100 protein-coding genes, 3 tRNA genes and 1 pseudogene (2 of these 104 only partly in view) are annotated in these 114,862 nt (G+C 64.5%); 73 read left to right on the top strand and 31 right to left on the bottom strand.

Translation table 11 applies throughout. The annotated features are described in order from the left end of the window. Positions 1 to 290, top strand: partial view of a 4-hydroxy-tetrahydrodipicolinate reductase gene (gene dapB, locus A4H34_RS09535; RefSeq protein ID WP_064231938.1) — the 3' end only. 454 nt of this gene lie to the left of the window's left edge; 290 of the gene's 744 nt are visible here — the last part of the coding sequence; its start codon lies beyond the left edge, outside the window; its stop codon occupies positions 288 to 290. Between the two features lie 96 nt (positions 291 to 386). Here dapB and A4H34_RS09530 read toward each other — a convergent pair whose 3' ends face one another. Both A4H34_RS09530 and A4H34_RS09525 read right to left on the bottom strand, forming a co-directional pair. Then, positions 387 to 2,243, bottom strand: coding sequence for an alpha/beta hydrolase (locus tag A4H34_RS09530; protein WP_064231937.1), 1,857 nt, complete (start codon positions 2,241 to 2,243; stop codon positions 387 to 389). A 172-nt stretch (positions 2,244 to 2,415) separates the two neighbouring features. Beyond that, positions 2,416 to 3,576, bottom strand: a complete 1,161-nt coding sequence (locus tag A4H34_RS09525; RefSeq protein WP_064231936.1) for a hypothetical protein — start codon at positions 3,574 to 3,576, stop codon at positions 2,416 to 2,418. Positions 3,577 to 3,809: 233 nt separating this feature from the next. Between A4H34_RS09525 and dapA the strand changes: the two genes are divergently transcribed. The 3 genes from dapA (at position 3,810) to A4H34_RS09510 (ending at position 9,253) form a co-directional block, all read left to right on the top strand. Continuing rightward, on the top strand, positions 3,810 to 4,715 hold the full coding sequence (gene dapA, locus A4H34_RS09520) for a 4-hydroxy-tetrahydrodipicolinate synthase (RefSeq protein WP_064231935.1): 906 nt from the start codon (positions 3,810 to 3,812) through the stop codon (positions 4,713 to 4,715). A gap of 102 nt (positions 4,716 to 4,817) precedes the next feature. Next, entirely contained in the window at positions 4,818 to 6,491 is a 1,674-nt protein-coding gene (locus A4H34_RS09515) for a ribonuclease J (RefSeq protein ID WP_009199833.1), read from the top strand. Positions 6,492 to 6,661: 170 nt separating this feature from the next. Beyond that, positions 6,662 to 9,253, top strand: coding sequence for an FtsK/SpoIIIE family DNA translocase (locus A4H34_RS09510; RefSeq protein ID WP_064231934.1), 2,592 nt, complete (start codon positions 6,662 to 6,664; stop codon positions 9,251 to 9,253). A 104-nt stretch (positions 9,254 to 9,357) separates the two neighbouring features. On the opposite strand, the gene A4H34_RS09505 is transcribed toward A4H34_RS09510, so the two are convergent. Continuing rightward, positions 9,358 to 10,683, bottom strand: a complete 1,326-nt coding sequence (locus A4H34_RS09505; protein ID WP_231871025.1) for a CapA family protein — start codon at positions 10,681 to 10,683, stop codon at positions 9,358 to 9,360. A gap of 196 nt (positions 10,684 to 10,879) precedes the next feature. On the opposite strand from A4H34_RS09505, the gene pgsA reads away from it, so the two are divergent. The 11 genes from pgsA (at position 10,880) to A4H34_RS09450 (ending at position 20,741) form a co-directional block, all read left to right on the top strand. Beyond that, positions 10,880 to 11,473, top strand: coding sequence for a CDP-diacylglycerol--glycerol-3-phosphate 3-phosphatidyltransferase (gene pgsA / locus A4H34_RS09500; RefSeq protein WP_064231932.1), 594 nt, complete (start codon positions 10,880 to 10,882; stop codon positions 11,471 to 11,473). 43 nt (positions 11,474 to 11,516) lie between these two features. Further along, positions 11,517 to 12,044 carry a CinA family protein gene (locus A4H34_RS09495; protein WP_064231931.1) on the top strand — a complete coding sequence of 176 codons (528 nt, stop codon included), beginning with the start codon at positions 11,517 to 11,519 and terminating at the stop codon, positions 12,042 to 12,044. 102 nt (positions 12,045 to 12,146) lie between these two features. Beyond that, positions 12,147 to 12,545, top strand: a complete 399-nt coding sequence (locus A4H34_RS09490) for a helix-turn-helix domain-containing protein (protein WP_009199827.1) — start codon at positions 12,147 to 12,149, stop codon at positions 12,543 to 12,545. Beyond that, positions 12,532 to 12,768, top strand: a complete 237-nt coding sequence (locus tag A4H34_RS09485; RefSeq protein ID WP_064231930.1) for a DUF3046 domain-containing protein — start codon at positions 12,532 to 12,534, stop codon at positions 12,766 to 12,768. The genes A4H34_RS09490 and A4H34_RS09485 overlap by 14 nt, the downstream gene beginning before the upstream one ends. 293 nt (positions 12,769 to 13,061) lie before the next feature. Beyond that, positions 13,062 to 14,108, top strand: a complete 1,047-nt coding sequence (gene recA / locus A4H34_RS09480) for a recombinase RecA (RefSeq protein WP_009199825.1) — start codon at positions 13,062 to 13,064, stop codon at positions 14,106 to 14,108. Further along, on the top strand, positions 14,089 to 14,622 hold the full coding sequence (locus tag A4H34_RS09475; RefSeq protein WP_082903190.1) for a regulatory protein RecX: 534 nt from the start codon (positions 14,089 to 14,091) through the stop codon (positions 14,620 to 14,622). The genes recA and A4H34_RS09475 overlap by 20 nt, the downstream gene beginning before the upstream one ends. 22 nt (positions 14,623 to 14,644) lie before the next feature. Beyond that, on the top strand, positions 14,645 to 16,189 hold the full coding sequence (gene miaB / locus A4H34_RS09470) for a tRNA (N6-isopentenyl adenosine(37)-C2)-methylthiotransferase MiaB (RefSeq protein ID WP_064231929.1): 1,545 nt from the start codon (positions 14,645 to 14,647) through the stop codon (positions 16,187 to 16,189). Between the two features lie 23 nt (positions 16,190 to 16,212). Further along, positions 16,213 to 17,136: a tRNA (adenosine(37)-N6)-dimethylallyltransferase MiaA gene (miaA, locus tag A4H34_RS09465; RefSeq protein ID WP_064231928.1), complete on the top strand. Its 924-nt coding sequence runs from the start codon at positions 16,213 to 16,215 to the stop codon at positions 17,134 to 17,136. Positions 17,137 to 17,413: 277 nt separating this feature from the next. Beyond that, positions 17,414 to 18,409, top strand: coding sequence for a diaminopimelate epimerase (dapF, locus tag A4H34_RS09460; protein ID WP_082903189.1), 996 nt, complete (start codon positions 17,414 to 17,416; stop codon positions 18,407 to 18,409). A gap of 449 nt (positions 18,410 to 18,858) precedes the next feature. After that, positions 18,859 to 20,262 (top strand): hypothetical protein, encoded by a 1,404-nt coding sequence (locus A4H34_RS09455; protein WP_064231927.1) that lies wholly within the window; start codon positions 18,859 to 18,861, stop codon positions 20,260 to 20,262. Positions 20,263 to 20,267: 5 nt separating this feature from the next. Next, the gene (locus tag A4H34_RS09450) at positions 20,268 to 20,741 is read left to right on the top strand and encodes a hypothetical protein (protein ID WP_156510316.1); all 474 of its coding nucleotides are present in this window, start codon (positions 20,268 to 20,270) and stop codon (positions 20,739 to 20,741) included. A gap of 129 nt (positions 20,742 to 20,870) precedes the next feature. On the opposite strand, the gene A4H34_RS09445 is transcribed toward A4H34_RS09450, so the two are convergent. Further along, entirely contained in the window at positions 20,871 to 21,521 is a 651-nt protein-coding gene (locus A4H34_RS09445; protein ID WP_009199817.1) for a class I SAM-dependent methyltransferase, read from the bottom strand. A gap of 326 nt (positions 21,522 to 21,847) precedes the next feature. Between A4H34_RS09445 and hflX the strand changes: the two genes are divergently transcribed. The 3 genes from hflX to A4H34_RS09430 all read left to right on the top strand — a co-directional run bounded on the left by hflX (position 21,848) and on the right by A4H34_RS09430 (position 26,461). Further along, a complete protein-coding gene (gene hflX, locus A4H34_RS09440) occupies positions 21,848 to 23,347 on the top strand; it encodes a GTPase HflX (protein ID WP_064231925.1) in 1,500 nt (499 codons plus the stop codon). A gap of 1 nt (position 23,348) precedes the next feature. Beyond that, positions 23,349 to 25,340: an ATP-dependent DNA helicase gene (locus A4H34_RS09435; protein WP_064231924.1), complete on the top strand. Its 1,992-nt coding sequence runs from the start codon at positions 23,349 to 23,351 to the stop codon at positions 25,338 to 25,340. Positions 25,341 to 25,483: 143 nt separating this feature from the next. After that, positions 25,484 to 26,461, top strand: coding sequence for an L-lactate dehydrogenase (locus A4H34_RS09430; RefSeq protein ID WP_064232055.1), 978 nt, complete (start codon positions 25,484 to 25,486; stop codon positions 26,459 to 26,461). 380 nt (positions 26,462 to 26,841) lie between these two features. On the opposite strand, the gene lexA is transcribed toward A4H34_RS09430, so the two are convergent. Continuing rightward, a complete protein-coding gene (gene lexA / locus A4H34_RS09425; protein WP_009199812.1) occupies positions 26,842 to 27,555 on the bottom strand; it encodes a transcriptional repressor LexA in 714 nt (237 codons plus the stop codon). Positions 27,556 to 27,747: 192 nt separating this feature from the next. Here lexA and A4H34_RS09420 point away from each other — a divergent pair, with 192 nt between their 5' ends. The 6 genes from A4H34_RS09420 (at position 27,748) to A4H34_RS11475 (ending at position 30,712) form a co-directional block, all read left to right on the top strand. Next, positions 27,748 to 28,380, top strand: coding sequence for a LysM peptidoglycan-binding domain-containing protein (locus tag A4H34_RS09420; protein ID WP_064231923.1), 633 nt, complete (start codon positions 27,748 to 27,750; stop codon positions 28,378 to 28,380). Between the two features lie 117 nt (positions 28,381 to 28,497). After that, the gene (gene nrdR / locus A4H34_RS09415) at positions 28,498 to 28,959 is read left to right on the top strand and encodes a transcriptional regulator NrdR (protein ID WP_064231922.1); all 462 of its coding nucleotides are present in this window, start codon (positions 28,498 to 28,500) and stop codon (positions 28,957 to 28,959) included. Then, entirely contained in the window at positions 28,956 to 29,978 is a 1,023-nt protein-coding gene (locus A4H34_RS09410) for a S66 family peptidase (protein WP_064231921.1), read from the top strand. Before nrdR ends, A4H34_RS09410 begins: the two co-directional genes overlap by 4 nt. A 205-nt stretch (positions 29,979 to 30,183) precedes the next feature. Continuing rightward, positions 30,184 to 30,423 (top strand): hypothetical protein, encoded by a 240-nt coding sequence (locus A4H34_RS11450; protein WP_231871024.1) that lies wholly within the window; start codon positions 30,184 to 30,186, stop codon positions 30,421 to 30,423. Next, on the top strand, positions 30,420 to 30,572 hold the full coding sequence (locus A4H34_RS11445; RefSeq protein WP_231871023.1) for a hypothetical protein: 153 nt from the start codon (positions 30,420 to 30,422) through the stop codon (positions 30,570 to 30,572). The genes A4H34_RS11450 and A4H34_RS11445 overlap by 4 nt, the downstream gene beginning before the upstream one ends. Before the next feature lie 11 nt (positions 30,573 to 30,583). Continuing rightward, positions 30,584 to 30,712, top strand: coding sequence for a hypothetical protein (locus A4H34_RS11475; protein WP_009199806.1), 129 nt, complete (start codon positions 30,584 to 30,586; stop codon positions 30,710 to 30,712). Positions 30,713 to 30,864: 152 nt separating this feature from the next. Here the strand turns inward: A4H34_RS11475 and A4H34_RS09400 are convergent, their stop codons facing one another. From A4H34_RS09400 to A4H34_RS09390, 3 genes are all read right to left on the bottom strand, one after another. Beyond that, positions 30,865 to 32,868 (bottom strand): AMP-binding protein, encoded by a 2,004-nt coding sequence (locus tag A4H34_RS09400; protein ID WP_064231920.1) that lies wholly within the window; start codon positions 32,866 to 32,868, stop codon positions 30,865 to 30,867. Between the two features lie 299 nt (positions 32,869 to 33,167). Further along, positions 33,168 to 34,376: a phosphoglycerate dehydrogenase gene (serA, locus tag A4H34_RS09395; protein WP_064231919.1), complete on the bottom strand. Its 1,209-nt coding sequence runs from the start codon at positions 34,374 to 34,376 to the stop codon at positions 33,168 to 33,170. A 177-nt stretch (positions 34,377 to 34,553) separates the two neighbouring features. Beyond that, positions 34,554 to 36,797: a HelD family protein gene (locus tag A4H34_RS09390; RefSeq protein WP_064231918.1), complete on the bottom strand. Its 2,244-nt coding sequence runs from the start codon at positions 36,795 to 36,797 to the stop codon at positions 34,554 to 34,556. A 227-nt stretch (positions 36,798 to 37,024) separates the two neighbouring features. Between A4H34_RS09390 and A4H34_RS09385 the strand changes: the two genes are divergently transcribed. Further along, complete coding sequence (locus A4H34_RS09385; protein WP_064231917.1) at positions 37,025 to 40,507, top strand: PAC2 family protein; 3,483 nt, start codon at positions 37,025 to 37,027, stop codon at positions 40,505 to 40,507. A 124-nt stretch (positions 40,508 to 40,631) separates the two neighbouring features. On the opposite strand, the gene A4H34_RS09380 is transcribed toward A4H34_RS09385, so the two are convergent. After that, complete coding sequence (locus A4H34_RS09380) at positions 40,632 to 41,570, bottom strand: spermidine synthase (RefSeq protein ID WP_064231916.1); 939 nt, start codon at positions 41,568 to 41,570, stop codon at positions 40,632 to 40,634. Positions 41,571 to 41,683: 113 nt separating this feature from the next. Here A4H34_RS09380 and dinB point away from each other — a divergent pair, with 113 nt between their 5' ends. The 22 genes from dinB (at position 41,684) to dnaE (ending at position 68,576) form a co-directional block, all read left to right on the top strand. Next, positions 41,684 to 43,021, top strand: coding sequence for a DNA polymerase IV (dinB, locus tag A4H34_RS09375; protein WP_009199799.1), 1,338 nt, complete (start codon positions 41,684 to 41,686; stop codon positions 43,019 to 43,021). A 176-nt stretch (positions 43,022 to 43,197) separates the two neighbouring features. Beyond that, positions 43,198 to 43,602, top strand: coding sequence for a DUF3040 domain-containing protein (locus tag A4H34_RS09370; RefSeq protein ID WP_009199798.1), 405 nt, complete (start codon positions 43,198 to 43,200; stop codon positions 43,600 to 43,602). 791 nt (positions 43,603 to 44,393) lie between these two features. Beyond that, complete coding sequence (mraZ, locus tag A4H34_RS09365; protein WP_040323576.1) at positions 44,394 to 44,825, top strand: division/cell wall cluster transcriptional repressor MraZ; 432 nt, start codon at positions 44,394 to 44,396, stop codon at positions 44,823 to 44,825. Between the two features lie 142 nt (positions 44,826 to 44,967). After that, positions 44,968 to 45,975 carry a 16S rRNA (cytosine(1402)-N(4))-methyltransferase RsmH gene (gene rsmH / locus A4H34_RS09360; protein ID WP_064231915.1) on the top strand — a complete coding sequence of 336 codons (1,008 nt, stop codon included), beginning with the start codon at positions 44,968 to 44,970 and terminating at the stop codon, positions 45,973 to 45,975. Positions 45,976 to 46,002: 27 nt separating this feature from the next. After that, positions 46,003 to 46,401: a hypothetical protein gene (locus A4H34_RS09355; protein WP_009199793.1), complete on the top strand. Its 399-nt coding sequence runs from the start codon at positions 46,003 to 46,005 to the stop codon at positions 46,399 to 46,401. Beyond that, complete coding sequence (locus A4H34_RS09350) at positions 46,402 to 48,306, top strand: peptidoglycan D,D-transpeptidase FtsI family protein (RefSeq protein ID WP_064231914.1); 1,905 nt, start codon at positions 46,402 to 46,404, stop codon at positions 48,304 to 48,306. Then, positions 48,299 to 49,876 carry a UDP-N-acetylmuramoyl-L-alanyl-D-glutamate--2,6-diaminopimelate ligase gene (locus A4H34_RS09345; RefSeq protein ID WP_064231913.1) on the top strand — a complete coding sequence of 526 codons (1,578 nt, stop codon included), beginning with the start codon at positions 48,299 to 48,301 and terminating at the stop codon, positions 49,874 to 49,876. The genes A4H34_RS09350 and A4H34_RS09345 overlap by 8 nt, the downstream gene beginning before the upstream one ends. Then, positions 49,873 to 51,291, top strand: a complete 1,419-nt coding sequence (locus A4H34_RS09340) for a UDP-N-acetylmuramoyl-tripeptide--D-alanyl-D-alanine ligase (protein ID WP_064231912.1) — start codon at positions 49,873 to 49,875, stop codon at positions 51,289 to 51,291. The genes A4H34_RS09345 and A4H34_RS09340 overlap by 4 nt, the downstream gene beginning before the upstream one ends. Continuing rightward, positions 51,291 to 52,376, top strand: coding sequence for a phospho-N-acetylmuramoyl-pentapeptide-transferase (gene mraY, locus A4H34_RS09335; RefSeq protein ID WP_064231911.1), 1,086 nt, complete (start codon positions 51,291 to 51,293; stop codon positions 52,374 to 52,376). Before A4H34_RS09340 ends, mraY begins: the two co-directional genes overlap by 1 nt. Further along, a complete protein-coding gene (gene murD / locus A4H34_RS09330; RefSeq protein WP_231871022.1) occupies positions 52,373 to 53,842 on the top strand; it encodes a UDP-N-acetylmuramoyl-L-alanine--D-glutamate ligase in 1,470 nt (489 codons plus the stop codon). The genes mraY and murD overlap by 4 nt, the downstream gene beginning before the upstream one ends. Then, positions 53,829 to 55,214: an FtsW/RodA/SpoVE family cell cycle protein gene (locus A4H34_RS09325; RefSeq protein ID WP_064231909.1), complete on the top strand. Its 1,386-nt coding sequence runs from the start codon at positions 53,829 to 53,831 to the stop codon at positions 55,212 to 55,214. Before murD ends, A4H34_RS09325 begins: the two co-directional genes overlap by 14 nt. Beyond that, complete coding sequence (murG, locus tag A4H34_RS09320; RefSeq protein ID WP_009199785.1) at positions 55,211 to 56,332, top strand: undecaprenyldiphospho-muramoylpentapeptide beta-N-acetylglucosaminyltransferase; 1,122 nt, start codon at positions 55,211 to 55,213, stop codon at positions 56,330 to 56,332. Before A4H34_RS09325 ends, murG begins: the two co-directional genes overlap by 4 nt. After that, a complete protein-coding gene (gene murC / locus A4H34_RS09315) occupies positions 56,329 to 57,852 on the top strand; it encodes a UDP-N-acetylmuramate--L-alanine ligase (protein WP_064231908.1) in 1,524 nt (507 codons plus the stop codon). The genes murG and murC overlap by 4 nt, the downstream gene beginning before the upstream one ends. A gap of 26 nt (positions 57,853 to 57,878) precedes the next feature. After that, the gene (locus A4H34_RS09310; RefSeq protein ID WP_009199783.1) at positions 57,879 to 58,901 is read left to right on the top strand and encodes a cell division protein FtsQ/DivIB; all 1,023 of its coding nucleotides are present in this window, start codon (positions 57,879 to 57,881) and stop codon (positions 58,899 to 58,901) included. A gap of 191 nt (positions 58,902 to 59,092) precedes the next feature. Then, positions 59,093 to 60,316, top strand: a complete 1,224-nt coding sequence (gene ftsZ, locus A4H34_RS09305) for a cell division protein FtsZ (protein WP_064231907.1) — start codon at positions 59,093 to 59,095, stop codon at positions 60,314 to 60,316. Positions 60,317 to 60,322: 6 nt separating this feature from the next. Then, positions 60,323 to 61,099 carry a polyphenol oxidase family protein gene (locus A4H34_RS09300; RefSeq protein WP_082903186.1) on the top strand — a complete coding sequence of 259 codons (777 nt, stop codon included), beginning with the start codon at positions 60,323 to 60,325 and terminating at the stop codon, positions 61,097 to 61,099. 70 nt (positions 61,100 to 61,169) lie between these two features. Beyond that, positions 61,170 to 61,577: a cell division protein SepF gene (locus A4H34_RS09295; protein WP_009199779.1), complete on the top strand. Its 408-nt coding sequence runs from the start codon at positions 61,170 to 61,172 to the stop codon at positions 61,575 to 61,577. Further along, a complete protein-coding gene (locus A4H34_RS09290) occupies positions 61,577 to 61,864 on the top strand; it encodes a YggT family protein (protein ID WP_009199778.1) in 288 nt (95 codons plus the stop codon). The genes A4H34_RS09295 and A4H34_RS09290 overlap by 1 nt, the downstream gene beginning before the upstream one ends. Positions 61,865 to 62,530: 666 nt before the next feature. Continuing rightward, positions 62,531 to 63,133 carry a DivIVA domain-containing protein gene (locus A4H34_RS09285; protein ID WP_009199776.1) on the top strand — a complete coding sequence of 201 codons (603 nt, stop codon included), beginning with the start codon at positions 62,531 to 62,533 and terminating at the stop codon, positions 63,131 to 63,133. Between the two features lie 60 nt (positions 63,134 to 63,193). Continuing rightward, positions 63,194 to 63,964, top strand: a complete 771-nt coding sequence (gene lspA, locus A4H34_RS09280; RefSeq protein WP_231871021.1) for a signal peptidase II — start codon at positions 63,194 to 63,196, stop codon at positions 63,962 to 63,964. After that, positions 63,957 to 64,886, top strand: a complete 930-nt coding sequence (locus A4H34_RS09275; protein ID WP_009199774.1) for an RluA family pseudouridine synthase — start codon at positions 63,957 to 63,959, stop codon at positions 64,884 to 64,886. The genes lspA and A4H34_RS09275 overlap by 8 nt, the downstream gene beginning before the upstream one ends. Before the next feature lie 162 nt (positions 64,887 to 65,048). Next, on the top strand, positions 65,049 to 68,576 hold the full coding sequence (gene dnaE / locus A4H34_RS09270; RefSeq protein WP_064231905.1) for a DNA polymerase III subunit alpha: 3,528 nt from the start codon (positions 65,049 to 65,051) through the stop codon (positions 68,574 to 68,576). Between the two features lie 249 nt (positions 68,577 to 68,825). Here dnaE and A4H34_RS09265 read toward each other — a convergent pair whose 3' ends face one another. From A4H34_RS09265 to A4H34_RS09210, 12 genes are all read right to left on the bottom strand, one after another. Next, positions 68,826 to 69,284, bottom strand: a complete 459-nt coding sequence (locus A4H34_RS09265) for a hypothetical protein (protein ID WP_064231904.1) — start codon at positions 69,282 to 69,284, stop codon at positions 68,826 to 68,828. 282 nt (positions 69,285 to 69,566) lie between these two features. Further along, the gene (locus tag A4H34_RS09260) at positions 69,567 to 70,004 is read right to left on the bottom strand and encodes a hypothetical protein (RefSeq protein ID WP_064231903.1); all 438 of its coding nucleotides are present in this window, start codon (positions 70,002 to 70,004) and stop codon (positions 69,567 to 69,569) included. Positions 70,005 to 70,312: 308 nt separating this feature from the next. Beyond that, entirely contained in the window at positions 70,313 to 70,723 is a 411-nt protein-coding gene (locus A4H34_RS09255; RefSeq protein ID WP_064231902.1) for a hypothetical protein, read from the bottom strand. Between the two features lie 1,264 nt (positions 70,724 to 71,987). After that, the gene (locus A4H34_RS09250; protein WP_064231901.1) at positions 71,988 to 72,413 is read right to left on the bottom strand and encodes a hypothetical protein; all 426 of its coding nucleotides are present in this window, start codon (positions 72,411 to 72,413) and stop codon (positions 71,988 to 71,990) included. Positions 72,414 to 72,449: 36 nt separating this feature from the next. Then, positions 72,450 to 73,139: a hypothetical protein gene (locus A4H34_RS11090; RefSeq protein WP_197480471.1), complete on the bottom strand. Its 690-nt coding sequence runs from the start codon at positions 73,137 to 73,139 to the stop codon at positions 72,450 to 72,452. Further along, on the bottom strand, positions 73,115 to 73,915 hold the full coding sequence (locus A4H34_RS09240; RefSeq protein WP_064231899.1) for a hypothetical protein: 801 nt from the start codon (positions 73,913 to 73,915) through the stop codon (positions 73,115 to 73,117). Before A4H34_RS09240 ends, A4H34_RS11090 begins: the two co-directional genes overlap by 25 nt. 504 nt (positions 73,916 to 74,419) lie before the next feature. Next, positions 74,420 to 74,650 carry an RNA-binding S4 domain-containing protein gene (locus tag A4H34_RS09235; protein ID WP_009199768.1) on the bottom strand — a complete coding sequence of 77 codons (231 nt, stop codon included), beginning with the start codon at positions 74,648 to 74,650 and terminating at the stop codon, positions 74,420 to 74,422. 266 nt (positions 74,651 to 74,916) lie between these two features. Beyond that, the gene (locus A4H34_RS09230) at positions 74,917 to 75,471 is read right to left on the bottom strand and encodes a VTT domain-containing protein (protein WP_064231898.1); all 555 of its coding nucleotides are present in this window, start codon (positions 75,469 to 75,471) and stop codon (positions 74,917 to 74,919) included. A gap of 88 nt (positions 75,472 to 75,559) precedes the next feature. Further along, entirely contained in the window at positions 75,560 to 75,961 is a 402-nt protein-coding gene (locus A4H34_RS09225) for a Fur family transcriptional regulator (RefSeq protein ID WP_064231897.1), read from the bottom strand. Then, positions 75,922 to 76,815, bottom strand: a complete 894-nt coding sequence (locus A4H34_RS09220; protein WP_197480479.1) for a metal ABC transporter permease — start codon at positions 76,813 to 76,815, stop codon at positions 75,922 to 75,924. The genes A4H34_RS09225 and A4H34_RS09220 overlap by 40 nt, the downstream gene beginning before the upstream one ends. Positions 76,816 to 76,835: 20 nt before the next feature. Then, the gene (locus A4H34_RS09215) at positions 76,836 to 77,627 is read right to left on the bottom strand and encodes a metal ABC transporter ATP-binding protein (protein ID WP_009199764.1); all 792 of its coding nucleotides are present in this window, start codon (positions 77,625 to 77,627) and stop codon (positions 76,836 to 76,838) included. 179 nt (positions 77,628 to 77,806) lie between these two features. Further along, entirely contained in the window at positions 77,807 to 78,832 is a 1,026-nt protein-coding gene (locus A4H34_RS09210; RefSeq protein ID WP_231871020.1) for a metal ABC transporter substrate-binding protein, read from the bottom strand. 306 nt (positions 78,833 to 79,138) lie between these two features. On the opposite strand from A4H34_RS09210, the gene A4H34_RS09205 reads away from it, so the two are divergent. The 5 genes from A4H34_RS09205 (at position 79,139) to A4H34_RS09185 (ending at position 85,308) form a co-directional block, all read left to right on the top strand. After that, positions 79,139 to 80,536, top strand: coding sequence for a glycine--tRNA ligase (locus A4H34_RS09205; RefSeq protein WP_064231894.1), 1,398 nt, complete (start codon positions 79,139 to 79,141; stop codon positions 80,534 to 80,536). Continuing rightward, positions 80,530 to 81,933, top strand: coding sequence for a YibE/F family protein (locus tag A4H34_RS09200; RefSeq protein WP_064231893.1), 1,404 nt, complete (start codon positions 80,530 to 80,532; stop codon positions 81,931 to 81,933). The genes A4H34_RS09205 and A4H34_RS09200 overlap by 7 nt, the downstream gene beginning before the upstream one ends. Next, positions 81,921 to 83,216, top strand: a complete 1,296-nt coding sequence (gene dusB / locus A4H34_RS09195) for a tRNA dihydrouridine synthase DusB (protein WP_064231892.1) — start codon at positions 81,921 to 81,923, stop codon at positions 83,214 to 83,216. Before A4H34_RS09200 ends, dusB begins: the two co-directional genes overlap by 13 nt. Next, the gene (locus A4H34_RS09190) at positions 83,217 to 84,452 is read left to right on the top strand and encodes a deoxyguanosinetriphosphate triphosphohydrolase (protein ID WP_064231891.1); all 1,236 of its coding nucleotides are present in this window, start codon (positions 83,217 to 83,219) and stop codon (positions 84,450 to 84,452) included. Positions 84,453 to 84,618: 166 nt separating this feature from the next. Continuing rightward, positions 84,619 to 85,308 (top strand): hypothetical protein, encoded by a 690-nt coding sequence (locus A4H34_RS09185; protein WP_064231890.1) that lies wholly within the window; start codon positions 84,619 to 84,621, stop codon positions 85,306 to 85,308. Between the two features lie 154 nt (positions 85,309 to 85,462). On the opposite strand, the gene A4H34_RS09180 is transcribed toward A4H34_RS09185, so the two are convergent. Beyond that, on the bottom strand, positions 85,463 to 87,139 hold the full coding sequence (locus A4H34_RS09180) for a hypothetical protein (RefSeq protein WP_064231889.1): 1,677 nt from the start codon (positions 87,137 to 87,139) through the stop codon (positions 85,463 to 85,465). Continuing rightward, complete coding sequence (locus A4H34_RS09175; protein ID WP_064231888.1) at positions 87,139 to 87,594, bottom strand: hypothetical protein; 456 nt, start codon at positions 87,592 to 87,594, stop codon at positions 87,139 to 87,141. The genes A4H34_RS09180 and A4H34_RS09175 overlap by 1 nt, the downstream gene beginning before the upstream one ends. Positions 87,595 to 88,461: 867 nt before the next feature. Here A4H34_RS09175 and dnaG point away from each other — a divergent pair. Both dnaG and A4H34_RS09165 read left to right on the top strand, forming a co-directional pair. Next, positions 88,462 to 90,450, top strand: a complete 1,989-nt coding sequence (gene dnaG, locus A4H34_RS09170; RefSeq protein ID WP_064231887.1) for a DNA primase — start codon at positions 88,462 to 88,464, stop codon at positions 90,448 to 90,450. A gap of 72 nt (positions 90,451 to 90,522) precedes the next feature. Next, positions 90,523 to 90,596: transfer RNA gene (locus tag A4H34_RS09165), tRNA-Ile, on the top strand. A gap of 59 nt (positions 90,597 to 90,655) precedes the next feature. Here the strand turns inward: A4H34_RS09165 and A4H34_RS09160 are convergent. Beyond that, complete coding sequence (locus A4H34_RS09160) at positions 90,656 to 90,949, bottom strand: YciI family protein (RefSeq protein ID WP_064231886.1); 294 nt, start codon at positions 90,947 to 90,949, stop codon at positions 90,656 to 90,658. Positions 90,950 to 91,057: 108 nt separating this feature from the next. Between A4H34_RS09160 and A4H34_RS09155 the strand changes: the two genes are divergently transcribed. After that, complete coding sequence (locus A4H34_RS09155) at positions 91,058 to 91,414, top strand: VOC family protein (RefSeq protein ID WP_009199749.1); 357 nt, start codon at positions 91,058 to 91,060, stop codon at positions 91,412 to 91,414. A gap of 189 nt (positions 91,415 to 91,603) precedes the next feature. Here A4H34_RS09155 and A4H34_RS09150 read toward each other — a convergent pair whose 3' ends face one another. Continuing rightward, on the bottom strand, positions 91,604 to 93,682 hold the full coding sequence (locus A4H34_RS09150; protein ID WP_064231885.1) for a BCCT family transporter: 2,079 nt from the start codon (positions 93,680 to 93,682) through the stop codon (positions 91,604 to 91,606). 324 nt (positions 93,683 to 94,006) lie between these two features. Between A4H34_RS09150 and murJ the strand changes: the two genes are divergently transcribed. Next, positions 94,007 to 96,007 (top strand): murein biosynthesis integral membrane protein MurJ, encoded by a 2,001-nt coding sequence (murJ, locus tag A4H34_RS09145; protein WP_231871018.1) that lies wholly within the window; start codon positions 94,007 to 94,009, stop codon positions 96,005 to 96,007. 198 nt (positions 96,008 to 96,205) lie between these two features. Beyond that, the gene (locus A4H34_RS09135; RefSeq protein WP_231871017.1) at positions 96,206 to 97,675 is read left to right on the top strand and encodes a carboxylate--amine ligase; all 1,470 of its coding nucleotides are present in this window, start codon (positions 96,206 to 96,208) and stop codon (positions 97,673 to 97,675) included. Positions 97,676 to 97,747: 72 nt separating this feature from the next. Here the strand turns inward: A4H34_RS09135 and A4H34_RS09130 are convergent, their stop codons facing one another. Then, positions 97,748 to 98,998: a lipid II:glycine glycyltransferase FemX gene (locus A4H34_RS09130; RefSeq protein WP_231871016.1), complete on the bottom strand. Its 1,251-nt coding sequence runs from the start codon at positions 98,996 to 98,998 to the stop codon at positions 97,748 to 97,750. A 278-nt stretch (positions 98,999 to 99,276) separates the two neighbouring features. On the opposite strand from A4H34_RS09130, the gene A4H34_RS09125 reads away from it, so the two are divergent. The 6 genes from A4H34_RS09125 to A4H34_RS09100 all read left to right on the top strand — a co-directional run bounded on the left by A4H34_RS09125 (position 99,277) and on the right by A4H34_RS09100 (position 102,918). Then, a complete protein-coding gene (locus tag A4H34_RS09125) occupies positions 99,277 to 99,528 on the top strand; it encodes a hypothetical protein (protein ID WP_009199742.1) in 252 nt (83 codons plus the stop codon). Between the two features lie 2 nt (positions 99,529 to 99,530). Beyond that, complete coding sequence (locus A4H34_RS09120) at positions 99,531 to 100,718, top strand: hypothetical protein (protein ID WP_064231882.1); 1,188 nt, start codon at positions 99,531 to 99,533, stop codon at positions 100,716 to 100,718. Between the two features lie 257 nt (positions 100,719 to 100,975). Then, positions 100,976 to 101,047 (top strand) — tRNA-Asn (locus tag A4H34_RS09115). Positions 101,048 to 101,241: 194 nt separating this feature from the next. Next, complete coding sequence (locus tag A4H34_RS09110; protein ID WP_009199740.1) at positions 101,242 to 101,781, top strand: GNAT family N-acetyltransferase; 540 nt, start codon at positions 101,242 to 101,244, stop codon at positions 101,779 to 101,781. A 9-nt stretch (positions 101,782 to 101,790) separates the two neighbouring features. Further along, positions 101,791 to 102,276 (top strand): peptide deformylase, encoded by a 486-nt coding sequence (gene def / locus A4H34_RS09105; RefSeq protein ID WP_064231881.1) that lies wholly within the window; start codon positions 101,791 to 101,793, stop codon positions 102,274 to 102,276. Between the two features lie 135 nt (positions 102,277 to 102,411). Further along, a complete protein-coding gene (locus A4H34_RS09100; protein WP_040323457.1) occupies positions 102,412 to 102,918 on the top strand; it encodes a DUF3145 domain-containing protein in 507 nt (168 codons plus the stop codon). 100 nt (positions 102,919 to 103,018) lie between these two features. Here A4H34_RS09100 and A4H34_RS09095 read toward each other — a convergent pair whose 3' ends face one another. Continuing rightward, entirely contained in the window at positions 103,019 to 103,243 is a 225-nt protein-coding gene (locus A4H34_RS09095; protein WP_064231880.1) for a hypothetical protein, read from the bottom strand. A 68-nt stretch (positions 103,244 to 103,311) separates the two neighbouring features. Between A4H34_RS09095 and A4H34_RS09090 the strand changes: the two genes are divergently transcribed. Both A4H34_RS09090 and A4H34_RS09085 read left to right on the top strand, forming a co-directional pair. Next, positions 103,312 to 103,929 carry an L-threonylcarbamoyladenylate synthase gene (locus A4H34_RS09090; protein ID WP_009199736.1) on the top strand — a complete coding sequence of 206 codons (618 nt, stop codon included), beginning with the start codon at positions 103,312 to 103,314 and terminating at the stop codon, positions 103,927 to 103,929. Continuing rightward, complete coding sequence (locus A4H34_RS09085) at positions 103,926 to 104,582, top strand: HAD family hydrolase (protein WP_082903185.1); 657 nt, start codon at positions 103,926 to 103,928, stop codon at positions 104,580 to 104,582. The genes A4H34_RS09090 and A4H34_RS09085 overlap by 4 nt, the downstream gene beginning before the upstream one ends. Before the next feature lie 91 nt (positions 104,583 to 104,673). Here the strand turns inward: A4H34_RS09085 and A4H34_RS09080 are convergent, their stop codons facing one another. After that, entirely contained in the window at positions 104,674 to 105,006 is a 333-nt protein-coding gene (locus tag A4H34_RS09080) for a YbjQ family protein (RefSeq protein ID WP_009199734.1), read from the bottom strand. Between the two features lie 11 nt (positions 105,007 to 105,017). Next, positions 105,018 to 107,765, bottom strand: a complete 2,748-nt coding sequence (gene aceE, locus A4H34_RS09075) for a pyruvate dehydrogenase (acetyl-transferring), homodimeric type (protein WP_064231879.1) — start codon at positions 107,763 to 107,765, stop codon at positions 105,018 to 105,020. Positions 107,766 to 107,962: 197 nt separating this feature from the next. Here aceE and A4H34_RS09070 point away from each other — a divergent pair, with 197 nt between their 5' ends. The 6 genes and pseudogenes from A4H34_RS09070 (at position 107,963) to A4H34_RS11085 (ending at position 110,015) form a co-directional block, all read left to right on the top strand. Next, positions 107,963 to 108,361, top strand: a complete 399-nt coding sequence (locus tag A4H34_RS09070) for a DUF3052 domain-containing protein (protein WP_040323453.1) — start codon at positions 107,963 to 107,965, stop codon at positions 108,359 to 108,361. A gap of 41 nt (positions 108,362 to 108,402) precedes the next feature. Next, positions 108,403 to 108,475, top strand: a tRNA-Val gene (locus A4H34_RS09065). Positions 108,476 to 108,489: 14 nt separating this feature from the next. Beyond that, a complete protein-coding gene (locus A4H34_RS09060) occupies positions 108,490 to 108,933 on the top strand; it encodes a hypothetical protein (protein WP_138587058.1) in 444 nt (147 codons plus the stop codon). Positions 108,934 to 109,001: 68 nt separating this feature from the next. After that, positions 109,002 to 109,271, top strand: a pseudogene (locus A4H34_RS11595) (siderophore-interacting protein); the annotation flags it as partial. 107 nt (positions 109,272 to 109,378) lie between these two features. Then, positions 109,379 to 109,678, top strand: a complete 300-nt coding sequence (locus A4H34_RS11440) for an SIP domain-containing protein (RefSeq protein ID WP_231871015.1) — start codon at positions 109,379 to 109,381, stop codon at positions 109,676 to 109,678. Positions 109,679 to 109,829: 151 nt separating this feature from the next. After that, positions 109,830 to 110,015 (top strand): hypothetical protein, encoded by a 186-nt coding sequence (locus A4H34_RS11085; protein WP_009199730.1) that lies wholly within the window; start codon positions 109,830 to 109,832, stop codon positions 110,013 to 110,015. Positions 110,016 to 110,141: 126 nt separating this feature from the next. On the opposite strand, the gene A4H34_RS11435 is transcribed toward A4H34_RS11085, so the two are convergent. Further along, the gene (locus A4H34_RS11435) at positions 110,142 to 112,427 is read right to left on the bottom strand and encodes an LPXTG cell wall anchor domain-containing protein (RefSeq protein ID WP_064231877.1); all 2,286 of its coding nucleotides are present in this window, start codon (positions 112,425 to 112,427) and stop codon (positions 110,142 to 110,144) included. A gap of 370 nt (positions 112,428 to 112,797) precedes the next feature. On the opposite strand from A4H34_RS11435, the gene A4H34_RS09045 reads away from it, so the two are divergent. Both A4H34_RS09045 and A4H34_RS09040 read left to right on the top strand, forming a co-directional pair. Further along, complete coding sequence (locus A4H34_RS09045) at positions 112,798 to 113,595, top strand: Nif3-like dinuclear metal center hexameric protein (protein WP_064231876.1); 798 nt, start codon at positions 112,798 to 112,800, stop codon at positions 113,593 to 113,595. 1 nt (position 113,596) lies between these two features. Beyond that, positions 113,597 to 114,328 carry a zinc ribbon domain-containing protein gene (locus A4H34_RS09040; protein WP_064231875.1) on the top strand — a complete coding sequence of 244 codons (732 nt, stop codon included), beginning with the start codon at positions 113,597 to 113,599 and terminating at the stop codon, positions 114,326 to 114,328. Positions 114,329 to 114,451: 123 nt separating this feature from the next. On the opposite strand, the gene A4H34_RS09035 is transcribed toward A4H34_RS09040, so the two are convergent. Beyond that, a protein-coding gene (locus A4H34_RS09035) for a YaaA family protein (protein ID WP_064231874.1) crosses the window boundary here: on the bottom strand, positions 114,452 to 114,862 show its 3' portion. 285 nt of this gene lie beyond the right edge of the window; only the last 411 of its 696 coding nucleotides appear in the window; the start codon falls outside the window, past its right edge; its stop codon occupies positions 114,452 to 114,454.

Genomic DNA, 114,862 nt, shown 5'->3' with positions numbered 1-114,862 from the left:
TCGCCAAGGCGCGCGCCGAGGCCGGAGTCCCCGCAGGCCCGGACGCCACGCAGACCGACCCCGACGGCGCCAGGGGGGCGCGGATCGACGGCGTCAATGTCCACGCTGTGCGGCTGCGCGGGCTCAACGCCCACGAGCAGGTGATGCTCGGCAATCCGGGCGAGCAGCTCGTCATCCGACAGGATTCGTTCGACCGGTCGAGTTTCATGCCGGGCGTGCTCCTGGCGGTCCGCTCCGTGCGAGGCCGAGGCGGCCTGACCTGGGGCCTCGACTCGATCATGGGGCTGTGAGGCTCCGCCTTTGGCGAGGTTGTGGGCTCCGGGGTTTCCAAGGGCTTTGAAGTCCCGGTTCCCACAGGCCCCCATGGACCTGCGAGTCGCAGGTCCTCAGCCGCTGTACGTCCCGTTGACGACTGCCGCCACATCCTGCTGGCTGTTGGGAACGTCGGCCATCTGAGACCTCAACTCCTCCATGACCTGCTCCCTTGTCCAATCGGGGTGGGCGCCGTGGATTTCGTCATACTTGCCGTTGTAATCGTTGTTGTCGAAGTAATTTGTGTGGGATGCGACCGGGTCCTTCCACCCTGGAGCGTACTGGTTTGTCCGCAGATGCTGTATTCCGTCCATATCCATCGGATCGGTGGTTTCCGTCATATTGAACCCGGGGAGGTAACCGGGTCGGTTGGCAACGAGACCGCCGTTGGGAACCCCGTTGATGGCGTCCCCCTCGTTCCTTATTGCGTAGACGCTGTCGGAGGGCACGTTGAGTTCGGAGACGTCCGTTGCAGGGATGCCTGGCGAACCGTAGAAGACCGCTGCGTCGACCACCCCGTCGCGGACCTGGGTCAGCGCGTAGCCGGTGGTCGTCGAGCCATACGAGTGGCCGATGGCCGTTAGCCTCGGATCCCCGGCCTCTCCCTCGCCCTGGCGAGAATCGTGCAGGCCTTCGAGGAAATTGGCAAGATTCTGCCCGCCGGCGGCGGCGCGGTCGGTGTTCGTGACGGAAAGGTCCCTCTGATCCGGGTCGCCGGAGTTGATGTGCGGCGTGTCGTATCCGAAGTACGTCACCATCGCCGTGTTGCCGCCGGCGGAGTTGGCGATGTTCTCCATGTTGTGCGTGTACTCCTTTACGCTGCTTCCAACGGACGTGTCGAGGCCGCCCGTTTGAACGGCGACATTCTCAGCCGTGTCGACGTCGCCCACGGAAACCGCGGCGTGCAGCTGGTCTTGATCCTCTCCGGGCTCGACGGGGTCGTAGAGAAGCAGCTGCTTCTTGGGCTGGTAGTCGCTTGTCGCCGCCGCGTCCCTCAGCGCCTTGAGCTCGTCGTATTTCTTCTGCTCTTCGTCGGTGAGACCAGCGCTGCTCTTCTCCGCTAGAGAGTCGATGTCGTGGTCCAAGCTCTTCCTATTGGCGGCGTCCCGAGCCCATCCGTCGACGCCGTCCATGTTTCCTATCCTCTCCGAGGGCGGCTTCTCGCAGTCGTTGTCAATGAGCTCTTGTTGCTGTTCCGGCGTGAGCGAGTCCCACCAGGCCGCGACCGCCTGGGAGTCCTGCCGATTCGTCGGCATGGGAAGCGGGCCGTCCAGAATTTCACTGAGGCTCTTGTCGCCCGGTTCGACCTGGCCGAGGGCAATTTTGTTGAGCGCGTCGGCATACGCCTGGTCGGCGGCCACAGCCTTCTCTACGGCGTCGTTGACCTTGTCCGCGCACTGCTTCAGCGACGTCTCGCGGGTCGCGACTATGTCGGCCAGGACGGCGGAACTCACCGTGGGGCCCCCCAAGATGCCCCCGACAGCCATTCCCACGGGGCCGAACATCGAGCCCGCCAACCCGCCCATCCCTCCGCCGACGATGTATGAGACGACGCCGTCGACCGTGACCTCCGTCCAGGAAATGGGATTGTCGTCGGTCACGGTGCCGTCGTCGGCGATGCTGAACCCGTTGTTCTTCGCCTGAGTCGTGGCGTCCGTGACGATCCCGTTGACCTCTCTCATCGAGTCCTGCATGGACGACGTCGCATCCTTCATTGCACGCACGCCGACGACGTAGGTCGCGATGCCCTTCTCGATCTGTTGGAGGCGTTTCTCGGCGGCGTTGCGGGCATCGCCCTCCCAGGTCACGTTGTCGTTGAGCGAGATGACCTCGTGCCCCCAATCGTCGGCTTTGCGCTCCTTGCTGGAAAGCGCGTCGTACTCGTCGGAAAGAGTCGAAGCCTCCCAGTCCTTGATATCGCTCCACTGCATGGTTTCCTGCCTTTGAAAGTGTTGAACGTGTTTGATGCGCGAGGTTTGAGTTGCGGCGGCCGGAGGCTGTTTGCAAGAGGGCCATTGGCCGCACGAGTCCTCGAATCGGCGGCCGCCAGATGTGTCGCGCGTTTCGGGCGGACGCCGTCAAGGGCCGCGGGGCGGCGCTGGCCTATCGGCCGAAGAGGTCTCCGATGGTTTCGCCTACCTTGCGTGCCCCTTCGCCCACCGCGTCGGCCGTGTCCTTGATTCCGTTGCCGGCTGCGCTCACGGCGTTTCCGACCGTGTTGGACGCGGCTTCGACGCCCTTCCCCGCTGCGTCGAAGGCCTGCCCGGTTGCGTCGGCTGCGCCGTGGGCCATGTGGCCGACGCCTTCCCAAGCGTTTGAAGCGGTGTCCGTCATGAATTGCATGGCGTTGCCGCCTGTGTCCATCGCTTGGTCGATTCCCTGGCCCGCTGCGTCCATGACCGCGTTTCCAGCGTTTCCCAAGGCGTCATAGCCGGATGCGGCGAGGTTTCCCGCGCCTTCGACGGCGTCTCCCGCGAACCCTCCGAAGGGAAGGCCTCGCAGACCGTCCCCAGCTTGATGCGAAACTTGCCTCATAGCGTTGCCGGTTTGTTCGCTTGCAGACTGGAAGCCGTCTCCGCTGTGGTCCATGAACGAAGCGATGGCGTTTCCCGTTTGGTCGAGGCCGTGATTGGCCGCCGCGCCCGCATTGCGGGCTTCCTGCCCGGCGGCGCCCATGGCGTGGTCAAACGCGGACCCGGTGGCGGAAACTCCCTGCCCTGCGCCGGTCATAAGGGATCCTATGCCGGACCCGACGGTTTTGACGCCGCCGCCTGCGGCGTCGACGGCGGAGCCGAGGCCGGTGGTGAGCCCGCGTGCGGCGGTGGCGAATGTGTTTCCTGTCCCTTCGGAGTGCGGCGTGCGGTAGTATGTCCCGGCCCGGCCGGTCTCCTGCGTGCGTTCGGTTGGCGCGGAATCCAGCGAAGGCGTGATGACGGTGCCGGTCGGGTCGTTCCCCATTTCCGCGGCGACGGCGGACTCGAGCTGCGAGAAGTCTTGGCAGCCGCTCTGGTCCTGCTCTTGGACGAGGATGGCGGAATCCCTCAAGCTGCCGGCGTATTCGTGAAGGTCTTCCTCCGAAACGCAAAGCGCTTTGTCTAAGTATTCGGCTGCGGACAGCGCCGCTGCCCCCGAGGTCCCGCCGGTAATCTCCCGCTTGATTTCGTCGGCGATTGTCTGCACTCGCAGACTGGGAGCCTCGTCGGCGAGCGTCTCTGATTTGGAAGCCTCATTGTAAAGCTGGTCCGGCTCGACTTGCAAGGTCATTGAGACTCCTTCTATTGTGTGGGTTTGCAGGGAATAAGATAGCTCACGAAGCATGAATGCGCCTATGTTCGGGTGGGGGAGACCTTCCCCGCCTCCGATTTCACACTTAGAGTGCGGTGTGATAGTTCACGTACGTGACGCATTCGAAGAGGCCTGTCCGCCGCGCCACATTTTCCGCGTCGAATGACGGAAGTCCAGAATGGGCGCCGCAAGAAGCTGATACCTTCGTTGGCATGAGCGAGACGAGTCTACCCAAGCGCACATTCGGTTCGGTCGGCGTCGCAATGGTGACGCCCTTCTTCGAAGACGGTTCCCTCGACGTCGATTCCGCCGTCGCCTTGGCCAACAAGCTGGTCGACGACGGCTGCGACCTCATCCTGCTGTCGGGGACGACGGGGGAGTCGCCCACCACGCATCAGCCCGAAAAGGACGACCTCACCCGAGAAGTCGTCGCCTCCCTCAAGGGGCGCGGGGCCAAGGTCATGGCCGGCGCCGGCTCCAACGACACGGCCCACGCCGTGAGAATCGCCAGGGGGGCGCAGGCAAACGGGGCCGAGGCCCTGCTCGTTCTTCCGCCGTATTACAACCGGCCCTCGCAGGAGGGCGTGTACCAACACATTCTGGCAGTCACTGAGGCAAGCGACCTTCCCGTCATGCTCTACGACATACCCGGCCGCACGGGGGTCAAGCTTGACACCGCGACGCTTCTGCGGCTCGCCGAGCATCCCCGGATCATCGGCGTCAAGGACGCCACCGGCGACGTCGCCTCCGGCTTCATCAAGATGGAGCGCACAGGCTTGGAATACTACTCGGGCGACGACTCGCTCAACTTCGCCTGGCTCGCCCACGGAGCCTCGGGCGTCATATCCGTCGCCGGGCACGTGATCGGCTCCGGCCTGCGCGCGCTCGTGACCGAGATAGACGCCGGCGACCTTCCCGCGGCCCGCGCCGAGGCTGCGAAGCAGCGCCCGATCGTCGAGGCGATCATGGGCGGCGGTCAAGGCGCCGTCATGGCCAAGGAGGCGCTCAAACTCCTGGGAGCCCTTCCCAGCGCGACGCTTCGGCTTCCCCTGGTGGGGGCTTCGACGTCGCAGATCGCCGAACTCGCGGCCGTGCTCCGAGCCGAAGGCCTCATGTAGGCCTTCGGGCGGGCCGTTCGGCCGCTGCGTCGGGCCGCTTTGCAAGGCCCTCCGCCGAGGATCGTCGATTGGCTCCCCTGTCATACGTGCGACAATGTTGATGTGAGCAACCTTAGAACCCCACCGGATCTGTCGGCCGACACCGTTCGCATCGTCCCCTTGGGAGGGCTTGGCGAGGTCGGTCGCAATTGCAACGTCCTCGAATACGGGGGCAAAATCGTCGTCGTCGATTGCGGCGTCCTCTTTCCCGAAGAGCGGCAGCCCGGCGTCGACCTCATCCTGCCCGACATCGACTATCTGCGCGACAGGGTCGAAGACATCGAGGCCATCGTCCTCACACACGGGCATGAGGACCACATCGGGGCGGTGCCGTACCTGCTCAAGCTTCGACCCGACATCCTGCTGGTCGGAAGCCGCCTGACGATCTCCTTCGTCGAGGCGAAGCTCGCAGAACATCGAATCAAGGCGAATTCGCGCGTCGTCGCCGAGGGAGACGTTGAGAAGATCGGCCCCTTCGAGATGGAGTTCATCTCCGTCAACCATTCGATCCCCGACGCCCTCGCGGTGTTCGTCCGCACCGATCAGGGGAACATCCTCATAACCGGCGACTTCAAGATGGACCAGCTGCCCTTGGACGGCAGGCTCACCGACCTTCGCGCCTTCGCCCGCGCCGGGGAAGAGGGAGTCGATCTCTTCATGTGCGACTCGACCAACGCCGAGGTGCCGGGCTTCGTGCCGTCGGAGTCCGAAATCGGCCCCGTCATCGACGACGTCTTCGCCAGGGCGACCGGCCAGATAATCGTCGCCTCCTTCTCCTCGCACGTCCATAGAGTCCAGCAGGTCCTCAACGCGGCCCACGCGCACGGGCGCCGCGTGGCCTTCGTCGGGCGCTCGATGATCCGCAACATGGGGATCGCCGCCGAGCTCGGGTACCTCGACATCCCCGAGGGCGTGCTAGTCGACCTCGCGGACATGCCGTCGCTTCCCGAAAACGAGCGGGTCTTCATGTCCACCGGATCGCAGGGAGAGCCGATGGCCGTGCTTTCGCGCATCGCCTCGAAGTCGCACCCGAAGGTGGGCGCCGGGCCCGGCGACACCGTCCTGTTCGCCTCCTCGCTCATCCCCGGAAACGAAAACTCCGTCTACCGCCTCATCAACAACCTCATGAAGCTCGGGGCGAAGGTGGTCCATCAGGGCAACGCCCGCGTCCACGTCTCCGGCCACGCCGCCGCCGGCGAGCTCCTCTACTGCTACAACATCCTCGAACCCGCCTACGCCATGCCGATCCACGGCGAGGTGCGCCATCAGGTCGCCAACGGAGGGATCGCCGTCAAGACCGGGGTCCCCCCGCAGAACGTCATCCTCGCCGAGAACGGCTCGGTCATCGACATGCACGACGCCGAAGTGAGCGTCGTCGGCCAAGTGCCCTGCCACAACATCTACGTTGACGGCTCGTCCATCGGCGACATCACCGAAGAGGAGCTCAAGGACCGCAGGATCTTGGCCGAGGAGGGCTTCGTCGCGATATTCGCCGCGGTGGAGACGAAGGAGAAGGAGATCGTCACGGGCCCCCACATCCAAGCCCGCGCCGTTGCCGAGGACGATTCGGTCTTCGACGAGATACTTCCCGACGTCGCGGACGCGCTGCGCGAATCTTTGGAAAACGGGGCCGACACCTACCAGATGCAGCAGGCGATGCGCCGCGTGATCGGCCGGTGGATCTCGAGGAAGCTCCGGCGGGCCCCGATCATCATCCCGACGGTCGTGGAGGTGTGAGCCGATGGTCGCGCACGGGTCGAAGCCCGGGCGGCCGGCGGGCGCGAGCGGGCGACCTGCGCGGGAAAGGCGGCCGGATGGCCGCTCCCAGGCCGGGCGCGATCGGCTGTGGCACAGCGCTCGCGCGTTAGAATTCAGGTTCAATCGGGTGAAGGATTAGTGTTGCCACTGTGAGTCCCAGAGTTCCAAACAACCCCGCGAAGAAGAAGCCTCAGAAGGCCCCCGCGTCCAAGCAGCCGCAGAAGCAGCAGAAGGCCGAGGCTGACAATGCCGAGCCCCGGCTGACGGGAGTGCGCCGCGACGGCGTCGCATTCCTCCTCCTCGGCATCGCCGTGATCGTCGCCCTGCGCGAGTGGTTCGGCCTCTCCGGCGCGCTCGGCGGGCTCATCCACCATCTCACCGCGGGCGTCGTCGGGGTGCTGTCCGTCGTCGTCCCGCTCCTTCTCATCGCCGCGGCCGTCAAGTTTTTCCGCGCCTCGACGCGGGATACCAACCGGCGATTCGCCATCGGCATGGGAATGCTCGTCTTCGGCGTGGCCGGACTCGCCCACATCGCCGTCGATCCGATCAATCCTTTCGAGGATTTCTCCGGCGTCGAGGGCGCGGGAGGCCTCATCGGCCTGGCTACCGGGGGCGCCCTCGGCAAACTCCTCTCGCCTTATGGGGCTGTCCCGCTTCTTCTTCTGCTCATCGTCTTCGCCGTTTTGTACATGACGAACACGACCGTTCGCGAGCTTTACGGAATGATAAGGGAGCGTCTGAGGGACGAGCCCGACGACGAAGAGGACGCCCCGGCCAATCGCGGCGTCTCGGCGTCGGTTCCCTACGAGCAGGCGGCGGCCGTCGAAGAGTCGCCCAGGCCCTCGAGGCTTTTCTCGCGGAAAAAGAAGGCCGACGACGGCCAGGTTCCGCCCACGGAGGTTCTGCCTGGCGGCGACGCGACGGAGGTCCTTCCCGGCGCGGGCCGCGGCAAGGCCAAGGCGAAGGGCGGAGCAGGCGCCACAGAGGTCATCAAGCCCGTCGTCTCGAGCCCGCAAAAGCCGATCGACGGCACGGAGCCGCCCTCGCTTCCCGCCCCCGACATCTCGCTCGAACCGACTCCCGGTCAGCAGCTCACGCTCGACCCCTCCATCGTCTACCAGCTCCCGTCGCTCGGCGACCTGAAAGCCGGCCCTCCAGGAAAGGAGCGCACGGAGGCCAACGAGCGGGTCGTGGCCCAGCTGACGCAGGTTTTCACCGACTTCGGCATCGACGCGCAGGTCGTCGGCTTCTCCCGCGGCCCCACGGTCACCCAGTACGAAGTCGAGCTCGGCCCGGGGGTGAAGGTCGAGCGCATCACCGCGCTGTCGAACAACATCGCCTACGCCGTCGCCTCCGCGGACGTCCGGATCCTTTCGCCGATCCCCGGCAAGTCCGCCATCGGCATCGAGATTCCGAACGTCGACCGCGAAACGGTTCTGCTCGGCGACGTTCTGCGCTCCCCGGTGGCCCAGAAGGCAGACCATCCGCTGACCGTGGGCGTCGGCAAGAACGTCCGCGGCCAGTTCGTCGTCGCAAACCTCGCCAAGATGCCGCACCTGCTCGTCGCCGGCGCCACGGGCGCCGGCAAGTCCTCCTTCATCAACTCGATGATCACGTCGGTCATGATGCGCGCCACGCCGGACCAGGTGCGTATGATCCTCGTCGACCCTAAGCGCGTCGAGCTCACGATCTACGCCGGCATTCCTCATCTGATCACGCCGATCATCACGAATCCGAAGAAAGCGGCCGAAGCCCTCGAATGGGTGGTCAAGGAGATGGACGCCCGCTACGACGACATGGCGGCCTACCATTTCAAGAACATCGTCGACTTCAACGAGGCCGTCAAAGCCGGAACCGTCCAGTCCCACGACCCCAACCGGAAGCTCGCGCCCTACCCGTATCTTCTGGTCGTGGTCGACGAGCTTGCCGACCTCATGATGGTCGCTCCGCGCGACGTCGAAGCCTCGATCCAGCGCATCACGCAGCTGGCGCGCGCCGCCGGAATCCACCTCGTGCTCGCCACGCAGCGCCCCTCGGTGGACGTCGTCACCGGCCTCATCAAGGCGAACATTCCCTCGCGCCTGGCATTCATGACCTCGGCGCTCGCGGACTCCCGGACGATACTCGACCAGTCGGGGGCGGAAAAGCTCATCGGCCAGGGCGACGCGCTCTTTATGCCGGCGGGCGCCTCGAAGCCCATTCGCCTCCAGGGCGCGTGGGTGGACGAGGAGGAGATCGAGCGGGTCGTCGACCACGTCAAGGCCCAGCTCTCGCCGCGCTACCGCGACGACTTCGAAGAGGTTCAGGAAGCCAAGAAGCAGCGGGAGGAGATCGGCGAAGACCTGGAGATCCTTCTCCAGGCGGCCGACCTCGTGGTCGCGAGCCAGTTCGGTTCGACGTCCATGCTCCAACGCAAGCTGCGCATCGGGTTCGCTAAGGCCGGGCGCATGATGGACCTCCTCGAGCAGTACGAAATCGTCGGCCCGTCCGAAGGGTCGAAAGCCCGCGACGTCCTCGTTTCGCCCGAGTACCTCGACAACGCGCTCGCGATGCTGCGCGGCGAGCGCCAGAGCATCTTCGACGACGACGCCCCCGCCGAGCGGGCGGACGCCGCCGAAGGCGGACAGTCCGACGCGGTTCCCGAGGGGCACGGCGTCCCCGAGGCCGAGAACTGGCACGACGACGAAGACGACCCCTACGGGGAAGACGGCGAGGACGCCTGGCAGCTGACGGGAAGGTGAGAAGACGGCGGGAAGGCAGCACAGCCGGAAGGCGTTGGGCGCCGCCTCGCCGTCAGCGGGAGGGCGAAAAGGCTCGGGTGCGCCGCCGACACGGCGGCGCCTGCTCACTTTCTCTTGTTGCCGACCAGCTGCCCCTGAGGCTTCGGCGCCTCAGTGCGTTCGCTCTGGCTGCCCGTCGCCATGACGGGGTAGATGGTTTTCTCCCGCGCCTCAATCTCCGCCCGGCTGAGGGTCATGCCCTGCGGCCGCGCGCCCTTCTTGAGCTCGGCCAAGGGGAAGACCCTGAACGTCCGCTGATCCTGGGCCAGAGTCGTCCATTCGAGGCCGGTGACGCGGGGCTTTCCTTTCGCGGGGACCTCGACCGTCGCCGTCGTCATCAGCCCCGTCACCACGCCGTAGCCGTGGTTCTCGACGAGCTGGCCTGAAATGGTGTTGCCCATCGACCACACGACCGGCATTCCGCGGCCGTCGGGTCCGCCCTTGAGGGTGGTCACCGGTTCGGCCACGTGCGAATGGTTGCCGAAGACGAGGTCGATCTCCCCGGAATCGGCCAGCTCCCGGCCGATCTTCTTCTGTTCGGCGATCGGCTGTGTGACGTACTCGGCGCCCCAATGCATGGAGACGACGACGATCGACGCCCCGGCCTTTCGCGCGCGTTTCGCGTCCGCCACGAGATCCTTGACGGCCCTGCGCCCCTGATCGCCGACGACGTTCCAGGACCATTCCTTCCCCTTGGGAAAAGGAACTCCGTTCGTCAAGGTGGTCGCCGAAAGATGGGCGACGACGACGCCGCGCCCGCCGGAGCGCACCGTGTAGTACTGGATCTTGGAGGACTCGTCCCGCGTCCGCGCGGTGCCGGCGTGGCCGAGGCCGACCCTCTCGAAATTGTCGATTGTCGACGAGACTCCTTTGAATCCGCGGTCCATCGAGTGGTTGGTCGCGAGCGCGCAGCCGTCCCACCCCATGGCTTTGAGGGAGTCGGCGATTTGCGGCGGCGATCCGAAGGCGGGGTAGTTGGACGGCTTTTCGCCCGGCGGGACGATCGGAACCTCCAATGCGCACAGGGACAGGTCCGATCCCTCGATCCACGGCTGGATTGCCTTGAGCAGCTTCGTGTAGTCGTAGCCCTCCGCCGTTTTCGCGTGATGGTTGACCGACAGGTGCAGGAGGATGTCCCCGCCGGAGGCGATCGTGAAGCGCGTGGAGGATTGAGGCTTCTGCGTCCCCGTGGGCCTCGTCGACGTCGAGCCGCTGGCCGAGCCTGAAGGCGCCGCGGGACGTCTCAGGGAAGAGGCGGACGGTTTGGCGTTCGGGCCCCCGGAGGCCCCGTATCCCGGCACGAAGACCAGGGCGCCGGCGGTCACGGCGGCCGTCGCCAAACTGAGGCCGACGAACTTTCGGCCTAAGAAAGTTTGCATGCGTGAAGTCATAAAGTTTCCTTTTACAGGAATCCTATCGTGGCCGCTTCGCCGCATCGGAAAGGGAATTCGGTTAAGGGAACCTATACCCATGGAGAACCATGGTTTGCCGGAGTGAAAGCAGACGCAGCGTGGCATCGGCCCGCCCCGGCGCCCAAACCGTCAATCGGATACCCGCGGCGGCGAGAGCCCGGGTATCCTTGCTTGCGTGAGTAATAGCCACGGCGAGGACGCGGCAAAAGCGCCGCTGCTGAACATCGCCAACGTTCTGACCGTCATCAGGCTGGCGCTCGTGCCGGCGTTCGTCGTCGTCTATTTGGACGACGCCCCCGTGAGGTCGGCGTGCGCCTGGGCAGTGTTTGCCGCGGCCGCCTTCACGGACAAGGCCGACGGGCACCTGGCGCGCAGCCGAAACTTGGTGACCGACTTCGGGAAGATAGCCGACTCCATCGCCGACAAGGCCTTGATTTCCAGTGCGCTCATACTTCTGTCGTGGCACGGGCGTCTCTACTGGTGGATCACTGTGATCATGATCGGGCGAGAGCTGTTCATCACCGCCATGCGCATGACGGTCGTCAAGAAGAAGGTCATGGCGGCCGGGCGCGGAGGGAAGATCAAGATGTTCTTCCAGTCCATGGGAATCGCGGGCCTGCTCATTCCCTGGGCCTCTTTCCTCCCTGGGGCTCTCGCGAAGGGGCTGCTGTGGACCAGCTACGCGATGATCGGCGTGGCGCTTTACTATTCGGTCGCCTCTGCCGTCGAGTACGTCGCCGAGGCGAGAAAGATCGCGCGCGGTGAGTGAGGCCGAGCGTCGGTGTGAAATGCACGATGGGTCTGGCTGCGAAATGCCCGCCGAGGATCATGGCCCGGCCCCCGCCGGAGCTCGCGGCGCAGCGGCCGAGAAGGTTTGCAGCGCAATCGCCGAGATGGCCGAGCGGTCGATGACTCTCGCCTGCGCCGAATCGCTCACCGGGGGAGCGTTGTGCTCGGCTTTCGTCGAGATTCCGGGGGCGTCCGCGGTGCTTCGCGGCTCCGTCACAGCGTACGCGGTGGATCTCAAAGCCTCGATTCTGGGAGTCGACGGCGAATTGCTGCGAACGAAGGGGCCCGTGGAAGAACGAGTCGCCCTCGACATGGCGCGCGGCGTCTGCCGAATTATGGGGGCCGACGTCGCCCTCGCCACCACCGGCGTCGCCGGGCCGGGGCCGGCAGACGGGCATGCGGCTGGAACCGTGTGGGTCGCGTGCACGGGAAAATTGGGCGAGCGCGCACGCCTCTGCCGATTCCACGGCGGCCGATCGGACGTCCGAGCCCAGGCCGTCGAAGCGGCCGTGGACCTTCTGACAGAACTTCTTTGCATGACTCTCAGGTAACGATCAGAATCGGTTGGTAAAAATGTATTCAGGAACGGTGAAGCTCGCTTTTCCGAAAACCAGGCGGGAACAAACTCGTGACCGACCGCGTTGAAGAAGGTGATGACCATGGAGCTACGTACCGGCGTCAACCGGAAGTTTGAGAGCGCGCCCCGAGTCGCCAATCGCCCTGTGCCTACGGAGCAGGCGCTTTTGCGTCGCGAACTCGGCGAGGTGCTGCGTGAATACAGGCAGCGCCAGGGTCGGACGTTGCGTGAAGTCTCGTCTGATGCGAGGGTCTCGCTCGGGTACCTGTCGGAGGTTGAGCGCGGGCAGAAAGAGGCCTCTTCTGAGCTGCTTTCGTCCATTTGCAAGGCCCTCAACGTGCCTCTGAGCCACGTCCTGCGCCTTGTCGCGGACCGCGTCGATTTCGCCGAAGGCCGCGTCCCCCCGCGGATGCGCGTTCCCGACTCGGTCCCCGAATCGCTCGTCCGATCAGAGCTGGAGAGTGCGCGAATCTGAGTTCTGGGCGAATCTGGACTGGGCCTTTCCCCGCGGGAGAGGCCGCAGTCTTGCCCAGGACCTATTTCTGAGCGAGCTTGGCGGCGCGAGTCCCGCCGAGGCATTAAGGGAGGGCCAACCTCCGCAGGCCGTTTGGAACGCGGTGTGCCAGGCGATGGACTTGCCCGAGAGCTACAGGTTTCTCCATCGGATCTCATCCGACGACCGCGGGCGTTTGCCTTAACGTTCTTTACCCCGTTCGCAATGTCGGTTGTGCGACGTCGTCCGAAGTCGCACAGGGGCGGAGTTTCTTCTTCAGGCGGCGTTTTCGACACGCTGCAATGAATATGACTCGAACGCGTGTGCGGTGTACTGTGGTGCACGGGCTGCGCGGGCGGCCTACTTATCAACAGGTTTGGAAAGTAGGCCGCTTTTGTGTCGGAGGTCGGGCATAACGTAGTCCCAGACGGCCGCTCGGCGAGGGATGGCCGCGATGAAGACCTGCTCTGTCCACCCACTCGACACAAAGGAAAGAAGATGGCAGCCAAAAGCGAGGACCGCGCCAAGGCCCTGGATGTGGCCCTGTCGCAGATCGACCGGCAGTTCGGCAAAGGATCGGTCATGCGCCTGGGCGATCACGTTCAGACGAAGATTCAAGTGATTCCCACGGGGGCCACGTCGCTTGACGTCGCATTGGGCGTGGGAGGCCTTCCGCGGGGAAGGGTCATCGAAGTCTACGGTCCGGAGTCTTCGGGCAAAACGACGGTCGCCCTTCACGCCGTGGCGAATGCCCAGAAGAACGGAGGCATCGCCGCATTCATCGATGCGGAGCACGCCTTGGACCCCGAGTATGCAAAGAAACTCGGCGTCGACACCGACGCTCTCATCGTTTCCCAGCCCGACACCGGCGAGCAGGCCCTCGAGATCGCCGACATGCTCATCCGCTCCGGCGCGCTCGACATCATCGTCGTCGATTCCGTGGCCGCGCTCGTGCCCAAGGCGGAAATCGAAGGCGAAATGGGCGATTCGCATGTCGGCCTCCAAGCTCGCCTCATGAGCCAGGCGCTTCGCAAGATCACGGGCGCCCTGTCGGCTTCCGGCACCACCGCCATTTTCATCAACCAGCTGCGCGAGAAGATCGGCGTTTTCTTTGGAAATCCCGAGACGACGACGGGCGGCAAAGCCCTCAAATTCTACGCCTCTGTGCGTTTGGACGTGCGCAGGATCGAAACCCTCAAGGAAGGCTCCGAGCCGGTGGGCAACCGCACTCGGGTCAAGGTCGTCAAGAACAAAATGGCGCCTCCCTTCAAACAGGCGGAATTCGACATCATGTACGGTCAGGGAATCTCCCGCGAGGGATGCATCATCGACATGGGCGTCGACGGCGGCATAGTCCGCAAATCGGGGGCCTGGTACACCTACGACGGCGATCAGCTCGGCCAGGGCAAAGAAAAAGCGCGGCACTTCCTTCGGGACAACCCCGAGATCGCCGACGAGATCGAAGGCAAGATCCTCGCGAAGATGGGGATAGCGCCCGAGCCCGACGAAGGAAAGGACTCGCAGAATGCGGCAGACGAGGTCTGAAGTCATGGAGCTGAGCCGGTCGGAATGGCTCGAAAAGGGACGCGCGATCGTCATTCGACAGCTGTCGATGATGGATCGCTCCCGCCACCAGCTCGACGAGGCGATGGCCAAGCGGGGCGTTCCCGAAGACGTGCGCTGCGAGATCCTCGATCGCTACACCGAGCTAGGGCTGATCGACGACGCCCATTTCGCCGACGCGCTCGTGCAGACTCGGCTGGCGGGCGCAGGGACGTCGCGCCGCGTCATTGCCGAGGAGCTTCGGCGAAAAGGCATCGACGCGGACATCGTCGAGGCCGCGGTCGGAGCGATCGACGACGCCGAAGAGCTGGGCGCGGCGACCCGTCTGGCGCTCAAGCGCCTCGAACGGGGAGGCGGGGACCGCGCAAGCCTCCAGCAGCGAGTTTACGCCGCCTTGGCCCGGCGCGGTTTCTCTCACGACGTCTGCTCGATCGCTTTGCGACAGGCCAACGAGCTGCTGGGGTCCGAAGATTCCGAGGCGAGCTGGACGGATTGAAAGTGGACTAGACTTACTCGCGATGTCAGCTGTTGAACTCCCTCGTACGTACGCAATTCGCACGCTCGGATGCCAAATGAATGTGCACGACTCCGAGCGCCTGGCCGGCCTCCTTGAGAACGCCGGCTATGTCCCCGTCGCCGTCGTGCCCGAAAAGGCTGCACGGGCGACGGATGCGGGGGACGAAGGCGCTGACGTCGTCGTCGTCAACACATGCAGCGTGAGGGAAAACGCGGCGACCCGCCTTTTCGGCAATCTCGGCCAACTGGCAGCGGTCAAACGCGAGAGGCCGGGCATGCAAATCGCCGTCGGCGGCTGCTTGGCGCAGCAGATGCGCGGCGGGATCATCGAGAAAGCGCCGTGGGTCGACGCTGTGCTCGGCACCCACAATCTCGACGTCCTTCCAGCACTCCTCGAGCGTGCGCGGCACAACGCCGAGGCCGCGGTCGAGATAGAGGAATCGCTCAAGGTGTTCCCGTCGACTCTTCCCACCCGCCGCGAGAGCGCATTTGCAGCGTGGGTGTCGATCTCCGTCGGGTGCAACAACACCTGCACGTTCTGCATCGTTCCGCATCTTCGGGGCAAGGAACGCGACCGGAGGCCAGGGGAGGTCCTCGCCGAAGTCGAAGCCGTCGTCTCCGAGGGCGCCATCGAGGTGACCCTTCTGGGCCAGAACGTCAATTCGTACGGCGTGGGCTTCGGCGATAGACAGGCGTTTGCCAAGCTTTTGCGAGCCTGCGGCGAGATCGAGGGCTTGGAGCGCGTGCGCTTTACCTCGCCGCACCCTGCCGCCTTCTCCGACGAAGTCATCGCGGCGATGGCGGAGACGCCTTCGGTCATGCCCTCTTTGCACATGCCGCTCCAATCGGGTTCGGACCGGGTGCTTCGCGCCATGCGCCGCTCCTACCGCTCCTCGCGTTTCCTCGGCATCCTCGACCGCGTTCGCGCGAGGATGCCCGAGGCGGCCATCACAACCGACATCATCGTCGGTTTCCCGGGTGAGACGGACGAAGACTTCGAGGCGACCCTTGACGTCGTCGAACGTTCGCGCTTCGCCTCCGCGTACACTTTCATCTATTCGCCGCGCCCGGGAACTCCGGCGGCGGATATGGACAACCAGGTCGACCCCGAGGTCGTCTCCGACAGATATCGCCGACTTGTCGCCCTTCAAGAGAGAATCTCGACGGAGGAGAACAAAGCGAAAGAAGGCTCGGCCGTCGAAGTGCTCATCTCCGAGGGGGAGGGGCGCAAGGACGCCGAAACCGAGCGCGTCAGCGGCAGGGCGGCCGACAACCGTCTGGTCCACGTCGCCCTTCCCGCGGGAATCGACGCCGGGGACCGACCTCGTCCGGGGGACATGGTCCGCGCCGTCGTCACTCACGGCGCCCCGCACCACCTCGTTGCGGATTCGGCGCTCGCCGGGGGGCTTTTCGAGGTTCGCAGGACTCGGGCGGGCGAGGCGTGGGCCGCGCACCGGCGGCGCACGGAGCAGCTGACCGCCGAGGCCGAGGGCCGCGCCCCCGTTTCCCTCGGAATGCCGACGATTCGCCGGCGCCCCGCGCCCTGAGAAGAGTCTGAAAGGAATCCACCGTGGCGGTGATCGGCATTGTCGGGCCGACGGCGTCGGGAAAAACGGCCCTCTCGCTCGAGCTTGCCGAAGCCCTCGGCGGAGCAGACTCGGTTGAGATCGTCTCCGCCGACGCCATGCAGCTGTATCGGGGCATGGACGTGGGAACGGCGAAAATTTCCCCGGCTGAGCGGCGCGGAATCGTCCATCGTCAAATCGACGTGCTTGACGTCGTCGACGAAGCGAGCGTCGCCGCATACCAGCGCAGCGCCCGGGCCGACGTCGACGCGATACTCGCCGCGGGAAAGACTCCCGTGGTGGTGGGAGGATCGGGTCTGTACGTTTCCGGGCTGCTTGACAGGCTCGACTTTCCGGGGCGAGATCGCCGCGTTCGCGCCGAGCTGGAGTCGCTGCTGGAGAGGGAGGGCCCGGGGCCGCTGCTGGAGGAGCTTGCCCGCAAGGACCCGCAGGCGTACGAGGCAATGGATTTGGCGAACACCCGTCGTCTGGTGCGGGCGCTCGAGGCGATTCGGGTGACGGGCAGACCTTACACGCCGCGCTTTCCCCGACACACCGCCCACTATCCGAACGTTCGCCTTTTTGGGGCGTTCCGGGGCTCCGACGTGCTCAATGCGGCGATCGACCGCAGGGCCAAGGAGATGATGGCCTCGGGGCTCATCGAAGAGACGCGCGAGCTCATGGATCGCGGCTTGGCCAATTCGCCCACGGCCGGAAAGGCGACCGGATACGCCGAGGCGATGGCCGTCATCGAGGGTCGGATGCGAATCGAGGAGGCCGTCGAATCGATGTGTCTGGCTACGCGGCGGCTCGCAAAGAAGCAAACAAAATGGTTCAGGGCTGACCCGCGAATCGAATGGCTCGACCTGACCGACGGCGACGTCCCCCGCGCGGCCGGCGACATCCTGCGCGCCCTGGAGGCGACGTGACAGGTCTGCGCAAGAGGCGCGGCGGAACGACGCAGACGTTCTAGGCCAGAAGGAGGCGACGTGACAGGTCTGCGCAAAGGGCGCGGCTTTGCCCGCGAGGGCAGGATCGACGAAGCGGCGGGCGTCGCGCGTCGTCGGCAGGGAAGTATTCCCGCGAGGGCGGGACGCCTTGGGCGCTGCCTCAAGCGGCGCGCGCCAAAGGCCGAAACGGCGGCGGCAGCTTCCAAGGCGACGTCCCTCCCAACAAGACGGAAGCCAGAGTCGGTAGAGTGTATCCGTGATCATCCCGCAGCTCGAGGGCAGGACCCTCACGAAGGCACACGGCACCGGCAACGATTTCATTCTCGTGCCAGACTTCGCAGGCACGCTCGATCTGCCGGCCGAGGCGGTCGCTTCAGTATGCGACCGCCATTTCGGCATCGGCGCGGACGGGCTCATACGCGTCGCGCGCACCGCCTCGGTTCCCGAGATGGCCGACGTCGCCCGGGACTTTCCCGAAGCGGAATGGTTCATGGACTACCGCAACGCGGACGGCTCGATCGCGCAAATGTGCGGCAACGGCCTGAGAGTGTTCGTGCACTACCTGCGGGTCCAAGGCGTGATCGACCTCAAGCCGGGCCGGTCCGTGACCGTCGCAACCCGCGGCGGCGTCAAGGCGGTTTCCTTCGACGGAGCCGTCTACACAATCGACATGGGCGAATACGGTCTGCCGCGCGGCGACGCCGGAGACGACACGCGAGTGGCGGTTCCCGGGGTGGGAGAGCGGCCGGCGTTGAGCGTGACGATGCCCAATCCGCACACCGTCGTGCTCCTCGACAGCGCGGAAGAGCTCGCGGCGGCGCGATTGACCGAGGCTCCGCAATACGACCCTGTTCCGCCCGAGGGAACGAATCTTGAGCTCGTGGTCGCCGAACCCGGCGATCGAGTCAGTCTCGGAGGCCAAGTCGATCTCGCCGATCAAACCTTTTCGGGAGGCCAGGCCAATCGCGCCGATCAAGGCCTTGCCGATCGATCGGTTAGTCCCTCAAATCCGGCGCTCATGCGCGTGCTCGAGCGCGGAGTGGGGGAGACCCTCGCCTGTGGAACAGGAACCTGCGCCGCGGCCCTGGCCGTGCTTCTTTCACGGGGAAAACGCGAGGGCGAAGTGCAGCTGCGCTCCCCGGGCGGACCGCTGACCGTGCGCATTGAGGGGGGTCGCGCATTTTTGACGGGGCCCGCGGTGCTCGTCGCCGAGTTTTCGCTCATCGGCGTTGCAGGATACAGCGGAGAATAGGCCTTCCTCGACGGGTTGTCCGCGCAGCGGCGGCCTTGACGGCGTTCTCCTCCTGTTGCGTATGGGTATGTGTACGAGAAATCGAGCAACGAGAGTGCACATAATTGCATTCTACAAAGTTGCTTGCGTCCACATGGGTGCGGTGATAGTCTGTCAAACGACAACCAAATAGTTGTCGTTTGACAATCGGTACAAACTAAATCGTCACGCGCAAGCCGCATCGTCACGCGATCGCAGCCGATGCTAAGCGATGGCGGTGCATAAGGCCCAACGCACTTCTGAAAAAGGGCGGATTGCGGTTTTCGGACGTTCCGGCGCTCCGGATGTGCGCTTCTAGCGGTCTTTTGCTGCGGGCTTTGTCGCCGTGATCGTTTATGGACGACTATACGACGCATTGTCTGTCGTGTCTCAAATTAATCTACGTATAATTTTGAACGAAACGAGGAGCAATGACTGCATACTCTAACGTCCCTATGCTTGTGGGCAGACTCAAGAAGGCTGCGATCGACGCTTATATGCGATCGTCGTGTGACTCTGCCTTTACGGATTACGAGGTCCACGACGACTACTACATGGTCAGCACTCTCGTCCCTCAGGGGCAGGCTGCCGCACCCTCCGATTCGCAGAGGATCACTCGTCCGGGCGATGACGGCGAAGGAGGCGGACGAACTAACGGTGACAGCACCATGAAGTACGTTCACAAGTTCAATGAAATCAGGAGCGCCATTGACGAAGTCGTGGGGCCTTGGCTTGATCTCCCTGATCCACAACGCATAAACACCGAGAAAGCGAAGGCCTTTGGCGTTGTTGGGATTCTGGCGGCCGACATCAACATGCAGGCCGGAGCGCCCGTTGGGACGGGGGAACTGCATAAGGCATTAGACAGAGTGAATCAAAAGATCAATGATATGAGCGGGGCTACGGTCATGTCTTTCGGTTTGGACTTTATCGACCCTCTACAGGGCGCTGTTCAAGGCATGGAGGAAGGAGTCGCGTACTGGGGAGCGAGCTTGGCGGCTGAACAGAAGATGTTCGAGAAAACGCGGTATATCGTGGTGACTGCTATTGAAAAATCCATTGCGATGTTTAGAGGAGTAGCGAATAGAAGCTATCGAAAGCTGGAATTTGCGCTTAATGTTGCTAGCGAAACAGTGGAAGCTTTTGACTCCTTTGTTGAACCGACGGGTCTACTAAAACATGGGTCGACTGCCGTCAAGCTCGGCCTCAAGGGAATGAAGAAGGTCACTGAAGAGAATGTCAAGAAGGATGCTCCGCAAAACTATGAATCGGCTATGAAGGCGTTGAGGAGCGCCTTCAAAACCATAGCGAATCGTGTGGAGCTCGCGGAAGGGAAAATTCAACAAACTCTTGTTGACAACTATGAGGTGATGGAGGTCAACCACGAGAGGGTGGACATGTCAATGAAAACGCTTTCGTCGTCGGAGATCGGCAAGGCGGATAAGTTGAAGATCGATATGAACCACATTGACGACATAGTGAACAGAGCGATGCCTAAAGTCTCGGACTCCCTCGAGGACGCCGCGAAGAGGATATCAGGCGTTTTCTTGTCTGACTGCGTCCGAAGGGACCCCAGAGTCGGCGTGGGGGAATCCGGGCCTTCTAAGCAATTCGATCAGCTTAAGGTCCTGCTGTATAAGCTTCTCGCTGACCTTGCGTGGGAATCAAGGACCGGGACCAAGGACTTCGAGCTCGCTGTGCACTACATACAAACGCAGGACGGGCAATCGAAGGCAGCACTCGATTCCTTCAACGAACAAGTCAGCAAGGGAAGCGGGATCAGACCCTGGGACAAGAGACCCCACAATGTGAAAGGAGGGTACTCAATATCGTGACTTTCATGACCCTAAAACGGTACGTTGTCATCAGAACCTTGGTCGTCGCCTTTGCTCTGCTGTGGATGGGCTGGCTGTACTTCAGCCGTCCTGAAGTGATTCTGCCTGCGGGCGCAGAAACATCGTCGTGCCATCCTGTCGCCTGGAGATACCAGGGTGAGAACTACTCGTTGTTGACGGGCTTCGATGCGCCAGACTCGGAGCAGATTTGGGACTTTCTCGGAGAGTCCGTCAAAGACTCTAAAGATGCAGAGGAGTACTACCGCAGAGTCGAAGAGAGGATTGACCGTTCCTGCGAGATAGCTCGGTCGGACCGTCGCATGTTCATCAACGTCGCCGCGGTTGTCTCGGTCGGTTTGTTCCTTGCCGTTCCCAAGCCGAAAAGAGCGGAGCGGTCGGAGCGAGACGACCCCCAATCGGGGCCGAATGACTCCGGAAACGCTGAAGACTCCGGAAACGCTGAAACAGTGGGCGCGTAGGCTTTCAGCGTTCGCAGCCGCAAAGCCGACGTCGAGTAGTCCGAACGCATCGTGGTCGGCCGGGCACCCGGGGGGCAATCTCCCGGGGCAGGCGATCCCTCGCCGTTCGCCGTGCTCCGCCGAGGCAGGTCAGCCCCGTTCGTCCGCTGCGGTCTCTTCGCCTTCGCGAGGCGTTCTCGTGACGGCGAAGACCCGGAAGCCTTTCGCGGAGCCGATCTTTTCGCAGCCCCACCCTTGGCCGAGCATCCACGAGCGAAGCGAGTCCGCGCCGAGGTTCCTTTGAATTACGAGGTAGGCCGCGCCGTCGTCGGCGAGCCTTTCGATCCACGTCGTCAACAGCTCGTGAAGCCGCGCTTTGCCGATGCGCACCGGGGGGTTCGACCAGATGAGCTGGATTTTCCGTTCGCCCAAGGCCGCAAGCGCCTCGTCGGCGGCGAGGGCCTTCGGCGAGAAACCTGCGCGCGCGGCGTTCTTTCGGGTCAGTTCGAGTGCGCGTTCGTTGACGTCCACCGCCCACACGTCTGCGCCCGGGGCTTCCTCGCACAGGGCGAGCGTCAACGGGCCCCATCCGCATCCCAGGTCGATCGCGAGATCTCCCGGCCCGAGGTCCGGTTCGGGCGCCTTGTGCAGCAGCACGGCAGTTCCCTTGTCTACATGGTCGGCGGAGAAGACGCCGCCCGACGTCGCGACCGCGTACTCGCGCCCCCGAAGGCTGACGAGCCGCTCGACGGTCGCTTCGTCGGAAGAGGGAGACTGGGAAAAATAATGCTCGTTTGCCACGCAACAAGTTTAGCTTCCGAAGCGGCGAGCCAAGCGAGCGGCGCAGACGCCTAAGCGAAGAGCCGAAGGCGCGGTTCGACGGCGCCTGGGCAAGACCGCTTGCCGCCCCCGGGGCAGTCACAGTGTTCGCGCGGTTCGACGGCGTCTGGGCAAGACGGCGGCCCTAAGGCGCCCGGAGCAAAGGCGTTCGACACGTCGGGCATGCCGGTCGGAGTCCGGCGGCCCCTGGGGTCCGGGAACAAAGGCGACGCGATGGGGGAGAGGGAGCAGGGATGCCTCCGTGAGGGGCCTTCCCACGCGTCGCTTTCATGGGATAATGAGCGTATATGAACGAATCAACGAGCGGAGCGGGCTCTTCTGAATCTCGCATCGACCTGCACACCGCCGAAGGCACCGCTTTGCAGGCGGTGTCCCACGAGGACGCGGGCTGGTCCGGCGACGCACTCGAAAGGGAAGAGCGATCTTCCCTTCAGCGTATCCAGGGCCTGGAAACGGGAATTTCACGCGAAGAGGGCGTCGACGTCGAATACCGGCGGGTTCGGCTCGAGCGGGTCGTCCTCGTCGGCCTGTGGAGCGAGGGCAGCGCGAGCCAGGCCGAGGATTCCCTGCGGGAGCTCGCCGCGCTGGCGGAGACCGCGGGTTCGAAGGTCCTTGACGGCCTGATCCAGCGGCGCGCGCTCCCGGATCCGGCGACGTACCTGGGATCTGGGAAGGCGCACGAGCTTGCCGATCTCGTCGCCTCGCTCGAGGCGGACACCGTGATCGCCGACTCCGAGCTCGCCCCTTCGCAGCGGCGCGCGCTCGAGGACATCGTCAAGGTCAAGGTCATCGACCGCACCGCGCTCATCCTCGACATTTTCGCCCGCCACGCCAAGTCGCGCGAAGGCAAGGCGCAAGTCGAGCTCGCACAGCTGGAGTATTTGCTGCCGCGCCTGCGCGGATGGGGCGATTCGATGTCGCGCCAGGCCGGAGGCCGCGTGGCCGCTGGAGCGGGCATCGGCTCGCGAGGCCCTGGAGAGACCCAGCTCGAGCTCGACCGGCGGAGGATTCGCACGCGAATGGCCAAGCTCCGACGCGACATCAAGCGCATGGGGCCCGCCAGGCAGCAGCAGCGAGCGGAGCGGCGGCGCGCGGCCACGCCGTCGGCCGTCGTCGTCGGATACACAAACGCCGGGAAATCCTCCCTGCTCAATCGCCTGACCGGGGCGGGAGTCCTCGTCGAAAACGCCCTTTTCGCCACGCTCGACCCGACCGTGCGACGCACGCAGACGGCTTCCGGGCGGGAATACACCCTCGCCGACACCGTGGGATTCGTGCGCCAGCTGCCGACCCAGCTCGTCGAGGCCTTTCGCTCGACGCTCGAAGAAGCGGGGGAGGCCGACGTGCTCGTCCACGTCGTCGACGCCTCCCACCACGACCCCGTCGGCCAAGTCAAAGCCGTGCGAAAGGTGCTCGCCGAGGTGCCGGGAACGCGGGAAGCGCGCGAGATCGTCGTTCTGTCGAAATCCGACCTCGCCGACCCCGTGGACTTGGCCGCGCTGCGTTCGCGCTTCCCCGGCTCGATCGCGGTCTCGTGCTTCACCGGCGAGGGCATCGAGGAGCTGCGCGCGGCGATCGAGGAGGCCCTTCCGCAGCCGGAAATCGAGATCGCCGCAGTCGTCCCGTACTCCGCCGGAGCGCTCCTTTCCCGCATCCACGACGACGGCGAACTGCTTGCCCCTGTCGAGTACCGGGGCGAAGGAGTCTTCGTGCACGCCAGAGTGTCGGCGGACATCGAAGCCGCCATGCGCCGCGGCGGGATGCTCAGCCCGGCTGAAACGAAGTGACGTGGCCGGGCGGGAGGTTCTCGACGCCGTCGTCCGGGCCATGGGCGGAACTCGGCGCGAAGGGCAGGAGAAAATGGCGGACGCGGTCGCCGAAGCCCTGGACGGCGGCGGGCATCTGCTCGTGCAGGCGGGAACGGGAACCGGAAAGTCGATCGGATACCTTGCCCCCGCGATGGAATGGGCCGTCAAAACCGACAGCCGCGTGATCGTCTCCACCGCCACGCTCGCGCTGCAACGGCAGATCATCGCCTTCGATGCGCCGAAAGCAGCCGAGGCCGTTCGCGAAATACACGGGAGGGCGCCCGAGGTGGCGCTTGTCAAAGGCTGGAGCAACTACGTGTGCCTGCGCAAAGCTGCGGGCGGATATCCGGAGGAGGACGCGCTGCTCTCCCGCGCCTCGGGCGAGTACGGCGCGAGCGCCACCGGCGAAGAAGTGGTGCGCCTGCGCGAATGGGCGATGGCGACCGACACGGGAGACCGCGACGACCTCGTTCCCGGGGTCTCCGAACGGGCGTGGCGGCAAGTCTCCGTCGCCAAACCGGAGTGCATCGGAGCGAAATGCCCGATGCGCGGCTCGTGCTTCCCCGTTCTCGCGCGCGAAGCGGCCGAAGAGGCGGACATCGTGGTGACGAATCACTCAATGCTCGGGGTTCAGTCGACGGGAACTCCCGTGCTCCCGGAAAGCGCGGCCTTCGTCGTCGACGAGGCGCACGAGCTCGCCGACCGCGTCACGGGCCAGCTGACCGCCTCAATTTCCAAAGGCGACGTTTCCTCGCTTGTCAGGCTGCTCAGGCGCGAGTCGATCCTCGCGACGGAGTTGGAAAACGCCGGGGACGAAGTGACCGAGGCGCTCGACGAACTTGACGAAGGCCGGCTCGAGGCTCTTCCCCTCTCGCTTGCGGACGGACTGTCGAGAATGCTCGGCGAATTGCAGCAGGCCCGCGAGGACGTCAACGATTTGGGGGACAAAGACGAGGCCGCGGCGGCGGCAAAGGCCCTTGCCCGCGGGAGGGTCAAGGCGCTCGCGGACGTGGTGGAGCAGCTGCTGTCCGACGGCGTGGGCGAAGGCGCCCTCGTGCCGTGGGTCGCTCGCGACGGCGAAGGGAGAAGCTCGCTTCACGTCGCGCCCCTTGACGTTTCCTCAGCCTTGGCCGACACGCTGTTCGAGGGCAAGGCCGCGATTCTGACGTCCGCGACGCTGGAAACGGGAGGCAGCTTCGGCCACGTCGCCGGCGCCGTCGGCTTCACGTACCCCAGCCAAGGCCCGTGGAAGGGCATCGACGTCGGCTCGCCCTTCGACCATTCCAGACAGGGGATCCTCTACGCCGCGGCCTCGCTTCCCCCGCCGGGCCGCGAAGGCATAGGCGAGGCCCAGCTTCGAGAGATCGCCGAGCTGGTCGAGGCCGCCGGGGGAGGCGCGCTGGGCCTGTTCACCTCGCGTAGGGCCGCGGAGACGGCGGCGGAATATGCCAGGGAACGCCTGGACACGCCCGTTCTTTGCCAGGGCGACGATCAGCTTTCGACGCTCGTGCGGCGCTTCGCCGAGGACGACGCCGCCAGCCTGTTCGGCACGCTGTCGCTGTGGCAGGGCGTCGACGTCCCGGGCCGTACGTGCAGGCTCGTCCTCATCGACCGCATTCCCTTCCCGCGCCCCAACGATCCGCTGACCCAGGCGCGCACCAAGGCTGTGGCCGACGCCGGCGGAAACGGCTTCATGAGCGTGGCGGCGACCCACGCCGCCCTGCTTCTCGCGCAGGGCGCCGGCCGCCTTCTGCGCCGCACAGACGACCGCGGGGTCGTCGCCATCCTCGATCCGCGGATCGTCACGGCGCGCTACGGCTCCTTTCTCGCCGCCTCGCTGCCGCCGATGTGGAGGACGAAAGACCCGCACGTGGCCCGCTCGGCGCTCCGGCGTTTGGCGGCGGCGCCCGATCCGGCGCGCGATTGTGCGGACGGCAGCGACTCAGCCGTTCAAACTGGCGCGGAGACATAGGACGCATTGGCTCCCGCGCGAGCCGTTTTAGCCGTAGGATTTTCATTGGACGGTAGCGAAGTTGCCGCAAACAAGGAGGAGACGTGACTGACAAGTCCAAGAAGAGCGAAGCCCCGGAAAAGGAAGAGGCTCCCGCTCCCACCATCGCCCCTGCGATCGACCCGAGGACGGGCGGGCGCGGCACCAAGGTGGCGATCATAGGCGCCGGGGCCGTAGGCTCCGCCGTCACGTACGCATCGATGATTCAGGGTGTCGCCCGCCATTACGCGATGTTCGACATCAACGAATCCAGAGTCAAGGCCGAGGCGCTCGACATCGCGCAAGGCAGCCAGTTCGCGCCCGTGTCGACCGTCGAGGGCTCGTCCGACATCGCAGTCATCAAGGATTCCGACGTCGTCGTCATCACCGCGGGCGCCAAGCAGAAGCCGGGCCAGTCTCGCCTTGAGCTCGCGGGGGCGACGATCGACATCATGAAGTCGATCGTTCCCAAGGCCGTCGAGCAGGCGCCCGACGCGATCTATCTCATGGTCGCCAACCCCGTGGACGTCGTCACCTACGCCGGGTGGAAGCTGTCCGGGCTCAGCGACGGACGTTTCTTCGGTTCGGGCACGGTGCTCGATTCTTCCCGGCTCCGCTACCTCATTGCCCTCGCGTGCGGGGTAGCGCCGCAGAACGTCCACGCCTACATCGCCGGCGAGCACGGCGACTCCGAAATTCCGCTGTGGAGCTCGGCGATGGTCGGCGCAGTGCCGCTTTTGCAGTGGGGGCAAACGGTCGACGGCAAGCTTCTCGACGACGGCGTTCGCGAGGCGATTCATCACGACGTCGTTCGCTCGGCCTACAACATCATCGAGGGCAAGGGCGTGACGAACTACGCGATCGGAATCTCGGTCGCTTCGATTCTCGGCTCGATCGTCCGTGACGAGCACCGCGTGCTTCCCGTCTCCTCCTACTTGGAGGACTGGCTCGGCATTTCCGATGTGTGCATGTCGGTTCCCTCGATCGTGGGCCGCGCGGGCGTCGGACCCCGACTCGTCCCGGTGGTCACGCCGAGGGAGTACGACGGTTTGCGGCGCTCCGCAGACTCGATCCGGGATGTGGCTCGCCAGTTTGGCTTCTGACGAGGCAGGCCTTCGCGCGGCGGCGTGGACGTTCGGGGATGCGTGAGCGTTCCGAGGCGTCCGCGCCAAACGCCTGCGAACGCCTTCGACGCCCACCCGGTGCGAGCGTTCTGTGACGCATATGAGCATTCGAAATTGCGTCTGATCTCAGATCTGAAGCGCGGGTCCGTATAGGGCCCGCGCTTTTCGCATGCCGGGATCGGGCGCGGGCCGCATCCCAAGTTGAACGTGCCGGACGTTGCGTCGAACGCGCCCCGCTCGATTCTCGGTCCGGTGAAGGACGGGTGCTCAATGACCGGCAAGGGGCCGGAAGCCGCGGCTCCGAGTCGCTGCGTCGAAGCCGTCGCGTCAAGTTCACGGGAAGCGAGACTGGCGGAGAGTCAGAGCGAGCGCAGCACCGTGACGACACGCCCGAGAACCTCGGCGTCGTCGGCGGGAATCGGCCTGTACTCGCTGTTGCGCGGAAGCAAAAGAGTGTGGCCGTCTTTGCGCTGGAGGACTTTGACCGTCGCCTCCCCCTCGATCATGGCCGCGACTATCTCCCCGTTCTCGGCGACGGGCTGCCGGCGGATGACGACCCAGTCGCCGTCGCAGATGGCGGCCTCAACCATGGAGTCGCCCACGACTTTGAGCATGAACAGTTCGCCGTCGCCGGTGAGCGACCGGGGCAGGGGAAGGACCTCCTCGACCACTTGGTCGGCCAGTATCGGCGATCCCGCCGCGATGCGCCCGACAACCGGGACGTTGACCGAGGGGTCCACGTGGAAGTCCTCCGCGGACGTCTTCGGCTCCTCTGCCGCCGCCCCCCTCGGAATGCCGGCGCTCGTGTAGTCGGCGTAAAGCCTGCGGTGGGTGTTCTCCAATCCCAGCTCGGTCAAAAGAATTGTGCGCGGGCGCCTGGGGTCGCGCACAATGTACCCCTTGTCTTCGAGAGCGTCGAGCTGGTATTTGACCGACGACGTCGATGAAAAGCCGCAGCGGTCGGCGATTTCGCGAATGGTCGGAGCGTATCGGTTCTTGAGCAGCTCCGAGCGAAGGGCGTTGAGCACTTCCTTCTGACGTTCAGTCAGGGCTGTTCGGCGTCTGACCATCATCACCTCCGGTGAAAGCCCCAAAAAAGTGTCGGAGGGGCGCGATTGACTTATGTCATCAGCCTACCGGCAACGATACGAAAAGGCAAACATTTGTTCAGAGAAAGCGGCAGGGCGACAAGACTGGACAAGTGTTCGACGATTCGCTATCGTCTATAAACAGATGTTCGATGAACGAAAGTTCGAGGTAAAGTTATGAGCGTTCTGCGGATTCCGGCAGACGGCAAACGGAAGCCGGCGACTCAGCGCGGGAAAGGCATTCGGCGGTTGCAAGCCGTCGGTCCGGACGCTCGGCGACGCTGCGAGAATACGCGCGACAATCGCGCCGATCGCACTTTGTACGACGGCGAACGGTCGAAGCAGGAGTTCCCGGCTCCGCGCCTTCGGGCAGTTCCCACCGCGGCCACGCCCGACGATGGCAAATCCGACGATGGGAAAGCGCAGTCGGCAGGCCGCCTCGTCCCGCTTCGCGACAGACGCAGTTCCCACATATCGCCGCGCCCAAGGTGCGTGTACCCGAAGACGACGCCGGCAGCCGACGAGTCCGTGGCTTCCGGGGCGTTTGGAGTTCGAGCGCTTCGAGCCGCCTTCGCCGCTCTCGCCTGCGCGACCATGATCGTCATGGGCCTCGTCGTGGGAAGTCTCTTGCTTCCCGCTGAGCGACAAACGGTTGTCGTTCAATCGGGAGACACGCTGTGGGCGATCGCCGCCCGAATCGACGGAGCCCCCAGCACGCCGAAGGCAGTCACGGATATCGCACAGTTGAATTCTCTGGGTTCGCGCGATGTGAAACCCGGACAGAAGCTTGTGCTGCCGCGGTACCGATGAGCTGGCCCCCGGACCGGGAGAGGGGAAGCCCCGGTCCGGGGGCTGTAGATGGACCGAATTGGCGGCGATTCGGCAAAATGTTTGCCGCACCGACGCGCGCGCGATTAATGTTAAAGAATGCGCTGCCCTTTCTGCCGACATCCAGAGTCTCGCGTGATCGACTCGCGCGCCAGCGATGACGGCCAGGCCATCAGGCGGCGCCGTCAGTGCCCTCGGTGCAATCGGCGATTCACGACGATCGAAACGGCGAGCCTTCAGGTGATCAAGCGGTCGGGCGCATATGAGCCTTTCTCCAGAGAGAAGATCATTAGCGGGGTGGGAAAGGCCTGCCAGGGCCGCCCCGTAAGCGAAGACGACCTGGCGAGGCTCGCCCAGCTGGTCGAGGAGCGGATCCGCGCCAACGGGGCTTCGCAGATAGAGGCGCACGAGATCGGCCTGGCTATCCTCGAGCCGCTGCGTGAGCTCGACACAATCGCGTACTTGCGTTTTGCGTCGGTCTATTCGAACTACGATTCGTTGGACGACTTCGAAAATGCAATCCGCGAACTGCGCGAGAATCCGCCAGAGTCCCTCAAATGAAGCTGCGTTTCCCCAGGCCCCTCGGCCCCGGCGACACGGTGGCCGTCACGTCCCCGTCGGGCGGTGTGCCTCCCGCCCTGAAGCCCAGGCTGGAGTTTGCCGTAGAAACCGTGCGCTCCCGAGGATTTGAGGTTCTCATCGGCGAGTGCATGGACGGAAACGGAGCCACGTCCGCGCCCGCCCGGGAGCGCGCGCGGGAATTGCAGGATTTCCTTCTCGATCCGGAGATTCGCGCCGTCATTCCGCCGTGGGGCGGCGAATTGGCCATCGATCTCATACCCTGCCTCGACTGGAAGAGGCTGGCCGAGGCCGAGCCGACGTGGGTCGTAGGTTATTCAGACATTTCGACCCTTCTTCTGCCGCTCACCCTGAATGCCGGCGTCGCCACCGTGCACGGAAACAACCTCCTTGACACGCCGTTCGCGGTGCCTGAAGGCCTCGTCGGCTGGATGGACGTCGTCTCGCTTCCCCAAGGAGCCTCGTTCACTCAGGACGCTCCCGACAAGTACCGCGAAGGCTATGTTCTGTACGAGACGTTTCCCGAGGCCGCTGAGTTCGAGCTTACGGAGGAAGCCTACTGGGTGCGGCTCGACGGCGCGGGCGACGTGCACGTGCGGGGCAGGCTCATCGGCGGATGCATCGAGACTCTGGGAAACTTGGCCGGAACGCCATTCGGCAGGGCGTCCGAACTCGCCCGCTCCACCGGGGATCCGCTCATCGTGTACGTCGAAGCGGCCAACGCGGACGCCTATGAGGTGTGCAGAACGCTCCATGGGATGCGCCTGGCGGGTTTTTTCGAGTGTGCGGCCGCCGTTCTTGTCGGACGCACGAATGCTCCGGATTGCGCGGACATGAACCAGTACGACGCCGTCATCGACGCTTTGGGAGGCCTGGACGTGCCGATCATTGCCGACGTCGAATGCGGCCACGTCGCCCCGTTCATGCCTCTCGTCAACGGCGCGACGGCCGAGGTCGTCGCGACCGGGACGCAGTCGCGTATTCGACAAACCCTGGCATGAGACTCCGAGCCGACGGAGCAGGGCAATGCGCTCCTCCGCCGTTTCGATGCATGCGGATACGGTGAACCGGACTGGACGGATGAGTGAGGAACCGGACTGGACGGATGCGGTGAACCGGACTGGAAGGCAGAGTGAGGAACCGCCGCATGCGCCGTTGGAGGAAGCTCAGCCTTCCGGGCACTCGTGCATGAAGGAGGGGAAAGCCATGGGCAGACGGCCGGAAGAGTTCGTCCTTGACGGAATTCCTGCCTTGAGGTGGGGAAAGCCCGGTGGGCGGGCCGTCGTCGGCGTGCACGGCCAGCTCTCGAACAAGCGTGATCCCGTCCTGGCGCAGTGCGCCGACGTAGTTGCATCGCGGGGCGACCAGCCGATCGCCTTCGACCTGCCCGGCCACGGCGATCGCCAAGACGGCAAAGCGTTCAATCCCATGGCGGCCCCGAGGTGAGGGCGTCCGCACAGCTGGCCCGCAGCCAGTCGACCGAGGTCGGTCTGCTCGCGAGCGGCATCGGCGCCTACTTCTCCCTGTGCGACACGCCCGCTGGGACGTTCGAGCGCGCTTGGCTGGCGGCTCCGCTCCTCGACTTCGAACACTGATCCGGGACGTGATGGACGAGTACTCGGTGACGGACGAGCAGCTGGAGGCGGAGGCCGTGATCGACACGCCCCGAGCAGTGCTCGAATGGCCGTGCCTGCGCAAGGCAGTCACATGGTTCGAGAAACGCTATCCGACCTGAAGGCGACCGTTCGACGAACGCCTGCCCAGAAGAACCTGCAACCTGACTCAGAAGAACCTGCCCCGGAAGAACTTGTGGGCATGATTGGCGACGCCGGTCGCCGGCTGATCTCGGACACGCCGGCTGGCCCCTGTTGCGTCGGCTGGCCTCGGCTACGCTGGCTGGCCGCTCGCGTCGGGTCCGATGCGATTGGCCTTGTCCGGAGGGTTGGAGTTCTGCTGGGATCTAGACGAGAGCCACGCCTTCAGGCCTTCGATGCTGAAATTCTCGGCGAACCAGGCGCGGATGGACTCCGGCGAAGGGGCGCGCTCGGCGAATCGGGAGCGCAGCCCTTCCAGGCTCTCGCCCTTGGACGCGAGCCAGTCGCTCAGCTGCTCGCGAGTCACCGAGTACTGCTCTTGGAACCGGGAGACGAAAGCTTCGAACGCCTCGCCGGTCGCCTCTGTGAGCTCCGAGGCCTTTGCTCGCCACTGGCCGGCCTTCAGCTCGAAGCCTTGCAATTGTTCACGGACGCTTCGCCGCAGGACCTTGCCGAGCTGCGAGCGGGGCAGGTCCGCCACAACGGCTATCGACCGCGGCATCGCGTAATGGGAAAGCTTGTCCTGGGTCCACCGCCTGACGGCGTCAAGGTCGACGGCCGCCCCAGGCTCGAGCACGAGGGCGGCAACAACGGATTCCCCGCGCGAATCCCGCGATTCTTCGGGCATTCCTACGACGGCGACGTCGCGCACTCCCGGCATTCCCTTGATCGCCTCTTCGACCTGCGACGGATAGACGTTGAACCCGCCGTTGATGATGAGCTCCTTTGCCCGGTCCGCCATCACGAGGAAGCCGTCGTCCCAATAGCCCAAGTCGCCCGTGCGGAGCCAGCCGTCTTCGGTGAAAGCTTGGGCAGTCTCCTCGGGATCGTTGTGATAGCCGATGAAGATTTGAGGGCCGCGAACCAGGATTTCGCCGGCGTGGGGATTGGCCGGGGAAGGCGCGTCGTTCGGGGCGGCTATGCGCACCTCGGTGGAAGGGAAAGGCAGCCCGAGCGTCGAGGGGCGGCGAGCCGAGGAAACGGGTGAGCCGGCGATGATCGGGCTGGCCTCCGTCATCCCATACCCCTCGATGATGAAGCCTCCCGTGGCGTTTTCCCACCGGGCGGCCAATTCGCCGTCGAGCGCCATGGCGCCGGAGAAAGCGAAGCCGATGCCGCTCAGGTCCTCGCCGCGTTCGGCTGCGGCGTCGAGAATGCGGGCGAACATGGGGGCGACGCCGGGAAGCAGCGTGATGCCTCGGCGGCGATTGGCCGCAAGAAGCACGTGCGGATCGAATTTCGGCAGCAGGACGGCGGTGGCGCCCAGCTTGACGCCCAGTATCGCTGCCATCATTCCAAAAGCATGGAAGAAGGGGAGCACGCAGCAGAGCACCTCGTCGCCCGCGGTGAGAATGGGGATCCAGGCTTTTGTCTGCTCGACGTTCGAAGCGATGTTCCGGTGGGTGAGCATGACGGCTTTAGGCGTGCCCGTCGTGCCGCCGGTGTGAATGAGGACTGCGACGTCGTCGATTGCCGCTGCGCTCGGAGCGCGGCGCGCCCGCGCCTTTCTGACGAGTTCGTCGAAGGAGGCGACGCCCGCGGGGACGGCTCCTCGGAGCTTCGAACGCTGCTCCCGCGCCGAAGCGAGCGGCAGCTTGAGAAGGAGGCGCGAAAGGTGGGGAAGTTCGCGCGAGAGGTCGACCGACAGGAAAACGGGGCCGCTGAGAGGCCCGTCGGCGGCCAGTGCCTCGAGGGTTTGCTCCCACACGATTGCAGCGCGCGAGCCTCGCCGCGTCATCTGTTCACGCAACTCTTTTGGAGGCGCAAGCGGATTGTGCTCGGCCACCGTCGCGCCGAGCGAGAGGACGGCGAAAAATGCGACGATGTGCTGCGGGCAGTTGGGCATGGCGAGCGAGACGACGTCGCCACGGCCCACCCCTAGGCGGCTCAAGGCCTGAGCGGCCTTCCGTGTCTGATGGGCAAGTTCCGCGTAAGAGATTGTGCGTCCAAGAAAATCGACGGCCACGGAATTAGGGAAGACGGTGGCCGACCGTTCCAGAATCGCGTCAAGCGTATACGAGGGCGGCTCTATCTCCGCCGGGACGCCGGGCGCGTAATGGAGGCGCTCAGATTCCATGGTGCACGGGGGTCCTTTCCAACGGCACAGCATGCGTGAAGTTTCAACGTCAAGTGTAGTGTGGCCGCCTCCGAGTTCGCGAGCCGACCCGCGGCTTGCCGTGCCAGCGCGCCAAAAAGGTTCCTGGCGTCGTCCCGGGGCGGCTCGCCGGCTCCGAGGCGACGGGCTGCGCAGTCGGTTTTGCCGCGTTTAGCCCGCCTCCGTCGCATTGCAGGGTCTCAGTGCCGAACCGGAAGCATTGACGGATCTCCGTTGAAAATGCGCCGGTTGCACGGACGCGTCAGTCTCTGTGCAGCACGTCAGTCTCTGTGCAGCACCCGCAGCCGAATGCTCTGATCCAGCTCGGAAAGCTCGGTCAGGGCCGATTCCGGCAGCTCGGACGCAAGGTCGGTGACCATGTACCCGATTTCGCCTGATGTGACGAGCGTTTGTGCATCGATGTTGGCGTGCGCCGCGGCGAAAATGCTGTTGACGTGGGCGAGCGCGCCCGGAGTGTTCGAGTGGATCCACGTCACGCGATGCCGCGCCGAGGGGGCGGGGGAGGCGTCGACCTCGGGCATGTTCACGGAGAGGCCGGTCAAGCCCTTCCGCCAGTACGAGACGAGCTTTTCGGCCACGAAGGAGCCGATGGACTCTTGCGCCTCGATCGTCGAGCCCCCGATGTGCGGCGTGAGAATGACGTTGTCGAGGCCCGCGAGCGAGCAGGAAAAAGGGTCGCCGTTTGCATTGGGCTCGCGAGGGAACACGTCGATCCCGGCGCCGCTGAGGCTTCCGTCCGTCAGCCGCTCTCGCACGGCCTCCAGGTCGACGACGGAGCCGCGCGAAAGATTGATGAGAATCGCGCCCTCCTTCATAGCCATGACTCGGTCCCGCCCGAAAAATCCGGCATTCGACGCACGCCCGTCGATGTGGATCGAGACGATGTCCGCTCGTTCGAGGAGCTGGCTCAGGCTGCGCATGCGCACGGCGTTGCCGATCGCCAGCCTTTCGGCGACGTCGTAGAAGAGCACGGACATGCCGAGCGCCTCCGCGATGATGCCAAGTTGGGTGCCGATGGAGCCGTAGCCGACGATTCCGAGGGTTTTCCCCCTCACCTCGTGCGCGCCGGAGGCGTTTTTCTCCCACACCCCGGCCTGAAGGGCGTTGTTCTTGTCCGTCAGATGACGAGTGAGGGCGATCGCCTCGGCTATAGCGAGCTCGACGACGGAGCGCGTGTTGGCGTACGGCGCGTTGAACACGGCGATGCCGGCTTCGTTGGCGGCGGAGACGTCGATCTGATTCGTTCCGATGCAGAAAGCGCCGATCGCAGTCAGATGGGGGTTCGCGTCGAGCACCTCGCGGGTGAGGTTGGTCTTTGAGCGGATTCCCACCATGTCGACGTCGCTGAGCGCCTCAATCAGCTCGTTGCCTTGGAGCGCGCCGGAAACGCGGCGAACCTCTATGCCGTACTTGGCGAAAACCGAGTCCGCAGACGCATGCGGGGACTCTAGGAGGAGGACTCGTGGCATCTTGCCTTCCTTGCGGTGAAATGTGTGCCGAAGACAAACCGTACAGCAGATCGGATCGAAAATGAGGATTGTCCGCAATTCGGGCCGACTGCAGCTTGAGCCGATCGCCTCAGAAAGAGGCGGGCTCTCCGGGCGGGAGGCGCGGCGTCGGTTTGACCGGCGTCGGCCTGTGCGACGTCAAGCCATGCCGGCGGGAAGCTCGCCCGAATAGAGAACGTCAAGGCGGCGGGTGGGGCGGGTCATCGCAACGTAAAGATTGCCGGGGCCTTCGGCCAGCACGCGCGAGGGTTCGACCAGCACGACGGCGTCGTACTCCAAACCCTTGGCCTCTATTGCGGACAAGACGCCTATGCGCGCCAGGCCGGCGGAGTCGGCCTTCACGTACTCCGCGAGCCCGGGGTCCCCGGCCAGCGCCTCCGCAATGCCTTCGCGCAAATCGGAGGGGACGATGACCGCCAGCGTTCCCTCACCCGGGCCGTACTCTCCGTCCAACCAGGCGCGGCGCTCCTTGACCGATCGGACGACGGCGCCCTCTCGCCCGTCCGCCTCGATCGCAGTGAAGGCGAGGCAGTCGGGAAGGTCGCGGGCGGCCTCGACGGGCAGCACGGAAACGCCCGCCGCGGCGAGGGTTCGCCCGGCGGAGCGGAGGATCGTCGCCGGAGTCCTGTAGGAGACCGTGAGGTTCTCGATCCGAGCGCTCGATCCAAGCCGTCCGAGGATGCTCGCCCAGCCGCCCGAGGGCGAGCCGTCCGGACGCTGGTCGAGGTCGCCGACGACCGTCATCGACCTCGTCGGACAGCGGCGGGCGAGCATCTCCCACTGCATCGGAGAAAGCTCCTGCGCCTCGTCGACCACAATGTGTCCGTAGGTCCATGTTCGATCCGCGGAGGCGCGGTCCGCAAGGCTCGACTGAGGCCCCGAACCGGCCGCGCGCTCGGTCAGCTGTTCGAGGTTGACGATGCCGCCGCCGAGGTTCATCGAACTCATCGTTTCCTTGACGTACTCGGAAAGCTCGGCGTCGCGCGCCTGCGCCGCGGCTCGTTGGCGCTTCTCGAAGTCGGTGCGGAAAGGGCCGAGGCATTCGGCGAGCTCGTCGAGGATGGGGATGTCGGCGGCCGTGATCGGGCTGCCTTTCGGCCGGCGAACCTCCTCGATCTCCTCGGGCGAAAGCTCGGGGGCGCACATGGCGAGCAGGCGCGGGCGCGCGTAAAGCCGCTCGAGCAGCTGGACGGGAGAGGAAGGCAGCCATCGGAGGTTGATTTCGCGCCGAGCCTCACGCGAAGACACAACCTCGTCGACTATCCAGCCGGCGTCTTCCAGCGCCATTTCTTTGTGCGCGGCCACCTGGTTTGCGAGCTCTTCGACGAGGATTCTCGCGTACGTTTCACGGGCCTCGTTGTGGGGCCGCCCTCCGCGCCGAGCGCGCTGCTGCGCGGCCTCGACGTGTGAGGGCGTGAGGGTCACGGGGCTCGAGTCGATCGTGAAGGAGACGGGGCGATCGAGCGGGCGTTCGAGGACGTTGCGCACGGCGTTCGCCGCGATGGTCCTCCAGACGGACGAGCCTTTGATCCGCGCGGCTTGCGGGGTGTCGGCCCCCGTCGCCTCGACCCCCGGAAGCAGCCCGGTCACCGTCGTCGAAACGATGTCGGACTCGCCCAGGCTCGGAAGGACTTGGTCGATGTACCGTAAGAACACGGGGGAGGGGCCCACGATGAGAACGCCCGAACGAGAAAGCCGCTCGCGTTGGGTGTAAAGAAGGTAGGCTGCGCGGTGGAGCGCGACGGCCGTCTTGCCGGTCCCAGGCCCTCCTTGAACGACGAGTATTCCGTTCGAATCGGCCCGAATGATTCGATCCTGCTCGGCTTGGATCGTGGCGACGATGTCGCTCATCTTTCCGTCGCGGGCCGTCGCCATCGCCGCCATCAAGGCGCCTTCCCCGGTGAGGTTGAGGTCGCTCAGCCCGTCGGAGGCTTCGGCGTCCAGCAATTCGTCCTCCACGCCGACGACGTCGCGCATCCGGGTTTGAATGTGCCTGCGGCGAACGACGTCGCCGGGCTCGGCCGCGGTGGCCCTGTAAAAGGGCTCGGCCTGCGGGGTTCGCCAGTCGAGGAGAATGATCTCCTGGTCTTCGTCCTTGAGGCCGATGCGCCCGATGTGCTCGGTTTCGCCGTCTGTGAAGTCGAGGCGTCCCATGACCAGGCGATTCTCGACGTTGCGCAAACGTATGAGATTGTCCTCGTAATGGGTCGCAAAGGAGTCGCGCTCGGAGAGGGCGCCCGCGCTTTCGTGGCCCTGTTGCGCTCGAACCTCGCGCAGACGTTCGGAATAGGCCTCGCGTTGGCGGTCGAGTGCGGCATACGCCGTCTCGACAAAGCCTTGCTCGTCGGCGATTGCGCGCGAACGCGCGGATAACTCACCCATGGACAATCCTGAAACGGGGAAAATCGACCACACAATTATCGGCCACACGGGCCGTCGAAGCTAATCAGCACGCCCTTATGCGGTCGAAAAACGATGGGTAGTATTACCACGTCGAAACCGTTGAACGCCGGCGTGTCGCGAATAACACGGCCTGTAGAAAGGCCCATTCGGCAAGTCGAAGCGGCGGGGAAGCTTATGGCAAAGTAGAGGGCGAGGAGAGGAGACACATGGGGCACTTCGTATCGTTTCCAGAGGCTGAGGGGCCCGAGCGCGTCGAGCGTTTGGTTCTCAATCTAGTGGATCCGGCCGTGGACGCCGGCGCGGTCGGCCAGCTGATATCTCTGTCGCTCAGTCCGCTTGACGGCGGGGCCGCCGCATTGTTCAACTCCGATCCGCTCATCGACTATCGATCCCAGCGGCCGCTTATGAATTACAAGGACGGTCGGCTCGTCGACATGCGCCGCAGCGGAATCGTACTTTCGCATGCGAGCGACGTCGAGGGCCAGCCCTTCCTGCATTTGCACGGCGCCGAGCCCGATTTTCAGTGGGACGCGCTGCTGGCGGACATGATCGACATCATTGAGAGGTTCGGTGTGAAGTCGACCTTCTCCTTTACGGCCGTCCCCTCGGCCACTCCTCACACGAGGCCGGCCGATATGGTGGTCCGCACCGCCGACAAGCGCGAAGACCAGGTATTTGAGGCGGACTTCTGGTTCACCGCCAGTTTCGCCGACTATGTCGAGTTCCATACGGCGAAGCTGGGCATCTCGCATACCAATGTCGCCGTTCGCGTGCCCGTCTATCTGGCCGGCGATCGTTATTTCACCGGGGCTGCCGGAGCCCTCGGGCTGACGTCGTCGCTCAGCGGGCTCTACTTCCCCTTGGGCGATCTGGAACAGGCCGCTGCCGAAGAGGTCGAAGCCTACTCTTCGGCCATCGAGGGCAACGAGGAGCTGGCCCAGTTCATCGACAAGCTCGAAAAAGACTACGACGCCAACGGCTCCGTGCGCGGATACGTCACCGCGCCCAAGCCGGAACTGCGGGTCCCCACGGTGGACGAAATCGGCCGCGCCGCCGAGCAGTTCCTCGCGGGGGTCTCCTCGCCGCGCGCCTCGGCTTCGGAAAAGACCTTCGATCCGCAGGGGCTGTTGCGCAAGATGGAGCGCTACCAGGGCTTTCTTCCCGGTGAGCCCGGCGTGGGCGAAAGCCCCGCATTCGACGTTTCAGCCATGAGAAGCCATCAGGCCGGGGCCGCCGCCGAGGCGCCTGAACGCCCCGCAGACGACGAGGGAGACAGCAGGGGCTCCGCCGAAGAGGCCGCCGACGTCGCAACCGATGCGCAAGCGGCCGAAAGCCCCGAGGGCGCCGCGGAAAGCGTCGCCGATCCCGCTGAAGGCTCGGCTGTCGGCGAGAACGAAGCCGACGGCGCGGACGCCGACGCCGAAGCCGCAGAGAGCGGAGCGGGCGCGGGCGTCGCCGATGCTTTCGAGCCCGAAGAGGCGGACATCGCCGGACCCGAAGCGCCGGCCGCTGACGCCGCCGAGGTCGAAGGCGAGGCCGCTGCCGAGGCGGAGGCCGCCGTCGGTTTTGAAAGCGACGAGGATTTTTCGACCGTCTCCGAGGAAGCCGGGAGCGGCTCGAAGGATGTTGCACTCACGAACAGTGCGGCTGAATCGGACGTTCCTGTTGAATCGGACAGTGCGGCTGAATCGGACGTTCCGGCTGAGGCAGTTGACGCACGCGATCGCTCTGGCGTCGCAGCGGGGTTTGGCGACGTCGGCGTCGTCGGCGGGGAATCGGACCCAGAAGCCCGCGGGGAATCGGACCCGACGAGGGGCGATGCGTCGAATCTGGGCGACGACCGTAGCGGCGCTTCCAAACGTGAGAATCAAGAAGAGGCTCTGCAGGCCGACGTCGAAGCCGACAATGCGGGAGAATTCGGAAGCGCCGCTGGAGCCGAGGAGAGCGGAACTGGCGAGGACGGCGGACGCGAGGCTTACGCCGTCGGCGAGGCCGATCTAGACGGCGAAAAAGACGGCCTCCGCGAGCAGGCCGAGCCCTACGGGCACGCAGGTGCCGAGGAGCTTGCCGGAACCGAGGAAGCGGTCGGCGTTGAGGGCGGGGCCGTTGAGGAAATCGCGGACACTGAGGATGCTCGAGCGTTTGCCGGCGTTGAGGGCGCGCAAGAATCGGTCGGCGTCGAGGGTTCCCAAGAATTCGCCGACGTTGAGGACCGGCGTGAGCTTAGCGGCATTCAAGAGGCCCGGGATCTCAACGGCATTGAAAGCACGGGAAAGTCCGCTGACAACGAACCCGGCGAAGTCCTCGAGCCGGACGAGACTCTTGAGCCGCTCTCAGCTTTGGGGCGGATCAAGGCGTTCTTGAAGAATTTGCCTGACGCTCCAGATCCGTCGGAGCAGAACGGGGAGCCCGGCGAAGTTTTAGACCCGGCGGAGACTCTTGAGCCGCTTTCTGCTTCGGGGTACATCGACGTCGCCGCGATCGAAAGCTCCGGCTGGAGCGCCCCCGAGGGTCACGTGCAAGATTTCGGCGAAAACGGCATTCCCGGCGAGGATGCCGAAGGTGCGGAAGGCGACGGCGCGATCTTGGACGCCGCCGACGCGGGCTCCGAAGATCAAGCCGTCGGCTTCGAGGCAGCCGCTGCCGAGACTGAGGCAAATGCCGGCCTTCTCATCACGGAGTCGGAAGTCATCGAGTCGATGATGGGGGACTCCGCCGAGCAGCCTTCCAACGCGGACGGCGCACCGGCCGAAAGCTCTGCAGAGCGCGTGTCCGTGGTCGACGGCGCCTTGGCGGACAGCGCGATGGCCGGGCCGCCGAGCGGGGCGGGCTCAGCTGAGAATCCTGAGGCTTGGGAGCGGCCCAACGAGCTTGAACCGCCTGTTTCATTCGATTCGGCCGGCTCGTTCGAGCCCGCTGCGTTCGACTCATCCGACCCACTCGAATCGTCGCGCGCATTCGGAGGGCCGGGCACCCTGCCCGCTGGCGGGGAGGGCTCGCCCCGCGAATTCGAAGGAGTTTCTTTCACAACGGGCGACGGGGGCCAGGCAGTTGGGTACGAGGCCGACGGGTCCGAGGAGGGCTTCATCCCATCCGGCGCCCAAGGCGGCGACGTCGACGCATGGCCAGTTCGAGGCTGGGACGAAGCTCTCGGATTCGGACGCGAGAGCGAGACCGTCGTATCTCAGGAGGACGCGAATGCGTCCCACAACATCGTCTTCGCTCCTCACGTTTTTGGCGCCGCGCTGTCCGCGGGGGACACTCCCAGACACTCGGCGCTAGAACGGATGCAGACCCTCGTGTTGAAAGATTCCCCCGAAGCGGACGCCCTGGCTGAGGCCGCCAGCGAAAAGGCCGAACAGGAAGCTCCGGCGGAGACCGACGGCGACGCTCCCGCCTCGGGCGAAATGGCGCCCGACGGCGCAGGGCTCACGGGTGAGAACCCTGAATCTCCCGGTGAAGACGAGCCCTCTGACGGTGCGTCAAACGATGCGGCCGCTAACGAAATCGGCCCGGCGGGGGATGGCGGAGCAGCCCCGGCGATTTCCGTGCCGAACGAGGCAGATCCGCTCGGCGGCGCCGGCGCGGATTCCGTCCCGCCTGCCAGCTTGCCCGCATCGAACGTGGGGCAGCTGCCCGAGCCCGGCCAAGGCCAAGTCAAACGCCGGCGAGGAAAGCACTCCGCCTGACCCGCGCCGCTCGCTGGCCGCCCCGTCTTCCGTGTCGCAAAGCCCCGCAGCACGGTCGGATTCGTCGCCGAGGTGCGCACTCCGTCCCGCTGCGGCAGTTTGCCTAAACTCAGACTCGGAGTGCTTACTCGTTTGCCGACGTCCTCGGCCCAGGATGCGGACGACCTTGCCTCGGGCTCGTCGCTCTCGGCCATCCTGCAAGGGAATCCGTCAACGGTCTGACGGAGGCGGCGCGGGAGCGCAAGGCACCGTCGTCGAAAAACTTCGTCGGCAGCGGGAATTTGCGCACTTCCCGCTCGATCGCCTCAACCGGAAAACGCACGTCGGAGCCCGCTACGACGAAATTGCCGAAACGCTTTCCGCTGAAAACAGCAGGATCCGCTATAGCGACGATATTGTCAAACACGGCCGCCATGGCCGCGATGTCCTCGTCAAGCCGCCGAATCCCCGCCGAAGCGACCGCATTGAGAACGTAAATCCCCCCGGGCTCCAAAACATCGGCCGCTCGTTTCGCGGATTCCGCCGTTCGCAGATGCGGCGGCACCTCCCTGCCCGTGAAAGCGTCGCGGACGATCGCGTTCCAGCTCGCTTTCGTCGAGTCGAGGACGTGCCTGGCATCCCCGACCCTGATCTTCAGAAAGGGCGAGCGCGGCAGCGGAAACCAGTCGCGCACCAGCCTGGCCAGTTCCGGGTCGATTTCGACGGCGACCTGGTGCAACTCCCTGCGGGCGCCCAACGCCCTGGCGAGCGCGCAGCCTGCGCCTCCCAGATGAAGCACCCTCATGCGGCGCGGGCCGCCTTCGGCCGACCCGCCCTCGACGCCCGCCTCGACTGCGCGGCGCCCGCCTTGATCCCAGCGCGACTCGAGTATGAGGCGAATGTGCTGCATATACTCGAAATCCAGGTACTCCGGATCGGCCAGGTCCAGACTCGAAGACTCGACGCCGTTCAGCAGAAGGAGGACCTGCGAGGGATTGGTCCGTGCCCTGACGAGTTCCGCGGTGGCGTACGTTGTTGCGACGGGCCCCTCGGGCAGCTGGGTTCTGGACGATGCGCGCTTCATGCCACGAGCCTACCGAGACTTGGGGGCGCCGTGGCAGGCGGACCGGGCGTTTCGCGCGGTCAGAAAAGCGACGGAGCCTGAACGTAGGCTTGTCGCGTGAGAAAGGAGGACGGATGTCCCGAGCGCCGCGGTCGAAAGAAGCCCGTCGATTCTGGGGCGACGACGATTCCGACGTCGGCATACTCCACGTCGATATGGACGCCTTCTTCGTGTCAGTCGAGCTGCTCGATCGCCCGGAGCTCGCGGGCAAGCCGGTCGCCGTCGGGGGAGCCGAGCGCGGCGTCGTCTCTGCCGCCTCTTACGAGGCCCGTGAATTCGGCGTCAACTCGGCAATGCCCGTGGCTCGCGCCCTTCGGGCCTGCCCGCATCTGACGATGATTCCTCCGCGCCCCGGCAGGTATTCGGAGGTGTCGCGGCAAATCATGGACATACTGCACGACGTCACCCCGCTTGTAGAGAAGCTTTCGGTGGACGAGGCCTTTCTCGACGTCGGCGGCGCGCGGCGCCTCATGGGAGGGCCCGTCCGCATCGCCACGGATCTGCGGGCGCGCATCCGGCGCGAGGTCGGCGTTCCGGCGTCGGTTGGCATCGCCGCGACGAAGCACGTCGCCAAGATCGCCTCGGCCCACGCGAAGCCCGACGGATTGCTCCTCATACCCCGCTCGGCCACGATCGCCTTCCTCCATGGGCTGCCGGTGGGGGCGTTGTGGGGCGTGGGAGAGAAAACGAGGGCGCGCCTGGCCAACCAGGGCATCGAAACGGTGGGAGAGCTCGCCGACGCGGGACCGGAACGCCTGGCCAGGATCCTCGGCCGCGCCCACGGAACGCATCTGTACAGATTGGCGATGGGGCAGGACCCGCGTCCCGTGCAAACCTCTCGCGAGGAGAAGTCGATCGGCAAAGAGGAGACCTTCTTCGAACATGTGGCCGACCGCGGCAAGCTTGAGAGGATCCTTCTGGCTCAGGCCCATGCCACCGCGCGTAGACTGCGACGTGCGCATCTGACCGCCCGGACGGTCGCGATCAAGGTTCGCTTCGCCGATTTCACGACCATCACCCGCAGCACGACATTCGCCCGGCCGACCGATCTGGCGGCTGACCTCTACGCGGGCGCTAAACATCTCTTCGATTCGGTCGCCGTCTCCGGCGAGGGGCTGCGCCTCCTGGGCCTGCGCGCCGAGCAGATAGTCGATCAGCGCGAGGGAGTGCAGCTGGCTTTGGGCGCGGATTCCGACGACGAGGCCTGGGCATTCGGAGACCAAGCGGGTGAGGGCATGCGTCAGGCTTTTGGCGTGAATCCCCGTCTTGAACGGGCGGAGGCTGCGCTTGACCGCATTCGCGACAGATTCGGCCCGTCATTCGCCGGTCCGGGAAGCCTCATCGGCGCGGACAAGGAGAGGCGGCCCGAAGCGGACAGGCAGAGGCGACCCGAAAACGGGGGAGGCGGATGAGGCGCAGGGAATCGTTAGAATCGGGGAAGCCGCGAAAACCGGGGAGGTCGCGTTCACCCGGAGGTGAATGGACTCCGTCGCCCCAGAAACTATGACATCGTGGTTGCTCACGTGACTTTTGCCGCTCGTACCTTCGGGATATTCTTAACAGGTACGCCGACGACAGAGGAGAACCCATGGCCCTTTCCGAATACGAACGGAAGATGTTGGAAGAGCTGGAAGCCCAGCTGTCCGACGAGGATCCCGGGTTCGCCGACACCCTCAAGCCGAAGCCGTCGCCGAAGGCTGCGGCACGCCAGGTGTCGATTCGCCATCTCGTCCTGGGCCTTCTCGTCGTTTTTGGAGGCATTGCCGTCCTCACCCTCGGCGTCTCGGCCGAGATGGAGATCGTCGGGCTCCTCGGGATCGTCGTCATGTTCCTCGGGACGTGGTACATGACGACCGGCATCAAGTCCTTCCCCATCGAAAAGGCGGAGAACGACGATCCCGGGCCGAAGAGGCCAAAGACTCCTCGCTCCAGCCGTTTCCAAGACTTCATGGCCAAGCAGGCCGAAGAGTGGGAGAAGCGCCGCCGCCGGTAGCGTGTGCGCAAGCGTGGAATGACTGGCAACCGTCAAAGGGCCTGGCAACGAAAGGCCCCGCGACGTCGAGCGGGCCTCTCGCGTTGACCGGCGCAATTCGCCTCCGGCATGGCAGCGGCCGAACGGTCGAACCCTTCAGCGGCGGCTGAAGGCATTCCGACGGGATGCCTTGGAGACTTCCCGTCGGACTAGGCACGCTGTTGCCGCCTCGTTGAACGCGCAAAGCGGCCGCCCTTGTGACATCGGCATGCTGGACCGCATCGACGCGATCCGCTGCGACGCTCCCATGCGCCTTCCACTTCGCTCCACCGCGCCGCCTCGCCTTATTCCATGGCGTCGCCTCGCCTTGTTCCCCGCCTGTTCGGCGCCGTCGGTCCGTTTCGTTTTGCAGGGTAAGCTCGCTTCTCTTCGCGGCCGCGCCGCCGTCGTCCCTCCACTTCGCTCCCCCGGGGGCCGTCTCCACTTCGCCCCATAGGCCTGTCTCCACTTCGCTCCCGGGGGCTGCCTCCACTTTGCCCCATAGGCCTGTCTCGATTCCGCTCCACGGGGGCCTGTCTCCACTTCGCTCCACGGACGCGACGACGCCCGGAAAACAGCCGATCTGCGGCGTCGTTCTCCGTCTCCAGGCGGAGAGTTTCAACAAAAATGTGACGTGATGGGTACAGTTGCCCTCCACCGTGGTTTTCCCTTGATGCGTATGATCTTCTTCGACAAAACACCCCCAAGGGACCCTTGCTTGTGGGGGGAAGTGGAGTAAAGTGGTGGCCAGCGTCGAGAGGGAGGTGGACGCGGTGTTTCTGGGCACATACGAGCCAAAGCTCGATGACAAGGGTCGTCTGATCCTGCCCGCGAAGTTCCGCGACCAGCTCCAGCGCGGGTTGGTCATCACCAGGGGACAGGAGCATTGCCTGTTCGTCTTCACCATCGAGGAGTTCGAGGAGTTTCAAACGAAGCTTCATCAAGCTCCCCTCACCTCTAAGGAGGCTCGCGATTATCAACGTGTGCTCTTTTCCGGTGCAAATGACCAAGTGCCGGACAAGCAGGGGCGGATCTCCATTCCCTCGAATCTGCGCAAGTACGCCGGATTGGAGCGCGACCTGGCCGTGATCGGCTCGGGAAGCAGGATCGAGATCTGGGACCTGACGGCGTGGAATGAGTACCTGAACACGCAGGAAGCCGCCTTCGCCGACCGCGAAGACGAGGTCATTCCCGGCCTGTTCTGACCGGCCGAGGGCTTTCTCGCTCGTCTGAGGCAGTTCCCCAGCTTCAGAAAGGCGAAGAAAGCCGCCGGCCGGTCTGATTCGACCGCACAAAGGCAGCCGCGGCAGCGGCCGTATACGCCGCAAGGCACAGAGAGGAGTTCGCATGGCGTCGAAAGCGACGAGCAAAGCCGGACCCCCTCGCGCCGACGGCAATGCGCTGCATGTGCCTGTGCTGCTCGAGGAGTGCGTGAACCTCCTCGGGCCCGCGCTGACGGCCGAGGCCCCCGTGATGATCGACGCGACGCTCGGAATGGGAGGGCATTCATTCGCCTTCCTCGAGCGTTTTGCCAACCTGACGGTCGTAGGCATCGACCGGGACCCGGAGGCCATTGAGTTGGCCGGCGAACGCTTGGCGCGTTTCGGCAAGCGTTTCGTCGCCGTCCGTGCGACGTACGACGACGTGTCCGACGTCGCCGCCGAGTATGGACGCGCCGGGCGGGCAGACGCCGTGCTGATGGACCTCGGCGTCTCCTCGCTCCAGCTGGACGACGAGGGCCGCGGGTTCTCCTACTCCGGCGACGGCCCCCTGGACATGCGAATGGACAAGACGGGCGGCCCGACGGCCGCGGACGTTTTGGCCTCCGCGGACAAGGCGGAGCTGACGCGGATCCTGCGCGAATACGGCGAAGAAAGGTTTGCTTCGCGCATCGCCGCCAGGATCCTCGCGGCCCGCGCCGCGGAGCCGATCGAGCGCACCGGCCAACTCGCCGACATCGTCCGCGATGCAATCCCTGCGCCAGCCAGGCGCACGGGAGGCAACCCATGCAAACGAACCTTTCAGGCGCTTCGAATCGCCGTCAACGACGAGCTTGCCCTCCTCCGGCGCGCCATCCCGCGCGCCATCGAGGCGATTGCGGTTGGAGGCCGCATCGCCGTCGAGTCGTACCAATCGCTGGAGGACAAGATCGTCAAGCGTGAGATGGCGAAAGGGGCGACGTCCTCGACGCCGGCGGGCCTGCCCGTCGAACTCGACGACCGCGCCCCGTATCTCCGCCTGCTCACCCGCGGCGCCCTCAAGGCCGACGCCGCGGAGCTGCAGGCCAATCCGCGCAGCGCATCGGTGCGCCTCAGAGCCGCCGAGAGGCTGCGCGAAACCCCGCACACCGCATAAACCAGCAACTACACGAGGAAAGAACCGATGAGTGCAATCCCCGCCACCACTGTGCCCCGGCGCGCCGCCCGCCCCGTCGTTTCGGGGGTTCCCGGCCTGAAACTAGTTCCGGCCCCGGCGTCGGCGCGAGGCTTCTTCGGCGTCGTCATCGTCTGCGCACTGCTCCTCGTCGGCGCTTTGGGCACCGCTTTCGCCCTCAACACGCAGATGGTCGACACGGCTTACGAGATCCAGTCGGTGCAGAAGGAACTCAACGTTGCCACGGCAAAAGAGGCCACGCTCGCCGATCGCGTCGTCTCCGCCTCCACCCCGCAGAAGCTGACCGCCAAGGCCGAGCAACTAGGATTGGTTCCAGCAACGAGCGTCCTCCACTTGGACCTCACGACTGGGGCCGTCAAGAAGCCCTCGGAGCCGCAAAGGAAGTAGATGTCGTCTTCTGCCACCGACAATGAGTCGGAGGGGCGTGGCGCGGATCGTCCGCGCCGCGCTGCCTTTTCTCGGTACATTCGTCGACTGAAGGAGTACCACTCGTCGTTGCCTTTGGCGGCCAGACGCCTGCATTCGCTCGCCGTCGCCTTCGTTGTGTGCGCATTGGTTTTGGGCATTCGGCTCGCCGACCTCCAAGGCGTCAGATCCGCCTCCCTCGCGCAGGCCGCGTCGGGCTTCAGAACGAGGACGTACACGCTGCACGCCAAGCGGGGGGACATCGTCGACTCGAAGGGCTCGGTGCTGGCGACGTCGATCGAGCGATACAACATCGGCGTCAACCAGAAGGCCATCGCCCAGTACAAGCGTTACGACAAGGACGGCAACCTCATCGGATCCGGCGCCGCGGCGGCGGCCGAACAGCTCGCGCCGCTGCTCAAGATGGATCGGGCCGAGCTGGGCGGCCTTCTCCTGGGCGGCGAGAAGAAGAAGTCTTTCGCATACGTCAAGAAGGACGTTTCGCCGGATCTCTGGCGCAAGGTCAACGCGCTGCGCATCACTGGGATTGAGCCCGAGCAGTACATGAAACGCGAGTACCCCAACGGCGCGGTTGCCGGAAACGTGCTTGGCTACACCGGACAGGTCGAGAACGAGCCCGCCCAGATCAAGGGCCAGGCCGGAATTGAGAAGTCACAGGAGGCCGCGCTCGCGGGAAAGAACGGCTCCCTCACGGTCGAGGTCGCCGGGGGAGGCGCGGTTTTGCCCAACGGCAAGCGCAAGGAAGCGGCCGCGAAGGACGGCTCCACCGTCAAACTGACGATCGACCGCGACCTGCAGAACCAACTCATGAAGGCCGTCGACGATTCGGTCAAGGCCAACAACGCCGAGTGGGGAGCGGCCGTCGTCGTCGAGATCGGAACAGGAAGGATTCTCGCCCTCGTGGATTCGGGCTCCCCGAATCCGGCTGATCTCGGTTCGACGGCGTCCTCGAACTGGGGGTCGCGGGCGGTGCAGGCGCCCGTCGAGCCCGGATCGACAGGCAAGCTCATCACGTTCTCCGGCTCAATCGACCAGAAGAAAGTCACGCCCGAGAGCGTTTTCACTGTGCCCTACTCGATCACGATGCCCAACGGCGAGAAGGTCCACGACAACGATTCGCACGGCACCGAGAGGATGACGGTGGCCGGGATCCTCGCGAAGTCCTACAACACGGGCCTCATTCAGATCGGCGACAAAGTGACCGACGCCAAGCGCTATGACTACATGAAGAAGTTCGGCATCGGCTCGAAGACGGGCATCGAGCTCCCCGCGGAGTCCCGCGGGAGGCTCACGCAGCCGAGCTCCTGGGGTCCCAGGGGGCGCTACACGACGATGTTCGGCCAGGGATGGTCGGCCACCACCGTTCAGCTCGGCCAGATGGTGGCGACGATCGGCAATCGGGGAGTGAGGGTTCCGCTGCACATCGTCGAGTCCGTCGTCGACGCCGACGGAAACGAGAAGCCCGTGGCGCCGGAGAAGAAAGAGCGCGTGATCTCGGCAGACTCGGCGGCGACGATGCTGAAGATGATGCAGGCCGTCACCGACAAGGATTCGACCGGCTATCTCGCCAGGGTCGAGGGATACAACGTCGCGGGAAAGACGGGGACCGCGCAGGTGCCCGACGCCAACGGCAAGCTCACCAAGCGAGTCGGCACATTCGTGGGGGTCCTGCCAGCGGACAAGCCTCAGATCGCCGTGGCGGTCACCGTCTTCAACGGCAAGGGCGCCGGGTACGGCGGCGAGGTGGCCGCTCCGGTATTCTCGAATGTCGCACACTTTGCGGTACGGCAGCTGGGGATCGCGCCTTCGACCGAGCCCCTGTTCAAGTACCCGTGGTACGAGTATCAGATAGGCAAGAATGACTGACTATACGAGACAGACCGGGCTTTTCACGCAGCTCGACGCGCTCGCCGCGGCCGTCGGAGCGACGGTCGACGTCGGCGACGGAGGGCCCGAGGCTCGCAACGCAGCGGTTGAATCCGTCACGTCCGACAGCAGGCAGGCGCGGCCGGGCGACCTGTTCGCGGCCACTCCGGGAGAGAAAGTCCACGGCGCGGCCTTCGCCGTCTCCGCGATCGAAGCCGGCGCGAACGCCGTGCTCACCGACGCGCAGGGGCGCGACATCCTTCGCAGAGACCTCGGCGGGCGCTCCGTCCCCGTCCTCGTCGTCGACGATCCCCGCGCCGCCGTTGGAAAGGCGGCCGCCTTGATCCTCGGCGAACCTGCCGCCGACCTCGATTCATACGCGGTGACGGGAACCAACGGCAAGACGACGACGGCCTACATGGTCGAATCGATACTCGGCGCCCTCGGACGCAAGCCCGGCCTCATCGGCACAGTCGAGATCCGCCTGGCGGGGATGAGCGTTCCGGCGCACCTGACGACGCCCATGCCCGACGAGCTCCAAAGCTACCTCGCCTTCCACCGCCGCGGGGGAGGGACCGACGTCGTCATGGAGACTTCCAGCCACGCGCTCGTCCAGGGCCGCAGCGACCCCGTGAGATTCACGGTGGCCGGGTTTACGAACCTCACCCAGGACCACCTCGATTTCCACGGCACGATGGAGAGGTACTACCAAGCCAAGGCGAGCCTCTTCACCCCGGAGAGGGCCCGCAACGCCGTCGTCTCAGTCGACGGCGAATACGGCCGTCGGCTCCTTGCGGAATGCGCGCCGAGGCTCGAAGGGGAGGTCGCCGCCCTCGCCGTTGACTCCGGCCTGCCGGATCTGCCCGACGGCGTCGTGGGATGGAAGGCGCTCGCCCTGGAAGGGTCGAGTTTCGTCCTCGAATCGACCGACGGGCGCAGGCTGGCGACGAGCACCTCCCTTCCGGGGGATTTCAACGTCGCGAACGCAGCGCTCGCGGCCGTCATGGTCATGACTGCCGGGTACTCTCCAGACGAGCTTGCGCGCGCCCTGCCCGCGGGGATCAATCCCTCGGTGCCGGGCCGCATGGAGGTGCTCAACGCCCGCCCGCGAGTCATCGTCGACTTCGCCCACAACACGGAGGCGCTCGTCAACGCCATGAAGGCGCTGCGCCCCTCGACCGAAGGAAGGCTCGTCGTGCTCACGGGGTCGGCCGGAGACCGCGACAAGGGCAAGCGCCCGGCCATGGGCGCCGCCGTCGCCCGGTACGGCGACTTCGTTTACATCACGGACGACGATCCCCACGACGAGGACCCCGCCGTCATCAGAGCGGCCGTCATCGAGGGAACGCGCGGCTTCGACACCCCCGTCGTCGAGATCGCGGACCGGTCCCAAGCCATAGACGCCGCAATCGCAGAAGCCTCCGAGCGGGATACCATTCTCCTTGCGGGGCGCGGCCACGAAACCATCCAGGAGGTGGCGGGCGTTCCGATCGAACTCGACGACCGAGTCGAGGCGCGGCGCGCCCTACGCAAGCGCGCCCGCGTCCACGACGGTGAGGAGAAAGCATGATACCGGTGACGCTCGCGCAAGTCGTTGCCGATTGCAATGCGACGACGGCGGGCGATACTCCCCCCGACGTCGCGCGAGAACAGATTTCATCGCTGACGGCCGACACGCGGACCGTCAGCGGCGGCGAGGTCTTCGCGGCCATCAAGGGCGCACGGGTCGACGGCGCCGAGCTCGCCGGAGCCGCACTTTCGGCGGGCGCACGGGCCGTCGTCACATCCGATCCTTCCACCGCGGTCGCCTCGGGCGCCGACCCGGCCCGGGTCATCGTCGTCGACGACGTCGAAAAGGCGATCGGCGCTTTGGCGCGCGCGAATCTCCAAAGGGCGAGGGCCGAAGGGAACCCCGCCCTCAAGGTCGTGGCCGTGACGGGGTCGGTCGGCAAGACAACCGTCAAGGATCTGCTGGCCTCCTTGGTGGAAAGCAGGGGGCCGGTCATCGCCCCTCCCGGGTCCTTCAACAACGAACTGGGCCTTCCGATCACGGTTCTGCGCACGGACGCCGGCACAGCCACACTGGTGCTCGAAATGGGCGCGGACCACGTCGGCAACATCGACTACCTCACGTCGATCGCGCCCCCGGACGCCTCGGCCGTCCTCATCGTCGCCCGCGCGCACCTGGGCGAATTCGGAGGCATCGACAACGTCGGGCGCGCCAAGTCCGAGCTTGTGACCGGCACCCGCGAAGGCGGCGTCGTCGTCCTCAACGCCGACGACCCGCGGGTTGCGGCCATGGCCGGGCTCGCGCACGGGCCGGTTTTGACCTTCTCGGCGCGCGGGGCGGGCGACGTCGCAGCGCGAAACATCGACGTCGGCGCGGACGGACGCGCGTCCTTCACGCTCGTCACGCCGGAGGGCGAGGCGGACGTCAAGCTCAGACTCGTCGGCGAACACCACGTGGCGAACGCCCTCGCCGCGGCGGCGCTCGCCCATTCGCTGGGGATTGCAACGGCGCAGATCGCCTCGACCCTCAGCGCCGTCGGCGCCGCGAGCCCCCATCGCATGGACGTCTTCGAGGCGGGCGGCGCGACCGTCATCGACGACTCGTACAACGCCAACCCCGATTCCATGCGTGCCGGATTGGCGGCCCTGGAACGGCTCGGGCGCGGGCGGCGCAAGGTTGCCGTGCTCGGCGAAATGCTCGAGCTCGGCGAGGCCTCTCTGCTCGAGCACGAGGCGATCGGCAAGGCGGCGGCCCAGGCCGGCGTCGCCTGCCTCGTCGCCGTCGGCGAGGAGGCTCGGCCCCTCGCTTCGGCCGCCGAGGCCGAAGGCGTGGACGCAACGTGGGCCGCCGGGCCCGAAGGCGCGCTGAGAGAGCTAGACGCCGCCCTGGCCGCCGGTGACGTAGTGTTGGTGAAAGGATCGAACGGTTCGGGGGTCTGGAAGGTAGCCGACTCCCTGAGGGAGGAGAAGAAGTAGTGCTGTCGATACTCATCGCGGGCGGCATCTCGCTCTTCGTCACCCTCGTGGGCACGCCGTTCTTCATCAAGATACTCGTGGCCCGGCAATACGGTCAGTTCATCCGCCAAGACGGGCCGACAAGCCACCAAATCAAACGCGGAACGCCCACCATGGGCGGCGTCATGATCATCGTCGGCGCCCTCCTCGGATACTTCGTCGCGAATCTCGCGACTGGCCGCTCGCCCAACGCCTCCGGCCTGCTCCTCCTGTACCTCACGGTCGGCCTCGGCTTCATCGGCTTCCTTGACGACTTCGCCAAGATTAGGAAGAAGCAGTCCCTGGGGCTGACCCCGTGGGCGAAAATACTCGGCCAGGCCTTCGTGGGGATCAGCTTCGCCGTCATGGCCCTGCGCTTCCGCAACTCGGAGAACAGAACCCCGGCGACCCTGCGAATTTCCATCCTGCGCGACACGAACATCGACCTCGCCTTCCTCGGCGTCGGAGTCGGAATTGTATTCTTCGTTGTCTGGGCCAATTTCCTCATCACGGCCTGGTCCAACGCGGTCAACCTCACCGACGGCCTCGACGGGCTCGCCGCGGGGGCATCGATGATCGCATTCGGCGCATACGCGACGATCACCATGTGGCAGTCGAACCAGGTCTGCCACGGGGTCCTCGGCCAGGCGCCCGGCTGCTACGACGTCCGCGACCCCAGAGACCTCGCCATCGTCTGCGCCGCCATCGTGGGCTCCTGTTTCGGCTTCCTGTGGTGGAACACCTCGCCCGCCAAGATCTTCATGGGAGACACCGGGTCCCTCGCCCTCGGAGGCGCCTTCGCCGGCATCTCCATCCTCACCCGCACCGAGATCCTCGCCGTTCTCATCGGCGGCCTCTACCTCATCGAAGTGGGTTCGGCGGCACTCCAGATGGGCTTCTACAAGATCACGAGGAAACGGATATTCCGCATGGCCCCGCTCCACCATCACTTCGAGCTCAAAGGCTGGAAGGAAGTGACCGTGGTCGTCCGCTTCTGGATCATCGAGGCGCTCCTCATGCTCGTGGCGGTCGGCACGTTCTACGCCGAATGGCTGGCACACCAGTGAGCGTCGAAATCCCAGGGGCGGCCGAGCTCGCGGGCGCGAGGGTGGCGGTGGTCGGCCTCGGCAAATCCGGCACTGCCTGCGTCCAAGCGCTCGCGGATGCGACCGAGGCCGTCGTCTCAGCGTGGGATGCAGACGAGCGCGCCCTGGAAGGAGTCGGCGACGTCGACGAGCGCGGCGCCGCAGCCGACCCCGCCGCCCTCGCGGAGAAGGCCCTCGCATGGAAGCCCGACGTCGTCATTCCGGCGCCCGCCGTCCCCGAGGTCGGCCCTCTCTTCGAGCGAGCGGCGCGCGCCGGGGTCCCGGTATGGAGCGAGATCGAGTTGGCTTGGCGCCTGAGGGCCTTCGACGACGGCCGCGCGGCCCCGTGGCTGTGCGTGACGGGGACCAACGGCAAGACCACCGCCGTGTCCATGACCGAGGCCATCCTCGACGCCGGGGGACTGAAGGGCAAGGCCGTCGGAAACGTCGGCAATCCGGCCGTTGCGGAGGTCTCCCGCACCGACGGCGGCGCGGCGGGCGCCTTCGCCGTCGAACTGTCCTCCTTCCAGCTGCGCACCACCCGCACCATGTCGCCGTTGGCCTCGATATGCCTGAACATCGCCGACGACCACCTTGAATGGCACGGCTCGCGCGAAGCGTACTGGCGGGCCAAGGCCCGCGTGTACGAGCGCGTCCAAGCGGCGTGCATCTACCCAGTGGGCGACCCCTCCGTCCAGCGCATGGTCGACGAGGCCGACGTCGTCGAGGGGGCCAGGGCGATCGGGCTCGCCCTCGGGGTTCCCTCGGCCGGCCAGGTCGGCTTGGTCGAGGACGCCGTCGTCGACCGGGCTTTCGGGCCCGACCGTTTCCGGGAGGCGATCGAGCTCTTCTCCCTCGGCGACCTGGCGCAGCTCGCACCGACGGGCGCGGACCTGCCCGTGCACATCGTCTGCGACGCCATGGCGGCGGCTGCCCTGGGACGGGCGGCCGGGGTGGCGCCGGAGGACGTGCGCGCCGCGCTGCGGGCGTTCCGCCCGGGGGCCCACCGGATCGAGCTCGCAGCGACGGTCGACGGCGTCCGCTACGTCGACGACTCCAAGGCGACCAACGCCCATGCCGCCAGGGCGAGCCTCGGGGCGCAGGCGGACGGGACGACGGTGTGGATCGTCGGAGGCTTGGCCAAGGGCGGGCGTTTCGAGGACCTCGTTGCGGACGTCTCGGGAAAGCTCCGCGCCGTCGTCGTCATCGGCGTCGACCAGGAACCGTGGAAGAGCGCTTTGGCGGGCATCGACGTTCCGGTGACGTACATCGATCCGGCGTCGCCCGCGCCGATGGACGACGCCGTGGCGGCCGCGCGCTCCCACGCCCGCCGGGGCGACGTCGTTTTGCTTGCGCCGGCGTGCGCGTCGATGGACCAGTTCGCCTCCTACGCCGAGCGAGGGGAGCGATTCGCCGAGGCCGCAAGGAGGAACGATGGCCCGCACTGACAGCGCCCGCACCGACAGCGAACGCCGACGCCCGAAGGCGGGCGGCGCCCTCGTCAGGCTCAAGGGCGCCCACGGAGTCGGAATCGCCAAGGCGAAGGCGGAGGCCCGCAGGCCGGAGCCCGCCTACCCCGCCGAGACGGTCCGCGACCAGATGCACCGGGCGATCTCGCTCATCCTCGTCTCCGCGTGTGCGCTGCTGGTGATCGGCATCGTCATGGTCTATTCGGCCACGGCTCCGGCGGCCATCAGAAACGCGCGGATCAACGGGGAGGCTTTGGCCTTCACAACGGCCAACGGCCAGCTTATGTACGCGGCGATCGGCCTGGCAGTCGGAGCCGTCGCCGTCTTCCTTCCGGCGGGCGTGTTCCTGCGCGCTGCCAACTGGATCTTCGCCGCCGGCGTCGCCCTGCAGTGCGCCGTCGTCACCCCTCTCGGGAAGGACGTGGCGGGCAACCTCAACTGGCTGAAGATCGGCCCCTTCACCATCCAGCCGTCCGAATTCTTGAAGTTCGCCACGATCGTCTGGATAGCCGCGCAATTGGGCAGGAGTCGGACGAACGATTGGGGCATTCACTCCTTCTTCATGCCCTCCTGGGGCATTTTGCCGGAGCGTTGGAGGGGAGTCCACAGGCTTCCTGTCGCCGCGGGCGCCGCGCTCGCCCTGGCGGCCGTCCTCCTCGGCTTCGACATGGGCACGGCCATGGTCTTCGCCCTCATTTGCGCGGGCATATTCTGGCTGGCCGGGATGCCGAGCCACTACTACATCGCGGGCGGGGCGCTCGCCGGGTTCGGCGCCGCCGTGCTGGTGGCCATGAGCCCTTCGCGCCTGACGCGAATCAAGGAGTATCTGGCCAATCTCGCTAGTCTGCCCGATTCGGCGGACCCGACCCAGTCGGATTTCGCCCTGTGGGCCTTTGGGTCCGGCGGTCTGTCCGGGCGCGGCCTGGGAACCGGTATTGAGAAATGGCCGGGAAACCTCGCCGAGGCGCAGAATGACTTCATTTTCGCCGTCATCGGCGAAGAGTTGGGGCTCTTCGGCTGCCTCGTCGTCGTCGCCATGTTTTTCGTGCTCGGTTTCGGACTTATGAAAATCGCCACTTACCACCCGTCGCGATTCGCGAGGCTCGCATGCGGCGGCATAGCCGTGTGGATGTGCGGGCAGGCGATGGCGAATATGCTCGTAGTAACGGGCGTCTTCCCTGTTTTCGGAGTGCCGCTTCCCCTCATTTCACAGGGGGGCTCCGCCGTCATCGCGTGCCTTCTGGCCGTCAGCTTCGCCGTCTCGTGCGCGCTTTCGGCCCCCGGAGTCAGGGAATCCTTCCGCGTGCGCGGACGCCTGGCCCATCGCGTACGCGCCGTAGTGAAAGGATGAGTATGAAAGTCGTTTTGGCGGGCGGCGGAACCGCCGGCCACGTCAATCCTCTGCTGGCGACGGCGAAGGCCCTGACTGAACGGGGCATCGACGTCTGCGCGATCGGCACCGAGGAAGGCTTGGAGGCCGAGCTCGTTCCCGCCGCCGGCATCGAATTCGTCGAGATTCCGCGCGTTCCCCTCCCGCGCAGAATCGGCAAGGGTCTTTTCGAATTCCCGGGGAAGTACAAGAGCGCCGTCGCCAAAGCCGGCCAGGTCCTCGACGAGGCCGGCGCGGCCGTGGCGGTCGGCTTCGGCGGCTTCGCATCGACCCCGCTTTACGCCGCGGCGCGCAAGCGCTCCGTGCCCTTCGTCGTGCACGAGCAGAACGTCAAGCCCGGCCTGGCCAACAGGTACGGCGCGCGAAAGGCCGCCGTCGTCGCCCTGACCTTCCGATCGACCCGCCTGTCGGCCTCGTCCGGCACGACCCGGGTGGTCGGCCTGCCGCTCCGTCAGAAGATCGCGGACTTGGCGGCGCTGCGCGACGACGCCGAGGCTCGCGGATCGGCCCACGTCGCGGCGGCCGAGGAGCTGGGGGTCGACCCCGCCCTGCCGACCCTTCTGATCACCGGCGGCTCTCTCGGCGCCAAGCACTTGAACGACGTCCTCGTCCAGGCCGCTCCGGCCTTCGACGAGGCGGGAATTCAGGTCGTCCACCTGACCGGGCGGGGAAAAGACGGCCCCGTCCGAAAGGCGAGCGCGAAGGCCTCGAACTACCGGGTGATCGACTACCTGACGGACATGGAGTTGGCTTACGCGGTGGCCGACCTCGTTCTGTGCCGCTCCGGCGCCGGGACGGTCGCGGAGCTTGCGGCCCTCGGCATTCCGGGCTACTTCGTTCCTCTGCCGATAGGCAACGGGGAGCAGGAGAAGAATGCGGCCGAAGCCGTCCGAGCCGGGGGCGCGCGCCTCGTGCGCGACCGCGATTTCAGCGTGAAGAACGTGACTGACGAGATCATTCCGCTCGTGCTCGACGGCGACAGGCTCGCAGCCATGTCGACCGCTCTGAGCGAGCTCATGCCCGTCGACGCCGACAAGCGTTTGGCTCGACTCATCGAAGAAACGGGGGAGAGGCGATGACGGAGGCGAGGACGGGGGCGGCCTCGCCCGGCGCGCCGCAGGGAAAGTATCACCTGGTAGGAATCGGAGGCGCGGGCATGAGCGTCGTGGCGGAGCTGCTGGCAGCCTCCGGCGCCGAGGTTTCGGGGTCGGACTCGAAGGAGTCCCAGACGACGCGTCGTTTGGCAGCCGAGGGCATCGCCGTGTCGATAGGGCACGACGCCCGGCATGTGCCCGCCGACGCCGTTCTGGTCGTCTCCTCCGCCATTCGCGAGAGCAACCCGGAGCTTGCCGTGGCGCGCGAGCGTTCGCAAAAGGTCCTCCACCGGTCGCAGGCCCTCGCTTTGGCCGCCCGCGGCCGCGACTTCGTGGCTGTGGCCGGGGCCCACGGAAAGACGACGACGTCGGCGATGATCGCGATGGCGCTGCGCGAGGTCGGCCTCGACCCTTCGTGGGCCATCGGCGGCAGCGTGGTCGGCGCGGGCGGCGGAAGCCACCTCGGAGGAGGCAGGGCATTCGTCGCCGAGGCCGACGAGTCCGACGCTTCCTTCCTCAACTACGAGCCCCTCGTCGAGGTCGTCACGAACGTCGAACCGGACCATCTCGACCACTACGGAAGCACAGAGGCTTTCGAAGAGGCCTTCGCCGAGTTCTCCCGGCTGCTCAAGGCCGACGGCGTCCTAGTCGCCTGCGCGGACTCGCCGGGGGCGCTGCGCATGGCCGTCGGGGCAATCGACCGCGGGCAGCGGGTGGTCACCTACGGGCGCGGCGACGGGCCGCGTGGGGCCGCAGCGCACGTGAGGGTCTCGCCCGTACGCGCTCAATCGGGCGAAGCGCGGCAGGAAAAAGCGGCGTCGGGCGAAGCCGAGCAGGGACGACTCCAGCCGGGCGAAGCCGAGCCAGACGAATCGCCGCGCGAGGCCTCGCGGCCCCTGGGCGCGTCGGGAACTTTCGACGACGGCTCGGGGCCCGTCCGCGTGGATCTGAGCGTCGTCGGCGACCACAATCTGCTCAACGCCGCCGCGGCATGGGCCGCGGGCGTGGAGTTGGGGGTCGGCCGTGAAGAGATGGCTTCCGCTCTCTCCCATTTCTTGGGGACAGGCCGGCGTTTCGAGCTGCGAGGAGAAGCCGGGGGAGTCCGTGTGATCGACGATTACGCGCACCATCCCACGGAGGTTGAGGCCACGCTTCGGGCGGCTCGGGCCGTCGTCGGCGACGGCGCGCTGCGCGTGCTTTTCCAGCCTCATCTGTACTCGCGGACGGCCAACTTCGCCGATCGGTTCGCCGAGGCTTTGTCTCTCGCCGACGACGTCGTCGTCACATCCGTATACGCGGCCCGCGAGGACCCGACGCCGGGAGTGGAAGGCGACCTTGTCACGTCGAAGATGGACCCCGCCCGAGCCCAGTTTGTGCCGGACAGGTTCGAGGCGGCCCGCGCCCTCGCTGCGCGCGCCCGCCCCGGCGACCTCGTCATGACCGTGGGCGCAGGCGACGTGACCGAGCTCGGCCCGACGATCCTCGACCAGATCGGGCAGCGATGAGGCCTCCCAGGCGGCCCAGAAGGCGAGTGGAGGAGGGCGCCCGTCGGCCGGAAGAGGAGTCCCGTCGAGAGAGGCCCGAGGCCGCTTCCTCCCTCAGCCCGTCGAGTCCCTCAGAAGCCCGCACAGGCGAGCAGGCCGCCGTTTCCGGCGTCGCGGGCCTCGGTCCGCGCAGGGCGACCGGCCTCGCGGGCGCGGGGCGCCGCGGAGAGCCAAACCTCGCTTCGGAGAACCGAGACCGTCGCGGACAGGCCGTCGTCGCCGAGATCGTCGAGGGAGGTCCCCCGCGGGGCTGGCGCGCGGCGTCAAGGCGCGAGTCGGACCCCGTAGACATGACGGAGCGTCGCCGCGAACGCTTGGCCGAGCGCCGCCGCGTCCGCAAGCGCAGAATTGTGCGCGCCTCGATCGCCGGGGCCGCCGTCGTCATACTCGCCTGGGTCGTCTTCTTCAGCCCGCTGCTCGCCCTGCGATCGGGCGGGGTCGCGGTTCGCGGTGCGGGGGCCGCCGGGGTCGCCGACGGCGACGTGAAGGCCGCCGTCGCCGAGTACGTTGGAACGCCGCTCGTTCGCCTGAACACGGGCGAGGTCGAATCGAAAGTTCGCAAGAGCCTCCCGATGGTCAAGCGGGCCAAAGTCACGCGAAACTTTCCGGGCGGGGTAACCGTCGCCGTCACGCTGCGAAAACCCGTCGCCTGCATGGTGGAGAAGGCCTCGTGCACGGCCATAGACGAGGACGGCGTGCGCTTGGACGTCCCCAAGAGCCAGACGTCCTCGCTCCCGAAGCTCAAGCTCGCCGACGGCGACGCGCCGCGGGCGACGTCGATCATGGGCGCCGTGCTTGGCGCCCTCGACGAGGGTACGCGCAGGCAGGTGGCCTCTGTGCAGGTCACGCGCGCGGGGCAGGTCGCCTTCACCCTCTCGGACGGGGCTACTGTGAACTGGGGAGGCGCCGAGGAATCCGCGGTGAAGGCCAGGGTGCTCAAGGGGCTGCTCTCTCAGAAGGCGAAGCGCTACGACGTTTCCGCCCCGCATGCCCCGGTCACCGAGAACTAGGCGAATTCTTGCGCCTGGCGAACTGGGCGGGTTGCTCTGCACATCGGTCCGTTTCTCACGTATATTCGACTCTGGAATACGCGACACGCCCCGCGCGGAGGTTGAACGGCCGAACACGGCCCTCTACCTTGTCCGCGAAGGTGAACGGAGAAAACTTCAAGTACGAGTTGAAGTCTGAAAGGAAGAGAGCGATGCCCACTCTCAACAACGGCGCGAACATCAAAGTCATCGGTGTGGGCGGCGGCGGTGTGAACGCCGTTGATCGCATGATTCAGGATGGACTTGCAGGCGTCGAGTTCATTGCAATCAACACCGACGGCCAGTCCCTCGTCAAGTCCGAGGCCGAGACCAAGCTCGACATCGGCAGGGAGGTTTCCCGCGGCCTGGGCGCGGGCGCCGATCCGGCGGTAGGCCGGAGGGCCGCCGAGGAGAACGGCGAGGTCATCAGCGCGGCCCTCGAAGACGCCGACATGGTCTTCGTCACCGCAGGAGAAGGCGGCGGAACGGGAACGGGGGCGGCCCCCGTCGTCGCCGAGATCGCCCGATCCATCGGCGCCTTGACGGTGGGCGTCGTCACGCGGCCGTTCGAGTTCGAGGGGCGCCAGCGGGCGAACAACGCGACGGCCGGCCTGGCCGAGCTGCGCAAGGCCGTCGACACCCTCATCGTCATCCCCAACGACCGTCTTTTGGAGATCGCCGACGACAATCTCACGGTCCTCGAGGCGTACCATCTCGCAGACGAGGTTCTGCGCAACGGCGTGAAGGGAATCTCCGACCTCATCACCATCCCGGGGCTGGTCAACCTCGACTTCGCGGATGTCAAGGCGATCATGAAGGACGCGGGAACCGCGCTCATGGGCATCGGCGAGGCCACGGGCGACGACAGGGCGATGCGCGCCGCGGAGGCGGCGATCTCCTCGCCGCTTCTCGAAGCCAGCATCGACGGCGCGCACGGCGTGCTTTTGTCGTTCCAATCCGGCGAGAACTTCTCTCTCCAGGAGATGAACCAGGCCTCCAAGCTTGTCCAGGAAGCCGCGGACCCCAGCGCGAACATCATCTTCGGCCACATCATCGACGATTCGCTCGGCGACGTCGTGCGCGTAACAGTCATAGCCGCGGGATTCGACGAGCCGGAAGACGAACAGTTCACGTCCGCCTCGCGCCCTGCGCAGGCACCGCCGACGCGCTCGCGCACGTTCGAAGACCCTGTTCCCTCGCACCGCGCCGAAGAGCCGGCCATTCAGCCGGTGAGCACCGGCCAGCACCACATCGCGACGCCGAGCCATCCTGTGGCCGAGCCCGTCGCCAAGACGTCGCCGGCCCCCGCCCGGTCGATCCCTCCGGTCGTCGAGGAGCCCACGACGCGCTCCAGCCGCGACCTGGATATTCCAGCGTTCCTCTTCGAAGATCAGTAAGCTCACGTGTCTCTCGTCGAGTGGGTGCTCGATTCGGCCGTTCCCGGCGGCCGAATCCGGGCCGGTTTCACGTCGCGTCGGGGAGGGACCTCCGAGGGGGCCTATGAGGGCCTCAACCTGGGCTTGCACGTCGGAGACGACCCTTCGGCCGTTGCACGCAACAGGCTGAGCCTGACGAGCGAGGTCGGATTCATCACGTGGATGGACCAGGTCCACGGCGCCAACGTCGAGGTGGTCGACTCGCAGGTTCTGACGTCCGGCACCCCCGGGCGGACCTTTGCGGACACCGACGGCCTCGTCGTCGACGCCTCCCTGCATCCCTGCTCCGCCGCCGTCATGGTGGCAGACTGCGTCCCCCTCCTCCTCGCCGCCTCCAACGCGCCCATAGCCGCGGCGGTCCACGTCGGCCGCTCCGGCCTCTTTGCGGGCATCGCCTCCGTGGCCCTCGAGACGATGCGCGAGAGGGGAGCCCAAGGGATCCGCGCATACGTCGGTCCGTCGATTTGCGGACGGTGCTACGAAGTTCCCGCGGACATGCGGGATGAGGCGGAGAGCCTCGCGCCCGGGAGCTATTCGAGAACCTCTTGGGGCACGCCGGCGATCGACATCCCCGAGGCGCTCGAGCTGCAGCTGCGAAAGGCCGAGGTCGACGACGTCGTCCGGTCGGAAATTTGCACGATGGAAGACGCCCGATATTACTCCCATCGCCGCGAGATGGCGGCGAAAAGGGCAAGCGGAAGGTTCGTCGGCCTCGTTCAGGTAAGGCGCGACACGCCTTTCTAAATCGCCGTCAAACGCCGCGATCTGCAATACGTTGGATGGAGTACGCCCCGCGAGTGAAAGAGATATCGGCATGGGAATGTTCCAACGCTTCGTTGACAGGTCGACGCTGAGCGACGAGTACGACGAATACGAGGACGGGTACGAGGAGTACGACGACGAGGAGCGCCTCGACGCCGACGTCTCGCCCATTCGTTCGGTTCCGTCGGTTCCTCAGCTTGCACGCATCGTGACGGTGCACCCGACCTCTTTTTCCGAGGTCCGAGCTTTCGCTGAACAGTATCGCTCCGGCCTTCCCGTCATCCTCAACCTGACGGAGACCGACACCGAGTCGCGAAAGCGAATCGTCGACTTTGCACTCGGCCTGTGCTTCGGCCTCGAAGGCCAGCTCAACAAGGTTTCTGAAGACGTCCTCCTCATGACTCCTCACACTGTGACGATGGACGAGCACGCCGCCGCGGGCGGCGCCCCTGCTTTCTGATGAAAATCGCCATCGGCATACTTCTTCTTTTCATCCAGTTCTACATGGTCCTCCTTCTTGCGAGGGTCGTCATCGACATCGTGTCGATGATCCTGCGGGACTGGAACCCAACTGGCTTCGCCCTCGTCGCCGTCAATGTCGTCTACAAGGCCACGGATCCCCCTTTGCGCTTTATCGGCAAGTACGTTCCGCCCCTGCGGCTGGGGCCCGTGGCCTTCGACATGGCGTTTCTCATCGTCATTTTGGGCCTTGGGATTCTCGGAAGGCTGCTCCAGCAGTTTGTTTAGCCTCCTAGGGTCCGCCCCGGAACAGCCGCCTGCGCAGTCGCCCGGGCGGCTGTCGTGCAACTGAAAGCCCTTTTGCACGGCCGAGAGGCGTCCCCAAGCGCGGCGCGCGTTGCAGCAATTCACTCGGTGTGCTTTGGCCGAAGCAGAGCGCACCGCGCGTTCAACGGTTCGTGTTGCGTCCGTCGCTTCGAGCCTGACCGAACGCGCCGGGGCGGCCTGTCTCTGCCAGCTTCGCCCGACGCTTCGCGCAGAGTGAACATCGACTCGAGCTCGGGCGGCGTGGGGCGTTGATGCTGGCCTCTCTTCGAGCTCGCTGCCCGGCTGCGTCGTTGAGCGCGCACGCGGAATCGATGGCGCCCCGGGGAGGAACGACGTTCGAACGGCGAACCTCGACTCGGCTTGGGAATGCTGGCTCAGCGCTCGCCGCCATCGTCTTCGCTTTGAGAATTTTGGGAGGGATTCCCTACTCCGCTTCGTCGGCAAATATCGACTTTTGCGTGTAATCTCGCGGATTGGTCCGTTGAGGTTTCGCTCGCGGAAAAGGCTTGCAGGGATGCAGCACCATTCACACGGTGAACATTGGCACCATTTCAGGTAACGTATCCCTGTAGGCGGCGTTTTTGCCCGCTGAGGAATACGTACCAAAACACAGAGGTGAATACACACATGGCGCTGCTGACTGAATCCGATGTCCTGAATGCACGCTTCAAGGCACCGAGCTCAATCGAGGAGGGATACGACCTTGACCAGGTCGACTTCTTCCTCGACGAAGTTGCCGAAACAATCGCCCAGCTCACCGCCCAGAAGGCCGAGCTGGAAAACGAGCTGAAGAAGGCTCAAGCTCGGATCGCCGAGCTGGAGAACTCCGGCGCTGCCACTGGGCGTGGCGAGGCCCCGTTCTCTGCGGCGACCACGGCCTCCTTCGCGCCGGTTGGAGGTGGCGCAGCTGGAGGCGGCGACACCAACGCCGTCGCAGGCATGCTCGCCCTGGCCCAACAGCTGCATGACAAGTACATCAGCGATGGAAAGGCCGAGGCCGATCGCATCCTCGCCGAGGCCAATGCCGAGAGCCAGCGGATCATTGCCGAAGCGGAGGAGCAGCACAACCGCACGCTCACCCAGCTGGAGCAGGAGCGCGGGCTTCTCGAGCGCAAGATTTCGGAGCTTCGAGACTTCGAGCGGGATTACCGCACTCGCCTCAAGAGCTACCTCGAGTCGCTCTTGGCCGACGTCGAATCGGGTTCCACGCCCTCGTCGGATCAACGCTGAGCCTGAGCGGGCGAACGGCGGCAGCCCGCGGCTGCCGCCGTTCGGCGTAGGACATATCGAATGAGCACGGCACACAAAGCGGGCCGGCTGACGATGTGGGCAATCGTCGTCGGCCTTCTCACTGTCGCCATCGACCAGGCGACCAAGCAATGGGCTCTCTCATCGTTGGGCGACGGCGCGCGCCGTCGCCTTTTCGGCGACCTTTTGGGCTTTGAGCTGCACTTCAACCCCGGAGCGGCTTTCTCCTTTCTTACCGGTTCGACGTGGGTCTTCACCGTCGTCGCGGCGGTGGTGGTCCTCGCTCTTCCCCTGTGGATCAGACGCACGTCGTCGCTCCTTTGGACGATCACGCTGGGGGTCGTATGGGGCGGCGCAGCTGGCAATCTCGTCGACAGGCTCTTCAGGCAGCCGGGCGTCGGCCGCGGCCACGTCGTCGATTTCATCGCCTACGGGCGTTGGTTCATCGGAAACGTGGCGGATGTCGCACTCGTTCTCGGGATCGTCGTCATCGTCGTTCTCACCTGGCTCTCCGTTCCTTTCGACGGGGAGTCAGGGCGTGGAAACGAACAGGTCGGCGAGGCCGATGGCGGAGAGGGCCGCGAAGGCCAATCCGACGGCGCTGCGGAGGCGAGGCGCACGGACGGCGGCGCGGCGAGGGATGCCGGCGTGGGTGACCGCGTCGCGGTCGCGGCCGGAGGCTGTGGCGGCGCAGCGGCGCGCCTGAGCCCGGGCGGAGTGGACGAAGGCGCGATTTCCGACGCCGAAAAGCCTGTCGAACCGGGCAAAAACACCGAGCTCTCAGCTCGTCCGGGCGAGCTCGGCCATGCCTGAAAGGCGTTTTTACCCGGTCCCCGACGGGCTGTCCGGAGACAGGATCGACTCCGTCCTTTCTCGGATGACCGGCCTTTCCCGGAGCGTGTGCGCCGCGGCGGTTCAGAAGGGCGAGGCATGGATAGACGGGGCGGTCGCCTCCAAATCCGACCGGGTCCCCTCGGGCGCAGTCTTGGAGATCCTCGTCCCAGACCCGCCGTCGCTCGAACCGCGCCCTTCGGCAGAGGGAATCGTCAGGCTCTACGAGGACGAGGACGTCGTCGTCGTCGACAAGCCGGCGGGCATGGCGGCCCATCCCTCGCTCAACTTCGAGGGACCGGACGTGCTCGGAACCCTCATGGCCGAAGGTGTGAAACTCACCACACATGGCCCCCAGGAGAGGAAGGGCATCGTCCACAGGCTGGACGTTGGAACGACCGGCTGCATGGTGGTCGCAAAATCGGAAGCCGCCTACTCGGCGCTCAAACGCGCCTTTCGAGACCGGGCCGTCGAGAAGGTTTACCACGCGCTGGTGCAGGGCCATCCCGACCCGATGTCGGGAACGATCGAAGCGCCCATCGGCCGCGACAATCGGCGCCAGTGGAAAATGGCCGTGCGCGCCGACGGGCGCCCGAGCGTCACCCACTACGAGGCACTCGAGGCGATGGCCGGCGCAAGCTTGCTGGAGGTCCGTCTGGAGACGGGCCGGACGCATCAGATTCGGGTCCATATGTCGGCGATGTCGCATCCATGCGTCGGCGACGACATGTACGGAGCAGATCCGACGCTCTCGGCGAGACTCGGCCTCACGCGGCAATGGCTCCACGCCGTCCGCCTGGGATTCGAACATCCGACGTCCGGGGAGTGGGTCGCCTTCGCCGCTCCGTACCCGGAGGATTTGCAAAACTCGCTCGAAGCGATGCGCGAGGGCGTCTTCCGCTGAGAAAGCCCGCCGCCGGGCGCCTTGCCGCAGGAACCTTCGGACGGCGGATTCCGCCTAGAGAGCCTCTTTTGTTGCAAGCGCGTTCGGCCGCCGTTTCTTTTCTCTCGGCGAAGGCGGCTGCGTCCTGAGGCGAGTGACTGACGCTCCGCGTAGACTGGGCCCATGGCCAAAGACTTCGCGCATCTGCATGTCCACACCGAATACTCGATGCTCGACGGGGCCGCGAAGATCAAGAAGCTCGTGGCCCAGGCCAAGGCCCAGAACCAGAAGGCCGTGGCGATCACGGACCACGGGTACTGCTTCGGGGCCTACGAGTTTTACAAAGAGTGCAAGGCCCAGGGGGTCAAGCCGATCATCGGCGTCGAAGCGTACATGACGCCGGGAACCTCCCGTTTCGGCTCGGACCGGGTGCTCTGGGGCGAGGAGGGCCAGAGGGCCGACGACGTCTCCGCGCGCGGCGCCTACACGCACTTGACGCTTCTGGCCTACAACAACAAGGGGCTTCACAACCTTTTCCGCATGGATTCGCGCGCCTCGCTCGAAGGCCAGATGGGCAAGTGGCCGCGGATGGACATGGACCTTCTGGAGACGTACCACGAGGGGCTCATCGCCACGGCAGGATGCCCCTCCGGCGAAGTTCAAACGCGGCTGCGCCTCGGACAGTTCGACGAAGCCTACGAGGCCGCCGGGCGCATGCAGGACCTGTTCGGCAAGGAGAACTACTACGTCGAGGTCATGGACCACGACAACTCCATCGAAAAGCGCGTGCGCAACGAGCTTCTCGACCTTGCCCGAAAGATCGACGCCCCGCTGATCGCGACGAACGACTCGCATTACGTCAAGGCGGGTGACGCGCCCATCCAGGACGCGATGCTGTGCATCAACTCCGGTTCGACGCTCCAGGACCCGGACCGCTTCACCTTCGACGGCACGGGCTACCACCTGCGCTCCTCCGAGGAAATGCACGAACTCTTCGGCGACCTTCCCGGGGCATGCGAGAACACCCTGCTCGTCGCCGAGCGCTGCAACGTCTCCTTCACCACGGCCGACGAGGGCGCGAACTACATGCCGGTCTTTCCAGTCCCCGAAGGCGAGGATCTCACCTCGTGGTTCGTCAAGGAGGTCGACCGCGGCCTGCACGTGCGCTTCGGCGAAAAGATTCCGGCCGACGTGCGCGAGCGCGCCGACTACGAAGTGAGCGTCATCTTGCAGATGGGCTTCCCCGGGTACTTCCTCGTCGTCTCCGACTACATCCTGTGGGCCAAGCGCAACGGGATAAGAGTGGGGCCCGGACGCGGCTCCGGCGCCGGGTCGATGGTGGCCTACGCCCTGCAGATCACGGAGCTCGACCCGATTCGCCACGGCCTGCTTTTCGAGAGGTTCCTCAATCCCGAACGGGTTTCGATGCCCGACATCGACGTCGATTTCGACGAGCGCAGGCGAGGGGAGGTCATCGAGTACGTCGAGAAGAAGTACGGGGCTGAGAAGGTCTCCCAGGTGGTGACTTTCGGAACGATCAAAACCAAGCAGGCGCTCAAGGATTCGGCGCGGGTGCTCGGCTATCCGTTCGAAATGGGGGAGCGGATGACGAAGGCCCTCCCCCCGACAGTCCAGGGGAAGGACATCGCGCTCGCCGACATCCACAACGAAAAAGCCGAGAGGTTCGTCGAGGCGGGGGATTTCCGCCAGCTCGTGGCGGGCGACCAGGACGCCTCCAAGGTCTTCGAACTGGCCCAGGGTCTGGCCGGCCTCACGCGCCAGTGGGGCGTGCACGCCTGCGCCGTGCTCATGTGCTCCGAGCCGCTCATGGATGTCATCCCGATCATGAAACGCCCGTCCGACGGCGCCACGATCACCCAGTTCGAATATCCTCTGTGCGAGGAACTGGGCGTGCTGAAGATGGACTTCCTCGGACTGTCGAATCTGACGACGATCGAGGACGCTCTCGACAACATCGTCTACAACGGCAAGGAGCGGGTGGCGATCGAGGAGATCGAGCTGGACGACCAGCCCACCTTTGAGCTTCTCCAGCGGGCGGACACCCTCGGCGTCTTCCAGCTCGACGGCTCGGGCATGCGGGCTCTGCTCAAACAGATGCGGCCCACGGAGTTCGAGGACATCTCCGCGGTCTCCGCGCTGTATCGGCCCGGTCCCATGGGGATGAACTCACACACGAGCTACGCCCTGCGCAAAAACGGACTCCAAGAGATCGCCCCGATCCACCCCGAACTCGAGGAACCGCTGCGCGAGATTCTGGCGCCGACCTACGGCCTGATCGTCTACCAAGAGCAGGTCATGCAAATCGCGCGGGTGTGCGCGGGCTTCACAATGGGCCAGGCCGACACGCTGCGCAAAGCCATGGGCAAAAAGAAGCTCGACGTGCTGCAAAAGCAGTTCGAGGGATTTTCCGCCGGAATGCTCGCCAACGGATACTCGAAAGAATGCGTCGACAGACTGTGGGAGATCCTCGTTCCCTTCGCCCAGTACGCTTTCAACAAATCGCACTCGGCCTGCTACGGCGTCATTTCGTACTGGACGGCCTTCCTCAAGGCCAACTACCCGGTCGAGTTCATGGCCGCGCTTTTGACGTCGAAGAAGGACAACAAGGACAAGCTCGCCCTCTACCTCGGCGAATGCCGACGCATGGGCATCACGGTGCTCGTTCCCGACGTCAATGATTCTGACTCCGACTTCTCCGCTGTCGGCGAGCAGGTCCGCTTCGGCCTGTCCGCGGTGCGCAACGTGGGCGCGAACGTCGTCGAGGGGATCCTCGGCGCCCGGCGCAAGAAGGGCGCTTTCACGTCGTTCCAGGATTTCCTCGACAAGGTTCCCCTCCAGGTGTGCAACAAGCGCGCCATTGAGTGCCTCGTCAAGGCGGGGGCATTCGATTCCATGGGGTATTCGCGCAAGGCTCTTCTGGCAAAGGTCGAAGAGGCGGTCGACTCCGTCGTCTCGCTGAAGAAGAACGAAGCGGCCGGGCAGTTCGATCTCTTCGGAGGGGCCGACGTCGATCTCGGCGCGGGCGTCGACGTCGTTGTGCCCGACATCCCGGAGTGGGACAAGAAGGTGAAGCTTGACCACGAGCGTGACATGCTGGGGCTTTACGTTTCGGACCACCCCCTTTCGGGAATGGAGCACGTTCTCGATCGCGCCGCCGACACGACGATCGTCAGGCTCATGAACGAGGAGAGCATCCAGGAGGGCTTTGTCAGCCTCGCGGGGCTGATCACGTCCGTGCAGCCGAGGGTGTCGAAGAAGAACGGCAAGCTATGGGCGACGATCATCTTGGAGGACCTGACGGGCAGCGCGGAGATCAACTTTTTCCCTGCCACGTATCAGACGGTTTCGACGATGCTTACGCCGGACACCGTGGCCGTCGTCAAGGTGCGGGTGCAGGATCGCGACGGGACGGTCCAGCTTTCGGCCCAGGAGATGACGCTGCCCTCGGGGGATCTTCTTCCTGATTCGCCGGTCGAGCTGCAGATGCCCGAGCGTATGTGCACGGCGGAGCAGATGGCGTCCTTGGCCCGCGTCCTCTCGAGCTATCCGGGAAGCGCGCCGGTTCGCATGCATATCCACAGGCCGCACGCGACGAGCGTGGTCCAAGTGGACAGAAAGTACTACGTCCAGCCCGGTGCGGGCCTTTTCTCCGACCTTCGCGTGCTGCTGGGCCGCAACTGCCTGAGGTGACGGCGCTGCCTTGGCCTGCGGCCTTCTAGCCTTGCGTCGGTTTTGGCCTTGGGTCCTGCTCTGGGCTCGTGTCGGCGGCGCTGCGCTAGTCTCTCGTCCGTTTGAGTGCTTTTCCGTTTTATCAGCCCTATGACCCATGCTGCTTTATCCGTGTATTCGTCGCTTGTCGGCACGCAGTGGCTGAAAGGAAGCGGCTCGAACGGCGGAAGGGTTGCCGGATGAGCTCGGTTGCGAGCCCATCCGGTCTAGTCAGTTCTCCTCGTTTTCTTCGTCAGCGAGCCCTTTGGACGCTGGCTCTATTTCTTTGGGTGTTGTCTCTTCCTCTTTCGAGGCTGTCTGCTTTTGCTTCGGTTTGGGCAGGGTGACGAAGGCCGTGGCGGCGACGACGGTCAGCAGGATCATGTAGAGCTTCTGATTGTCTCGCGCGAGATTGCATCCTTCGTTGACGTTAGTGCGGACTGTCGCTCTGTCGGCTTTGCCGTCAACGCCGTTCTCAGAAGCGACTCTGTCCATTTCATTGGAGTCTTCTAGGTCAAAGAAACCGTATATGTCGTAGGGGGTCCCTAAAACCGTCCACCCTACGGGTTCACAATCCACGTCGCTCAGACTGACGACTATCGACGGCCTGCTGAAGAAAAGCCAGCCGAGAATGAACAGGGTGAAAGCGACGATGAGGACGCGGATTGTGACGAATGTTTTCTTTGTCATGGTTTCTCCAAGTATTCGAGTGGGTAATATAGGTTTGGCTGTGGTGAAGGGTGCGGCTGCGGCCTGTATCGGTAATCCTTGTGTTGAAACCACAGCGATAATCTTGAACTTTCAGTCGCCGTCTCAGCGCACAGGCTGCGAGTCGTTCTTGCGTCTCCGGACAGGTCATTTGTTGTCCTGCGACGCGTTGGCGACTCAATGCGTCTACGCTGCGCTTGAAAGCCGAGGCGGAGGCGCTTTGCCGGGTGGGCTGGCCCCACCCGGCCGGTATTGGGCTCGTGGTCAGTTTTCCTCGTTTTCGTCCTCGCCGTGCTCTTTGGATGCCGGTTCCTTTTCTTTGGATGCTGTCTGTTTTTTCTTCGGTTTGGGCAGGGTGACGAAGGCCGTGGCGGCGACGACAGTCAGCAGGATCATGTAGAGCCTGCGGTCCTCACGTGCAAGATTGCACGCGGCGGTGACATTAAGACGAGCTTCCGCTCTGTCTTTCTCATTGTCAATAGTGTATTTAGCGGCAAATTCGTCCATCATGTCGCCATCCTCGATGTCAAAGAAGCCGTACATTCCGTAAGGCGTTCCGAGATAGTTCCATGCAACTGGCTGACACTTAAAGTCGCTAAGACCAGGGTTAATTGATGGTCTGCTGAAGAAAAGCCAGCCGAGGACGAACAGGGTGAAAGCGACGATGAGGACGCGGAGTGTGACGAAGGCCTTCTTTGTCATGGTTTCTCCAAGTATTCGAGTGGATAATCTAGGTTTGGCTGTGGTGAAGGGTGTGGCTGCGGCCTGTATCGGTAATCCTTGTGTTGAAACCACAGCGATAATCTTGAACTTTCAGTCGCCGTCTCAGCGCACAGGCTGCGAGCCGTTCTTGCGTCTCCGGACAAGTCATTTGTCTTGTCCTGCGACGCGTTGGCGACTCAAACTGACGACTTCAGTCGCCCGGTTACGCGTCTACGCTGCGCTTGCAGTCCGCAACTTGGATTCTTGATCGCGTTACCGACGTTTTCTTGAGGGTAAAGTGACAGAGGCTAGCCCGTCGGTTGATCGCTTTCAGCAGGTATGGTCCTTGACCTTTCCTTTCTCTTTGGTTTGGGCAGGGTGATGAAGGCCGTGGCCGCAACGACGGTCAATACAGTCATGTAGAACCTTCGGTCCTCGCGCGCGAGGTTGCAACCCTCGTGGAGATTCCGACTAACCCTATCGAAATACTTCTCGTCAAAGTGATTCTCATTCATAAAAGTCTCGATTTCGTCTCCATCCCCCTCAACATAACTCAACGACGAGTAAGGTCGTTCTAGAAAGTTCCATCCCACAGGCTCACACGACACTCCGCTGAGAGAAGCATGTATATAAGGCCTGCTGAGGAACAACCACCCGAAAATAAGCATGGTGAAAGCGACGATGAGGACGCGAAGCGTGACGAATGTTTTCTTTGCCATGGGGTACCTAGTTTGCGACGGCCGGTATCTGGGCTGTCGATTGCGTTTGCGGATCGGTTTAGTTGTGGAGTGAATTCAGGTAGATCAGTGTTTTAACGGCGTGATCGTCAAACGAAGCGGGACGATTCAGTTATGGGGGCCGCGGACGCTTGGTCGATCGTTGTGATCGAGTGGTGCGGCGGCACTGAGTGAAGGGACGGCGTGCGAAGTTTGCAGTGCCGGGCCGATTGGCTTCAGCAAGCAAAATTCGCGAGTTTTCAGTTGTGTGAATCGACGTTATGGGTTGCGCCGATACGGGCTTGCGACTCCCGTTCGCGGGATCCGTTCGCCTGACGGTCACTAGCCTATGGTGAAGAAAGAAGCGAGGCAAGCCCTTTCTTTAGTTGTGAGTTGATTCACTTTAGATTGAGGGTCGGTGGCCGTTTGGCGACTGTCTGTTCCCGGGTCCGTGCCTTGGTGCGCATTCGCCTTTAGACAGGCGATGTCTTTCGGCCAAATGTCGCGGCATCGCAGCCAATTCCGCAGGCGCCAAGGTCGAGCCTTGCCCCCTTGCCGAGGCCGAGAGGCCTCTGGCCAGTCAGACGCCGTCGTCGATTGGCTTGCTGTGCCGGACGCACTTTGGCGACGCCAAAAGAGCTTCCTCTTGCTGTCTTCCGCTCGGCCTCAGTCTGCACGCACTTTAGACTGTTTGCGCGGGGGTGAGTTGCTTCCTCCGCGCCGGTCGGGGCGTTCCTGAGCCCCGGACGGCAGGGTGAATCCAGACGGCGGGGTCTCGAACTTAGTGGCAGGCTCGTGGACCGGGGCGACTGGCCTTTAAACCTGGGCGGTTGGCGCCACGGGAGGGTCCTCGGGTTCGCAGCCGCGACGTTTTTTCCTTCTGCGGGAAAGGGTACAGCCTACGGCCGCGGCCAGCGCGAAAGCGCAGACAACGGCGATTCCCGCGGGGAAGCCCGCCGCTGCGGCCACGGCGGCGTTCCACACGGCAAAGCCGACTGTCGAATAGATGAGAGCCCATGCCAGCCATCCGGGAAACGCAGCCAGATTGTACCTCGGCCACGAAAGCCCGACGACCCCCGCCGCGACGTTCTCTCCGGCCTCCGCGTGCTGCTGGGCAGTAGCTGCTAAGGCGACGGGGTCTACTCCAGCTTTGCGTCCATTGCGCGCAGACGACGCACAATGGACGCAAAGCTGGCTTGGAGGCGGAAGCGTTTATCGTTGACCGAGTGGACCCTGGCGGGAGCCCATCCGGCCAACGGGCTCGTGATCAGTTCTCCTCGTCCTCGCCGTGCTCTTTGGACGCCGGTTCCTTTTCTTTTGATGCTGCCTGTTTTTGCTTCGGTTTGGGCAGGGTGATGAAGGCCGTGGCGGCGGCGACGGTCAGCAGGATCATGTAGAGCCTGCGGTCCTCGCGTGCAAGATTGCAGCCTTCGTGAAGATTCTGGCTCACCCTGTCGTAGTGGTCCTCGTTGAAGCCGTTTTCATTAGCAAACCTTTCGATTTCATCGGAATCGGCTTCGAAATAACCAATGGAGGAGTATGGTCGTTCTAGAAAGTTCCATCCCACAGGTTCGCACGATATTCCGCTTAGAGATGCGCGTATGTAAGGTCTGCTGAGGAAAAGCCACCCGAGGACGAACAGGGTGAAAGCGAGGATGAGGATGCGAAGCGTGACGAATGTTTTCTTTGTCATGGGTCTCTCCAAGTGTGCGGTTAAATATTTTGCCTGTTAGTCACGATCTTGCCACGGATCGGGACCACTTTCGCCCTCGATCGAACCTCTCATTGAGTCAATATTCCTTTTTGATAGTTGATCTTGTTCTTTTATGCATTCGATCGCTAGTTCGAAATTTTTGAATGCGTTTTGTGTATCGTTGGACAGCCTCTTTATGAGATCATGAAGAAGCCATTTGAAGTCATGAAACTTCGGAGACGGCCCACGTACGCCGATACCCACATGCTCGCTACGAATAACGCAATCCGCCATATCAATATTTTCAATAGCAGTCCACGCTAAGTCGAGCTGCTCGATAATTGTATGCCTACAGTCACCCAGTATATTGTCAATGCGACTCTGTTCGATATGGGTCTTATCGGAATTTTTGATATCCGATGACTTTGTAGCTTTAACTTTGAGGTCATATGACTCGCGAGCCTTGCTCATCGCATCCATATTGTCGATTATGTTAGCTTTTATTGCGTTTTCTACCTTTGTTATACTTCGATTGATGTCTCTGAAGGCACCTAATAGTGCAGCAATTCCATCTTCGTAGCTAGCTGCTTTTGCAGATGGACTTTTATCATCCTTTATTTTCTCCATGATTCTAAGGCCAGAACTTGCTGTATCTGCGACTTTGCCTAGAGCTTCGACTCCAGAAAAAGTCTTGAATGCCTCTACTGCAAATTTGGCAACCTCCAAGATGAATTCCAACTTGCCATGATCGTCATTGGCGATATCATTAAACATTTTATACTGTTTTTTACCGTCTGCACGACAGATTCGCGCGCTTTTGTAAACGTTCCTTGTTCTGCATTCAACGTTGCACTCCACAAAGTGGTAGCCGCATATAAATTGCTTACTATCCCTCCTACATTCTCAATAATGTTGGATTTAAATGCTTCCATTGTGTAGCCGCCCATTTGCACAAGTTCTTCGTGTATTGAGTTAACCTTTGTCTGTATGGTGCCGCTAGGAACCACTTTCCCCGACTGGATAGTCGCTTTGTCTGCGAGCAGAGAAATTACTCGTTGACACTCTCCGACTTCTTCGCCAATCCGTTTGGGGTCCGGCAAGTCAACCCATGGCTTAATAATACTATTGATCTTATGGCGAACGCCTTCGAACTCTTCCGTCATATCTTCGGAAGTGTCTTTACTGTATCCAAAGGCAGTGAATGTAGTAGTAGTCACCTTTCCGCCGCCTTCGCCGTTTTCGTCGGGGCGGGTAATGCGAGTTGTGACAGAGCCGCCGTTTGCCGTGCCCACGGATATTGTGTACTCGTCTTCAGTGCGAGAGTAATTCGCAGTCAGTGAGTCTTTTTTGTCGCGCACATAGGCGTCGATTGCTGCCCTTTTGAGGCTGCGAACCAACTTTGGGAGGTCGCCGTAAGTCGCGTCGGGAATGTTGAACACATAGGGGTCGTCGAACCATTCCCTGTAGTCCGACTTGCCATCGTTCTTGTCGTCAGAGGCCATTGTTTTCTCCTTAAGGCCATGGCGTGAATATGTGGGTGTGAATGAGTTTCTTTTGGATGTAAATTTTAGATAGGGCTTTGTTTGACCGGCGCATCGTCAAACGAAGCGGGACGATTCAGTTATGGGGACCGCGGGCGCTTGGTCGATCGTTGTGATCGAGTGGTGCGGCGGCACTGAGTGAAGGGGGCGTGCGAAGTTTGCAGTGCCGGGCCGATTGGCTTCAGCAAGCAAAATTCGCGAGTTTTCAGTTGTGTGAATCGACGTTATGGGTTGCGCCGATACGAGCTTGCGACTCCTGTTCGCGGAATCCGTTCGCCTGACGGCCACTAGCCTATGGTGCAGAAAGAAACGAGGCAAGCCCTTTCTTTAGTTGTGAGTTGATTCACTTTAGATTGGGGGGCCTGGCCTGTTTGCGCGGAGGCCAGTTCGCAACTGCGACTCCTGCTTCGACGGAGACGACACCTGGCCTGTTTGCACGGAGGCTAGTCAATCGCCTCGTTCCGCTCAGCCTTCGGCCGCGACGACGCGGACCTCGATCCGCCTTCCGTTCGGGAGGTCCATCGCCACGACGTCGCCGTCGCTCAGCCTGTGGCCCCGCCGGGTTTCGACGACGCCGTTGACGACGATCTCTCCAGCTCTCACCAGCTCGGCGGCCTCGGCGCCGCTTCCTGCCAGAGAGGCGTACTTGACGAACTGCCCGAGTCTGATCGGCAGATTGACTTCGACGTCTTCCATCGTTCCTCCTGTGTGACGGTGTCAGGCACTCGAAGAGCAGGTTCTCCTCGGCGCCGCGCGGGCGGCTTGGCAGGCCAAAAGCCTCCAGGCCCAAAGGTCAGGTTCCCGCGTCGGCCGGGGCATTCCCAAACCCGGACGGCAGGGTCTCGAACCCGGTCGGCAGAATCCCAAGCCCGGTCGGCAGGCTCGTGGGTCTAAAGCGCGGGTTCCCGGACAACGCCCCCAGACCCCGTCGGAGGGTTTTTTCGGACCGGGGCGACTGGCCTTTAAACCTGGGCGGTTGGCGCCACGGGAGGGTCCTCGGGTTCGCAGCCGCGACGTTTTTTCCTTCTGCGGGAAAGGGTACAGCCTACGGCCGCGGCCAGCGCGAAAGCGCAGACAACGGCGATTCCCGCGGGGGAGCCCGCCGCTGCGGCCACGGCGGCGTTCCACACGGCAAAGCCGACTGTCGAATAGATGAGAGCCCATGCCAGCCATCCGGGAAACGCAGCCAGATTGTACTTGGGCCACGAAAGCCCGACGACCCCCGCCGCGACGTTGACGACCGTCTGAATCCCGATCGTCAGGTAGGCCAAGGAAATGACGATCCACCCGCGTTTTTTGATCTTGTCCATCGCCCGCTGCGTTCGGGCGGTGTTGGCCCACTGCCACGCTCGGCGCCGAAAGCCGCCCGACGGCTCTCTGCCGGAGATCGTCACCCGTCTGCCGTAGCGCCCGATTCCGTAGACGAGGTTCGATCGCGACGCAACGAGCAGTGTCAGCGTGAGGAAGACGAGAGGGAACGGCCCCGTCGACGTGAATTCGCCGATGCTCTTGAACATATCCAGATTGTAACCCAAACGTCTTTGCGACACTATCGTGAGGAGGCCGGACTAAACATTGCCGTTGCAGAAGAATCTATGCGACGCCTTAAACGCCCTTCCTTCCGCCCGCGCACGTCGAGCACGTTCCCATGAGCTCGAGGGTGTGCTCGACGTCGATGAAGTCCGCCTCGGCGGCGACCTGCCTTGCCCACGCCTCGATTTGAGGGCCGGCCACTTCGACCGTTCTCCCGCATATTCTGCAAACCAGGTGGTGGTGATGTTCGGTGGAATCGCAGGAGCGGTAGAGAAGCTCTGAGTCGGTGCGCAGAACGTCGACTTCCCCCTCGTCCAAGAGGACCTGGAGGGTGCGGTAGACGGTCGCCAAGCCGATCTTGGAGCCCGACTTCGCGAGGTCGTCGTGCAACTGCTGCGCGGAAACGAAAGAGGAAAGCTCCTCTAGGCGTTTTGCTATCGCCTGGCGCTGGGCTGTGTTTCGTGTTCGTCCCATGTGACTGCTTTCTTCGGCCTGCGGCGGATGCAGAACGCGATAACTGCGCGGCTTGTCGCGACAATTGTATATGTTCCGATAAGCAGGGTCACGATCGTCGCTCCGGGCGCGAGCCTGACGAAATAGGTGGTTGCGAGCCCGACGACGCAGGCGAGCACGCCCAACGCCATGGCTATCCCCATCGTTTTGTTGAACGACGAGGAAAGCAGCTGCGCGATGGCGACGGGAACGATCATGATCGCCGAGACCAGGAGCACGCCGACCACCCGCATGGCCACCGAAACCGTCAAAGCCGCGACCACGGCAACGAGGATATTGAGCGTTCTCACGCGCAGTCCGCAGGCCTTGGCAAAGTCTTCGTCGTGCGAAAGGGAGAAAAGGGGGCCGCGCAGGCCCAGCCCGAAAAGCAGGACGAAGGCCGAGAGAACAGCGGTATAGAAGACCTCGTTTGGGGAGACGGTCGCGATCGAGCCGAAAAGGTAGCTCGTCAGCTTCTCGGTATTCCCGCCGGCCAGCGAGATGATGATGACGCCCAGGGCGATTCCCCCGTAAAAGAGCATCGCGAGGGCGACGTCGCCGCCCGTGCGACCCTGGGCGCGCACAACCTCGATGAGAACGGCGCCGATGACCGACGCTGCGATCGCCCCCGGTATCGCCAAGGAGTCTTTCGGGTCGAGGCCGAAGACGCTCGCCGCCAGCCAGCCGGCGGCCACCCCCGTCAAAGCGACGTGCCCGATCCCGTCGCCCATGAGGGCCATTCCGCGCTGAACGAGGTAGGTGCCGACCACAGGCGCGGAGACCCCCACCAGTATGGCGACGACGAAGGCCCGCTGCATGAACGGCGCCTCGAGCATCTCTCGGATCGTTTCAAATGTCACGATGGATCCATTCTCAGAGTCGGTGCGTGGTGTGCCTGCCAATCGGCGGAGTCGTGCGGGTGGACGTGGTCGTGCTCAGGATGGTCGTGGCCTGGAGGCGGCGGGGGAGGCGCGCCGTCGTGAACGACGCGCCCGCCCTCCAACACGACGGCCCGCTCGACGATCGGTTCCAATTCGCCCATCTCGTGAAGCACGGTGACCAACGTCGTGCCGCGCTCGCGAAGCTCGGAAAGGATCGAGGCGAGTGCCCGCCTCGAATCGCGGTCGATTCCCGCGAGGGGCTCGTCCAGAAAGAGCAGATCGGGCTCGCGCACGAGCGCTCTGGCGATGAGCACCCTTTGCGCCTGGCCCCCGGAGAAAACCTGGACGTGGTCGCGGGCTCTGTCCTCCAGGCCGACGGCGGAGAGGGCCGCCAACGCCTTGCGCTTGGCCCTCGGGCCGACGTCGGCCCACAGGCGGCCCCGCCCGAGCAGGCCCGAGCGGACGACCTCGAGCGCCGTCGCCGGCACGCCCGATGAGGCGGTCACCCGTTGAGGGACGTACCCGATCCGAGACCAGGGGACGGACCTTCTGGCGGCGACGCTCTCCCCGAAAAGCTCGACGCTTCCGGCGGAGGCCGGAACGATGCCGAGAATGGCGCGCACCAGCGTCGACTTGCCCGAGCCGTTGGCGCCGAGGAAGGCGACGGATTCGCCTGAGGAGACGCTCAGAGCCACGTCGTCAAGGATGCGCGAGCCGCCCAAATGGACGGCGAGGCCCTCCACGGCCACGGGAAGAATGGCGTTCATCGTTCTCCTGTCTGCGTTCTCCTGTCTGCGCGCCGATCATGCGTCCGTCGCACGGCGATCCTATGCCCTGCGGGCACGGCAATCATATGTCCATCCGCATGTCCGTCGGCTGCATGTCCGTCGGCGCCCCGGTCACATGCCCGCCTGCGTGCCGACCGTGCGCCGCCGGCCTCACTTGGTCACTTGCAGGCGAGGGCCTTCTTGAGCGCCGTCAGGTTGCCCGTCATGGCCGCCTCGTAGTCGCCTTTCTCGGGCTTGGACTCCAGCGGGCTGAGAACCGCGGTGACGGTTTTCGTCTCTTTCGCCAGAGTCTCGGCGGGCTTGCCGCTGACGAGCTCCTCGGTGAAGATCGTCGTGGTCCCGTTCTCTTGGACGTACTTCTTAACCTTGGCCAGCGTGGCCGGGCTCGGTTCGGACTCCGGGTCGATGCCGGACAGGCCCACTTGGGAGAGCTTGTAACGGTCCGCCAGGTAGCCGAAAGCGGTGTGCGTCGTGACGATCGAGCGGCGTTCGCACGTGGCCAGGCCGGTCTGGAAGGACTTGTCGAGCCCGTCGAGCTTCTTCTGAAGAGCCTCGTTGTTCTTCTTATAAGCGTCGGCGTGGCCGGGGTCCTTCTTCGAAAGCTCGGCCGCGATCGCGTCGGCGGCGCGCTTCATCCGAGCGGGGTCGAGCCAGAAATGAGGGTCGGCGGCGTCGTCGCCGCGGCCCTCGGCGTGGTCGTGTTCTTTCCCGTCTTCGTGGCCCTTTTCTCCGTCGTCCTTCTTGGCTTCGCCGTCTTTCTTGTCGCCATGGTCCTTGTCGCCATGGTCGTGCTCTAGGAGGCCTTCATGGTGGACCAGATTGACGTTCTTCGTCAGGTCGACCGCCGATACGTCGCTCAGGGAGCCGACGGCGTCGTCAAGAGACGGCTGGAATCCCTTGACGTAAAAGAGCGCCTTTGTTTTGTTCAGCTCGGCGATCTGCTTCGTGCCGATTTCGAACTCGTGCGGCTCGGTGCCCGCGGGGGTGACGGAAGAGACGTCGACGTGGTCGCCGCCGATCTGTTGCGTGAGCCACTGGATCGGGTAGAAAGAGGCGGCCACTTTCAGTTTCCCGGAGGATCCGCCCTTCGAATCGTCGGAAGAATCCGAGCAGGAGGCAAGCCCGAGGGCGAGGGTCAGCGCGGACATGGCCGCGACGATGCGTGTACGATGTCTATTAAACATGAGAACCATTATCATCCTTGTCTCGGAATGCTGTCAAAAGATGCCTCTTGTTTGCCGACGGCTCGCGTTTTGCTTGCCGGAGGCTCGCGTAGTCTGAAGTGACTTTCTAATTGCGCGAGCAGTATTCCGACCGATGGAACGGCGGTTTGCCCTTGGGCGTTTTCCGATCGACAGATCCTCCGCATCAACGGGGCTTTTGGGCTGTGTGGAAAACCCCACCCTCGGCCGACGCCGCCAGGGCGATCGCCGGTAGAATCGAGAGGACTCCGCGTCATCCAGGCGCGGCAACGAAAGGAGCGCAGCTCTATGGCCAAGCAGGCCCCCTCGAAGCTCGACAGCGTCATCGCCCTGGCGAAGCGGCGCGGCTTCGTCTTCCCTTGCGGCGAGATATACGGCGGCACGAGATCCGCGTGGGACTACGGCCCGCTGGGCGTCGAGCTGAAGGAGAACATCAAACGGCAGTGGTGGCGGCACATGGTCACGTCGCGCGACGACGTCGTCGGCCTCGACTCGTCGGTCATCCTTCCTCGCGAGGTGTGGGTCGCTTCGGGCCACGTCGGCGTCTTCAACGATCCGCTCACCGAGTGCCTTTCGTGCCACAAGCGCTTTCGCGTCGACCAGATCCAGGAGGAATTCGCGGCTAAGAAAGGGATCGAAGACCCCGATTCGGTCGAGCTCGCCGAGATCGCCTGCGGGAATTGCGGGACGCGCGGCCAATGGACGGAGCCCCGCGACTTCAACATGATGCTCAAGACCTACCTGGGGCCGGTCGAGGACGAATCGGGCCTCCACTACCTTCGACCCGAGACGGCGCAGGGCATTTTCGTCGATTTCCAGAACGTCATGACGTCGGCCCGCAAGCGCCCCCCGTTTGGAATCGGGCAGATTGGAAAGTCCTTCCGCAACGAGATCACACCTGGAAATTTTATTTTCCGCACGCGCGAGTTCGAGCAAATGGAAATGGAATTCTTCGTCAAGCCCGGAACCGACGAAGAATGGCACCAGTATTGGATCGACGAGCGGCGCAACTGGTACGTCGGCCTGGGAATCGACCCGGAGAATCTTCGGCTGTACGAGCATCCGCAGGAGAAACTCTCCCATTACTCCAAGCGGACGGTCGACATTGAGTACCGTTTCGGCTTCCGCGGATCCGATTGGGGCGAGCTCGAAGGGATCGCCAATCGCACGGACTTCGATCTGTCGACGCACACAAAGCATTCCGGCAAAGACCTGTCCTATTTCGACCAAGCCAGCGGCGAACGCTGGATTCCCTACGTCATTGAGCCCGCGGCGGGTCTGACTCGCTCCCTCATGGCCTTCCTCGTCGAGGCCTACGCGGAGGACGAGGCCCCCAACGCCAAGGGCGGGGTCGACAAGCGCGTCGTGCTCCGGCTCGACCCGCGCCTCTCGCCAGTGAAGGCGGCCGTGCTCCCGCTCTCGCGCGACGAGCGGCTCTCGCCGTTGGCACGCGAGCTGGCGGCTGAGCTCCGCAAGAATTGGAACGTCGATTTCGACGACGCCGGCGCCGTCGGCCGCCGCTATCGCCGCCAGGACGAGATCGGCACGCCTTTCTGCATCACCGTTGATTTCGACTCTCTCGAAGACCGCGCCGTGACCATTCGCGACCGCGACACGATGGAGCAAGTCCGCCTTCCGATCGCCGACGTCGAGGGTCGCCTCGCCGCTAAGCTGGTTGGGTGTTGACGAGCCATAGTCATTCGCATTCGGGTCCCCTGGACATCGCCCCGGGGGCTCGAAGGCGCGTCTCGGCGATTCTGGCCGCCGTCGTCCTGCCGTTGGCGATAGCCACAGCCGTTCTGCTCGTGGCCCTGTGGCCGAAGGGGGAGACCCCCGTCGGCTCGCGGCCCCTGTACTCCAACGGCGCACAAGCCGTGACGGGCAAGGTCACGTCGGTCGGCAAGGTCGATTCCTCTGGCCAGACGCCCGTGAAGATGAAGGTCGACGGCGTGGACGTGCCCGTTCACGTTCCGCCGGAGATCATCGCAAACGGGCTTGACGTCGGCGACGAGATTCGGGCGATCTTCAATCCCGCCGCCCTCGAAAGCGGCACGGCCTACGTTTTCACCGATTTCGTCCGCACCCATCAGATGCTGTGGCTGTTGGCCGTGTATGTCGCAGTGGTTTTGGCGGTGGCGCGGTGGAAAGGCGCCATGGCCCTCGCGGGCCTCGGCGTGTCCCTCGCCGTCGTCGGGGCGTTCATGGTGCCCGCGTTGACCGTCAGCGGGCATCCGGTTCTCGTCATACTGGTCGGCGCCGCGGCGATGATGTTCGCCTCGATCTACCTGGCCCACGGGATTTCGATTCGAACGACGACGGCCGTCATCGGCACCTTCGCGGGACTGGTCATCACGACTGGCGTGGCGTGGTGGGCCGTCGGGGCGGCCAATCTCACGGGCGCCCTTTCCGACGACGCGCGCATCCTGGCCGGCGAGCTGCCTGACGTCCAGCTCCAGGCGATTCTGCTCGGCGGGGTCATCCTCGCCGGACTCGGCGCGCTCAACGACGTGACGATCACGCAGGTCTCCACCGTGTGGGAGCTCCACACGGCGAACCCGCGCCTGACGCGCCGAAGGCTCGTGAGCCAAGGGATGGCCGTCGGACGCGATCACATCGCCTCGACCGTCTACACGCTCGCCTTCGCCTATGTCGGCACGGCTCTCACGCTGCTCGTCGCCGCGGCGCTCATGCAGCGGCCCGCCGCCGACCTCGTCCAGCTCGGCGAGATCGCCGAAGAGATCGTGCGGACCTTGGCGGCGTCCATCGGCTTGGTGCTCGCCATTCCGCTGACGACGGCCGTCGCCGCCGTCCTCGCCCCCGTCGCTCCGACCGCCGCACGGTCAGCCGACGACGATCCCGAAGGCGATTCGGGCGACGGCGACGCGGAGGAAACCGCCGACGCGCAGGAGGCCTGGAACGATGCCGACGGAATCTGGGACGAGGACGAGGAAGCCTGGGACGGCGAGCCGGCCGGCGGCCGGAAAGCTGGCAGCCCCTATGCGCGCGACCGTCGCGAAGAATTCGAATACGACGGCGCCGAGATAGACAGGGCTACGCGCGGAGACGGCCCATGTCCGCGATGAGGGCCGTGCAGCCTGCGCCGAAAGCCCCTGCGCCGACCGCGACGAAAGCCGCTGCAACGCGCCCGCCCGGCCTGGCTTTCGGGCCATTGCGCCTTCGAACTCCCGTCATGCTCGCGCCCATGGCAGGCGTGACCAACCCGCCCTTCCGGCAACTTTGCAGAGAACAGGCCGAAGAGGGCCTCGCCCTGGCGGGGGCCGACCGCGCGCCGCGGGGGCTCCCGAGAACCGACGCGCCCGGCGGCCTGTGGGTGTGCGAGATGGTCACCTCGCGGGCTCTCGTCGAACGCAACCCCGAGGCGATGAACATGATCAAACCCGATCCCGGGGATCCGGTACGCTCGATCCAGCTCTACGGCGTCGAGCCGAAAACCTCCGCGGCCGCCGTGGCGATGCTGGTCGGCGAGAACAGGGCCGACCACATCGACCTCAATTTTGGCTGCCCCGCACCGAAGGTGACCCGCAAAGGCGGGGGATCGGCGCTTCCGTGGAAGCTTGACCTCTTCCGTGAGATCGTTTCGGCCGCCGTCGAGGCCGCCCGGCGCGCAAGCGCGGACCGCGACGTCGAAGTGCCCGTGACGGCCAAGATCCGCGTGGGAATCGACGACGGCCACACCACTTTCCTCGACGCCGCGAGAATCGCCGAGGACGCGGGAATCGCGGGCCTCACGCTGCATGCGCGCACGACGGCACAGCATTATTCGGGCAGCGCCGATTGGGCGCGCATCGCCGAGCTGGCGGAGGCCACGAGCCTGCCGGTGCTGGGAAACGGAGACGTTTTCGAGGTCGAGGACGCGGTGCGCCTCATGGCCGAAACAGGCTGCGCCGGCGTGGCCGTCGGGCGAGGATGCCAGGGCAGGCCGTGGCTGTTTCGCGAGCTCGCGGCGCGCCTGCACGGATGCGGAGAGACAGCCCGGCCGGGGCTGAGCGACGTCGTCGCCATGATCGAAAGGCACGGCCAGCTTTCCTACGAGCACTTCAACGGGGACGAGCACCGGGCCATGAGGGAGCTGCGCAAGCACATCGGCTGGTACCTGCGCGGATTCGCGGTGGGAGGCGAGAGTCGCAGGGAGCTTGCGCTTGTCTCGACCCGCGAGGAACTCCATGACCGCCTGGCGCAGCTTGACCTCGACCAGCCTTACCCGGAGGCGGCCGAAGGCCCGCGCGGGCGGGCCGGCGGGCCGAAGCGCCCGCACATTCCCGACGGGTGGCTCGATTCGCGCGAGCTGAGCCCGGCGGACCGGGCAAGAATCGCACGGGCGGAAATCAACGTCTCGGGAGGTTGAATGAACGCGCGCGAACGCTGGATCGACGAATCGGCCAAAAGGTCGAGCCGCACCGAATTCGAACGCGACCGCGGAAGGGTGCTCCATTCCTCCGCGCTCAGGCGGCTCGGCGCAAAAACTCAGGTGCTCGGGCCCGAATCGGACGATTTCATCCGCACGCGTCTGACCCATTCCCTCGAGGTCGCCCAGATCGGGCGCTCCCTCGCCATCAACCTCGGTTCCGACCCGGACATCGTCGAAACCGCCTGCCTCTCCCATGACCTCGGCCATCCGCCTTACGGGCACAACGGCGAGCGGGCCCTCGCAGAGGTCGCCGCATCGATCGGCGGATTCGAGGGAAACGCCCAGACCTTCAGGATTCTCACGCGACTGGAGCCGAAGATGATCGCGCCCAGCGGGCGGCACGTCGGGCTCAATCTCACTCGGGGCACGCTCGACGCCGTCGTCAAATACCCGTGGGGCGCAGGCGAGGGCCCCCTTCGCGAGGACGGATCGCCCACGCCGAAGTTCAATTTTTACTCCGACGACGCCGATGTCTTCGCCTGGGTGCGCGACGGCGCCGGCGAAGGCAGATGCGTCGAAGCCCAGATGATGGACCTCGCCGACGACATTGCCTACTCGACCCACGACGTCGAAGACGGGATCGTGCGAGGGCTCGTCCGCACGGATCGGCTGCGAGACCCGGCCGAGCAAAATCGGATTGTCGAGGCCACGTGCCGCTGGTACGGCTTTGCCGACGGCGACGCGCTGGGCGCCGCGTTCGAGCGCCTGCTGGGCCAGGAGAACTGGCCGGCCGAATTCGTCGGGACCTATGCGCAATTGGCCCAGGTCAAGGACCTGACGAGCGATCTTATCGGGCGCTTCATATCGGGAGTGTGCGAATCCACCGCCTCGGCCCACGGGACCGGATCCCTCCGCCGGCACTCCGGCGCCCTCGTCATTCCCGAGGCGACCCGCGAAGAGATCATGCTGCTCAAGGGGCTGGCCGTCTACTACGTCATGCTGCCGCGCGAGAGCGAGCCCCTCTACTACGAGCAGCGCACGGTCGTCTACGACCTGGTGGACGCGCTCAACGGAAGCCCCGAGCGGCTGGAGCCGCAGTTTCTCGAACAGTGGAACATGGCGGGCGGGGACGCGTCGGGCAGGCTTCGCGCCGTCGTCGACCAGGTTGCGAGCCTGACAGACCAGTCTGCCCGCCAGTGGCACTCGCGCCTGTGCGGCTTCCTGCGGAACTGACGCCGGGCTGCCGTTGTTTTGTTTGTGAGGGCATAACTTTGTTTTTGGACAGGACCTCCGCGAAGGTAGCCCTAGGCGTTAGGCTGGTGTTTGCACGGTTGGCTTGCATAGGTTTGCCTGTCGATTCCGAACGTCTGTTCCTTTCTGGGAGTGGAGGAGATTCAATATGATTGTCCGAACGAGACGCTTCTCCCGTCTTGTTGTCTGTTTGGTGGGCATCATCGCCTTCCTTCTCGCAGGATGCAAGGTCGACGGGACGGTGGAGTTCCATGCCGACGGTCGAGCGAAAATCGATCTGACCTTCGAAGACTCTGACGGCACAATGACTAAAATCCATCAAACATGCCAAGCCTTTCGCGTCATGTTTCTAGGGCGCATAAAACTAAGTAAAGAACCAAAAATCGAGAATCTCACACCTCCAGGCGGACATACTAAATGCAAGGTAACAGCAACCGATACATTTATCGGATCTATCCGCTTCGAAGAGAACAAGAACAGCTACACGTTTACCGTTCCAGATAAGCACGACGACGATGATTACAGTGACTTCAAGACCCGGATTGTGGTGACGATGCCGGGGAAGGTCATCAAGGCCAGCAAGGGCAAGGTCAGCGGCAACAAGGTCATCATCGATACCTTCGACTTCACTAGCCGCGGCATTTCCATTACGGCGCAAAAAGGGCAAGGCAATTCTGCGGATAAGTCTGCCGGTCCTTTGGACAGAAAGCCTGGGGTGTTGTCTTCGGGCTCTGGCGGGTTTCCTGTGTGGGGGTGGTTCGGCGTCGGCGCGGGGGCCGCGGCCGTTGTCGCGGTCGTTGCGTTTGCGGCCGGGCGCAGGAGGCGCACTGACGACTAGGGCTTCTGGGCCGGGCGGCTCTAACGCTGCGTCCCGGCAAGAGTTTGCTCTCAACGTCAAGGGTCACGAGCTGACAGTACGGAACGGGCGGGTGTGGGGAGCCGGTTGGCTTTCCGCACCCGCCCTTGCGTTTATTGTGCCTGGCGATCTTGTTTTATCGGGGTTGAGGGTTGGTTATTCTGCGGTGTCCTGCGGGCAGGAAGGTGACGGTTTTGTCGTCTTCGTAGGGGGCGACCGATTGGGGTGTGTCGTCGTTTCGGCGGCGCGACTTCTTGTCTTTGTCGGGTCTGCCGGTCAGGTTGGACAGGGTCCGTGAGGTCGATCCGCTGCGGACCCCGCCCTGACGGACGCCGGACTGGGAGGACCTGGCACCGGTTGAGGCGCTGCGGGCGGCCGTGCCCCCGCGCGAGTCGGTTCCGCGGGAGGCTCCTGTGGTTTGGGATGTGCCGTCAGTGGTTGGGGTGCGTCCGCCGGTGAGGATGCGCGCCCTCGAACTGGAACCCGTTCCTCGTGTGCGTGCGCCGGGTTGTCCGGCTGAGGCTGCTGTGGTTGTGGGTTTGCGCACGGCGGTGGTTGTGCCTCGCAGGATTCCGGATGCGCGGCCCGAGACTTTCGAGGAGGTGGTTGGCGTGCGGGCCGAGGTGGTGGTTCCGCGCAGGATTCCCGACGAGCGGGTTGCGTTGTTTGCGGGGGTGGGGCGGGCGATTCCGGTGGCCCCTCCCCGCACAGTCCCGCGTCCGCCGAAGGCCGACGTCGTCGGTGTGCGCGTGGCGGTGGTGGTTCCGCGCGCGATGCCGGCCGAACGGGCCGAGGGGGTTGGGGCGGCTCCCGCTGCGCGCACGGCAGACGGACGAGAGGCGGGCGTCTGCACGGGCCGGGCTGTTCGGGCGGCTTGGTAGGCTCTGTAACCGGCGACAGCGGCTCCTCCGCCGATGGCAGTGGCTGAGGCGAGCGGGTTGAACACCGCGGGCGAATGCCCGGCCATGTCGGCAGACGGACCTGCCGAGGGGCGGGGCGCCGTCGGCTGTGAAGGCGGACTGTAGTGCGTGCCCTGCAGCGACACGCCGCTGCCCGCGGGGGTCTCGTGTCCGCCTGCAGAACCGCTGCCGCCTGCGACGAGGCCGTGGCCCCCGGCAAGGGCGTGGTGTCCGGGGCTGCCGAGGGATGTGTCGACGGTTGCGCCCCAGGCGGTCGCCGAGCGCGCCGACCCTGTGTTTGGCGTTGCTGCGGGCCCGTCGCCGGTCCTTTCGCTTCCTGAGTGTTGGTCCCCGGAGCCTGCGTGGGCGGTTGTCTGGCCGGTGTGGCCGTCGGGCGGAAGGGTGTCGATGGCAGCGAGGATGCGGCCGTTGAGCTTGTTCAGCGATTTCTTCGCCAACGCATCGATCTCAGCGTGCGCGGCCTGACGCTGAGCCTCAACCTCGGCCGTCGTCACCCCAGTGCCGGGAATGCCCGGCGCAGACGAACCGCCACTAGCCTGCTGAGAATAGCCCATATTCGCGAAAGACTTGTTGACGCGTTTGAGTTTGGTTTGGATTTCGATGCTTTCGTTTCGAGCGTCGATTCCGGCGTTGAGAGCTTCGGTGGAGGCTTTGACGATTTGTTTGATTCTGTCGGACGCTTGGAGTATGTGTTTGGTATGCCGGTCCAGGCAGGCGCAGGCCGCCCGCGCGGTCGCACCCTCGAGCCCCAGGTCGCCGGCGACTTCCCGGTCGCCGGCGGCGATCTCGACCAGGGCCTGGCTGACGGCGGTCAGGTGCCGGTGGGAGTCTTCCATGGCGCTGGTGCGCCAAGACTCCATCTTGTACAGCCGGTCGGCGTGCGGGGTGGCCATTATTTGCCTCCCCACTGGGAGAGCTTGTCGATGAGGTTGCGGGCCCGGGCGTAGGCCTCGACGTATTCCTTCATTTCCTCAGGGCGCCGGTAGGTGAACTTTCCGTCCACCGCCGCCAAGCGCTCCAAGTACTTGGCCCGCTCGGCCTCGTTGACCCCTTCGATTGAGGAGACGGCTTCCCTTAGTTGGCTGATAAAGTGCTTTTGCCCGCGTGAGACGGTCTTGAGTTCGTTCTCGGAGGCGAACAGCGTTGCGTGCAGCGGAGTGTGGAACTGGTCGAACTCGCCGATGCCGCAGCCGTCTGCGCTTGGGGCAGGGGTTGGGGACAGTGCTCCTGTGGCCGCTTGGGCCCCGAGGGCGAAGTCGCTTTGGGCTTTGTCGAATCGCTGGCCCTCTTGTTCCAGACGGTTGATGGTCTGGTTGAATTTATCCCGGTCGAGACGGAGCTGGGACATGGGTGCCTCCCTTCCTTTCAAGGACGTCGTCTCTGTTCAAAAACACCGTATTCAGGCATATAGGCACACACGGCGGACGGACTGCAAATCCCTGCGGCTGACCGGCGGAACGACAGGGTATGCACGCCCTGTTTGCCACGACGCCAAGGGTTACAGTGCCGTCAAGGACTAACGGTAGCAGCCCCGGCCTCCTGACGCACCCCCTTTTTCCATAGTAAACTTCTGACCATTTGTGTCACAATGATTCGTCATTCGCGTTACTGTGCGGGAAACCCGGCCTTGGTCATCCGGAAATTCCCTTCGACGCAACCAGCCAAACATGGCCATTGCCGCAATGTTAAACACGCTTAAAGCAAAAGCAAAGACGTTTAGTTGAAATAGAAAGGGTGTGTCGTCGCAAGAGACGATTTTTACGCTTTCTAGATTTAGAAAAATGTATTAGATAATCTTAAAGAGTTGATTATCAAATGATTATGCTTCTTCGCATCTAATATCACTCATTGCGTGAATTATGGCAATCCACAATGCGAGCCTGAGCGTTCTGCAAGCAGCGTCTGACCAGATTCGTTCCAACTGGCTTCCGGTCTGCTAGCCCGCAGTTGAGGTCTTGCCTCGCTATACGCGGACCGCACGTCAAGTCCGTTTCATCAGCACTCAGTTCCGTTTCGTTGACACGCGGAAACGACTTTTCTCGGCCTTCGGGCACCGGCCTCCACCTTTCGACTGACTTCCGGCCAAGGCCTCCGCGAGGTCGACCAACAGGCCCTGGCGTCGCCTGCAAGTCTCCGCGGCGTCGCCCGAGACTGTCTGTTTGGATGCGTTGTCTGAATGCTCAGATCGATTGGAGCGCCCGGATAGAATGGTGGCATGGCGGGGTTGATCAGGCGAGAGGACATCGACGAAGTTCGTTCGCGCACGCGGATTGAGGACGTCGTCTCCCAGTACGTCCAGCTGCGCCCCGACGGCGTCGACTCTCAAAAGGGCCTGTGCCCCTTCCACGATGAGAAAACGCCCTCCTTCCACATCCGGCCGCACATCGGCAGGTGGCATTGTTTCGGATGCGGCGAAGGCGGCGACGTCATTTCCTTCGTCGAACGAATCGAGCACGTGCCGTTCGTCGAAGCTGTGGAAATCCTCGCCCGAAAGGCCGGCGTGGAGCTTCGCTACGAGAACGACGGGCGGCGCGAACGCGGCGACTCCGGGGCCACGCGCCAGCGCCTCATCGACGCCCACCGGGTTGCGGTGGACTTCTACATGGCCCAGCTGGCCTCCCCCCAGGGCGAGGCGGGGCGGCGGATGCTCGACCAGCGCGGCTTCGACGCCGCAGCGATCGAGCGCTTCAAGGTCGGATACTCGCCGAACTCGTGGGACGGCCTGCTCAAAGAGCTGCGGCGCCGCGGATTCACCGAGCGTGAAATAGCCGCCTCGGGACTGGCGAGCCAGGGAAACCGCGGCCAGTATGACCGCTTTCGCGGGCGCCTCATGTGGCCGATCATGTCGATCACCGGCGACCCGATCGGCTTCGGCGCGCGCAAGCTCTCCGACGAAGACAACGGCCCGAAGTATCTCAATACGCCGGAGACCGCAATCTACAAGAAATCCCAAGTGCTCTACGGGCTCGACATGGCCAAGCGCGCCATCTCGCAGCAGCGGAGAATCGTCGTCGTCGAGGGGTACACGGACGTCATGGCGGCCCAGCTCGCGGGCGTCGAGACGGCCGTCGCCACGTGCGGCACCGCCTTCGGCTCCGAACACGTCAAGGTCGTCCGCAGGCTCATCGGCGACGGGGCCGATCCGGCTGCGGGGGTGATCCTGGGTTCCGGGGCGGCCTACGGCGGCGAGATCATCTTCACCTTCGACGGCGACGCCGCCGGCCAAAAGGCCGCGCTCAGAGCCTTCCAGGAAGATCAGGCCTTCGCCGCGCAGACCTTCGTCTGCGTCGCACCCGAGGGAATGGATCCGTGCGAGGTGCGCATGAACTACGGCGACGAGGCGGTGCGCGAGATGGTGGCGGCCCGCCGCCCCCTGTTCGAGTTTGCTATTCGCTCGGTGCTGACGGGCCTGCCGTTGAACAGCGCCGAAGGGAGGACCGCCGGGCTCCGCGCCGCCGCGCCAATGGTCGCTTCGATCCGCGACAGGGTGCTTCGCGGCGAGTACACGAGGCAGCTGGCGGGTTGGCTCGGCATGGACGAGGGCACCGTTCGCCGCGCCGTGCTTTCCTCCGGCCGGAGGCCCGCTTCCGGCCGGCGGATGGAGGGCGGACAGAGACGGCCGAACGGCGGCGCTCAGGACGGGCAAGAGCGCCCCGCCCCCGTTCTCGCGCCAAGGGCGACGGTGCGGGACCCCGTAGAGAGGGTCGAGAGGGAGGCTCTTGGGATATACCTTCAACTGCCGGGCCTCGCGGGCCCGGCGCAGATGGACGAATTGCCCTCCCAGACCTTCACCGTGCCCGTTCATCGCCGCGTGCACGAGGCGATCCGGGCCACCGGGGGAGCCGCCTCCTACGACAAGCGCGTCGCCGAGCTCTCGGCGAAAGGCGTCCCTTTGGAAAAGGCGGAGGAGGCCGCCGCCGGGTGGTACGTCGAGAGGGTCATCGAGAACGCCGACGACGTCGTCGGGCGAGCCGTTGCCCAGCTCGCCGTCGAAACGCTTCCCGAGAGCCGGCCAGACCGAGTCGAGCGGTACGTGTGGGGGATAGCCGTGTCCCTTATCAGGCAGGGAATCACCCGCCAGATCGGCGATCTGCGCTCACGACTGCAGCGCACGCCGCCCGACGACCCCCAGTATTCCGCGCTGTTCTCGCGGCTCATCGAGCTGGAGGAACAGCGCCGGGCGTGCGACGCTCAAATCGAGTGATCTACGCTGCTGCGAATCGCGGTGACGTGGTCGAAGAAATCCGGCTAAGATATGAGGGCCGGTTTCCGGCGCGCCCCTGTAGCTCAGTTGGTTAGAGCAGTGGACTCATAATCCATCGGTCGCGGGTTCAAGTCCTGCCGGGGGCACACCAGAGAGGCGAAGCCGCAAAGTCGCCTGGAGTTTTCGGCCCTGAAGCGAAGCGGCGTCAGTCGCCGAAAAGCTTCGCCAGAGAATCGTCGGCCACGCGCGAAGGGTGGAATTCGACGATCGCATGCTTGGCCAAGCCGCGAAGGGCAAATGGGTCTTTCGCCACCGCCGCCTCGATTTCTTCACGAGGACGGTTTGCCGCGAGAATCACTCCGCCCGTGCGCGGCTCGCGACGCCCTGACGCAAGGAAACGGCCTGCGGCATAGTTTTCATTGAGCCAGATTCCATGTGCGTCGAGGGCTGAGTCGATGTCTTCCAATTCGGACGTATAGTCGATGAGGATCACGTACATGCCGAGATCTTAAAGCATTTTCGTCTTTGCACGCGACGGCCCTTTCAAGACCCTGCTTGGGGAGAGCAGACCATCGCGAGAGGAATGCACGGCCTCTAGGATGGCAGCATGAAGATGAACAACATAGTTGCTTGTGTGCCCGTGTCCAATATTGAGGAAGCAGTCGCCTGGTATCAGGCAGCCTTCGAGCTCGGCGCTCCGCATTCGATGCCCATGGAAGGGATCGTCGAGTTCAACCTCGGCCGCTTTTGGCTCCAGCTTTTCGAATCGCCCGAGACGGCCGGCGCCGAGGGCATCACGCTTGTTCTGGGAGTCGACGACGCCCGGGCGGAGCAGCAACGCCTCGCAGACCTCGGATTCTCGGTAACCGAGATCGAGACGATCGACGAAGTCGTCGACGTCTTCAATCTCATCGATCCAGACGGCAACGCCTACTCGATCGTGCTCGAGGCCGCGGCGGACTGAGAGCCGCGGGGCGGGCTGAGAGATCCCAGCCCGCCCCGAACCTTCCGACGGGAGACTGCATTCACGCGGCCTTGCGGCCGGGGCGCCCGCCTGCACGAGTCTGCGGATCGCCGACCCGGTCGCTTTGACGCGTCGCCGATCAGCGGGCCGTCGGCTCAGTCAGCCGAGGCCTCGGATCCGCCGTCGTCTTCACGCCGACCCGTCTTCGTTTGACGCGTCGTTTTCGCCTTCGCCGCTCGCGTCTTGGGCGCTTCCGCTTTCGCCTCGTTCCTCGGATCCGCCGTCGCCGTTCGCCTGTTCCTCGGCCCGGCCGCCGCCGGAACTTTGCTCCGGAGCCTCGTCGGCTCCCGCCGACGGATCCTCGTAGGTGGGGGCGTCGGGGTCGGTGGCGTTGATGGCGTCGTACGACGTCGGCAGGTCCTCCTCGACGGCGATGGGAATCTCCTCGGTCCCCGTCTGCGCGGCCAGCACCTCGCTGACCTTGGACTCGTATTCGCGTTTGCGCGCCTGCCGCGAGAGTCGGGTGAAGAACTTGTGCAGGTCGACCGTCGTCTCGATGGGCCGAGGCTTCGCCTTCCGGCTGTGGGTCGTCAGCTCGTCGAAGATCTCCGCCCGGAGGGTCCCCGAAACGTCGGTGACGATCGCCCGAGCGAACTCTTCGCCCCGAAGTCTGCGGCGTATCGCGTGCTCCGCCGCGAGCTGTTTCCAAAGGGCCCAACACATGAGCACCATGACCACGGAGAACGGCAAGGCGGTGAGGATTGACAGCGTTTGCAGCGCCTTCATCCCCTCCTGGGAATCGCCGAATCCCAGCATGACGGCGGCGATGGCGCCGGACAGCGCCGCGAAGGTCAGGCGCGTGGCCAGAGGCGGGTTGGGGTTGCCGCCGGTCGATAGCATCGACATGACGTAGGATCCGGAATCGGAGGAGCTGACAAAGAAGATGATCACCACGATCATCGCCAGAATCGAGAGCACTCCGCCGATGGGCATTCCTTCGAAGACTCGGAAAAGGGCGATGTCGACGTTGACCGTCCCGTCGGGGCCGATGAGGTTCTTAGCGCCGAACATCTGCTGATAAAGGCCGTTTCCGCCGAGAATCGCAAACCACACGAACGTGACGAGCGTGGGGACGAGCATGACGCCGAGGACGAATTCGCGGACCGTCCGCCCTTTGGAAATGCGGGCGATGAAAACCCCGACGAAGGGGGACCAGCTGATCCACCAACCCCAGTAGTAAACGGTCCACTGGGAGAGCCATTCGGCGCCCTTGGCGCCGGCATAGGGGTGGGTTTCGAAGGACATCGAGATGAAATTCTGGAAGTAGCTGCCCGAGTCCGTGACGAATCCGTTGAAGAGGAAGACCGTGGGGCCGAGGATCGCGACGAGGACGACGAGCAAAGCGGCCAGAACAAGATTGAGGTTCGAAATGAACTTGATGCCCGCGTCCAGCCCGCTGGCGACCGACAGGGCCGCCATGCCCGAGATGACGACCACCAAAAGAATGAGCATTCCGTTGTCGATGTGCCATCCGGCGAGGAAATCGAAGCCGGCCGCGACCTGCTTGACTCCGAAGCCCAGCGACGTGGCGATTCCCACGAGCGTTCCGATGATCGCTATGACGTCGATGACGTCGCCGAGCTTTCCGTTGACGCGGTCGCCGAAGATCGGACGCAGCGTCGAACGGACGGAGACCGGCAGGCCCCGGCGGTGGACGGCGTAGGCGATGGCCAGGCCGACGATCACGTAAATCCCCCATGCGTGCAAACCCCAGTGGAGGAAGGACTTGGTCATGGCTTCCGACGCCCGGTCCGTCGCATTCGCGGCGTTTGAGCTCGGAGCTGGCTTGCCGAGATGGGAGAGCGGCTCGGCCGCGCCCCAGAACACGAGGCCGATGCCCATGCCGGCGGCGAAAAGCATCGAGAACCAGGATGTTCGAGAGTACTCGGGCTCGGCGTCGTCCGGCCCGAGGACGGTGTCGCCCTTCCTGGAAAAGGCAAGGGCGAAGCCGACGACGACGAACAGGGCGACCGCCAAAATGTAGTACCAGCCCACGTTCGTCACGACGACTTTCGAAATGCGGGCAATGACGTCGTTGACGCTCTTCGGCCAGAGGGCGGCGAGCACAACGAAGGCGAGGGTAATGCCGACCGACGGCCAGAAAACCTGGTAGCGGAGAGCCAGAGAAACGCGGCTCCGGGAAGAGGACGCTTCGAGTTCGGCTTCGTCCTCGGGCCGTGGGGACTCTTCGGCGTCAGGGGACTTCATTCCGATAGATGCGTCGACTGCTTCGTCGTCCGTTGCGACGCCGCCGGCACTCTCTTCACTTGCGCGATGTGGGGGTACGTTATGCGTGGACACAAGGAAACCTTCCTTTCGACCCGGATTTCCTTACCTTCCCATACTCGGTGGACAGCCCGCAATTTCAAGTTTTCATTTCGGTGGAAAAGCCAACGCAATGCAACTCCGATCGCCAGTCAAAAATGCCTTCTATTACGTTACGGACAATTTGATTGCCTAAAGGAGCGGGAGAAAGCTCACGGACGGCCCGCGCTGGCTCCCCTTCGGCCGCTCGCAGGATACCATCGAACTATGCCGCATCGACCTCCAGCGCCTACCGGACGTCACTTCAAAGACGGGCCGGAAAAAGCAGGCGTTCCCGTACGTCCGCAGGTCAGTCAGCCTGAGGAGCTCGATCCGGCCGAGGCCCGGCGTCGAGCGGCCGAACGGGCGGCGAGGGCAGCGGCGGCCTATGCCGCCCACACAGCCAACAGGGCCGCTTTTTTGGGAGAGGCGGAGGACACGGCCGTCATCCCGGTCACTCGGGAAGACGGAAAGCCGGGCGGCGAGGACGTCCGCGAGCGCGGGGCCGAACCTGAAGCGCCGGCGCCCTCTGGCGGGCGCAAGGGCCCGGGCGAGGCCAAGAAACAGGCGGGTTCGCCCAAGAGCGTCGCACGCTCGTCCTTCGTCATGTTTCTGGGGAGCTTGGTTTCGCGTTTCCTTGGGCTCGTCCGTTCGCCGATCCTCCTCGGGGCGATCGTCGGCGTCACGACGCCGGCCGCCGACGCATTCGCCGTGGCGAACAAGCTGCCGAACCTCATTTACATGATCATCGTCGGCGGCCTGGTCAACGCGGTTCTGGTGCCCTCGATCGTTCGGGCGACGAAAGAGTCCGAAGACGGCGGGGAGGCCTTCCTCAACAAGCTGCTCACGCTCTCGATCGTCTCCCTCGGCTCGGTGACCTTCCTGCTGACCTTGGGCGCGCCGTTCGTTGCGAAGGTTTTCGCATCCACGATGGAGGGCAAGTGGTTCAACCTCACCGTCGCCTTCGCCTATTGGTGTCTGCCGCAGATTTTCTTTTACGGCATGTACACGGTGCTCGGCCAGATTCTCAACGCTCGGGAGAACTTCGGCCCCTACATGTGGGCGCCCGTGCTCAACAACGTCGTGTCCATTGTGGGATTCCTCGGCGTTCTCAGCGTTTTCGGCGGGGCTGAGCGCGGAGGCGTCGAGGAATGGGATTCGACGCGCGTCATGCTGCTCGGCGGGGTCTCCACCGCGGGCATCGCGGTGCAGGCCCTGGTCCTCGTTTGGCCGATGTACAGGTTGGGCATCCGCTATCGCCCCGACTTCGCCTGGCGGGGCTCGGGCTTGGGGGAGGCCGGGAAGGCGTCGTGGTGGATGCTCCTCATGATGGTCTCCGGCATGGTCCCCACGATGCTTCTGTCGAATGTGGCAGCGGGCGCCCGCAGCCGCGCTGAGAGAATGGGGCTCGGCGGCGACGTCGCGGGCAACGCGGCCTATGACAGCGCGTACGCGCTCTATTCCATGCCGACGTCGCTCATCGTCGTCTCGATCGCGACGGCGATGTTCACAAGGCTCACGAAGGCCGCCGTCGACGGCGACATGGCGAGGATGCGCCGGGACGCCTCGAAGACGCTGCGGATGGTCTCCACGCTCATGCTTCTGGCCTCGGCGGGCATGGTGGCCCTGGCGGTCCCCATCACGAGGATCCTCACGTTCACCGTTCCGCCGGACCAGGCCGTGGAGCTGGCGAAGGTCCTCATCGCCATGTGCATCGGGCTGGTCGGAGTGGGCGCGGTGAGCGTGCTCGATCGCGTCTACTACGCCTTCGAGGACACGCGCGGGGCATTCTGGATCAACCTGCCTTTCCTCCTGTTCGGCCTGGTGGGCTACTATCTGTGCAGCTTCATCGATCCGCGCTGGACGGTGGTCGGCATCGGCCTCGTCATGTCGGCGGCCAACATCCTCTCCGTCTTCGCCATGATCTACAAGCTTTCCCAGCGCATGGGAGGCCTTGACGAGGACAGACTGCTTCGCGTCCACGTCAAGCTCCTGTGGATCGCCTCGGCCACGGCCCTGCTGGGCTGGCTCATACACGCCGTCTTCTTCGGCCCCATTTTCGCGCCCGTCGGGTTCATTGGCGCGATCCTCCGCTGCGCCGTGATCGGGCCTGTGCTCGTCGCCTTCTACCTTGGCCTCATGAAGGCTCTGAAGATGGAGGAGCTGAGCGTGCTCATGGGCCCGCTCACCTCGATCGCGCGAAAGTTCGGGATCGGGAAGCGCAGGTGAGCGAAAGGGAGCGCAACGGTCTCGGGGGCGCGGCGATCTCGAGCCAGCTGCCGCCGGGCGGGACGGCCGCGCGCAAAGCGACGACGAACCACGCGACGGCGAGGTTGGCGATTGCGGCCAAAACAGGCGAGGCCCAAACAGGCAGGCCTGAACAACAGAACAGGCCAAAACTCCGATGAAGGAAAGGCGTGCAAGCGAATGGGGAATGCCGTGCACAACAGCCGGAACGGCCGGGAAAACGACGGCCCGCAAAGAGGCGCCGAGCGCGAGAGGCCGCGGACCGAAGGCGGGTCGCAGGCGCACCGGGGACGCCGGGGTCGCCTCGACGATCCCGCGCGTGAGAAGCCGATTCTCCCGGTCGTCTTCGGATACGACATAGCCGCCTACAGCTTCGCCCGCATCTTCCACGAGGCGGCCGGGGTGCGCTCGCTCGTCGTCGCCGACGCCATGCGCGGTCCGATCGACCATTCTTCGATCTTCGATGTGCGGCTCGTGGGCAAGGGCTCGCTGGACGACGAGGCGGCTTTCCTCGGCATCCTCGACGGCCTGGCGCGCGAGTTTCCCGACCGCCGCCTGATCCTCCTCGTCAACACGGACGAGGCCGTCGGCTTCGTCGCCCGACATCGAGACTCTCTGAGCCGCGACTGGTTTCTTCCGTACGGAGACCGGAAGGCGGTCGCGACTGCGAATTCCAAAGCTGAGATGGCCGCGATCATCGCCGGGCTCGGCTTGAGCGCTCCGGCGCGCACGCGAATCGATCTGCGGGAGCCCGCTTCCTGGGAAGGCGCACTGGGGGGCGTGACGTTCCCCGTCGTCGTCAAGCCCGAGGAGGCGAGCGACCTCAGCCGCTACTGGAACCAGGGGCTGCGCAAAGTTTTGCCGCTCGAGACTCGCGAGGCCGCGCTGGCGACCTTTGCGAGATGGCGCGAGGGAGGGGTGGACACGCGCCTCATCGTCCAGGAGCTCGTCCCAGGCGACGACACGACCCAGTGGGTCGTCAACGGATATGTGGACGCCCGGGGGACGGTCACTGCGTGCGGCTCCGGGAGGGTCATCCTCGGCCTGCACCAACCCGAATACCTTGGCAACGCCGGAATCATATTGACCGAACACAATCCCGAGCTGATCGAACAGGCGAAGTCCATCGTCACGCGGACAGGGTTGCGCGGGTTCTTTTCGATGGACGTGAAGGTCGATCCGCGCGACGGCGCAGCCCGCTGGCTCGACCTCAACCCGCGCATCGGCCGCGGCCACTACTACCTCAAGGTCGCCGGCGTCGACCTCGCCAAAGCGATGCTCGCGGACATGGAGGAAAACGGGGCCCACGGCGCCCCGGGGGCCGGACTGGGTCAAGCCGACGCCGCCGGGCGCTTCTGCCAAAGCGATGCGCCCAGCGCAGATCCCGCCCCCGAAGGGGCGGCGTGCGCGACGAATGCGCGCGAGGCGATCTTCTGCATTATTCCGGCGTCGCTGGCCAATCGAAGGTACATTCGCGACGCGGACCTTTACGCGCGCGTGCGGCGAGCGAAGAAAGCCGGCGTCGTCAACCCGTTGGCGTATTCGGCGGACCGCAGCCTCAAGCGGGCCTTCTATCGCTTGGCCAACGGCTTCAACCAGCGGCGGCGAATGCGCGCGTGGTACCCCGAGCCGACCGACTCGGGGTTCTGAGAATTCGACGCCCTTCGGGATTCGAGGCTTCGAATGGGCCGAAGCGCTTCCCCTTCGGCCGAGGGCTCTTCCTCAGTTGAGGGCGCCGGTCGCCTTGGCGAGAAGGGGATGGATCGGCAGAACATATGTGCCGACGAACTCTTCGACGTTTCCTCCGAGCCAGCGCTTGAACTTCAGCACGGGGGCGTCGGGCGCGGTCTCGTCGAAGATCCCAGACACGCCGAAGGTGTTGTAGACCGACAGGCCGTTGTCGCAAGCCCATTTGAACATTGCGCGCTCCACGGGGTAGTCCCTCCCGTAGGCGGCGAAACGCTTGTCCATGCCGCCCAGCAGGAGGATGAGCTCGTCCCCGAAGCGGAAGCTCAGCGCGGCGTTAAACGGAATGTCGTCGCCGTACTCGTCGAGGGTCTTGCGAGCCTGCTCCTCTTGGGAATCGAGCGTCGTCAAACGCTCGTGCAGCTGCTCCAGCTCCCTGTCCCTTGCCTTCGTGGCTTTGCGGCCCTCCAGCAACTCGATGCGCTTGAGCGACTCCTGCCGCTCGTCGGCGATCTGCTCGAGGTAGCGCGAGGGGGAGAGGTAGGCGACGCATAGGAGTGCCCGCTCCGGTCCGAGTTCGCGCATGAGCTCGGTGTAGAACGCCCTGCTCGAACCGGAGATGCCGTGCATTGTCGTCCGATCGGCCGTCGATTCGTGGAGCTTGTCGAAAACGTCAAACTCCTCGGGCCCCAACAGGCGCGTCTCGACGCCGTAGCGCCCCTCGTTGTGAAAGCGCCGCCGCAAGCCCTTTGCCAAGGTCGCGGTCGCCTCGTCGAACGTCTTGCCCGATATGTCCTTCGTGTAGATGTACCGGATCTGTATGTCCGGCTGCTCGTAGAACTCCTTCTTCAGGCGGGTCGCGCCCAACTTGGCGAAGGTCTCCTGCGCCTTCGCCGCCACGGGATTTTCCTCGACGACCTTGATGTCCTCGTAGAAGGCCCGAGGGAGCAGCGGGTTAAAACGCAGGGCGAGGACCCGGGGGTTCTTCCTCAGATGGCGCTTCAAGCCGGTGAAAAACGCCTCGATCGCGGCGGTGCTCTCCCAATCGAGCAGCGGACCGTAGGTCAGTTGCGCCCTCCAGAAGACTTTCTTCCATGGTTGGTAGGCGAGCACGCCCGCCCCTACGACTTTGCGTTCGGCGTCGTCGACGATGCCGACGTACTCGACCTTGTACCCTTGCCTTTCGCGAACGCGGGCGAACTCGATGCTCTGGGGGATGAAGACTCGGGGGCGAGATTCCTCGAGGAAACGCGCATATGCCTTGGGGGTCAGTAGGACGAAACGCATGGAGTCCATCCTACCGGGAGCGAGGTCCGCGGAAGAAAGCCGCGGCGCTGCGGGCGGTCCGCCGAGGCGCGGCGCCCGGAGCCCGATTTGCGAAGGAAACCTGGTCGGTCGCTGTGCGAGTTTGCAGAGAATGCTGCGTTCGTTACCGTTCGGCGAGCGGGGTAACCTAGGCCGATCGGCCGTGTTGCAGGGGTGAGCGGCGAATTCGACGTCACAAAGTGCGGGCTTTTCGGCAGCGGCATATGGGCCAGGCAAAATCGCTCCTGTAGTCTTTACGCATGGCTATGAAGCAACCGGACATGTCGTCTCTCACGCCCGAGGAGATCGCGCAGTTGCGCAAAGCGCAGAAGAGGCGCTTCATCCTGGCGCTCGTACTCGGAACGATCATGGCGATTCTCGGTTACTTCGCGGGCCAAAAACTGGCGGGAGGCGACACCAACGGAGCGGGCGCGGTGCACACCGACGCCGCGATCACGGCCGTGATGGGTGAGCGCACGCCTACCGCCGCGGACTTTGAGAGAACGGAATAATTGTGAAACGCAAAAAGTCCGGGGAAAAGCGTCGGACGCCCTCGGCGGTGGCGGCCCTGGGGGGCAAGCCGATTGAGATCGCGAGAATAGACGGAGACGCCGAAGCCTGGCTCGCCGTTTTCGCCGACAGGATCGCGGTGGCGACGGACAAAGAAACCGAAGAGCGGCACTGGTTCGAATTCGAACGTGCGACGTGGAGCGGGAACACATTGACGATGCCCTTCGTCGATTGGAACATTCCGGCTTTCGAGCTCAAGCTCGCCGACGGCGAAGAGAACATCGCACTCGTGGTCCGCGAACGCCTCGAGCGTTCGATCGTCGTTCGCCGCAGTGCCAAGTTGCCGTCGGGCGCCGAAGTTCGGGCGATGGTCAGACGCGACGACAAAGACGACCTGTTCACTCAGGTCATCATCGACGGGCGAGCGAAGGAAGAGGACGAAGAGGCGATCGCCGAGCTCGAAGAGACGCTGCGCGACATCGTCGGACTCGAGCCCGACGGCGACGAAGGGCGGGGCGCCTCCGAAGAGTCCTCGACGCAGTCCGCTTTGCCAGCAGACGACGCCGACTCGGCCGGCCCTCAGACGCCCCCAGAGGGATCCAAAGAGGCCCAGGCGGAGATGGAGGCGGTTGAGAAGTCTCAGACCTCAGCTGAAGCGGACGTCGCCTCGCCGGAGTCGCTCGCGGCGGAGCCCGCTAAATCCGTCGAGGGCGCTGAGGCCGCGGAAGCTCCTGAGGCCGCGGAAGACGCGGAATTTGCCAAGGCCGCAGCCCCTGAAACCGTTGAGGCTGCGGAGGCCGTCGACGATGCGGGAGCAGATGGGACTGTCGGTTCTGCGAGCGAGCCGGTGGTCGGCGTCTCAGCCGCTGCACAGGCTGCCGACGGCGCGGTTTCAAGCGAGGCGTCCGAGTCGGATGCGAGCTCCGCAGGCGCATCGGACGCGCCGAGTGCGTCTGCCGTTCCGGAGGGCGCCCCTGCCCTCTCGCAGGAGGCGGCGGCTCCGAAAAGCGAGCCTGAGCCGGAGGTCCTGACGCCGCCGGACGTCGATGCGTCGCCCGGCGCATCCGACGGACTTGCGAACCCGACGGCGGCCGCGAACGAGGAAGGCCCGGCGGACGCTTCCTCGAACTTGCCGAAAGACGGCCTTGAGCAGCCCTCGGCGGCCGATCCAGCGACGAATGCGCGTGGCTGAGACGAGTGCAGACGCCGCAGAGGCGACGTCGCCTGCAAGCGCCACCGAAAGCGACGCGGAGAAACCCGCGCCTGCCGCGGGAACTCGTGGATCAGAGTCGAAGGCTTCCGAAAGGGGCAGCGCCTCCTCGTCATGACGGCGTGCCGTTTCCGGCGCGCAAAGCAGCGCGGCGGAGCGCCGCAAGTCTCTGTGATGCAAGGCACCGCAACGAGATTGGCGGCGATCCGCTGCTGCTGCTAAAGTTTTCGTGTTCGCGGTCCCGCGTAGCTCAATGGCAGAGCATTCGACTGTTAATCGAACGGTTGCTGGTTCGAGTCCAGCCGCGGGAGCTTGAAGGCAGGGGTGAAGCTATCCGGTTTCGCCCCTGTTTCGCATAGTACCCAGATCCGACCGCTCGGCAGGCGCAGCCGCCGTGTGCGGACATAGGAGCCGGGAACTCGCCTAGGGACGAATGCGGTCGGCCCTTCCGCGGAAGAGTCCTCGGGCACGGCCGACCCCTGCACGATCGTTAGGAGCGCTGTCCATGATATCCGTTGTCCCATACCGCGCAGAGTACCGCGAGGCGCTGATCGAGCTCTCGCTGAGGGCGTGGGAAGCCGTCTTTCCTCTTATGCACCAGTCCGTGCCGAACTTCGTCTACGAGTGCTTCTATCCGGCGGGATGGGAGCGGCGCCAGGCCGACGACGTCGCCTTCGTGCTCGACGCGGAGCCCTCCGGCATCGACGTCGCCCTTGACGGCGAACGTCCCGTCGGATGGGTCTGCACGCGCATGCATCCCGAAGACAGCATGGGCGAGGTGTACATTCTCGCCGTCGATCCGCCGTGGCGGAGGCGGGGAATAGCGCGTCGCCTCATTGAACGGGCGGAGTCGCGCGCCCGGGGGCTGGGAATGCGGATGCTCATGGTGGAAACGGGCGGAGATCCCGGCCACGCACCGGCCCGGGCGACGTACGAAGCGGTGGGATTCGAACGGTGGCCGGTGGCCAGATATTTCAAGGACCTGGCGGGGCGCTCCGACGCCGCTCAGGCACGCCGCCCCTCCGCTCGCGCCGATGTGCCCTAGACTTGATCCATGACTTTTCGACCAATTCGCATCGTGGGCGATCCCGTCCTGCGCACGCCGTGCTCACCCATTGACGAAATCACGCCGGGGGTGAAGGCGCTGGTCGAAGACCTCATCGAGAACGTCGACATGGACGGACGCGCAGGCCTCGCAGCAAATCAGATCGGTGTCTCTTTGCGTGCGTTCTCCTGGAACATTGAAGGTGAGATCGGTTACATTCTCAACCCGGTTATCGTCGAGCTTTCCGACGACGAATTTCAAGACGGCGAGGAAGGGTGCCTGTCGGTCCCGGATCTGTGGTTCCCGACGAAGCGCTCGTTGTACGCTCGTGCCGAGGGAACCGACCTTGACGGACGGAAGAAGGTCGTCGAAGGCGAAGGTCTCATGGGACGATGCATTCAACACGAAGTCGATCACCTTGACGGGCATTTGTACATCGACAGGCTTGATCGGGAGACTCGGAAGAAGGCGATGAGGGCGATACGGGATCTCTGAGGGCCGGTGCGGGCGCCGGCCCTGCGCCGGCAAAGGGTTTCTTCCGCCTATGGCGTTTTCCCTCGTGATGTGGCACGATAGGAGGGATTCCTCCGGCAGGGTGACAAGGGGAAAGCCACCTAAAGGAGGAACGCCATGAGTGCAAAACACGCCACCCGAGGCGTCATATTCATACACTCGGTATCGCCCGCCGTTCGGCCGCACGTCGAATGGGCGGTGTCTAGTGTGCTCGGATACGACGTGCGGTTCGAATGGACCGCACAGCCAGCGTTGCCTTCGATGAGCCGCGCTGAGGCCTCTTGGGTGGGCGACGTCGGAACCGGCGCGATGCTTGCCTCCGCCCTCGGCGGGTGGGAGCATCTGCGCTTCGAGGTCACTGAGGACGGAACAGCGGTGAGCGAGGGCGGGAGATGGTCAGCCACACCCGGCCTCGGGATCTTCTACGCCCAGACGGACCTCATGGGCAACGTCGTCGTGCCGGAAAATCGAATCCGCGCTGCGATCGACCAGGCGGGAGGAGATGCTCACGAGATGCGTCGCTTGCTCAATCTCGCCCTCGGGCAGGCTTGGGACGACGAGCTCGAGCCTTTCCGCTACGCCGGTGCGGGCGCGCCGGTTCGGTGGCTCCACCGAGTCGGGTGAAGCCCGGTCCGCGGCGCGTGCGATGACTTGCCGTGACAGTCGCCTCAATCGACGAACAGGACCCCGTCGGGGTCCTGTTCGTCCGTTAGGCATTGTCCGTCTAGGTCCGATCCTTCTCCGCCAAATCGAGGAGCTCGCCCAACGTGCCGGCCCCGGCGATGCCGGCGTCGGGAAGCGTCCGCTTGGCCTCCGTCTCGATGGCCCGGGCGACGACCCACCGGGTGACGACGTCGACCGACGCCATGTCGAACGCCTCGTCGGCGCCGCCGACGCCTTCCCGTTCGAGGGCCGCCCGCGCGGCCTCGCAGGCTGCTTGACGATCCATGCTTCCCCTTCCTTGGTAGTCTTTTGTGTACCGTGCAATGTGAGTATGCCAGAAGGGAAGGTGCACGCATGGTCCGTTACGTCGAGATTCATCCCGTCGATCCTCAGCCCAGGCTCGTTGACAAAGTGGTCGAGCACATACGGTCGGGCGAGGTCATCGCCTTTCCGACCGATTCGGGCTACGCGCTCGGCTGTTCGCTCGGAAACAAAGAAGGCCTGGAGCGGATCCGCTCGATTCGCCAGGTAGGCGACAAGCACCACTTCACGCTCCTGTGCCACGACTTCGCCCAGCTGGGACAGCTGGCGATCGTCGGCAACTCGGAGTTCCGTCTCATCAAATCCCTCACGCCCGGCCCGTACACGTTCATCCTCAAGGGCACGAAGGACGTCCCGCGCATCTCGGTCAATCCGAAGAAGCACACAGTCGGCGCGAGAATCCCGGACCACCGGATCAGCCAGGCGATCCTCGAAGCCTTGGGGGAGGCCATGCTCACATCCTCGCTCATCCTTCCGGGAGAGGAGGACCCGATGGTCAACGGTTGGGAGGTCAAGGACGACCTCGGGCATCTCGTCGACGTCGTCGTCGAAGGCCCGTGCGGAGAGGGAGGCCCGACGACGGTTCTCGACTTCGTCAAGGGCAAGATCGCCCGCGTCGGAGCCGGAAGCGTCGAGGGAATCGAATTGTGAGCGGAGGCCGCACGCTCCGGCCGGCGCTTTTTGACGTGGACGGCACCCTCGTCGACTCCATGGACGCGGTGGCCGAGACGTTCGACCGAATCATGCGGGAAGAGGCGGGAATCGTCCACCCACGCGAATATTACCGGCGGTTCGTCGGGCCGCCGCTGCCCGAGTCCTTCGCCGAGCTGGGCGTCGACCCCGGCTATTTCGTCGGCGCCTATCGGCGACTCTATTCGGCGAGGGAATTGGAGCTGGGCCTCTTCGACGGAATCGAGGCCATGCTCGAGCGCCTGCACGAGGCGGGCGTGCCCATGGCGATCGCCACGTCGAAAAGGACCGAAGCCGCTGTTGCCCTCGTTGAGCGCCTGGGCATCGCGCGACGCTTCGTCGCGGTCTGCGGGGCAGACGAATCCCGCGGCCGCACGGCCAAGCATTGGATCGTCGGGGACGCATTGGAGGCCCTCGAGGCGGCCGGCGTCGACGCGTCGAACGCCGTCATGGTGGGGGACAGGAAGTACGACGTCGACGGCGCGGCCGCGCACGGCCTGCCGACCGTGCTCGTCCGCTGGGGCGCCGCTCCCGAGGAGGAATACGCGTTGGCCTGGCGAACGGCGGAGACCCCCGGCCAACTGGCTGACTTGCTGATCTGCGGAGTCTCCTAGCCCGCCGCCTTGGCTGCGGTTCCCGTCGAGAGGCGCCTGCGGCGGAGCCTCTAGGCTCCGAAGCCTTGAGCCTTCCTTCGGGGGCCGCCTTCTATGCCTGGCCTCCGTAAGAGAGCGTCACGGCCGTGCCCGTCACCGAGACCATGAGCATGTCGCCCTGCCCGAGGACCTCGTAGTCGAGGTCTACGCCCACGACGGCGTCGGCCCCAAGCTTCTCAGCGCGCTCGACGAGCTCCTTCTGGGCGCTCTCGCGGGCCGTCTGAAGCTCGTTCTCGTATCCCTGCGAACGGCCGCCGAAGAGGTTGCGCAGGCCCGCGCCGATGTCCTTGAACAGGTTGACGCCCGCGATGACCTCTCCGGTGACCAGACCGATGTATCTGTCGATCTTGAAGCCCTCGATGCTGTTGGTCGTGGTGACGATCATGGTGTTTCCTTTCAGGCCAGATCGTCGGGAACCGGATCCGCCGCGTTGGGGTTGAACAGGTCGTATTTGTCGATGGCCTGCTTGACGATCGACCGGTCGATCTTGCCTTGGTCGGCGAGGCCCTGAAGGGCGCGCACCGCCATGGAGGCGGCGTCGATTTTGAGGAACCGGCGGGCAGCGGGCCTGGTGTCCGAGAAACCGAAGCCGTCGGCGCCGAGCGTGTAGTAATCGCCCGGCACCCACCTTGCGATCGCGTCCTGAACCTGGTGTTCGAAGTCCGACGTCGCCACGAACGGGCCCTCGGCGCCCTGCAGCTTGGCGGTCACGTAGGGCACGCGGCGCTCGTCCTCCGGGTGAAGGAAATTGTGCTCGTCCGCCTGAAGGGCATCCTTGCGCAGCTCGTACCACGAGGTGACGGACCACACGGCGGCCTGCACGCCCCAGTCCCCGGCGAGCATGCGCTTGGCCTCGCGGGCCCACGGAACTCCCACGCCCGAGGCGAGGAGCTGGACGCGCGGCCCATCCCCCTCGGCCGGCTCAAGGAGGTGGATGCCTTTGACAATGCCCTCGACGTCGACGCCGTCAGGCTGGGCCGGCTGATGAATCGGCTCGTTGTACACAGTCAGGTAGTACATGACGTTCTGGTCGCGCCCGTCCGATCCGTCGCCGTACATGCGCACAAAACCGTCCTTCATGATATGTGCGATCTCATAGGCGTAGGCCGGATCGTACTGGACGATGGCCGGATTGGTCGATGCGAGGACGGGAGAGTGCCCGTCCATGTGCTGCAGGCCCTCGCCGGCCAACGTCGTGCGGCCGGCGGTCGCCCCGACGATGAATCCTCGCGCCATCTGATCGCCCGCTGCCCAGAACTGGTCGCCCGTGCGCTGGAAGCCGAACATCGAGTAGAAGATGTAGAACGGGACCATCGGGACGTTGTGAGTCGCGTAAGAGGTGCCCACAGCCTGGAAGGCGGCCACCGAGCCGGACTCGGAGATGCCCGTGTGCATGAGCTGGCCGCTCTCGGACTCCTTGTAGGAAAGGAGCAGGTCGTGGTCCACGGAGGTGTACTGCTGGCCCAGCGTGTTGAAGATCTTGGCGGTCGGGAACATCGCGTCAAGGCCGAAGGTGCGCGCTTCGTCGGGAATGATCGGCACCAGCCTGAAGCCGAAGGCCTTGTCCTTGGCGATGTCTTTGATGAGGCGTACGAGCGCCATGGTGGTGGCGACCTTCTGCTTGCCGGAGCCGGTGGTGATGGCGTCGTAGTGTTTCTGGGCGGGAAGCTCGACCCCTCCGGAGAACACCCGGCGTTCGGGAAGGTATCCGCCCAGCTGCTTGCGGTGCTCGATCATGTATTCCATCGCCGGCTCGCTCGGATCGGGTTTGAAATACGGCGCGTTGTAGGGATCCTCGAGCTGCGCGTCGGAGATGTCCAGGTGCAGGGTGTCGCGCAGCAGGCGGAGGTCGGCCGAGTTGAGCTTCTTCATCTGGTGCGTCGAGTTGCGCCCGGCGAAGTTCGTCCCGAGGGCGTAGCCCTTGACCGTGTGGGCCAAAATGACGGTCGGCTGGCCCTTGTAGGCCGTCGCGGCGCGGTAGGCGGCATAGACCTTGTGATAGTCGTGTCCGCCGCGTTTGAGCGACCAAATCTGATCGTCGGTCCAGTCCGCGACCATCGCCTTGGTCCGCGGATCGCGGCCGAAGAACGAATCGCGCACGAAAGAGCCGTCGTTGGCCCTGAACCCCTGGTAGTCGCCGTCGCGCACCTCGTTCATGAGATTGACGAGTGCGCCTTCCTTGTCGGCCTGGAACAGCACGTCCCATTCGCGCCCCCAGATGACCTTGATGACGTTCCAGCCTGCGCCCTTGAAGAAGGCCTCGAGCTCCTGGATGATCTTTCCGTTTCCGCGCACGGGCCCGTCGAGGCGCTGGAGGTTGCAGTCGACGACGAAGGTCAGATTGTCAAGCTGCTGGGTCGCCGCGAGCTGGAGGAGGCCGCGCGACTCCGGCTCGTCCATTTCGCCGTCGCCCAAGAAGCACCACACGCGTTGGTCGCTTGTGTCCTTGATCTTCCGGTTGTTCACATACCTGTTGAACCACGCCTGGTAGATCGCCGCGGCTGGGCCGATGCCGAGGGAGACGGTGGGGAACTCCCAAAAGTCGCGCATTTGGCGCGGGTGCGGATAAGACGGAAGGCCGCGGCCGCCCGACTTTCTTGAAACTTGCTGGCGGAAGGAGTCCAGGTCCGCCTCGGTCAGGCGGCCTTCGAGGAAGGCGCGCGCGTAGTTGCCGGGAGAAGAATGCCCCTGGAAGAAGACCTGGTCGCCGCCCCCGGGATGGTCCTTGCCCCGGAAGAAATGGTTGAAGCCGACCTCGTAGAGGGTGGCCAACGCGGCGAAAGAGGAGATGTGGCCGCCCACGGCCAGTCCGGGGCGCTGCTGGCGCGTGACCATGACCGCGGCATTCCATCGGACCCAGCGGCGGAACTGGCGTTCAAGGGTCTCGTCGCCGGGGTAAAGGGGCTCCTCCTCGACGGGAATCGTGTTGACATAGGGGGTCGTGAGGTTCGGAGGGGTCTCGACGCCCTTGCGCCGGGCGTGCTCCTCCATGGACATGAGGATGTAGCGGGCGCGTTTGGGCCCGCCCGTCTGGATGAGGTCGTCGATCGACTCGAGCCATTCGCTGGTTTCCTCGGCGTCGATGTCGGGTACGTAGTTCGGCTGGCCGTTGATCAACGGTGATGCACCGGGCTGCACGCTCACTTGTTCTTCCTTACGTTTTGGTTTGTGGATCGCGTTGGCAGTGGATCGCACCGACGAGTCGAAGGTGCGGACGAAGGTCCCACAATGTTGCTTCCAGTGTAGCGGCGTTGGGTGTGTTTCGCAGATTCGAAAGTAAACGTTTGTCGTGAAAGCCTTCACCATTTGCCAAATCGGCTGGAATGGGGTGGGCTATTCACATGAGTTCTTTGGGATTCAACGAAGGCAGCATTGTTCAAGAATTCGGATACGACGACGACGTCGCCGAAGAGGTGCGCTCCGCGATCGAGCAGTCCACCGGCGAAGAGCTCGTCGATGAGGACTACGGCGACATCGCCGACGGCGCAATTGCTTGGTGGCGCGACGACGACGGCAACGTCGACGACCTGGCGGACCTTTTCCTCGACATGAAGGCAAACCTGGAATCTGACTCGGCTGTGTGCTGGCTCTTGGTGCCGGGCCCGCGCGAACCCGGGTATGTTTCCGCTGCGGTCGTCGAAGAGGCGGCTGAGACGGCCGGTCTCATGGCCACCACGAATGTTGCAGCCAGCAAGGACTGGATCGGAATCCGCCTGACGGCGACCGGTGCCAGGCGCTAAAGTAATCACTTGTGGCGTTGGCCCTTGCCGTCCAACGCCGAGGGCCTGTAGCTCAGTTGGTAGAGCACTGCGTTTACACCGCAGGCGTCGTCGGTTCGAGTCCGGCCGGGCCCACTATGGTCATCAACGTGCAATCATTGCGCTTCGCCGGCAACATTCCGCCGCTTGCACTCTCTCGCGGAACGTTGGCCCTGGGCTCCGTCTGCCGGTCCTGCGGCGAAAGCGTCGTCTCCTTTTCTTTCTCTCCGGACTCGCCTTGCGGAAGCGAGCCGCTCGTGCGTGTCGAGCTTCGCGAGAGCATGCCGGAGTACGTCGAAGGCCTTGGTTCGCTGACCGTCGTCGGCGTAGGCGCCTCCCGAGCGGATTCCTCTCGCACCGGCTCGAAGGCCGACGGGGGAGGGGCCTGCTCGGAGGACGACGTCGCGGTCGACGTCGACATCGTTTTCGACCCCGACGTCGAAGTGCTTGACCTCGGCGACGACGCACTTGACCCGAGCGAGAACGAACTCGACCCGAGCGAGAACGAGCTCGAACCCGGCGGCGACTCGGAGGGGCATTCGCGCGGGAAGTGACCGCCTTTGCCGGGCGGCATCCGCATTCGGCGACGGCCGGGCGCGCTGTGGCGGCGAGCCGTTTCGCAATGCACGGGGCGACGCATACAAGGGCGGCTCGCGCTGCTGGAGATGCCTTCTCTCGCGCATCGCAGATAAGGCGCGCTCCACATCTTGGCGCGAAGGGGCTCAACATCCGTGCCAAGTTGGACGCGATCGACAAGGCTGATCGGCCCGAGTTGCGTTGGTGCACGGTTCGCGGTCACGACGCGGAGCGGGGGATGCTGACTTTTGACGTTGTCACGCACGGTGAGAGCGGGCCGGGATCGGCCTGGGCTTTGCATGCGCAAACGGGCGACGAGGTTGGAATTCGGGCGATGACGTCGACGTGGCGGCGGAAGGCAGGCATCCAGCTGCTTGTGGCCGATTCGACGTCCGCCCCGGCTATGCGAGGGCTTCTCGAAGCGTGCACAGACGCGGAGTTGGCGGCCACCCACGTGCGGATAGCGGCGCCGAGCCCGACCTGCTGGAGCCTGGGCACGATTCGTTCCGATCGGAACTGGCCTCCTACAAAGAGCACTTCGTTCCCGAAGGCGCAGAAGCGGCGGCCGCAGCCGCCGCATTGAGGCGAGGCGGGAAGCTTGCGCTCGCCTGCGCCTGGCTGTGTGGAGAGGCATCGCTCGCCAAAGAGACACGCAAAGTCGTCAAAGAATGGGGAGTTCCTCGAACGGACGTCTTGTTCTCGGGCTACTACCGGAGGCGATAGTCGTCGCGATCGACATCGAAAGCGGTTCAGCTTGGCGGCCTCGTTTTGCCCTGCGCGATAACGCCGTGCAGGATGAGGTTCCGTGGGATCGATTTGCATTCTTCAGGGAGAAAATGCTGCTTAATGATAGAAGAAATGGAAAATGCGGACGATGGGTAAGATAGAACGGTATATAGGTTCTAAACAACAAATGGATAAGTTTCAATCAACAAAAGCAGGGAATACAGGAATGGGAAAAGAATACGAGCTACGAACGGTGGAAGGAAGAGTCATGAACACAAGGAGCGCAAAAGCGGTGAGTCAAAACGCAAATGGAAAGCCGCGAATAGAAGGGTAATGGAGAGCTGCGAATAGGGCAATGGAGGGCCGTTGAGAAAGAGTCTGACAAAGAAGAGGGGCGCTGGCTCAATGCCAGCGCCCCTCGGTTACGGCAGCAGACCGTTATCGGTGCAGACCGTTAGGGTCACGCGTCCTTGCGACGGCGGCGGACGACGACAGCCGCGACGCCGGCCAGCAGGAGTCCGCCCGCAACCGCGCCGAGTCCGAGGACGGCGGCGCCGGTGTTGGCGAGCTCAGGCTTGTTGGGCTTGGGCGTGGCCTTCGGGGTCGGAGTGGGCGCGGGGGCAGGCGTGGTGGGCTTGCCCGGCTTGCCCGGCTTCTCGACGACCGAGGTCAGCGTTTCGCTGGACTCGCCGCACTTGCCGGCCGACAGAACCTTTCCGTTCTTGTCGTAGGTGGTCTCGACGAATCCGTAGGTCACCTGGGCGTTGGCGTCCGTGGTGTAATAGTCGGTCTTGTACTCGCCGGCCTTGTCGGAGTGCTCAATGCGCTTGGAGGTCCAGATGGCGCTCTCGCACTTGGGAGCCTTGTCCTTGCCCCACGAGTAGAGCTTGACTTCGGTGTAGGCGCCCGAGGGGAAGGATCCTTCGAGCTTCACATTGTCGCGAATCTTGTCGCCCGCGACGAGCTGCTTTCCGCCGTTCTCGGTGCTGGCCACCGTCGTCACCTTGCCGAAGGTCGGCTTGACGTGCTCGTTGGTGTCGAGCTCGGAAGTCCTGATCGCCGACGAACGGGAATCGCCCTGGTAGGTGGAGACGATGACGTAGGTACCCACGCCGAGGTTCCAATCGACGGCGAACTTGTTCGCGTCGATGGTGTAGGTGCCGTTCTTGGCGGGCGTTTCGACCGTGCCGAGCGGCTTCATGTTCTTCGTGGCGCCCTCGGTGATCTTGGTCCCCTCGGGGAAGAAGTAGATCGAGTGGCTGATCGTCTTGGAATCGGCCTTCCAATCGCCGACTCCTTGGAAGGAGCCGTGGTCCTCGGGGAAGCCGGAGACGTTCACGAGGTCCTGAACGCCGACCTTGCCCCCGCCCAAGTCGACCTGGGAGGCCTTCGTCTTGATGGACGGGGTCCACGGGGCGACTGTCGTCTCAGAGGTCTCGAAGAACGGCGAGGTGTAGTTCTTGACGTACTCCTTGTACTGGCCCTGGGCCGACTTCTCGACGCGCGCCTGGAAGAAGTAGAAGCCTTCGGAGGGCGCCTTCACCGTGTCCGCGGTGTCGAGGGTTCCGGGGCCGTTGAACGTAACATCGTAAGAGCCGATCTTCTTGCCGGCGAATGCCTTGCCGTCGTTCGTCTGAGCGACGGGGGAGTTGAAGGGGCCGTAGACGTCGACCGTGGCCTTGACCGGAACGTACTTGTCCGATCCGGGGATCTTGGCCCAGTTGTCCGCCTTGGCGGTCACCGTGTCGACCAGGCCGGAGCCCTTCGCGACCTTCTTGGCCTTGACCTGCGTGGAGATGGAGGGAGCGAACTCCGTGTTCTCCTTGTTGGCTTTCGCCGTGCCTTCCACCGGGGCCTTCTTGCCGAGAACGACGAGGTTCTGGCCGCGGACCGTCTTGCCGTGCGACGTGACGTTGCCGGTGGTGACCCAAGGCTTGGCGGTCGGAAGGTCCTTGACCACGAGCTTGACCGAGACTTCGCCGGCCCCGGTGGTCTTGATCTTGACGTTCTGGGCGGACTGAGACGTGGTTCCGCTCAGCGACTTGCCCTGGTTGGACTCGAAGACGGCCGGGCCGGAGAGCTGGAGGGTGTAGGAGTATCCCGACATCCACTTGCCGCTCTGGGCGGTCGCGCCGATGTTCGTGATCGAGCCCTCGCTGCCGCTCTTGGCCAGCTCGAGCTTCGGTGCGACGTTGTAGGGGCCCGCCTCCTCAACGGCCCTGGCGAAGACGTTCTTCGACATCTGCACGGCGTTGCCGAGCTGCGCGTTGCCGTCGGACAGCCTGCCCTGCTCCTGCAGCTGGTAGATGCTGTGCTCGAAGGTCCCGGCGACCCGAATGAGGCCGATCTGGTAGGCGGCGGCCCGCACGCCGTCGGACGTCTCAGCGTTCGAGGCGACCCAGGCGATCCTTCCAAGGGTCGTGGCGTCCGTGATTCCGTAGGCCCGGGTTCCGCCGAGCTGCTGGTAGTAGTGTCCCACGAAGGTTGCGGCCCTCAGCGAGTTCACGGGCTTGGCTTCGCTCATGTCCGTCGACGTGACAGACGGAGCCGCGGCCGAAAGGCCGTCGCCGTCCGCCGCGCACATGTACTTCTGGTTGTTGGGGCCCAAGATGACCCCGTGGTTTCCTGTGTATCCGGCGCCGACGCTCGGTCCGTCTGACCAGCCCGGTGCGGAGGCATATGTCGGTACCGCGGCGCCAGCAACGGCTAGCGCGCCGATTCCGGCGACTGCGGTGAGTCTTTTCAATCGCCTAAACAAGTGTGTATTCCTTTCTCGGCAGCCCACGCGTGATGTGTGGGTGGGCCCTTAAGTGTCCACGGGCATTGGCTTGGGGATCCGTGGTGAACGGGACCTCGGCAAACGGTCAGCCCCGTTCGAGAGATTCCGCTTTCAGCAAAACCCCTCGCCCGCATGTCTTGTCAGAATCTCGGCGGGCTTGTGTGCCGCTTTGCGTTCTGATTCCGATCATGCGGAGACGTGCTGGCGTGAAAGCACTACACGAGTATACCTCCAATCGTCGGTTTTCACACTTTTCATGGGCATGACTTAGCGTTTTTTGAGTATTTGAAGGCAATGGACGTGGTTTTCGGCGCTTCGGTATTGTAAGGTAAAACACATGGCAGTACTGCAAGTGGGCGACGTCGTCGCTGCAATGGACGGGTTGTTTCCCCCGTCCGCCGCGCAGTCGTGGGATCGCGTCGGCCTGTCGGTCGGCGACGTCGACGCGGCCGTCACGCGGGTCGGTTTCGCCGTCGATCCTTGTGAGGCGACCGTGGCCGAGGCGATCGAGCGAGGCGCGCAGCTGCTCGTCACCCACCATCCTTTGTACCTGCGGGGGACCCACGCGGTGACCAGCGCCACCGGCAAGGGCAGGTGGACGATGGCTCTCGTCCGCGAAGGGGTCAGCCTCTTTTCGGCGCACACGAACGCCGACGTCGCCGCCTCGACGTCGGCCCTCGCGGGCCTCCTCGGCGTGAGGGTCGAGCGGCCGCTCGACGGAGAGACAGGAATCGGGGGAGTGGGCGAGCTTGAAGAGGCCGTGACCCTGGCCGCTTTCGCAGCGAAGGTCGGCGAAGTCCTTCCCAAAGTCCCGGCAGGCATTCTGGCCGCAGGTGACCCTGAGCGGGAGGTTCGCAGGGTCGCCCTCTGCTCGGGGGCGGGCGACTCCCTTTTGGAGGAGGCAAATGCAGCCGGGGCCGACGTTTACTTGACGGCGGACCTCAGGCACCACCCTGCCACGGACCACCTGTGGAACTCGGGCTGTGCGCTGGTGTGCGCCACGCACTGGGCGAGCGAGTGGCCGTTGCTCGGGGAGATGGCCCGTCGCCTCGCCGAATTGTTGGGCCCGAGCACACCTGAAATCTATGTGTCGAAAATACCAACAGACCCCTGGAATATCGTCGTAAGGCAGTGATATGGCAAAGGCACCGGCAAAAGAGCAGCTGAAGCTCCTTGACATCGCCGAACTCGATAAAACCATCTCCAAACTCGACAGAAAAAACGAAAAGCATCCTCTCCGGCAAGAACTGGGAACGCTCATCAACGTTTCCGCCGCGCGTGCGCGTGACAAGGAAGCCGCGCAGGAGCGCGCGCAGGCCGCCCGCGAGAAGCTGGAGGCGGCCGAGCGCGCGAGCGCCGCCTTGCGCGGTCAGATTGACGACAAAGAGGCCAAGCTCAACTCCGGCGCCGGACTGACGAGTCGGGACCTGCTCGTGCTGCAGGACGAAATCGCCGGTTTGCGGGGCATGCTCGAGGAAGCCTCCGAAGCGGAATTCGCGGCATTGGACGGCGTCGAGAAGGCCGAGGCGGCCGTTGACGCGCTGTCCGCGGAGATCGAGCGCATCAAGGACGAAGTGCTCCGCGGCCGTTCTGAGCTCGAAGACGACGTCGCTTCGATCCTCGCCGAGCGGGAGAGGGTCCAAGCCGAACGCGACGAGCTGTTCGCTCCGCTTTCCCCGAGCCTCAAAGACGCCTACGAGAGGTCGCGCAGGACGGGAGGCTACGCAGTCATCGGAATGCAGCCCGACGGAGGGACCGACGCGGGGATTTCCCTCTCGCCCGTGGAGGTGGCGCAGATCAAGGCCCTTCCCGAGGACGAGGTCTATCTGTCCGAGGACTACGACTGCATCATCGTGCGTCTGCGGTAAGCGCGGGCCCTCTCCAATAGCGCCCACTCATGGGTGGGGAACCGGTTCAAACGGCGGGGGCACGCGGGGCTCTGACATAGGCGGCGCCCGCGGATCGACGGCGGGCCTGCGAGGCCGGCTATGTCACTCCACTGTGAGGGTGAGGATTTTGAAGCGCGTTCCCCCGTCCTCGACGCTCACGCGTCCGATTCCTTCGGCGACTGCGACGACGTCGGAAGAGTCCGCATCCAGGAGGGCGCGGGTCAGCAGGCCCCTGTAATGTTTGGCCCGATGGGAGATCGCTCGTCCCGTGGCGTCGGCCACGCGAATTTTCCACCAGTTGTTCGAAGGGCTCCACACCTGGTAGCTGGCCGATCGCATGTCGACGTATACGTCGTCCTCGCCCTCCAGGCTGGCCAGCTCTCGTTTCCAAAAGGCTGAGAGCCGTCCCAGCCGCGGAAGGGTGACCGACATGTTCAGACGATAGGCGGGGATGAGGTCCTCGGCTCGGGTGAGGCCGAACAGAGCGGAAAATATCCATACGTCGTCTTCCGG

Origin of the sequence: Peptidiphaga gingivicola, from assembly GCF_001652275.1 — a bacterium.
GTDB lineage: Bacteria > Actinomycetota > Actinomycetes > Actinomycetales > Actinomycetaceae > Peptidiphaga > Peptidiphaga gingivicola.
The sequence above is the reverse complement of the archived record's forward strand: the minus strand, read 5'-3'. Positions and strand labels throughout refer to the sequence as shown.

Coding starts and splice junctions, on each gene's coding strand:
- A4H34_RS09530 (WP_064231937.1), bottom strand. CDS start 2,243: ATGCAGTGGAGCGATATCAAGGACTGGGAGGCTTCGACTCTTTCCGAC.
- A4H34_RS09525 (WP_064231936.1), bottom strand. CDS start 3,576: ATGACCTTGCAAGTCGAGCCGGACCAGCTTTACAATGAGGCTTCCAAA.
- dapA (WP_064231935.1), top strand. CDS start 3,810: ATGAGCGAGACGAGTCTACCCAAGCGCACATTCGGTTCGGTCGGCGTC.
- A4H34_RS09505 (WP_231871025.1), bottom strand. CDS start 10,683: ATGACTTCACGCATGCAAACTTTCTTAGGCCGAAAGTTCGTCGGCCTC.
- A4H34_RS09495 (WP_064231931.1), top strand. CDS start 11,517: ATGCCCGCCGAGGATCATGGCCCGGCCCCCGCCGGAGCTCGCGGCGCA.
- A4H34_RS09490 (WP_009199827.1), top strand. CDS start 12,147: ATGACCATGGAGCTACGTACCGGCGTCAACCGGAAGTTTGAGAGCGCG.
- recA (WP_009199825.1), top strand. CDS start 13,062: ATGGCAGCCAAAAGCGAGGACCGCGCCAAGGCCCTGGATGTGGCCCTG.
- A4H34_RS09475 (WP_082903190.1), top strand. CDS start 14,089: ATGCGGCAGACGAGGTCTGAAGTCATGGAGCTGAGCCGGTCGGAATGG.
- miaB (WP_064231929.1), top strand. CDS start 14,645: ATGTCAGCTGTTGAACTCCCTCGTACGTACGCAATTCGCACGCTCGGA.
- A4H34_RS09455 (WP_064231927.1), top strand. CDS start 18,859: ATGACTGCATACTCTAACGTCCCTATGCTTGTGGGCAGACTCAAGAAG.
- A4H34_RS09450 (WP_156510316.1), top strand. CDS start 20,268: ATGACCCTAAAACGGTACGTTGTCATCAGAACCTTGGTCGTCGCCTTT.
- hflX (WP_064231925.1), top strand. CDS start 21,848: ATGAACGAATCAACGAGCGGAGCGGGCTCTTCTGAATCTCGCATCGAC.
- lexA (WP_009199812.1), bottom strand. CDS start 27,555: ATGATGGTCAGACGCCGAACAGCCCTGACTGAACGTCAGAAGGAAGTG.
- A4H34_RS09420 (WP_064231923.1), top strand. CDS start 27,748: ATGAGCGTTCTGCGGATTCCGGCAGACGGCAAACGGAAGCCGGCGACT.
- nrdR (WP_064231922.1), top strand. CDS start 28,498: ATGCGCTGCCCTTTCTGCCGACATCCAGAGTCTCGCGTGATCGACTCG.
- A4H34_RS09410 (WP_064231921.1), top strand. CDS start 28,956: ATGAAGCTGCGTTTCCCCAGGCCCCTCGGCCCCGGCGACACGGTGGCC.
- A4H34_RS11450 (WP_231871024.1), top strand. CDS start 30,184: ATGGGCAGACGGCCGGAAGAGTTCGTCCTTGACGGAATTCCTGCCTTG.
- A4H34_RS11475 (WP_009199806.1), top strand. CDS start 30,584: ATGGACGAGTACTCGGTGACGGACGAGCAGCTGGAGGCGGAGGCCGTG.
- A4H34_RS09400 (WP_064231920.1), bottom strand. CDS start 32,868: ATGGAATCTGAGCGCCTCCATTACGCGCCCGGCGTCCCGGCGGAGATA.
- serA (WP_064231919.1), bottom strand. CDS start 34,376: ATGCCACGAGTCCTCCTCCTAGAGTCCCCGCATGCGTCTGCGGACTCG.
- A4H34_RS09390 (WP_064231918.1), bottom strand. CDS start 36,797: ATGGGTGAGTTATCCGCGCGTTCGCGCGCAATCGCCGACGAGCAAGGC.
- A4H34_RS09385 (WP_064231917.1), top strand. CDS start 37,025: ATGGGGCACTTCGTATCGTTTCCAGAGGCTGAGGGGCCCGAGCGCGTC.
- A4H34_RS09380 (WP_064231916.1), bottom strand. CDS start 41,570: ATGAAGCGCGCATCGTCCAGAACCCAGCTGCCCGAGGGGCCCGTCGCA.
- dinB (WP_009199799.1), top strand. CDS start 41,684: ATGTCCCGAGCGCCGCGGTCGAAAGAAGCCCGTCGATTCTGGGGCGAC.
- A4H34_RS09370 (WP_009199798.1), top strand. CDS start 43,198: ATGGCCCTTTCCGAATACGAACGGAAGATGTTGGAAGAGCTGGAAGCC.
- rsmH (WP_064231915.1), top strand. CDS start 44,968: ATGGCGTCGAAAGCGACGAGCAAAGCCGGACCCCCTCGCGCCGACGGC.
- A4H34_RS09355 (WP_009199793.1), top strand. CDS start 46,003: ATGAGTGCAATCCCCGCCACCACTGTGCCCCGGCGCGCCGCCCGCCCC.
- A4H34_RS09350 (WP_064231914.1), top strand. CDS start 46,402: ATGTCGTCTTCTGCCACCGACAATGAGTCGGAGGGGCGTGGCGCGGAT.
- A4H34_RS09345 (WP_064231913.1), top strand. CDS start 48,299: ATGACTGACTATACGAGACAGACCGGGCTTTTCACGCAGCTCGACGCG.
- A4H34_RS09340 (WP_064231912.1), top strand. CDS start 49,873: ATGATACCGGTGACGCTCGCGCAAGTCGTTGCCGATTGCAATGCGACG.
- A4H34_RS09325 (WP_064231909.1), top strand. CDS start 53,829: ATGGCCCGCACTGACAGCGCCCGCACCGACAGCGAACGCCGACGCCCG.
- murG (WP_009199785.1), top strand. CDS start 55,211: ATGAGTATGAAAGTCGTTTTGGCGGGCGGCGGAACCGCCGGCCACGTC.
- murC (WP_064231908.1), top strand. CDS start 56,329: ATGACGGAGGCGAGGACGGGGGCGGCCTCGCCCGGCGCGCCGCAGGGA.
- ftsZ (WP_064231907.1), top strand. CDS start 59,093: ATGCCCACTCTCAACAACGGCGCGAACATCAAAGTCATCGGTGTGGGC.
- A4H34_RS09295 (WP_009199779.1), top strand. CDS start 61,170: ATGGGAATGTTCCAACGCTTCGTTGACAGGTCGACGCTGAGCGACGAG.
- A4H34_RS09290 (WP_009199778.1), top strand. CDS start 61,577: ATGAAAATCGCCATCGGCATACTTCTTCTTTTCATCCAGTTCTACATG.
- A4H34_RS09285 (WP_009199776.1), top strand. CDS start 62,531: ATGGCGCTGCTGACTGAATCCGATGTCCTGAATGCACGCTTCAAGGCA.
- lspA (WP_231871021.1), top strand. CDS start 63,194: ATGAGCACGGCACACAAAGCGGGCCGGCTGACGATGTGGGCAATCGTC.
- A4H34_RS09275 (WP_009199774.1), top strand. CDS start 63,957: ATGCCTGAAAGGCGTTTTTACCCGGTCCCCGACGGGCTGTCCGGAGAC.
- dnaE (WP_064231905.1), top strand. CDS start 65,049: ATGGCCAAAGACTTCGCGCATCTGCATGTCCACACCGAATACTCGATG.
- A4H34_RS09265 (WP_064231904.1), bottom strand. CDS start 69,284: ATGACAAAGAAAACATTCGTCACAATCCGCGTCCTCATCGTCGCTTTC.
- A4H34_RS09260 (WP_064231903.1), bottom strand. CDS start 70,004: ATGACAAAGAAGGCCTTCGTCACACTCCGCGTCCTCATCGTCGCTTTC.
- A4H34_RS09255 (WP_064231902.1), bottom strand. CDS start 70,723: ATGGCAAAGAAAACATTCGTCACGCTTCGCGTCCTCATCGTCGCTTTC.
- A4H34_RS09250 (WP_064231901.1), bottom strand. CDS start 72,413: ATGACAAAGAAAACATTCGTCACGCTTCGCATCCTCATCCTCGCTTTC.
- A4H34_RS09240 (WP_064231899.1), bottom strand. CDS start 73,915: ATGGCCTCTGACGACAAGAACGATGGCAAGTCGGACTACAGGGAATGG.
- A4H34_RS09235 (WP_009199768.1), bottom strand. CDS start 74,650: ATGGAAGACGTCGAAGTCAATCTGCCGATCAGACTCGGGCAGTTCGTC.
- A4H34_RS09230 (WP_064231898.1), bottom strand. CDS start 75,471: ATGTTCAAGAGCATCGGCGAATTCACGTCGACGGGGCCGTTCCCTCTC.
- A4H34_RS09225 (WP_064231897.1), bottom strand. CDS start 75,961: ATGGGACGAACACGAAACACAGCCCAGCGCCAGGCGATAGCAAAACGC.
- A4H34_RS09220 (WP_197480479.1), bottom strand. CDS start 76,815: ATGCTCGAGGCGCCGTTCATGCAGCGGGCCTTCGTCGTCGCCATACTG.
- A4H34_RS09215 (WP_009199764.1), bottom strand. CDS start 77,627: ATGAACGCCATTCTTCCCGTGGCCGTGGAGGGCCTCGCCGTCCATTTG.
- A4H34_RS09210 (WP_231871020.1), bottom strand. CDS start 78,832: ATGTTTAATAGACATCGTACACGCATCGTCGCGGCCATGTCCGCGCTG.
- A4H34_RS09205 (WP_064231894.1), top strand. CDS start 79,139: ATGGCCAAGCAGGCCCCCTCGAAGCTCGACAGCGTCATCGCCCTGGCG.
- dusB (WP_064231892.1), top strand. CDS start 81,921: ATGTCCGCGATGAGGGCCGTGCAGCCTGCGCCGAAAGCCCCTGCGCCG.
- A4H34_RS09190 (WP_064231891.1), top strand. CDS start 83,217: ATGAACGCGCGCGAACGCTGGATCGACGAATCGGCCAAAAGGTCGAGC.
- A4H34_RS09185 (WP_064231890.1), top strand. CDS start 84,619: ATGATTGTCCGAACGAGACGCTTCTCCCGTCTTGTTGTCTGTTTGGTG.
- A4H34_RS09180 (WP_064231889.1), bottom strand. CDS start 87,139: ATGGCCACCCCGCACGCCGACCGGCTGTACAAGATGGAGTCTTGGCGC.
- A4H34_RS09175 (WP_064231888.1), bottom strand. CDS start 87,594: ATGTCCCAGCTCCGTCTCGACCGGGATAAATTCAACCAGACCATCAAC.
- dnaG (WP_064231887.1), top strand. CDS start 88,462: ATGGCGGGGTTGATCAGGCGAGAGGACATCGACGAAGTTCGTTCGCGC.
- A4H34_RS09160 (WP_064231886.1), bottom strand. CDS start 90,949: ATGTACGTGATCCTCATCGACTATACGTCCGAATTGGAAGACATCGAC.
- A4H34_RS09155 (WP_009199749.1), top strand. CDS start 91,058: ATGAAGATGAACAACATAGTTGCTTGTGTGCCCGTGTCCAATATTGAG.
- A4H34_RS09150 (WP_064231885.1), bottom strand. CDS start 93,682: ATGAAGTCCCCTGACGCCGAAGAGTCCCCACGGCCCGAGGACGAAGCC.
- murJ (WP_231871018.1), top strand. CDS start 94,007: ATGCCGCATCGACCTCCAGCGCCTACCGGACGTCACTTCAAAGACGGG.
- A4H34_RS09135 (WP_231871017.1), top strand. CDS start 96,206: ATGGGGAATGCCGTGCACAACAGCCGGAACGGCCGGGAAAACGACGGC.
- A4H34_RS09130 (WP_231871016.1), bottom strand. CDS start 98,998: ATGCGTTTCGTCCTACTGACCCCCAAGGCATATGCGCGTTTCCTCGAG.
- A4H34_RS09125 (WP_009199742.1), top strand. CDS start 99,277: ATGGCTATGAAGCAACCGGACATGTCGTCTCTCACGCCCGAGGAGATC.
- A4H34_RS09110 (WP_009199740.1), top strand. CDS start 101,242: ATGATATCCGTTGTCCCATACCGCGCAGAGTACCGCGAGGCGCTGATC.
- def (WP_064231881.1), top strand. CDS start 101,791: ATGACTTTTCGACCAATTCGCATCGTGGGCGATCCCGTCCTGCGCACG.
- A4H34_RS09100 (WP_040323457.1), top strand. CDS start 102,412: ATGAGTGCAAAACACGCCACCCGAGGCGTCATATTCATACACTCGGTA.
- A4H34_RS09095 (WP_064231880.1), bottom strand. CDS start 103,243: ATGGATCGTCAAGCAGCCTGCGAGGCCGCGCGGGCGGCCCTCGAACGG.
- A4H34_RS09090 (WP_009199736.1), top strand. CDS start 103,312: ATGGTCCGTTACGTCGAGATTCATCCCGTCGATCCTCAGCCCAGGCTC.
- A4H34_RS09080 (WP_009199734.1), bottom strand. CDS start 105,006: ATGATCGTCACCACGACCAACAGCATCGAGGGCTTCAAGATCGACAGA.
- A4H34_RS09070 (WP_040323453.1), top strand. CDS start 107,963: ATGAGTTCTTTGGGATTCAACGAAGGCAGCATTGTTCAAGAATTCGGA.
- A4H34_RS11085 (WP_009199730.1), top strand. CDS start 109,830: ATGGGTAAGATAGAACGGTATATAGGTTCTAAACAACAAATGGATAAG.
- A4H34_RS09045 (WP_064231876.1), top strand. CDS start 112,798: ATGGCAGTACTGCAAGTGGGCGACGTCGTCGCTGCAATGGACGGGTTG.
- A4H34_RS09040 (WP_064231875.1), top strand. CDS start 113,597: ATGGCAAAGGCACCGGCAAAAGAGCAGCTGAAGCTCCTTGACATCGCC.